Genomic DNA, 115,343 nt, shown 5'->3' on the forward strand with positions numbered 1-115,343 from the left:
CTATGTGCGTGATGTGGCCACTCTCAGTGAAAGTTTTGAACTGGACGAAGAGCAAGTGGTGTTTAATGGCCAGCGTGTTGCCTTACTGAGTATTAAAAAAGCGAAGCATCAGGATGCAATCAAACTGGTGGATGAAGTTAGCCAGTTTGTTGAACAGCAGCAAAAGCTTGCCCCACAAGGCGTCACACTGACGCTGACACAAAATACTGCGCAAATTATAGAAGACAGACTGACGATGTTGTTGGGCAATGGCTGGCAAGGTTTTGTATTGGTACTGGTGGTGATGTATTTGTTTTTCTCATTCAGATATTCCTTTTGGGTGTCTATGGGGTTACCAGTTTCGTTTCTAGGGGCTTTTGCATTGATGGCGCTGATGGGCGTCAGCATCAATATGATCTCTATGGTTGCCTTACTCATGTCGATTGGCATCTTGATGGACGATGCTATTGTGATAGCCGAGAGTATTGCTACTAAGGTTGAACAAGGCCAAGCGCTTGATGCTGATGTCATTAAAGGGGTGACACAAGTCGCGCCGGGGGTATTCTCATCTTTTTTGACGACAATAGCAGTATTTGTGGGGTTGGCGTTTATCAGTGGTGACATAGGCAAGGTATTAAAAGACATTCCGTTGGTTCTTATTGCTACTATTTTTGTCAGTATCATTGAGGCGTTCTTCATCTTGCCTAACCACTTACTGCATTCGCTGCGGCACAATCAACAGCAAGCGTCTTCCTCTTGGCGCTTCAAACAAAGCTTTACGCGTGCATTTGAGCAGTTCAGAGCAACGGCTTTGACAAAGTCGGTTCATTGGTGTGTGCAGCAACGTTATCTATTTATTGGTGCCGTATTACTGCTGTTTTTTACTTCAGTCGCTTTAATGGCTGGCGGCATCGTCAAGTTTAAGGCCTTTCCACAACTTGAGGGAGACACATTGGAAGTTCGTTTGTTGCTGCCGCCGGGCAGTACATTGTCTGATACTCAAGCGGTGGTAGCAAAGTACACTCAGGCATTGACTCGTGTTGATAACGAGCTGTCAAAGCTCGAAAGCAGCCCATTGGTTGAACATTTGACAGTGCAGTACAATCGTAATTCCGATGCTTATGAACAAGGAGAACATCTTGCAACCATACGGGTGGATTTACTGACAGCGCAGCAACGTCGTACCCAAATGACGCAGTTAATTGAGCTGTGGCGAGCACAGGTTAGCGACGTTTCTGGCTTAAGAGCGGTATCATTTAAAGAGCCGACACTTGGGCCTGCGGGACGCGCCATAGAAATAAGGCTACATGGCGAACAGCTCAGCGATTTAATGACTGCTTCTGAAACACTCAAGGCTCAGTTAGCCCAATATGTGGGTGTAACTAATGTGATGGATGACTTACGATTGGGTAAGCATGAATGGCGCGTTAGCTTGAAGCCGGGGGCGCTATCACTTGGTATTGATGGCAACGCGATCGCGACACAATTGCGCAGTGCGTTGTTTGGTCAAATTGCCACCGAAGTACAACGAGATAATACCAGCATTGAGGTATATGTGCGCTTGCAAGAGCGTGATAAAAGCAGCGTTGATAGTTTATTGAACTACCCCATCACATTGAATACAGGTCAGCAGGTGCCGCTGGGAAACCTTGCACAACTAAGTCTTGAGCAAGATGTCACACGAGTAAACCGTGTAGATGGCCAACGTACAGTGACGATTACTGCAGATGTTGATGCACTGCTAGCCAATACCAATGAAGTCATCAGCCAGCTACAAAAACAGGCAATTACCCCTTTGCTGGCACAGAACCCGCAATTAAGCGTCAGTTATGAAGGTGAAATAAAAACGGGCACGCAAACAGGGCAGTCAATGGCTGGCAAGTTTTTATTGGGGTTGGTGGCTGTATTTGTGATCTTGAGTTTCCAATTTCGCAGTTATTTTGAGCCGATTATGGTCATGTTGGCTATACCTTTGGCTTTGATTGGTGTGGTGTGGGGGCACTTTTTGCTCGGTTTTGACTTATCTATGCCCAGTATGATCGGCTTCATCTCTTTGGCGGGAATCGTAGTGAATGATTCAATTTTGCTGGTCGCCTTCATAAAAGATCATGAAAGTGATGGTCAGAGCTTGGAAAAAGCCGCTGTGATGGCTGCAAAAGCACGATTTAGAGCCATATTTATTACCTCTGCCACCACCATAGCGGGCACTTTACCATTGCTGCTTGAAACCAGTTTACAAGCACAGGTTGTGCAGCCTCTGGTGGTGAGTATGGTGTTTGGCATGGCGCTGTCTACTTTATTGATTGTGTTTGTTTTACCGTCGATATACGTGCTGTTGGAAGATTTTAATTTAACCTCTAAGCATCATTTGCACGATGGCTTATCATCAACCTAAAGGGGGTGGGTTTGTGATGCTCCAGTTGTTTTAGTTTTGCAATAGAAACTTTGGTAAACACATGCCCCTTTGGTAGCAGCATGATCCCCTGGTGGTTGTGTACGGGAAGACCCAATATCATACCAGGTTGAAGTTGTTCACTATTTAGGATCTGCATTGAGCCCGCTTGTTCATTTTGCCGCTTGTGTAGCTGTCTTGCACAAGCCTCTAGCGCAGATACGATGCACGGGTTATAAAGGTGTTCGCTAAATGCTTTTATGTGGGACAGTGCGTCTAGCTGCTTTTCATCATCAGGCTTTTGGTTTAATGCCATGTATTGCCAGTAGTCTCTGGCTACGGCAAGAATTTGCGCGCAGATTGGAATTGCATTGTGCTTAAGTCCTTTGGGTATGCCTTCACCATTGTATTTTTCATATTGATGAAAAATAGCTTCGGTTACGTCATTCAAGTGTTGTGCAGGCATAAGCATAAGCTGTGCGGTGGCAGGATGGGTGTAGTAAAGCTTTTTTTGTTGATCTGTTAATTGACTGGTTGGCACCTTGTACAGCGCAGGATCCATCGCAAGCAATCCAACTTGCGCTAAAAACCCTGCCATCCCCGCAGTTTCTATTTTTTCTCTGTTCAGCTTTAGGTATTTGGCGATTAAGCGACAGGTTTTTGCGATATTACTTGCCAGTTTGCCATCTATATACGGGTTGGCGTTGATAAAGTTATAAAGTAGCTCAACCGTCGCTTGGTGTTCATGTTGCTCATGTTTATGTTTTACTTCGAGCTTTTTGAGCACCTGTTTGATTTGTTGTGTGCGTTTTTCTACCAGTTGCTCAAGAGAATGGTTTAACTCATTGAGCTGTTTATTTTGCTCAAGCACATGTGCTTGTAAAATAGAATTATGTTTGGTTAAGCGGTATTTATCTATCGCTTGTTTAACGGCATGAACTAAGTGATCATTTTCCCACGGTTTGTTCATATAGGCGTGGATTTTGGCTTTATTTATGGCACCTATAGTGGCTTCTATATCCGCATAACCAGTTAGCAGCATACGTTGTGAATCCGGTGATGTGCTCATCGCCTTGGTTAAAAATTCCAGCCCATCCATGTTTGGCATTCTCATGTCGCTTATCACGACGTCAAACTCCTGATTCTGCATTGCAGCCAATGCGTCTTCACCTGAAGTAAACGTAGTCGTTTGTATTTTATGATGATTTAGTAGGCGCGATAGAGCTCGTAGTACGCTTGGTTCATCGTCCAAAAGCAGTACATGTGCTGGGCGTTTTTCAAGTTGACTGAGCTTTTCAATATCTTGCATAAAAAACAGGAGATTACAAAAATATGTATGTAAATAAATTTAGACTAAGCTGTCTATATACACAATTTCCCATGGCAGGATAAGGTTGCATGACGGAGCAGACGATAAATATTTTGCTGGTAGATGACGATGAATTGGTGCTCAAAGCGCTGTCTCGTTCATTAAGCCGCCTGTATGAACATGCAGTTATTGTCAGTTTGCAACACAGCGAAGAGTTTGAACGGTGTCTTCATGAACAGGGAGAGCCCGACATTATTTTTTGTGAAGTACAACTGGGGGCGGTCTCAGGCCTAGATGTATTGTCGCGCGCGAAGGTGCTATGCCCATGTGCGATTAGATGTTTATTGAGTGGTGATCTTCAGGAAGAATACCGTTTTCAGGTGAATGATACGATTCATTTCCATTTGGTTAAGCCATTCACTCTCACCCATCTGCAACAAGTCATCACCAATACTTTGATCCTTAAGAGTCTACCCTTATCTAAGCTCACGAGAGTCAAACTTGGACAGATAGCCGGATTACCTTGTCTAACGGCAAGCATATCAGGGTTGATGGAAGCATTGCAGCATGGCTCTCCCGATATTAATGAGTTGGTTGAACTGCTAAATCATGACCCAGCATTGGTGGGTAAGCTGCTACAAATCGCAAACTCTGCGTTTATGGGATATCAAACACATACGGCGGATGTAAAAGAGGCGATTGTGAGAATTGGCTTGGTTGCGTTGAAGGCTTTGGTTACCTGCTATGAGATGTCACAATTATTTATTAATCGTTTGAAACAAGCCCAAATTGAAGCATTGATTGATGAAGCGTTGGAAAAGGCATTAATGGTGAAGTCGCTTACGCGCTATTTGAAACAAAGTAGCGACAAACAGCAAAACGCTTTCGCTTGCTGTTTGTTAAGCGCTGTTGGGGTCTTGACCAAAGAATGTGTGTTACCAAGGCATGCATCTAACTCAGTTTCTAGCTATGCATTGGCTGCCTATTTACTTGCGCTGTGGGGGTTTGATGAGTCTTTGGTTCGCGCTCAATTGGTTAATGATTTACCCCCCGAACCTTATGTCTCATTGACTTTGCTTCATGCAATATCAGAGCAAGTGACGCAAAAAAAAGCATTTGATCTTACTCCTGAGCTTTATTCACGACTACAAGTGTGTGCGCAGTATGATGCTGTAAAGGCATGGTATCAGGAGAGAGAGCATAAGGTTGAGTGAATCATGAAAGGGATTATTTTTAGAGGGTTAGAAGAGCTGGTTGTAACATCACACGATATTGCAGTGTGGGAAAAGTTACTGGAAAAACATGCACCGGCAGACAGAGTTTATGTGTCTGCAAAAAATTACCCAGATGAAGAACTTTTTGCTTTAGCGCAAGAGGTTGCAATTGTTGTAGATAAACCTCTACCGGACGTATTGAGAACGTTCGGGGAGTTTTTATTTACTTATTTAACGCACAAACATCGCGAGATATTAGATCAGTTTGACGGTTTTAGTTCGTTAATAATGAGTATTGATACGGTCATTCATGCTGAAGTTGCCAAGCTATATCATGAACCTAATTTGCCAGAAATTCGCTGTGAAAGAATAGATGATAGCCATATTCTGATGTTTTACTGCTCTAAGAGGAAACTATGTTTTTGTGCTGAGGGGCTCATTCACGGTGCTGCAGAATATTACCAAATGAACGTGAATATTGAACATCAAAAGTGTATGCATCAAGGCGCCGCCGAATGTACTTTGCTGCTTAGTTTCGGGGAAAAAAAACATGGTTAAATCAACCGATGAATACTATCGAGCTTATCTAAGAGAGAAACAAGCCAGAGATGAACTAGAGCAAATTCTTGAAGAAAAAACCAGAGAGTTATATCAATCAAACAAAGCATTAGAAGAGAAAATTACGCAGTTACAGAGTCAGCAAGCAGTGCTCATGCAGACTGAGAAAATGGCGACTTTGGGCACACTATCAGCAGGGGTAGCCCATGAAATTAATAATCCTTTAGCTTATGCTATGAGTAATCTAGAAAGCTTGAATTATGTAAAGCCTGTAATTGCTGAACTGTTAGTGATCGCAAAAAATGTTTTAGATGAAAAACTTAGTCCTGAAGAACTGCACATAGCGTTGCATCGGCTAAATCAACAGCAGTCATTTGACTTTTTGCTAGGGGATATTGATGAATTGCTAGATGATGCGCAAGAGGGGCTTAAAAGAATAGGCGCGATTGTTAAAAATTTACTGAGTTTTGCTAGACCGAAAAACAACTTGTTGGCGATGGCGGATATTGGCGAGTCTTTGGAAGGTGCGATCAAGCTGTTACATAATCAACTTAAAAACACCCACCTTATATGTAACATACAACCTATACCACTAAGCTACTGCAATTTAGCTGCGCTCAATCAGGTGTTTGTCAACTTACTGTTAAATGCACAACAAGCGTGTGAAGGGAGTGTGCAAAAGGCGGAAATAGTGGTGGAGTTATTCTGTGAACAAGACAGCATTTATCTGAGCGTTGCAGATAATGGCTGCGGTATGAGTGAACAAACCAAAGAACATATTTTTGAACCCTTCTTTACGACCAAACCTGTGGGTCAAGGAACTGGTATGGGGATGGCTATTGTCTATGGCATAATTACTGAGCATCAAGGGGTTATTATGATAGAGAGTGCACAGGGGAGTGGCAGTAAAATTGTCTGTAAGCTGCCTGTTTTAACGGAGCCCTTAAATAACATTTAAACATACACCGCCTAGAACAATTGTATCATCGCCATACTTCCCACCAGCGAAGACTTAGAACAGCAACACAGTTTCATTCTATAGCTCTAAAGTGTATATAAAAATAGGTTTAAATAACTAGAAAGTATAGATATTTACAAATCATGTTGACGTTAACGTTAACGCAATCTTGTGTGAGGTTATATTTATTTATAGCAAAAGTGATCTTCTTATATTTTTTAGGAATATATAAATTCCTGCTAATTTGGATTAGTTTTTTTTCGAGTTAGCTATAAAAATAATTTTTCATATGACAATTTAGTTTCACAACCTTTTGTTTTTATATATTAAATTTTTAATCGCCCATGATTTCAATATGAATCCATTTCATGTAATTGCTGAAAAGAATGGGATGATCTTTGTTTAGTTTTTGTGCCATATTTATACGAATATATTACTACTCTTCCTCTATGTAGCTTGTCTTGAAGGATGAAAAGTGAGCAAAACGTGATTGACGCTCCTAATTTATGTGTTAGCTTTAATGTTAATTTGTTAAACAAAAGTTACATGTAAAGGTCGGAGATAATCATGAGTTCACAAAAATTACTCAAGTCGGCACTCAAACTGAGTGCCTTAACTTTAGGATTAATGGGGGCGCAATCATACGCATATGATTGCACCGGTGTCCCAGTATGGCAGCCAGGTATGACGTCAACGGCTGGCAACGTGGTTCAGCAAAATGATGTGGCATACGAGGCACAATGGTGGACTCAAGCTGAGCCAGAAACACATTCTGGGCCATGGCAAGAGTGGAAAAATTTGGGCTCTTGTGACAGCGTTGTCATTAATAAAGATCCGAAAATCAACCAGTTAAGCCCGGTGGATGGTTCTGAGTTTAATGTAAATGACAGCGTTGCCATTACCGCAAATGCAACCGACGAAGACGGTACGGTTAGCAAAGTTGACTTTTACGTCAATGGTTCTTTAATCTTGACGGATACGTCAGGTACAAATGACAATTTTGAGGCTGCATGGACGGCGGTCGAAGGTACCCACACCATCTCCGTGAAAGCAACTGACAATGAAGGTGCTGTATCCAGTATGCTTAGTCACCAAGTCATTGTTAAAAGTGACACGCCTGTTAATAAAGCGCCTGTCGCCGTGCTGGATTTGGTGAATCTACCGCCGAAAGTAACTGTTGGCTCTAGCGTTAAGTTTGCACTTTCAGGTACTGACGAAGATGGCTCGGTAACAAAACTGAGCTTTGCGGTTGATGGTACCGAGGTCGTTGCAACAAATGGTGCAGCAACCGAGCACACTTGGGTTGCAACTGAGTTGGGGCAAGTAACTTTTACCCTAACCGTGACAGACAACGAAGGGGCTACGGGCCAAATCAGCAAACAGATTAACGTTGTGAGCGAGAACCCAGGCACTGATGATTGTAAACCGGCTGGTCTTTATCAAACACCTGGTGTGAATACGCCTTACTGTACTGTTTACGACCAAAATGGTCGCGAAATTATGGGACAGGACCACCCGCGTCGTGTCATTGGTTATTTCACCAGTTGGAGAAATGGCGCGAATGGCCAGCCGAGTTATTTGGTTAAAGATATTCCGTGGGACAAGATTACTCACATCAACTACGCATTCGCGCATGTTGATGCAAATAACAAAGTTTCAATTGGCGATCCGAATGCTGCGGGCAATCCAGCGACCAATATGGAATGGCCAGGGGTAGCGGGCGCTGAAATGGACCCTAGCTTGCCTTATAAAGGTCACTTCAATCTACTCAACAAATATAAAAAACAACACCCAGATGTAAAAACGCTTATCTCAGTAGGTGGTTGGGCTGAAACTGGTGGCTACTTTGGACCTGATGGCACGCGTGTAAACAGCGGTGGTTTTTACACTATGACCACCAATGCTGATGGCTCAATCAACCACGCAGGTATTGACGCATTTGCTAAAAGCGCCGTTGAATTCATCAAGAAATATGGTTTTGATGGGGTAGACATAGATTATGAATATCCATCATCAATGGATGACTCTGGCCACCCTGATGACTTCCCAATTTCAAATGTTCGTCGCGGTGGTCTAAACGCTTCATATAAGGTGCTTATGGAGCGCTTACGTGAAGAGTTAGACAAAGCGGGAGAGCAAGATGGCCAGCATTACATGTTGACCATTGCATCACCATCCTCTGGTTATCTACTACGTGGTATGGAAACATTCCAGTCAGTTAAGTATCTGGATTATGTGAACATTATGTCTTATGACTTACACGGTGCTTGGAACTCTCATGTTGGTCACAATGCTGCGTTATTTGACACCGGTGAAGACTCAGAGCTTAAGCAATGGGACGTATATGGCACACCTGAGTTTGAAGGTATTGGCTATCTCAACACTGACTGGGCTGTACGTTACTTCAGAGGCTCAATCTCAGCGGGTCGAATCAACATTGGTATTCCGTACTACACACGCGGTTTCCAAAATGTACAAGGTGGTACGAATGGCCTTTGGGGACAAGCTGCGCTAGCTGACCAAGCAGATTGCCCACCGGGAACAGGTAAAGGTGATAAGAACAAATGCGGTAATGGTGCGGTTGGTATCGATAACTTATGGCACGATAAGAACGATGTAGGGCTTGAAGTACCCGCAGGTTCAAACCCACTTTGGCATGCTAAAAACTTGCAGCAGGGCATCACTCCAAGCTACCTAGCTGACTATGGACTAGACCCGGAAAATGACCCAACCGACCAACTTACAGGCACCTATACCCGTCACTACGACTCCGTAGCGGTTGCACCTTGGTTGTGGAATGATCAGAAAAAAGTGTTTATCTCAATTGAAGATGAAGAATCTATGGCGACCAAAGTTGATTATGTTATCAACAATGGTCTTGGTGGAATCATGTTCTGGGAGCTTGCGGGGGACTTTGACTATGATGCTGCAAGCGGTGAATACTTCATGGGGTCAAGCATGACTAAGCTTGCTTATGACAAGTTTAATCAAAGCGGTGCACCGTACAATGTTCATCAAGGCAATGCGAACTTCCAACTACCAGAAAAATCGGTTGATGTGAGCTTTGAAGCTAAAGACTTCCCATTGGGTGATGCTAACTATCCGATTAGCCCAACCTTCGCGTTTACCAATAACTCACAAATTGATTTAACGGGCGCTAAAATCTCGTTTGATGTGCCAGTGGCAACATCGGCCATCTTTAAATCAAACTGGAATGCGACTGAAAAGCTTGGTATGGCAGTTGAAGTCAATGGTTCGAATGCCGCGGGTAATAACATTGGTGGCTTTGAAAACGAGTTCCACCGTTTCTCAATCACTTTAAAAAATGAGTGGGGCGGCACGCCAAAATCATTCGCGCCGGGCGAAACTGTTAACGCACAAGTAATGTATTACATGCCAATTACCGGACCTATCAACTTTGTCGTAGAGAAAGATGGTAAGCAGTTTGCCTTTAAGTACGAGTATCCACAATTGCCTGAAGCTGTTCCAGGTGATGATGGCGGCGACCCTGTAACTGAGTGTGAAGGTACACCCATTGCAGACATCGTTGTGTATCCAACGCTACCACAAGGCACACACGCCGCACAGGGGGATTTAGTGCGCCAAGGTGACGTTATCTACAAAGCCAAATGGTGGACCAATCAGGCCCCACAAGGCAGCAGTGACTATCAAGTGGCTTGTAGCCTGTAACAATTGGATGGGCAGCAATATGCTGCCCATTTATGGAGAACACAACAATGAACAGCAAGTTATTTAAAACCCCTTTGCTGGTTGCAAGTATCAGCACAGTGTTTATGGGCGCCACTAGTTTCAAAGTTAATGCCCATGGTTTTATGGATTTTCCTAAAGCGAGGCAGTCAATTTGTGAAGCACAAGGTGGCTATTGGTGGCCTGAAGATGGCTCAAATATTCCTAATTTGGCATGTCGAGCTGCATTCCTAGAGTCTGGCTATGTACAGTTTATTCAAGAGCATGAATTTTCAGTAAATACCGCGAATTATAACGACCAGAGTGCCGTTGAAGCCAATGTGCCCAACGGTCGATTGTGCGCAGGAGGAGACGACCAAAAACGAGGCATGGATTTACCCTCAGCACATTGGCAAAGTACTGAAATTATGCCGAATGTTAATGGTGAAGTGGCTATCAGGTTTAGGGCTACAACGCCACACAACCCGAGTTTTTGGAAGTTCTACCTAACCAAGGCTGACTTTGATAGAGCGTCAGATACTGTGCGCTGGGAAGACTTAGAGCTTATCACCGAACTGGGCAATGTAGATTTTGTTAAAGACCCAGACGGTAAGCGCTTTTATGAGATGAAGGTTAACATTCCACAAGACCGCGTCGGTGAGGCTGTTTTGTATACACGCTGGCAACGCATTGATGTGGTGGGTGAAGGATTTTACAACTGTAGTGACGTGACCATCGTGCGTGACACAGGACCCATCCAATGGAGTAGTGCCGGTTATTTTGTTTCTCAAGGACAGCAAGCGCAGGTGGGTGATACGGCATGGGCGCGGGTATTCGATGAAACAGGTAAAGAGCTGGTAAGCACCTCACTGAAAATCACCGATTTTAATCATGGAAACTGGGCAGAGCAGTTAGCACAGATGCTTAATCTTGATCATGCTAGCATTATGAAAGTAGGGGTTAAAAACAGTGATGGTGAGATTGTTTTTGACGCACAAAACTTACTTTCTAATGAAGTGTTTGTGAGCAACTCAAGTTATACCTACAACCTCACTTTGCAATCTGCACCGGACAATACCCCGCCGCAAATCCATCAGCCAGAGCCTTTGGTGATGGATGAACTATCGAGTGCGACGCTACATGTACATGCCTTCGATGACGAGCAGCAAACCTTGACTTATCAGTGGCAAGTTCCTCAACAACTAAACTGGACAGGCTCAGGCGCAACGATTGAGCTGACGGCTCCTGAAGTGTCAGCCGACAGTGAATTTGCCATCACGGTAACGGTCTCTGATGGACAGTTGAGTACATCGGCGCAGGTGCCTGTGACGGTGAAAAATGTCGACCAACCAGACTATCCCGCTTGGCGCAGTGGTGCAACTTATGTGGGTGGTGACAAAGTATCTCACAACGGCAAAAACTATCAGGCAAAGTGGTGGACCAGAGGAGAAGAGCCTGGGACCGCATTAGTTTGGCTAGCACTATAACGAGGTTACATACCGCCACAGGTAAGTGGCGGTGAATGATAAAAAGTTAGGTTTATTATTGGTACAACAATCATCCACCTTAATCGGCTGGATACAACATGTAAAAATAAGGTTGAGAAAGTAATGAAAGTAAAACAACTTACAGGGGCGATTGCCCTGGCAATGATATCAGGAGCAGTTTTTGCAGCACCTTCAACGCCAAGTTTAAGCTGGGAAGCACAGCAGTATTCCTTTGTTGACGTGAACCTCGATGGTACTGGGTCATATAAAGACCTTGTACAAGCTAAAGAGCAGGTCAATATCAGCATTAAATGGAACGCATGGAGTGGTGATGGTGGTGATGGCTACAAGGTTTATTTTGACGATATGTTGGTAAACGAAGGGACATTACCAGCAGGAACTAAAAGCGGCACGATTGAGTTCCCGTATACAAGCTCTGGCCGTCATACCTTGTATGTAGAATTATGCGAAGGTCAAACGTGTGCGCGCAGCGCCGGTAAACCGATTGTGATTGCAGACACAGATGGTGGACATTTAGACCCACTGCCAATGAATGTGGATCCTAATAACAATGACTATGGCACCAACCCTAACTATGTAACTGGTGCATACTTTGTTGAATGGGGCATCTATGGCCGTAATTTTGATGTGACCAAAATTCCTGCGCACAACCTATCGCACCTGTTATATGGATTCATTCCAATTTGTGGTGAAAACGAGTCGTTGAAGCAAATTGAAAATGGTAACAGTTGGCGCGCATTACAAACTGCCTGTGCGGGCAGCGCCGATTATGAAGTGGTTATTCACGACCCATGGGCGGCGGTACAAAAAGCGTTACCGGGTGTAGATTCAAAAGACCCAATCCGTGGTACCTATGCGCAATTAATGGCACTAAAACAGCGCTATCCTGATCTGAAAATTTTACCTTCGGTGGGTGGTTGGACGTTATCAGACCCATTCCACGGCTTTACCACTAAAGCAAATCGTGACACGTTTGTGGCCTCGATGAAGAAGTTCCTAAAAACTTGGAAGTTCTACGATGGTGTTGATATCGACTGGGAATTCCCTGGTGGTGATGGCCCTAATCCTGATTTAGGCGACCCAGTAAATGATGGTCCTGCGTATGTTGCATTGATGCAAGAGCTACGTGCAATGCTAGACGAGCTAGAAGCCGAAACGGGTCGTCAATATGAGCTGACTTCTGCTATTGGTTCTGGTTACGACAAGATTGAAGATGTTGACTATCAAGCTGCTTCTCAGTACATGGATTACATCTTTGCGATGACGTACGACTTCTTTGGTGGCTGGAACAATGTGACAGGTCACCAAACTGCGCTGTATTGTGGCTCACACATCAGTACAGATGAGTGTAATGGTACGGGTGTAGATGACAATGGAGAGCCGAGAAAAGGCCCAGCTTACAGTGCTCATAACGCTATCAAGCTACTGCTTGCACAAGGCGTTGACTCTAAGAAGCTGGTAATGGGGGCAGCAATGTATGGTCGTGGTTGGGAAGGTGTAATGGAAGCAAATGCAACCATTCCAGGCAACCCAATGACTGCACCGGGTAATGGTAAATTCACAGGCTCTACATCAGAAGGTGTTTGGGAGCCAGGCATTATGGACTACAAAGGCATTGTGGCTAATTTGTTAGGTTCAGATGGCAAGGGTATTAATGGCTTTGAAGCAGGTTACGATGACCAGGCTGAAGCGGCATATGTTTGGAATCGTAGCAATGGTAAATTGCTTACCTATGACAGCCCGCGCTCAGTTAAAGCCAAAGGTAGTTACGTTAAGATAAATGACTTAGGTGGTTTATTCGCATGGGAAATTGATGCGGATAACGGCGATATCCTAAATGCGATGCACGAAGGTCTTGCAGGCGATTTACCGCCAAACCGTGCACCTGTTGTTTCTGTCGATAGCCAAGTAAATGTGAGCAACGGTGGTAGCACGACAGTAACAGCAACAGCAACCGATGCTGACCGTGATGTGCTGACTTACATTTGGACGGGTGATGCAGCGTTAACACTTGCTAATACAAACAGTGCCAGTGTTTCAGTAACCGCGCCTACTGTTGCGACTGATACTAATTACACACTGACAGTGACTGTATCAGACGGTAAAGTGGATGTATCTAAAGATGTGACTGTGACAGTAACGACAGCGTCAAATAATGCGCCAGAGCTACAGCCAATTGCTGATGTGATGCTTGATGAGGCAACGCAAGTCAGCGTAAGCGCTGTTGCTACAGATGCTGACAACGATACGTTGACGTACACTTGGGACGTACCTGCTGGTCTGACGCTAGTCGGTTCAGGAGCGAATGTTAGCTTAAGCGCAGGTGACGTTGCTCAAGATACTATGTATAGCGTATCTGTGACCGTTTCAGACGGCAAAGCTTCGGTATCTGAGTCTTTCCAAGTGACGGTTAAAGATGTGTCTGACCCTGTAAATGCTTGGGATAGAGACACTGTTTACTGGGGGGGTGATATCGTTGTACACCAAGGTAAGCAATACCGTGCTAAGTGGTGGACTCGTGGTGAAGAACCAGGTACAGCTTTGGTGTGGGAAGCACTTTAATTATAGTGAGCGAACGCTGTATACCCTAGGGTTGACTCAAGGATGAGCACAGCGAAAAAGCAAGCAAAATAATACAATGCCAGCGCATGTAAAGCGCTGGCTTTTTTATCATCCAACCTATGTAAATTGTATTACGTCTAGATTTAAATTGTATGATCTTATATCCTGCTCGCACTTGAATTGCTGTAGGACATTCACTGCCATGCCGTCACTCAAACACCGTATCGTTTTTACTTTGTTGCTATCACTATTTCTTTCAATTTTAATGACGCTATGGGTAACATATATCAACCTAGGTTTGAGCGAACATTTTCTCGTTGATTGGGGACGAGCGTTTATATTGGCTTGGCCTGCTGCTGCGGTGATTTCATTTTTCAGTGCGCCCATAGCACAAAAAATTACTCAAAAGTTAGTGGTTTAGCATAATATCACGTGATTTTTCTATACATTCACTACATTTTAGCTGCAATTTAACGTTGATGGCCGCACTTAATTGGTAATATCTCGTTAATCTTCCATACTCAAATGAGCGCTTATGATTTGGGTTGAAGTATTAATTTGTATTACAAACTCTTTGTCGTTTTATTGATTTTCGTTACTCATTACTCGCATAGTTGTGAACGCACTTTTAAGGTGGGTGTTGGCACGCCTTGGCCTCCTTACGTTATGTATGAGGCTGATCGTTATTTTGGATTAGACATTGATGCAACCAAGAAAATCTTTGCAAAAGCCGGATTGTGTATTCGTTTTGTTAGGCTGCCGTCATCAGCACGGGGTATCACTGAGCTAGAGAAAGGTTTTATTGATGTTTTACCTTCAGCCAGTTACAACGAGCAACGAGCTAAAATTGCCTATTTCAGCTCAGAGTATCGCAAAGAACGAATGCGTTTGTTCACTTTGTCTACCTTAGATGAAGTGAACAACCTCAGTGAGTTATTCAGCCAAGGCTATTTATTTACCGCAAACCCCGGCGCATATTATGGTGAAGAGTTAGAAAATATTTTACGTATCGAGCAGTTTAAAGATAACTATTTTGAAGTAGCAAGCTTATCGCAACGTATGGAACTAGTGCGTCGTGGTCGTGTAGACTTTCTAATCGAAGATGAAGCCAGTGGTATTTACTACAAAAAACGTTTGGGCTATGACGCTCTAAGAGTACACCCATATGTGATCCATGATAATGGTATTCACTTTATGCTCAGTAAAGATGCGTTCGATATCGAACAGGTTGCACAAATAAATCGTGCGATCAACTTGGTTTCAGAGCAGCTCAAAGCCATCGAACTGAGATACCAAGCTGATCTCACTGAGCCACTATCCCAGTCGAGTCACTTCTAGCTCGATTGCGCCACGATTGAGACCATAGTCACAGCAAATATCATTGGCAAATGGGGTAAACTCACCATGTTCATGTACTTTTATATCGCCACCACCGTTGAGTGAAAAGGCTTGAGAATCATCTGCATTAATACAGCCAACCAATGAAAACCATGGTCTGCCTGGTAATCGCTTATAGGGTTCCATCATTTCAATTGGGAGCTTTTTAACGCCTACCGTCCGGTTGTCTCGTTGCCAACCACTGGCCGTAACTTGCGTGTCTTTGTCATACCAGACTTGATGACTAATTGGTTCTATACGATAGGTTGCACCTTTTTCTAACCAAAGACCGGTGTAATTAAAGGGCTCACATGCATACACCTTGATGTTTCTGCACTCACCCACTTGTAGAATATTAAGCTGTTGCGTGGGCAACTCAATATGTGGGTTGATGCCAACACACTCCAGAGTTTCACCATTGGCGTATTCTAGATGATGCTTTAGGCCTTTGAGAGATTCGGGCCGATAACTACTGTTATTGTAGATACGTTTGGCAACACTGTGGTGAATGATAGGCGGGATGTCTGTGACTTGGTTGTCTTTCATAACAACGCACAGACGATGCGTCGCTTTGAAGTTTATATGGCTCCAAAAATAATCATGCTGGTGGCTTGGTGCCAGTGCGTCGGGCTTTATTGCTAAGTCATCGGCATCAATGAGTAATGAGCCATCGTTTGGTAATAAACTTTTATAGTCTATTTGTTCACGGGTGAGTACTTGCAGTTGCACAGGTTGTGTTAATAACCACTCTAGGCTGTAGCGCAAACAAATATCGGACAATCCACTGCGATAAAAGCCACCGCCAATATCCGAATGGCTACCAGCAAACCAGACCTCATGAACATTTAGGGCTTGGTTAAATAAAGTTGCTTCAAAGGCGCGACGTTTGTCATCTAGGCTCACACAATGCAGCGCGGCTTCGACGTTACTGGGAACGCCATGATCTGAGAAAATCACATGTTCAGTGCCACAGGTCGCTTTGGTTATTTTGCTAAAACCAATTGACGCTATGGTATCGAAAACACACAGATAAACATCACTATCAATATGTTTCTCTATACATTTTGCAAATCTTCGAGCTAGGGCCGCACCGCGACTAAAGCCTATTAATATTACTTTATTGCCGGCTTGATAATGCTGTTCAAAATCATGCATGGCGTGTGACAAAATACTGGCCACATCGCAACTTTGCGGCGCTAAGATTTGATTTAGAACCTTTTTTACAGTGCTACCCTGATGACCAATGCCACTGTAATAAAAACACTTTTGAGCGGGGAAATGGCTTTCTGCCTGAGGGTGAATGCGCCCTCCGAGCAATAAGTGCAATTTTAATACGTTACTGATTTCACAGTCTTCTTTGAATTGCTCTGCGCTATATTGTTGGCTGTCTCTGGGTTCGCTCCCTGTGCCATCAAAACTAAAAACCAATAACGAAGGTTCGGGTGAATTTAACATGGCTTTCTCCTCTTATGCACAGAATGAATTTGCCAACACGCGCTAAAAGTTACGTATTAGCGTTAATGCTAAACACAAAATATGATACTTTTAAGTCAAGAAATTACTTCAATTGAGACCCTATCATGGAGCATGGACAGCAGTTGCTAGAAAGCTTATCGCAACATTTTGGTTTTGCCAGTTTTCGCCCCGGTCAAGCGCAAACAATTTCACATTTATTAGCGGGTCATTCATCGCTTGCGATTTTTCCAACTGGCTCGGGGAAATCGTTATGCTACCAATTAACAGCGTTGCATCTGCCTCATTTAACCTTGGTGGTCTCTCCGTTGCTCGCATTGATGCAGGATCAGGTGGCATTTTTACAAGGTAAAGGTGTTGGGGCTGCGACATTGGACTCCAGTCAATCCACTGAGCAAAGTCAGGCGGTCATGCAGGGCGTGCGCAAAGGTGATATAAAAATTCTGATGGTGTCGGTCGAGCGCTTTAAAAATGAACGCTTTCGGGAGTTTATAAATGGTATTAACGTGTCTATGTTGGTGGTTGATGAGGCACACTGTATATCTGAATGGGGCCATAATTTTAGACCTGATTATTTAAAACTTCCCGATTATCGGCGCGAGTTGAATATACCGCTAGTCTTGCTTCTGACCGCTACGGCTACAAAGAAAGTCAAATTTGATATGGCTAAGCGTTTTGACATTTCGCCACAACACATTGTGCAAACGGGCTTTTATCGACCCAATTTAGATTTGTCAGTGCTGAGCGTTACAGAACAAGATAAGCTGGCACAGTTAGTGCGACTTATTCGTGCACAACAGGGTGCGGGCATTGTGTATGTCACCTTGCAGCAACAGGCGCAACAAGTAGCAAAGCAGCTACAAGCCGCTGGTGTGAAAGCCGAGGCGTATCACGCAGGGCTCGACGATGAAGTACGTCGCAATGTGCAACAACGATTTATGGATAACCAGATTCAGGTTGTGGTCGCGACCATTGCCTTTGGTATGGGGGTTGATAAATCTGACATACGCTTTGTAATTCACCATGACTTACCCAAATCTATTGAAAACTATAGTCAGGAAATAGGCCGAGCGGGGAGAGACGCTCAGAGCGCCTATTGTACCGTGCTTGGCAATTTAGACTCAGTGGCAACCGTTGAAAATTTTGTCTATGGTGATACCCCAGAACGTTCGGGGATTGAATACGTCATAACGCAATGCCTGCAAGAGCAAACAGCTGGAAAATGGGAGTTACAGGAGTTACCGCTATCAAAAGCGAGTAATATCCGCCTTTTGGCATTAAAAACGCTACTGGTACAGTTGGAGATCCAAGGGGCGATTACAGCCAAGTATGCTTATTATGCTGACTTTAGACTCAAGTTTGTTACTCCTCAGGGTAAGTTACTTAGTCGCTTTGATCCCACAAGGCAAGCATTTTTAAAACAAATATTCGACCATACCCAGTTCAAGAAGGTATGGGGAACACTAGATATGCAGGCATTGGTTGCTAGCGGCGCTGATAGGCAAAGGGTTGTCGCTGCACTTGATTATTTGCACGAACAAGGGCTTATAGAACTGGAGAGCAAACGGCTGGTTCAAGTATATGATGTTAACACCCAGGTGTTATCACAGCCTGAGTTAGTCGATAACTTATATCGGTATTTTAAGGACAAAGAACAGGCAGAAATTAAACGCATTGCTGCGATGCTGCGGTTTTTTGAGTTAGACCGTTGTCTAAGTGCGAACTTGGCTTACTATTTTGATGATCATCAAGTGCCTGAATCTTGTGGGCATTGTAGCGTGTGCCGCGCTCAGGCAGTGAAACTAAGCTTAAGTAAGGCCCCAGAAGTGCCGCTTGATGATGCGCTTCGTAACTATGTGTTTGCCATGCAAAAGCACTTAAGGCAAGGTGGTGTTCAGGCCAGTAAAGAGACTGTGATCCGGTTTTTAGCAGGCGTAACTACACCATTTATCAGTCAATACAAGCTAAAGCAGCTCCCGGGTTTTGCTTGCTGTGAGGGCCTACGGTTTACACAAATAACGGACAAAGTTCAGCAGTTGGCATTGTGCGCAAGTGAGTCTTAAATCTACATGATCATTGTATATTCAGGGCTATCAACCTAAAGTGACGCATAGGAGTGTGATTATGAAATTGTTTTTATTACCTTTCTTACTGATCTTCAGTTGTGTGAGTATTGCACAGAACAGTATTTATACTTTTGATGGCAGTATTATCAACATCCCACCGAGTGCGTTTGTGAACGACGCAAGACAATATCCAAAGAACAGTGATTTTAGTTTACAAGTGTATCACCCCATGAGTAGTGAACAAGGGGATAGAGCAGCGCTGGTAACTATCAAAAACATGGCCGCTGGTAAGCGTTTTTTTCAGGCTGAACACGTGATGGCAGTGTTGGCCGACGGCGCTCGTCACACGCCCATCTCCACGGTGAGCAAGCTTGTATTGGAAGGGCAGCAAACAGCAACATTAACACTTGAGTTTGGTCGCCACGACTATCCGATAGTAAGTGTGTATACTTCTGAAAAACTAAAATAACTATGTAAATCCTTATGCATCCACATATTGAGAAACTATACCAAAGTGCCGAAAAACCTGAGCGTTTGATCATTGGCCTGATGAGCGGCACATCGTTGGATGGCCTAGATGTCGCATTATGCCGTATCAGTGGTAGTGGCCGAGAGACTCAAGTGACCGTGCAGGCATTTACCACTTGCCCTTACCCTAAAGCGGTTAAAGACAAAATACTGACAGTGTTTGCTAAGCAAACCGTTGATCTGGAATATCTCACCCTGCTAAATGCATGGATCGGTAAATATCATGGTGAATTAATTAATCAGTGCTTAAAGAACTGGCAGGTTGAACCAAGTGATATTGATGTTATTGCCAGTCATGGACAGACCATATTTCACTGCCCAAAGCATCAACACCACTACAGTGATTTTGGTAATGCTACCTTACAGATTGGTGATGCAGATCATATCGCTGTTACCACTGGGATCACCACCGTAGCCGATTTTAGGCAAAAGCATATTGCTGCTGGCGGAGAAGGTGCACCTTTGGCGCTATATGGTGACTACTACTATTTTGCCAGCGATACCGAACACCGTGTGTTGTTAAATATGGGCGGCATTGCAAATCTAACCTATTTACCTAAAGGCACCGAGTTGGAAGGTGTGGTGTGTAGCGATTTAGGCCCAGGTAATACGTTGATGGATGCATACATGCGCCAGCATTTTTCACAGCCCTATGATGAGAACGCGCAGCTTGCAAGCCTTGGTACGGTAAACCAGACATTGCTAGATAGACTACAGGCAGAACCTTTTTTTGCCTTACCTTTACCAAAAACAACTGGGCCAGAGGTATTTAACTTAGAAATGCTAGAGGCAGCCCAACGAGATAGCAGTACAGAAAAACTTAGTCATCAAGATATCATGGCAACACTAAGTGCGCTGTCAGCTCAGGTTATTGCTAGGCATATCAATACGCTGTGTACTGAGCAATGCATGGTGTATAGCAGCGGTGGTGGCGTACATAACCCATTGCTCATGAGTCAAATTAAGCAGCTGTTAGCACCGCATATCCAGTTACATAGCAGTGACACGCTTGGCATTCACCCTGATGCAAAAGAGGCCGTGCTATTTGCTATGTTGGCTAATGAATGTTTAGCGGGCAAAGTTACCGCACGCAAAGATCTAGCCTTACCACAGGTCACTATGGGTAAAGTCAGCTTTGCGGATTAGCGGTTAAGCAAAGCTAGAAAATCGCCAGCAAAGATGCCATCAGGTTAGTGGTATGGCGTTTAACTGCTGATGCGACCACTGATGGCGATGCTTTGCTATCGAGTGACCGATTCATCGAAGAGGTATTGTTGATATAAGCGTTGTATTCCACGGTATTTTTGACCATACCATGTAGACCCACCAAACTAAGTTGCACTATATACTCACCAGATTCACCTTGGCCTTTTAACGTTAAGCTTTGATGGCCTGTATCTAACGCTTGTTTTGTCACGGGAGCTTCTGCGCTGAAGCTTGCTGAGCGCGCTGTTACCGAGGTTGCGTATAAGGCAATTGAATCTCCAAGCTGAGCATCAAACGGTAGCTCACATAAAAATGGTAAACCCATAGTATGATATTCAAGTTGCAAGGTATCGTACTGCAACGCGTGTAGACAGGCTTGATCCTCAGCATGTTCATCTAGTGCGCGAGCCGAGAAACTCAGCAGTACCGGTGGTTGTGTCATCGTCTTCAAGTGGTGGTTGATTTTAAGTGGGGCGCATTATTGCGCAGTTAGATGACAGTTTTATGACTTTGTGCGCAATAATAAACAAAAATGTAGCAATACTTGGCTACTTGTTAATTGCTGAAGGGGCGCGTTTGGGTTATTGCTCTAAATGAACTTTGTACTGTGTTGAATGAGGCGGCTGGCATCACTCAGCCGCTTAAGCTCAGTATTTGATTTTCTTAAATGCGTCGTATACAGCTAGGTGCAGCGTATCACCGTGGGTTAGCTGTGGAAAATAGCCAAATTCAAGCTGTGTATTATCAAGCAGTTTTGGCGTGATTTTTTTATGCAGTTGCTTGGCTAAACGCTCCATCTGTTCGCCTTCTTTACCCACTCCTATGTAGACCGATTTTGGTGATTGAGAAGGATTAAACGCTTGTTTAAGAAGCGCTTCATCATTCCACCATAGGCTGGGGCTGATGATCACGTAATGATCGAACATTGCGCTGTGGTTAAACAAAATTTCGCTCGCCAGTAAGCCTCCAAGTGATTGTCCTATCAAAGTCGAAGTGCCATTAGTTCGGTAGTGCTGTGTGATCATAGGTTGTAACTCTTTAGCAATAAAGTCTATGAACTGTTTTGCACCGCCGTGGCTTGGTAGTTCTTTTTTATCCAAAGCATTATTGCTGGGCGTGGTGAAGTCGTGTTTACGGTCAATGTTTTCAATACCCACAACAATGGTATCAGGCAATATATTGAGCCAAGGGAAATTAGCAAACTGCACTAAGCCAGCAATATGAATAAAGTCTTCATCTTTAGAGCCATCTAGTAGGTAAATAACAGGGTAAGTTTGCTGTTTGTTTTGCGTATAACTGGGTGGCAAATAAACATGTACTGAGCGTGATTGTTGCAAAGATTGTGACTTAAATGTCAGGGTTTTTGCAAGCTCAAAGGGCTGACTGGTGAATTTATCCTTTGCTGTTGCAGAAAACGTTAAACAAACGCTCAGAATTAGCCATTGTATTTTGAACATATTCGGTGCTTCCTTGTAACTATGCGAGGGTTAGTTTTTATTCTGATGCTGGAATTATATTTAACTAAATGAAGGCAATAAACAAGCGTTGTGTACCATCGTGAAAATGTATAGGAGCTGTTTCGCCAATCTCCTCTCAAAATCTAGTTATAAAGTAGTATGTTTAAAGATGATACGGTTAGAATTTGTTATTTGATGAAGTGTACTATAAGTACTTAATTAATATGAAATATTTCATATAAGACAGAGCGAAAAGCAATTCCTTGTCAAAAATTCTTACAATATTAAGCCTTACAAAGTGTAGGTGTACTACGATGGTTTGGTTAAAATTATTCTCTGACCTAAGTTTATTGGAATAAAAAATCTAAAAATAAAATATATTTTACGTTTTGAACAGTTTTAATATAAAAGGATTATAAAATGACGCTTCTAACTTCCCATCGCTCACTTGTGGCTGCAGGTATAATTTGTTTACCTTTTTACAGCTTGGCCGACTTATATAAAGTCACTTTTAGTGGCTATGTCAGTGAAGTAAAAGACCCATATTCACTGGTTACTAACACAATTAAATTATCAGATCCTATCGTGGGTGAATACTGGTATGACAGTCAGATGCATGACTTAAGCAGCTATCCTAACTATGTGGCTGAGTCTCAATCTGCGGGTATTCGCTATGAGGCAAAAATCGGCAATGTGTCTCTGACAATGGATGAAACTCAACCAAAGCTAAGGCTGGTGATAGACCCACACAATGCGGGCTCTTACTTAGTGATACCGAGCAATACGCGTACTGATAATAACTTGTCTGTACGTAATACCTACCTTTTGACAGAGTTTGAGACCAATAATCAGAGCGTCGGCGATGAACTGATCCCACTTGTATATGAGCAGTGGATGTCGCACCGCTTTCATTTGCGTCTGTTCGATGAACAAAATCCAGCCACTGTTAATAACAATACTTGGGTTGAAGGAACCATTACAGCAATTCAAACCGAGCCGCTATGCTCGTCGACCAATACCGTGCAACTCAGTCATGAAGAGCGTATCACCCTAGATGGTAGGAGTAATACGGTAGAAGGTAAGGGAAATGAGTCACTTAATCCTGCACAGTTGTTGGTACCTGGAACGGTGTTATGTGTTAAAGGCGCGCCTGAGGGCGCCAGTCATGAGTTAAGAATCGAAAATGTAGCAGGAACAGCTGAGGCTCCCATTACCGTGATAAATACTGGTGGGCAGGTGGTATTTAAAAACCTTGATAGCAATGGCTACATCGATACTGCGATAGAGGTGCTAAATTCCCAACATTTGCATATTACTGGCTCTGGTAATCAGGCGTATGAATATGGCTTTAAGATTGACGGTCGCGTCGGTACCATTCGCAAAGGTGTTGCTTATTACAAACGCAGCAGCGACATCGAACTGGATCATATTGAAGTGGGCTATACCAGTCAATCTGGTCTTAATTTAAAAACCTTTAGTAATTGCTCGGATGGCTCAGTGCCCGCACGCTATGCAGAGCAAGGCGAAACGCCACAATTTTACGACGCTTACAATGAGCCTTTAGTGCTTCATGACACACCAGAACAATATCAAAAAGAGCATATGCATGACTACAACAACGATGGTGTGGTTAACCATCTTGATGCTAGTTCCAAAGGTGACATGACCTTTTACAATGCCAGCTATCACGATAATTACATTCACAATACAGGCACAGAAGGAATGTATATTGGCTCTAATGGTAGCTATCGGCTGTACAAAGCGAGTGAACATGCCGACCCATTTCATTTACCAGGTTCAGGGATGGGAGGTAATGAGAGACGTATTTGCCAGTACTATCAAATACCTGACCAACAGCAGCAAGTCGCATTTGGTGATTACAACGAGCCAATGGCGGGGCAGTTGGTTGGTGTAAAAATATATAACAACATAGTTGATAGAACGGGCTGGGATTCAATCAACGTCAAATCTAGTGCCGTTGATTGCGAAGTTTTTTCCAACCAAGTGACGAACTTTTCGACTAAGAACTATAACCGTGATCAAATAGGCGCCATCAGTTTACAAACTAATACTCATTGCGATGTATACCGCAACACGCTAGATGGTGGAACTGAAGGTGGTTATGGTATGGGAGTTCATGCGCCAACACTTGGGGGAGTGATTGCTAACAATGTGATCAAAGATGCGGGTAAAGGTGGTCAGTATGGTAAAGAATCCGCTATTCAGGTGCGTTTTAACACGGACGACGATCATCATAAAATGTACGACGAGCAAGATCAGCACATTCCTTGGCAGCAGATTTACCAAGGTAAATCACACCATGTGATTAATAACACGATTATTAACCCCGTAAAAGAAAGTGTTGATTTTCGCATATATAGAGAAACACATTCGGTTGCGAACAACTTAATCATACCAGACAACACGCCGATGGATGTGGCTGGAGATGTGATTGTGGCCTCCAACCTCAATGCATCTGCTGATACTTTAGAGGGCGGAAATGATGCTCCGTATGCCCTTAAAGTTGGGACGGCTGCACAGAATACTGGTACCGACATGCCTGCAGAATATGGTGTCGAGGCCACAAGGCTAACGACGGATTTAGTCAACATCACTCGGCCATTGCAAGGGGCATATGACATTGGCGCGCTTGAATACGTCACGCTAAGAGTGTTAATGAACGAGGGCGGGCGTGTTGTTAGCAATCCTGCGGGTGTTGATTGTCCAAAAACATGTGGTGGTGTGTTTGATACTAATCAGCTAGTTACTTTGAGTGCTATCGCCGACAGTACCCACGATTTTCTCGGTTGGGAAGGGTGCGATCAGGTGGCTAGTGGGCGCTGCGAAGTGATGGGTCACAAGCTAGTTAAAGCACACTTTGCGCCCAAAGTTGTTCGGATCAGCACGTTTAGCGGCGCACACGGTGATATTTTACCCAATGGGCCTGTGTCGATCGCACGTGGCGATAGCCAAACCATGACAATCTCTCCTGCGCCTTTGTATCAGGTATCATCTTTACTGGTGGATGGAGAGCCTGTGCCTGTTGCAAGTGAGTATCTATTTGATAGCGTGAGTGAGAATCACGTGATAGAGGCGAGCTTTAGTTTTGATTTAAACTATGCGGATTTACTGCACCTGACACTTGATGATGGCTCAGGTAACACCGCTGTGAATAGTGGCACTTTAAGCGAAGTCAATGGTGTGGTAGACGGTGCTACCTGGGTGAATGAAGGTCATATTCAAGGCGCGTTAGGTTTTGATGGTGATGATTATGTGAACCTATTTGCGCATGAATTGATGGATGTTAACCCCCAGCAACATAGCTTTACTGCTACCTTGTGGTTTAAAACCACCCACAGTGGTGCCTTAATTTCTAAAGTTAAAGATGCCACCTCAGACGTTCAGTTCTATTTGTTTGCAGGAAGTAATGGTGCACTGTATGGCAGAGTGGGCTTGGAAGACGGCGCATATAGAACGATTTGTAGCAGCTCAGACACAATTGATGATGGACAGTGGCACTTTGCTGCGCTTGTAAACGATCACAGCACAGGCTATTTCAAAGTGTATTTAGATGGTCAGCTTTTGGGGAGCAAAGTGTCTGGCTTTGTGCCAAGTAATGGCATGGATATTTTGATAGGTGCACGACGTAGTGGCGATAATCAATCAACGGGTAATCACTTTACTGGGGATATAGATGATGTGCGCTTTTTCAAAAAGGCCCTTGATGAAAGCGAGATTTTGGCTCTTTTCAATGGTCAATGATTGAGCTTTAGGCTAAGCCTTGGCAGCTCAAGTTAATTGGACTGCATTTTGGTTTTGCTACCCGCTATGCTGTTTTATGGTTAATTATGTATACTATGCATAATTAACCATAAAACAGCATAGCGGGTAGACTAGATGAAAAAAATCAATTGGCATTTTCAACGAAAAGCACTTGCTGAGTCATATCTACAAACAGTATATCAAGGCGCGGTGAGCCGTATCGCGCTGCTTGATGTACGCAGAACGGGTAAAACAACATTTTTGCTCAAAGATCTTTATCCTATTGCTTTGGATAATGGTTTTATTCCCGTCTATGTAAACCTTTGGGGAGAGCCTGAAAATCCAACGCTTGCTATTACCCAAGCACTTAGTAGCACACTGAATGTTTTGAATCAGTCGGTAAAGGGCAAACTAAGCGACATTGCCAACTCAGAGATTAAAAAGCTAGAGGTAGGCAATAACGTATTTGGTAAAGCCACCATAGAATTTAGTGATAGCAACGCGCATAAGCCAAGCCAATCCGAGCTATATAAAATCAATCAACTAGTAGAAGCATTATTCAATAAGTGCGGAGATAAGGCCCTGATTATTATTGATGAAATTCAACACCTCGCTTCGTCAGAGAAGTTCTTATCGGTGCAGCATGCACTGAGAACCGCGTTAGATACTTATAGCGACATCAGTGTGGTATTTGCCGGATCGAGCCGTTCGGGCGTGAATGCTATGTTCACCGATAAAGATCGACCATTTTACGACTCAGCATTTATGATTGACTTTCCAAGGCTTGGGGATGAGTTTGTAAAACATTGCTGTGACACGCTAAGCAAGCACTTTAACTTGCATTATGACCCGTTGGAAGTTGGCGATTTTTATGAAGAGATAGATAAGTCTCCGTTTTGGATGATGAAGTTAATGACTTATTTGATGGCAAATCAAACGAGCCTAAAAGAAGGTCGTGAGTATATTAAAGCGTTGATGATCCAAGATGGTGACTTTGAAAATCTTAAAAAGCGACTCAGAGAGCTAGATATCGCAGTATTAAGTTTAATAAAAAAAGGCTGTACTGCTTTGTATAGCACTAGCACTATTGAAAAATTAAGTAAAATAACCAAGAGTGACATTACCACCTCGGCGGTTCAGACAAGCGTTAAGAAGCTGAAATCTATGGTGATTATTTCTCAGTATGGTGAAAAGTACTATATCGAGTCACCCGGGTTTATTAAGTACTTAGAAGATAATATGTAATTTATTATAAATTGATGTTGAGTAAATTTTATTTTAACGTCTTATTATATTATAAAATATAGTTTGGTATTTCGTGTTTGTTATAAATATAATTTATCGCCACTTATTTTAGGCGTTTTTTATATTTAATAATGAGGATTTAACAATGAAAATTTGGAAAATGGACTTTTTCCGAAGTACTTTCACATCTTTACTACTATTGCTGCTAAGCGCATGTGGGGACAGTTATGAAATAGGCTACCCTGTCGACTCTCTAAACCCGAGTACCAAAAAGACGGCCATTGTTGTTGGCGCTGGTTTATCAGGGCTAAGTGCAGCCTATGAGCTTGAACAGATAGGTTTTGAAGTGACCGTATTAGAGGCTCGTGACCGTATCGGTGGACGAGTCGCGACGCTAGAAATGGGCCAACAAAGTGGTGAAATCGGTGGAGAATTTATCGATGGCGTGACCGTTCACAAAGAGCTTCATCGATACGCCAGTCTGTTTGGCGTCGAGTTGGCAAGCACAGGCTATGAAGGGGATATCCAAAGCGGTGCATATTACATCGATGGTCAGCTGGTGAGTTACGGTGAATTTGACGCATCGTATAATACCTCAGTAGTTACTGATTATTATCGGTTTTATGATGAGTTAAGCTTATTGGCGGATCTGGTGCCTGATCCCGAGAGGCCCTTATTGTTGGATGCGGCTGCTGAAGTAGACAAGCGTGATGTGCAAAGCTGGATAGATGAATTGCAGCTAGAGTCGAGCGCAAAACAGCTTGCAGAACAGTTCGTCAGAGGTGAGTTTGACGAGCCTAAAGACCTATCACTGCTACATTTGGCCCAATATGCAAAGGTATATGAAAATGTCGCTGATGATGATGTGGAGTCATTTCGCTTCTTAAAAGGTGGTCAGGCTATGACCTCGGCGTTTGCGAACAATATTTCGGGCGACGTTTTACTCAATCAAGCAGTCACAGACATCCAACAAACTGACGATAAAATTACCGTCACAACGGTCACTGATGATACTTATACATCGGATGTGATAGTCGTCACAGTGCCTTTAAAAGTGCTGAATAACATCACCTTTACCCCTGCGCTGCCAGAGCAGTTAACACAAGCTGCTGAACATATTAATTACGGCACACACTCAAAGGTACTGCTGCGCTACAGCAAGCGTTTTTGGTTAGATCACAACCTCGGCGGCGACACGGTAGTCGCAAGCCTACCAACGGGCTGGACTTGGGAGACTACAGAGCGTCAAGGCGGCGAGGGCGGTATCCTGATTGCTTATACATCGGGCGATTTTAGTAAGATGCAACAGCATTGGAGCGACCAACAAGTTATAGATACGCGACTTGCTGAAATCGAGCTGATGTATCCCGGGTCATCACAATATTTTATCGAAGCTAAATCTCAAAACTGGCTAAATGAGCAATGGACGAAAGGGGGATTTTTAGCCTATGGACCAGGTCAAATGAGCGCCTATTGGGCGTTGTTTAAACAACCTGTCGGGCGAATTTACTTTGCTGGTGAGCACACAGATACCCTATACCTAGGCTACATGGAAGGAGCTGTTAGGAGTGGTGTAAGAGTTGCGAAACAGATCAGCGAACTGCCATTGTAATAAGTGTCTAAAGTCGGGTATCACATATTAATTATCTGATACTGAAAACTCTAATCTGCAGGCACCTTCTAACGTCAAGGTGCCTGTCTTGTTCCGCTCAATCCCACGTTGCTGGCAGTCATGATTATCCCAATGAGCCGCCTTCAAAGTCACTGTCAATGGTGATCATAATGTTTCTCCTGTTATCTCAAGTTCAAGAATTCGATACCTAAGCCCGTTAAACAGGCGGTGGTAAATACCAAAGTGATAAACGCGATGAGTAATGGCCAGTGGAATAGCTTTTTGAGCATAATCATCTCAGGTAAGCTTGCGCCCGCGCCCGCGATGGTTAGCGACATCACCGCGCCTAGGCTTAACCCTTTTGCAACCAGTGATGCGGCAATGGGGATCATGGTCGAGGCTCTAACATACAAGAAAGTACCTATTATGGCGCATAGTGGGATCATTAATAAAAGATGGACATTTGCCAGCGCACTAAACAGCTCAGTGGGCACAAAACCATGTAAAGCCGCACCAACTGCAACACCAATTGCCATGTATGGCAGCATCATAGTTAATTGCTTGAATGCACCTTTAGAGAGGGCAATGAATGGGACCATTGGTTGTGGCTTTTTGGTGGTTTGGGGATCACAGCAGCTAGATGGCTTTGTTTGACAAGTCGTCTCATTGCTCGCTTTGCCTGTCTCATTTGATGTGGATGCAAACAGCTCTTCACGAATAAAGCGCTCAAAGCCAAAGCGCTGCATCAGCATGCCAGATAGCAGTGCCATCGTTACTGCAAAGAAAGCGTAGCATAGCGTAATACTGACGCCGAATGTGGCCCAAAGTAGGGCAATGATAAATGGGTTAAGTAGAGGGGAGGTAAATAAAAAGGCCATAACGGGGCCAAATGCGGCTCTGGCTTTGAGCAATCCAATCATCATTGGCAGTGTTGAGCAGCTGCAAAACGGCGTAACTGCTCCAAGACCAATGGCCACGGAATAGCCACTGTTGCCAGACAATAGCTGGCGCACTTTTGCTGTGGGTAGATAGTGATTAACGACACTGACGATAAAGCTTATCACTAAAAACAGTACTGTGAGTTCGGCAAAGGTGGATACAAAAAATGTGAGCGCACTTTGCCATTGTTGATAAGTAAACATAGAACCTCCTAAATTTTATATTTCTAGAATATTCGAAATATAAGTTAAATTTTTTAGTCGCAGCCTTTACAGCACTCTTCAGATAAGAAGGCTATAAGGCGCTCAAGCTCTTGATATTGCGCTTGGCATCGTAGCACACGACCTTCACGGGTCTGGCTCAATAACCCCACTTTCACCAATCGAGAAATATGATGAGAGAGCGTTGAGCCGGGTATATCTAACTTTTCTTGAATAGCAGACACCGCCAAGCCGTGGTGGCCTGCGCGTACTAAAATTCGGTAAATTTCGAGTCGGGTTACATGCCCAAGCTCTGCCAGTTGGTTGGCAGCCATTTCTATTTTCATAACACGCAGTGTAAGGCAGGAAAAACGACAGATCAAGATATTTCTAGAAGTATCGAAATGTTTGCTTTTGTTAAATACCGAATAAAATTTCAACCAATTGAATTTAAAAAAGAATTAATAAGGGCTAGCAAGCCAACCGTTATTGTTCTGTATGAAGGTTTATCAGGAGTAATTGGCATAAAACCAAGCAATGGGCAATAGGGTGGTGTTATTTATCGGCTACTGTTTGGTAATTTAGGGCTGAGAAAATGTATCTAGAACGTTATCTTGAAGAGAAAGTTGAGGGGCCATCGACTCGATGGCCCCACAAGAGATTAGTTACAAGAACTATACTTCTCAATATATGTGTTGGGTAAAGCCGCCGTTAGCGCCTCTATTTGTTCACACTCATAATAGTCGTACTGATATATGCTTAGAAATTCAAGTTGTGTTAGTGAATGCAGTGGCGTCAAATCCTCTAGATTCGTGTAAGACACATTTAATCTGGTCAAATTAGTAAAGTTTGCCAATAATTGCGTGTTTGACAGCGAGCTTCCAGATAAATTTAGGTACTCAATATAAGGGGCATTAAAACCTTGTAAATCAAGCGTCGCATCGTTTTCTGAGATTGTTAATGACTTCACAGCTTGAGGTAGAACAAGCTCATCCAATGTGGTCAATTGACCGTATGATATTGATATGGAGTTTAAATTAGATAATTGCTCAATATCAAAGCTATTCAAAAGGTCAAAAGCATGTTCTGTAGACAAGGATATGCTTTCCAAGTTACTGTACTGCTCCATGCCCGCCAGTGATAAAATGTTGTTGCTGTTGTAAAGTGACAAATACTTCAGTGCAAGCGCATCATAGTATTTATTATTACGGATAAACGTCTTTAGATTTTCATCCTCAATAAGGCTTAAATCTACCAAGCTCTCGATACACTGATTTGAAAGCTCAAGTAATGTTGTATCAGCGAACGTGGTATGTAATGTTTCTAGATCGGCACATAGTACGTAAGGGCTTGAATATATAGCTAGAAACTCCAACTTGTTAAGGCTTGCCAAATCAGCTACATGGATAAGTGCCTGAAAGTCAGATAGCGTCAACTTCTTAAGCTTGTCTAGCTGTGATATTGGCGTGATATTTGTAGCTTTGGAGTTTCGGATCTCTAGCTCTTCTAATGCTGAATACTGAGCTAATGCTGTTAAGTCTTCGATATGCGAAAAGCCATTTAGTCTTAAGTTGGTCAACGATGAGCTGGCACCTAAATTAGCGAACGTAACCTGATTACCCTCATTGTAATAGCTGTGGTTGACAATCGATAAATCTGTAAGCTGTGATAATGCACTAATGTTTGGCAACTCATTAATATCACGAGAATGAATGAACAGATATTGTAGCCTTGTCAGATCAGAAAGGCTGCTTATGTTGGTGAGCTCACCCACTTGAACAGTTAGCTTTTCAAGTTGACTTAACTGACTAAGATTTGCCATGTCCAAAGAAGAGCCATGTGTATTTCTATACAGAATATTTAAGTGAGTGAGTGAAGTAAGCTGCGCAAGCGCTTCGTACGAAACCGCACCATGTAGCGAATCAAGGCTGAGTTCTGTTAGCTCAGGTAAAAATGCAATCCAACCGATGTCGATAATTTGAGGGCTGTTGCTAATCATCAATGAAGTTAGATTGTCTAAATTAGCCAAAAAGCTTAGCGTAGTTAGATTGCTGTCGTTTAGCGCGAGTGCAGTAAGATTGGTTAGAGAGCTTAACCCAGACGTATTCTCCAGTTGAATTCCACCGATAGACAGCGTTGTTAGCTCCGAAAGCTCTTTGATAGTATTGACATCAAACGATCTATTATGCTGATAATATTCAAATTCTACTGCTAAAGACGTCAGCTTGGTGAGATTCGCAAGGAAACTGAAATCTTCAAAGTAAATTTGTCTAAGTGCTAGTTTTTCTAGATCAGGAATTAATGAAAATGCCGTTGGATCATTCACATTGAGGCCCGCGAATGTGACTTCCTTTATATTTGGCATTTTTGCTAAGAAAGACAAAGCATTAACGTTGCTCGTATATTCTAAGCTCAGCTTTTCTAACTGAGAGAATGAAGATAACGCACTGGCGTTATCAACTCCGAATTTTGACAAATGTAGCTCGGTTAGCGATGTTGGCAGCTTCAATAAATCTAAGTTGTTGTAGCTATAAGCATCATTATACTGCAGCGTTAATGACGTTAGGTTTTGAAAATTCGTGAAATCAATGTCTGGTAGATCGGAATTTGTATTGACGTTGATCGATAGTGACTTAAGCGCGGTTAAATTATTTAGCGCAGAATAATCCGTGGTAGGGTTATTATGTAGCGTTAAGTTTTCTAGCTGCGTGAGTGTCCCAAGCATTTCTAGACTTTCAAGCTGAGTATTTTCAAACTTAACTGACACCAGTTGTGTAAGTGTCTCTATACCTGCCAAAGAGCTAATAGGCGCGTCAGTACACTCAATCGCAGTTGCACCCATATCTAGTTGTGCGTCGTTCATACACATCAATAGGGCTTTGTCAGTGATAACGTCCGCAGAGGGCTGAGCGTAAGCGTTTATGGCTACAACAAACTCTTTGCTAGTGGTTTCGTTGTCATCATCAGTGACACTTAATTTAAGTGTGATGGTTTCATCTTCGGTTAAATCGGGCGCAATGAACTGAACAGTATTCGTGTCTGTGCCAGATAACTCAACTGTGGTTCCTGCAGTTTGCTCCCAAACGAAGCTCTTGATTGAACCATCATCGTCAGACGCTTGTGCAGCCAGTGAAAACACGTCTCTTTCTTGTGCTTCTAGCCCTTGTGCTGCCAATATGACTGGCGCTTTGTTCTGCGGCTCTGGCTCTGGCTCTGGTGCTACAATGACGGGAGTTTTTCCGTCAGATGTGTCTGGAGTTTTATCGCTATTGCTTCCGCTCCCACTTCCACCACATGCCGTTAACGCAAGCGTTAGCATTGATAACGCTAATCCCTTAGTGTTGAGTATCTGTTTCATATTACCCTTATAGCTTTGATTGTTGATAAATTCGAAACGAGCATTGTATGCTTTTTAGGAAAATCTGTACAGTATAAGGTACGAACAAGGTAATACTTATTGTGCTAAGCAATACATAGGCAGATGGTATATCAGAATACGGAACCGACATTAATAATGAGCGACAAGGTGTTATTTGAGGGAAGGCAAATCAAGAGTTATTGTTTTTAATAGCTGTATAGACCGGACACAGTCAGACGAGATTGTGTCCGTGATTAATGCTTAGAATTAATTTACTTTATCTGTTTGCTTATCATCGGGTAAAGTGGTCGCGTCAATATCTTCATCTTCATCAACAACGAGCAGTTGCTCTTGCGCTGTTTTTTCTTCAATACGCGGGTCTAAGGTAGCAGCGAGCGGAGAGCTGGTGATATCAGAGGTCGCTGCAACATAGTCGCTGGGTTCTGGCTGCTCCGCTTTTTGTCGTGCATTGATGTAGGTTAATAGTGAGTACATCACAACCGTTAGCATCGCAAATGAAGCATACAGTGCATGAGGGCCAAAGTGGGTCATTACTTGAGCTATACACGCTGATCCAGCACTGGCACCTGCACCAAAAGCGACTAATAGAGAAGAAGACACTCCTACTCTGTGCTCATCATCAACGCGAGAGTTAGCTAGTGCAGACGACAACGGATAGAGTGTAAATGCAAACAAACCAAACATAAATGTGAGCCAGTAGCTCAAAGGAGCTTGCGTTGGTAAAAAGAACAGTGCTAACGACACAACACCAATAACCAATGCATTAGTTCGCAACAGAATACTACGTCGCACTCTGTCTGACAGTATTCCCATGGGCCACTGAGCAAGCAGGCCTGCGACTATGGTGACAGACATATACATGGCAATTTCTTTGGCATTTAACCCCGCTTGACTGGCAAAGATTGGGGCTAGGCCATAAAAGCTACCATTGATTATCCCAGCAAAACATACTGCGGTTAATGATTGCGGTACTCTTTTGAAGTAACCCCATAAACTGACCTGTAAAGGTTTAAGTGGTTTTGGGTGTATTCTACGAGTTATGGAAATGGGCACGATGCCAAACGACAAAGCAATACAAATAAGAAACAGTGGTGCGTAACCTAACTGCGGGAATTGTGACAATGCAAACTGACCTACAACCATGCCAAAATAGGACGTTAGCATATAGAACGAAAATACCCGTCCACGTTGCTCTGGCGCTGCTTGTTCATTGAGCCAACTCTCAAGCACCATGTAGTTACACATCATTCCTAAGCCTACGACAAAGCGCAGTACCAACCACAGGTAGATATTGTCACTAATGCCGTGGCAGGCGACGCATGCGGTGACTATGGCTGTGCTGGCAGAAAACGCTCTAATATGGCCGACAGATTTAATCAAGTGATAGCCAAGTTTGGAGCCTAGTAATAAACCTATGTAATAAAACGAAGTGAGTAGTCCAATCCAAAATGTTGAAACATTATGTTGGCCGAGATACAAAGCAAGGTAAGTGGTCAGCAAACCCGTACCACCAACCAAGAATAGGTTCGTAAAATATAACGATGGAAATGATTTCATAAAGACAAACTTAGCTGACCCATTAATCGTGCTGTAAGTGGTTAATAATAGGAGTGAAATGAAAGTTTTCCAAGCAAAACTCTCTACCAGCTAGGCAAAACTGATATTTAAGTGATTTAGGTCATTTTTCAATAGGCGCTGAGTAAAAGTCAGCGCCTTAAACTCATGACTCAATATTGTGACACTTTCAAGGGTATACCGTTTACCTGAATATCTTTAAACTTGGCAGGTGTGACTTGATAATCCCCAGCCAGCAATGCCTCAACTAGCTCTTTGTCACTTCCCTGTTTGGTGTAGTTAAAATACATGGATTTTGTGAGCCATTTACCTTCATCTAAATAAAATAGCGGCAGCTCAAAGTAGTTGGGCCGTTTCATAATCAGCAGGTATTCGCTTTGTTTATCACCGGTGAGCTCAACAGGTAGTAAAATCAATCGTGAGCTGTTTGCTATTGCTGAGCTATTCGTAATGGCGTAATTTTGTAATGCACTTATCAGGGCAGGTTCAAGCGCCGATTTTGGCGTTTCTCCTCTTACCTCTAATGCGTTAATGAGGTTAGCTACTTTGGTTTGAGTACTTTCAGCGTTTGACTCGTTTTGAGTTACGCTGTTTAATGCCGCCTCAATCCTTGCGCCCAATTGAGGGTGTTGTTCGGTAAAATGGGCGTCTATTTCTTTGAGTACATCTCGTCCTGCCACACCTAACTCATGGGCAAAATAATATACGTCAATGTCATCAACTGGCGTAATACCCGCGTGAATTCTGGCAAGCTGATTTTGTGCACTAAGTTGCTTAAAATTCAAAATAGGTGATTGGCTGATAAATAAAGCAACGATCAAGAGCAGTCCTAAGCGTGTGTTGATGGTTGCGAGTGAATCAAGCCAATTGCGTGCATTGGTAATGATGCTGATGCTGTAGCAGGTGAGATATAAAGTGAGAAATACCCACATAAATATGGCCCATAACCTGCTGATACTTAGCCCATACTGTTCCACTCTTAGCCATAAGCCATAGCCACTGATGGCCAAATAAATTGGTAAAATGGCGATGCCAGCAAGTATCAGCAGATAGGCAATACGGTGCATTTTTGGTGCTTGCTTAGAGTCTTGAAAGGCAAGGTTTAGAGTCACTAAGATTAATGCGGTTAAGACGAATACCAAGTTGCTGCCACCATTGTCCCAAAGGGCTGTTAATCCTACATAGGCTATCGCCACTAAAAATACTGAGCTCAGCAACAGTAATAAAGGCAGTAAAGCAAATGACAGTGTTTGGATCAGTTGATTGGCAGTGCTGACAACCTTGTTACTACGGCGGATTTTAAGCACCCCAATTGCGTGGGCCAAAGAGAGTGTCGGGTAGATAAACCAAGGCTCGTAAAATATGTCTTTAAACAACGTGATATTAATCTTGTTGAACAATTCGGCCCATAACACAACGATAAGCCACACCAGCAAAGTAAAAATACTGGCGAGCGTAACCGTAATGAGCAAACGACAGGTGTTGCTAATAAGTCTGCTGTAGCAGATTTGCCATTGATGATCTTGTAAATGAATTGATGAGGCAAAAATAAACACTTTGAAGGTGAGTAATGACATCACCGCTGCAAAGCCCATGCCATGTAGCGCCAAATCGGGGTACTTAGGGTGAAGGGTTTGGCTGCCCACATAAACCCCAAATAGCGCTGCGATTAAAGTAAAAGTAATAACAATGTTGTAAAACACCCGATGAGAGTCTTGATTAACACCGTATATCAGTATCGACGGGCCAGTTAAAAGTACCGCATAGCAAGCAAGTAATAGTGAAGGTGAGCTCGCAATCGGCCAATCAAAACTAAAAGCTTGGTGTAACAGCAGCAGCCCTAAACCTTGTAATAGAGCGCACAGTAATAGCCAGTTCCCTTGTGATTTACTGTAATCAGTGGTGATGTTTTGCAACGTCTACTTCCTTTTATAAACAGCTAAAAAATTGATTCTAATCCGTTAAAAATTAATACAAAGTGACAAATAGAGTACTCTTTTGTCACTTTGTACACACTTTGATAGTTATCCTTAATCAATGTGAAAACGACCGACCAGCTGATCTAAACTTTTTGCCAGTTCAACTAGAGACTTAGCACCGTCCGATAAGCTATCCGATGCTTGGCTTACTTGGGTAACAGACTCTGTAAGGCCTGCGATTTGGTCGTGAGTTTGACTGGCAGAATGACCCTGTTGTTGCGCATCATGAGCGATTGTACTGATCAAGTTTTTCACTTTGGTCACGCTGCTTGCGATGTTTTCAAAGGCCTGATGGGCTTCCTCTGATTGTGCGATAGCCTCACTGGATGCGGACACGCTTTGTGTCATTGTGGTTGAGACAGCGCGTGTTTGTTCAATCAGTTTAGTCAGAACCAGCTCGATTTCTTGCGTCGCGTCGTGTGAGCGTTGCGCTAGGGTTCTAACTTCATCTGCAACCACCGCGAAACCTCGGCCTTGTTCACCTGCTCTTGCTGCTTCGATTGCTGCATTTAGCGCCAGTAGGTTGGTTTGTTCCGCAATGCCACGAATAACGCCTAAAATATTGGTAATATTATTACTCTCACTCTCTAGCTGGGAAATCTCTGCCGCCGAGGCATCAAGTGAGCTATTAAGCTGAGCAACCTGCTTAACAGTATTACTTATCAAGGTATTCCCTGAGAGGGTAAATTGGTCCGTTTGGGCAATTTCATCCAGAGAGCCTTGGCAGTTGTCACTGACATTTTGTGCCATGTGGTGGACCGACTCAGTATTGTGCGCCGCCTGATTTGCGGTGCCTTGTTGATTGCGACATTGACTGCGAATGTCGTTGATTTGCGTCTCAAAATGCTGTGCCGAACTGTTGAGCGTATGGGCATTTTGCTGGATGTCTTTGACCAAAGAGTTTATAGAGTTTAAAAACTGGTTAAACCACGTTGCAAGCTCGCTGATTTCATCATTACCGATTACTTGCAAGCGTTTAGACAAGTTACCTTCACCTTGGGCGATATCTCTTAGCCCTTCAGAAACGCGTTCGATGGGGAACACTATTTTGTTCGCGAGTGTAACGGCAATCACGCCAAAAATTACCAGCATAACAAGGGCTATCAGGGTAATGCTCCACGACATGCTGTAAGCCGATGATAGAATCTCATCCTCATCTATTACAGCAACAAAGCGCCAGTTGAGTGTTTTAGAGTGGTACACCTTGGCGTCAACGGTTTTATTCGCCATTTCTACGCTGATATAGGGTTTCTCACCAACCGTAGAAATTTGCTCATAAAGAGGGTTATTCAGATCATTAATGTTTTTGAAGTTGTTTTCGGGGCGTTTGGGGTCTGCCAAAATTGTTCCCTTACTATCTAGCAAGATCAAATAGCCTGTCTCACCCAGTTTTATGTTGCTAACAATATCAGTCAAAGTAGAGAGTGTGACATCTAATGACTGTACGCCTGCAAACTCACCACCTTTAAAAATACCCGTGGCAACTGACACCATAGCCTGACCTGTTACCCCTTGATAGGGTTCGGTGATAATGACGCTTCTAGGGGATGCCTTGGCGTTTTGATACCAAGGGCGTTTGCGGGGGTCGTAGTTTCCCAAAGGCTCTGCTGGATATTGGATGAACCCGCCTGATTCGGAGCCTAAGTAGACGAACAATAACTCGGGGTGTGTTTGTCCAAAAGCGGTGTAGAACTCAAAAATTTCACCTTCTTCGGCAGAGTTTTTAAGCGGTGTCATGGGTTTTTCAGCACCAAAATATTGGGTGATATTATTCGGCATGTTACTGACCGATTTATGCTGAGCCAAAAACTTTGCATTGTTTTTCATTTGATCGAAGAACAGTACGAAAGTGTTTTCTATCTGGCGTATCTCACTGCTAGAAAAATCTAAAAAGCTGTTGAGTGACTCATGCTTGGTTTTTGAGATGCTGACCGCGGAGATGGCTAGAATAGGCACGATAACAGTGAGCAAAAAACTGACGATTAGTTTTTGGCGCATTCTCATAGGGTGCTCCTGTATTACGGGTATTTTTGTTGATGGATTGAGTTTTGATTTTTGTTTGCTTTACCATCTAACAAAGGGTTGTCATTGAGTGTGTTTACTGAATAACCTTGATTACAGCAAGTGTATTCAAGCGCATTGAACCACTTTTGCACGATGGCTCAATGCGTTTTTAGGCTAAGTGCATGTATGTTGCCCATAGCGTTTGTTACAGTATAGATACAATAACGACTAACGCCCAGTTTCGCTATATTTTCTAGCAACTTATTTGATGTTTTTTGAGCAGCTTATAAAAGTCAGATCGATTGCGCTGCGCCAATTTGGCAGCTTCCGCTACATTGCCCTGACATAAAGACAAAACTTTTTGAATATAGTCATACTCAAACTGCTTTTTGGCGTCATTTAGGCCCTTAAAGCTGGCTTGACCAAGTTCGGGGATCGCGTTTTCAATAATATCAGCGGTGATCAGTTTACCTGAACTCAGTGCCACTGCATGTTCAACAATGTTATTGAGCTGTCTAACGTTGCCGGGCCAATGGTAGTTAAGCAGGCATGTCATCGCTTGCGGGCTGATCACTTTCTGGCCACCACTGATACGGTTAACAAAACGATTGGCCAGCAGTGGAATGTCTTCGGGGCGATCTTTTAATGCTGGCAGATGAATAGACACCACATTGAGTCGATAGTACAGATCTTCTCTGAACTCTTTATCCGCGACAGCTTGCTGGAGATTTTTATGGCTGGCAGAGACAAATCGAATGTCTACACTTTGCTCAACTTGGCCACCGACCGGACGCACAGTTCTTTCTTGTAACACCCTCAGTAGCTTGACTTGCAGGTCCATTGGCATATCACCTATTTCATCTAGAAATAATGTACCGCCATTGGCGCTTTGTACTAGGCCCACTTTATCTTGCATCGCGCCCGTGAATGCCCCTTTTTTATGGCCGAATAGCTCCGACTCAAGCAAGTGAGCGGGCACAGCCCCACAGTTAATGGCAATAAATGGACCATCACAGTAGTTACTGGCTTTGTGAATGGCATTCGCGGTGACTTCTTTACCCGTGCCGCTGGCGCCTTGAATGAGAATATTGGCTTGGCTAGGTGCCAATGCTTGTATATGTTGTACAACCTGATGCATGGCTGTGCTTTGATAGACTAAGCCATGAAAGTGATTGCGATTGGTCGCACCATCGCGCTTTTTGTTATTTTTTAAGGTGTTTTCGATAGCTTCAAGTAATGCCTTGCTTTCGATGGGTTTACTTAGAAAACTTACAAATCCCTGCTGCATGGCGTCAACCGCATCGGGGATTGAGCCATGGGCGGTCATCATGATCACAGGCAGGCCAACATGGTTCTTTTTGATATTTTCAAAAAGCTCAAAGCCATCCATGTGGGCCATACGTAAGTCAGTGATCACCAAGTCGACCACACTTTGCTGCAAGATTTGCAGCGCTTGAGTACCTCTGTGTGCGGTGAGAACGTGATAATTGTTCGCTTCTAAACGCATCGCTAACAATTCAATGAGTGATGCATCGTCATCAACCAATAAAATAGTATTTCTGCTCATTGTTGTTCTCCTAATGGGTTACTGTCAGTTTCTGTATCAGTATGAGAGGGGGATAACAGACGTTGTTGCTCTATTTGCGCCAGTTTTTGCTTGAGGTTGCTAAGTGCCAACTCTACGCTATGTAAAGCATTTTGCTGTTCGGTTAATTGCTTTTTAAGTGCAATATTCTCAAGCTTGTACTGTCGCAACGTAGTGATATGTTGATGCAGCATGGCAAAATAACTCAGGTAATCCTGTGGCCAGTCGTTTTGTTGGTGTAACTGTGCGATGAGGCGCAGCTGAGTTGTGGTTGAGCGTGTCGAACAAAAAGCTTGTAAAAACTCATTGAGTTGTAGGTAAGCTCGATAGCCAACAAGCTGTTTGGCTGTGCCGTTGTCACAAGCACTTTGATGTGCTGTGACTAAAGTCGTCAATGGCGCAAATTCAGATTGTTTGCTGTTACTCGGTCCAACAAAATTGACATGACCAACCGATGAAGAAATGGCCTGACATGCGGACAAAGTACATATCATTAGTATTGTTATTAGATTACGCATTTGTCGGTGCTCCATAGCTTGGAAATTGGATACAGATATGGCAGCCTTGCTTGGCATGCTGCCACCTTATCGTGCCTTTTAGCTGCTTTACACATTCGGACACAATGGCTAACCCCAGACCGCTACCAACATGATTTTCGCTGTGTTTGCCACGGTAAAACGGTTGGGTAAGTTTGTGTTGTTCAGACAGCTCAATACCCGGCCCATCATCTTTTACGTCGATAAAGACATCGTTATGAACGACGCAATATTTAACTTCAATGGTTGAGTTGGCGTATTGCAATGCATTACCAATCAGTTGTGTGAGTATTAACTTCACGGGTAAATAGGGCAGGCATGTTTGCTCACTTTTATCTCGCCATTTTAGTTCAATGTTCGATTCATCAATTTGTAGTGCAAAGTGTTTTAGTAATTCGTCTTTTATATGGGCGAAAGGGTGCTGTTGTTGCGCCAGAGGATGGCTTGCAGCACTGTAGTTGAGCAAATCATCAATCAAAGTTGCTAAACGGGTCAAAGCGCCATCCATGATGTTAATAATACGCTGTTGAGGCGATGAAATCGCACCAAAGCTGCCGCTTTGCAGCAAGCTATTTCCTTCGGTTAATGATGCCAGTGGGGTTTTCAGCTCGTGGCTTACGTGGCGCAAAAAGGTCTCTTTTTGTTTGTGACTGCGTTGCAATTCTTCTCGCAGCCAATCCAGTTCTTTACCTAAGGCCACAAATTCTTCACTGCCATGTAAATTAATTGGCGTGTCAAAACGGCCTTCACCAAGCTGCCAGATAACCTCTTCAAGCGCACTAAGCTGACGTGTCACTCGGCGGATCACCAATAAACTGATCACAACCAACAGCGGGATAAGGATGAACAGCCCAAATAAAAAATACTGGTTAAGTTGAGCGAGCTGTTGTGCTTGTCGCTCAAGTTTTGCCTCTAGCACATTCTGAAATGGTTGCTCTATAGCCAATAGTTGTCGCTGTAATTGCCCGTAGTCTACTTCTAAAGCTTGCTCACTCGGAGTGAGTAATTGTAACTGTTGCCATTTGGCAACCAGTTTCTCAATTGGGTATGAACTTTTTAAAAAATCGATGCGCTTTTTGGTGGTTTGCCACTTGCTTTCAATACTTTTTTGCAGCTCGGCGTTATTGAGCAATTGATTATTGAGATGTGCTTTCTCAAGTGCCGAAATATCACTTTTTAAGGCATTGAAAGAAAGTATAAGTAGCTGATTTTTATTATATATCTCGTTTATTTTTTGTTGCTGATGCGCTGTTTGTTGAGCGTACCACAGGGCTAAAATAACAATTGGAACGAGCGCTAGCAGCATCGCCAGTCTAGCCTGTTGACTGAGTGATTGAGAAAAAAACTTAGATGGCGAGTTTTTAATCTGCGCGAAGTGCAGGATTTTAGGCCATTTCAAACGTACTGTACCCATGAGTTGCTTCCTTCAAAACCGTGTGTCGCCAAAATGCAACAATCTAACTAGTTGATAAAATTGAAATTTTAAAGTTAGGTTGAGTGGTGTGTTGCTATTAAGCAACAGCCAGCCTTAATTGAAACTGAATTATTTGCAGGTGTTTTTTATAACTTATTGTTTATAAATGGAATTTTAATTTTGGCATCAAAGTTGGAATAGTCACAGCGAACACATTAACCGCTCACAGATTGGCGACATTAGATATCAGCCGCAAACGGTCACCAGCGAGTAGGCGCTGAGTTGACTTTGAGCAAAAAAATAAGGAATCAGATGATGAAAAACAAGTTTATCACAATCGCATTTTCCGCTATGGCTGCATCAGCAACGGCTCAGGCTTCTGAAGTATTTACAGCATTAGATGCAGATAAAGACGGTGCAATCAGTCAAAGTGAAGCACAAGCGTTAACAAGCTTAGCGGCTAAGTTTAAAGAGCTAGACGTAGATGCAAATGGCTCACTAAGCGCTGAAGAGTTTGCTAACTTCAAGAGCGAGTAACAGTTTACAGCTCCCCTATATCAAGCCCAGATAGCAGTATAAAAATATAAATTGGAGTACAACATGAAACTAACACACGTTTTTACTTTGACGTCAGCTTCTTTAATTAGCGCTGTTGCTTTTGCAGCAGACCTAACATTCCAAACACTAGACAGTGACAATGACGGTGTGATCAGCCCAACAGAAGCACAGGCTTCTGAGCAACTTGCTAAACAGTACCGTGATCTGGACAGCAATAAAGACAACGAACTTACCCCAGTAGAATTCGCGCAATTTAAAAAATAGGAGACGTGGAGATGAAAGCAATTAATGCACTTATGGCATCAATGCTAATGATGAGCAGCGCAGGCGCAATGGCTGCAAACTTTGCAGATTTTGACACTGACAAAGATGGCGTGATCAGCAAAAGCGAAGCATCAGCTTCTGAAAGCTTAATGAAAGTGTTCAACGAGTTAGACTCGAACAAAGACGGGGAACTGTCAGAGGATGAATTTAACAAGTAACCCCTAGGAGAGTTTTATCTCGTCCCAAAGCCTGGCCTTGCCAGGCTTTTTTGTTTTTGTGTTATTCTCAAAAATTAAACAAATTGTTTGAAATGAGTTATATCAAACAATTCAAGCAAAAAACTCTTGACGATTGAACAAGTGCGGTGTACTTTTTAAGCATTACTTAAAAAGGAGTCTGCCATGCCTATTCTTAAACCCACCCTAGCACGTAACGCTGTCGATAAAATACGAGGGTCACTTAAGCCCGCGTTTGCTAAAAAAATTGATGAATTGCTCGATATTTTAAGCCCAGAGGGCACCGTGCAAGTGGCAGATATTCACGAGCACTTGTTTGTGTTTAACACGAGCGCCTCGGCAAATGCGTCGTTAAATCGTTTGATTTCACAGCTAAATGAAAAGTTTGAGGAACAAGGCAGCTCAGTAAGCTTGGAGATCACGGCAGATAAAAAATTGGCAGGCAAGCGTGAGGTTTGGTTTGAGGCGCAGCAAACAGAGCTTCCTAAACCCTACACCAAAGAGCTGGACTCCATCGCAGAAGCGGTATTGACGACAGATCAACAGGCCACCTTTGTTGATAAGGCAGATATTGTATTGCTGACTTTTAACGAGCACGAGCTACAACAGTGCTTACAAGAGTTTGGCTGTAATGGCGCTGAGCAAGGCTTGGTGAAAAAAGACCGTCTGTACTATCGACTGGGTTTGGTCAGTGGTCACAAAGTGGTATTACTGCATTCAGCACAAGCGACCATAGGTGCACTGCAATCTGCTGAAGCAGCAATTGCTGCGTGGCAGCCCAAGGCGGTGATTGCAGTGGGTATTGCGTTTGGTATCAACAAGGCAAAGCAAAATGTGGGTGATGTACTGGTTTCAGAGTATTTAATTCCATACGAGTTGGCGCGCGTTAACCCTGATGGTAGTAGCCTACTTAGGGGGGCTCGCCCCGCGGCAAGCCATAAATTACTGATGGCATTCAAACAGCTTCACCATCATTTGCTAGCAAGCAAAGCTCACGATTTTCCAGAGCTGCGTTTTGGCGGGATGTTTACCGGCGATAAACTCATTGACTCAGCGGGCTTTCTAAACGACCTCAAAGGTCACGCCCCAGAGGCCATTGGCGGTGAAATGGAGGGCACAGGGCTTTACACTGCTGCTGCTCGCGCCAATTTAGACTGGATTGTGGTCAAAGCCATTTGTGATTTTGCCGATGGTCATAAAAACAGTGGCAGCAAGGAGCAAGATCAGGCTTTAGCAGCCAGACACGCGGCAAAAGTTGTTAAAGAAGCGTTGGCGCTTTGTTCACCTTACCCTAATAAACCAGACGGTGAGTTCCCACCTAAAAAGCCAGAAGCAGATATCGGGCCCGATAGGTTTGAAGCGCTTTGCCATGATTTAAACAATACTGATTTCACGGTGGATGATGCATTAGCGGTGCAAACATCGCTCAATAAAGCTGAATTACATCGTGATGATGAAGCCCCAGAACTTGGTGGTATGCCTTTGCAACAAGCGCTGATGGAGTGGGTTTTTCGTGATGATAAAGATGCGTTTGCTTTGCTGGGCGAATATGGCATGGGCAAAACCATAAATTGCCAGATGTTTGACCAAGCAATGCGCAAGGCGCATCAGGATGATAAAAACTACCCCGTTTCATTGTATTTTGATTTACGCCATGTTGAAAACCTAAGCGATGCTAAGGTGCCCAATATTGAAAAAATCATCGAAGATTGTGTACAGCATGGTTGGTTTGGCACAGCGGATCACAGCAAATTTACGCTGCTGGATATTGAGCGCTGGGCAAAACAATTTGGTGTACTGTTGATTTTTGATGGCTTGGATGAAGTGTTGGTCAAACTCACCGATAATGGTGGTCAGCGCTTTACTAATCAATTGTTTAAGTTTTTAACCGACTTAAAACTACGTTTGCCAGAACAAAATATCAAAATGTTGTTGTCGTGCCGCACTCAGTACTTCCCGTCACTGCACCAGCAGATTGATCACTTTACCAATAGTGAGCGGGGCGGCTATAAAACTGACAGAATTGAAGCCATGATTTTGCTGCCCTTTAACGAGCAGCAAATTATCACCTACCTGCGCCACAGCCTACCCGGCCTAGACCCCGATGATATTCTGGCCATGATTGCCTCGGTGCATGATTTAACTGACCTTAGTAAACGCCCCTATACCTTAAAGTTGGTGAGTGAGTTGATCCCACAAATTGAGCAAAAGCGTAAGCTTGGGGAAAGCGTCAGTGGTGTGGGGTTATACCAAATGATGGTAAACCGCTGGTTAGACCGTGATGATGGTAAGCATCATATTAATCCAGCCCATAAAAAGCTGTTGGCATCCCATTTAGCGGCGTTTTTATGGCACAAAGGCCAGCGTGCACTGCCTGCCACAGATATTCAGGATTGGTTTCATCAGTGGTTAGTAGAGCAACCCTCGCTGGAAGCCCGTTATGGCAAGATTTCGCCTGAGCTGCTAGAAGAAGACTTGCGTACAGCCACCTTTTTAAGCCGCGACGATAGAAAATCAGATAGTCGTTTTCGCTTTGCGCACACCTCTTTGCAAGAGTTTTTCTTAGCCAATTACTTGTTACATGCCATAGAAACTGAGCGTCCAGCGCTTTGGGCCATGAGCCAACCAAGCCAAGAAACCTTGGCGTTTTTGGCTCAGTTGTTGGCTGAGCCAAATAACAAGCACTTGCTGCAAAACCTCAGTGGTTGGAAGCGGGAATACCGCCCACAAGTTAGCGAAAATATTTTACACTTTGCGCTGTTGTCACAGCGCTTAGGGTTTACCCCACCCAACTTGGCGAGCATCAACTTAACTGGTGCTAACCTTGATGACTTGGAAATTACTCCAGATACTGAACTGTCTTTAGTCAATGCGGATTTTAGCGGGGCCAGCTTGCGCCGCGTTAAATTTGCCAACCTAGTGTTGCACCGTGCTAAATTTACCTACGCCAACCTCACCCAAGCCAGCTTTGAGCACTGCCAACTAGTAGGCAGTAACTTTAGCGGTGCCAACCTTACCAGCTGTATGTATTATCGCAGTAATATGCAAAGCGTAGACTTAGAGGGGGCAAGTACACGCCATACGCAGCAGTATTATTGTGCGCCGCAACCAACGCCAACCATTATCAATAAGCAAAAACATCTTCACACTTTACACGCTCAAGTTACTCAAAAGATAGAACTGTCCGGCCACTCAGGAGCAGTACTTGCCTGTGCGGTATTGGGGGATGGTATCACTGTGGTGTCGGCATCGGCAGACGGTACTTTAAGGCTTTGGAACAGCCAAACTGGGGAGTGTTTAAAGGTACTTCAAGGGCACCAAAGCAGTGTTACTGCGTGTACTGTGCTTGGTGATGGCCGAACTATCGCATCCGCGGGTGGCAATGAGTTGCGATTATGGGATAGTCGCACGGGTGAATGCTTAGAAGTACTTAAAGGGCATAAGGAGGAAGTTCATGGCTTTGCGGTCTTGGGCGATGGAACAACACTTATTTCTGCAAGCTACGATGCAGAGCTGCGAGTATGGAACACCTGTACGGGAAGTTGTATCCGTACAATAGCAGCACATAAAGGCTCTGCGTTCGGCTGTGCTGTGTTAGGTGATGGTAAGCGACTTGTCTCTAGCGGCTCTGATCATGTATTACGTATTTGGGACAGTGAAACTGGCACCTGCCTACAAACATTGGTCGCCCATGCTGATCCTGTGCTCGCGTGTGCGGTGTTGGGGGATGGTGAAACCATCGTCTCGGCAAGTCGTGACTGTACGTTAAGATTGTGGGATAGCCAGACTGGGGTTTGTCTACAGACTATTGATGTAGAGACTACCATCGATTCAATTTCTGTATTAGGGGACGGTGTTACCGTCGTTTGCTGTGGTCGAGGTGGCGCTGAATTGTGGAATACCGATACAGGAGAGTATGTACACACATTAGGTGTGGAATATAGTTGGCTAACTGACTGTGCGGTATTTGGGGATGATAAAACACTCGTGACAGCGAGCCATGACGGACAATTGCGGGTGTGGGACAGTGAGCAAGGGCGTTGTTTAACTATGTTAGGTAAGGTTTTGCGAAACCAAACAAGGTTTAAGAGGTTATCGGATGAACGGTTCGCTGTCAGCGACAGTTTTGGGGCAACTCGACTGTTTGATACTCATACAGGTACATTTGGAGAAAACATAGTAGGGCATAAAGCAGTTATTTGGGATTGTAAAATGCTGGATGATGGCGTGACTTTAATATCAGCCAGCCTAGATAATACTTTGCGAACATGGAACGCCCAAACTGGAGAATGTTTACGAATTTTTGTTGGGCACGAAGATGATGTTAATCACGTTGAAATGTTAAGGGATGGCGTGACTTTGGTATCAAGTAGCGATGATGAGACATTGAGGCTGTGGGACAGCCGCTCTGGCAAGTGTATCAACGTATTAGATGGGCATGACGGGGCGGTCATAGGTTGTATTGTTCTAGGTGATGGGCAAACACTGGTGTCGGGCAGTTTTGATGATACATTGCGGGTTTGGGACAGCACCTCAGGGCAATGTTTACGGGTACTTAAAGGGCATGACAGTGATGTAAACTCTTTTGCTGTTTTGGGTGATGGGGTAACGGTTGTATCGGCCAGTGATGATGGCACACTTCGAGTGTGGGATAGCCAGACGGGAGAGTGCTTACACCTTTTACGTGGTCATAGCAATCGAGTAATGGACTGTGCGGTATTGGGTGATGGAGTGACCATAGTTTCGGTCTGTAACGATAGTACAATGCGAATCTGGGATAGCAACACAGGAACATGTTTAAAGGTAGTCGATGAACTTGGGGTGAGGTTAAGCCGTTGTTTTGTCCAAAGTGACGGTAAAACTGTGGTGTTAGTTTCTGAGCATGATCACTTATACTACTGGGATTCCAGTACGGGAGAGCACCTTCGTACCCTTTATACCCTGCCTGATTCTGGCTTTGTTGATTGGGATGTTAAAAATACGCGGGCAACAGCTGCCAGTGATAACGCTTGGTATTATATGAATTATCAAGTAGAGCTGGATGGTAAAAGCACATCGGTGCCATTTTTTATGCCGGATGAAGCAACAAAACAGCTAGCGTCTTAAATCGTGGGCTATGCTGTGAAAAATACAAGATCTGCTAGGTACTTAGCAGATCTTACATGTCAATTAGCGTTTATCATGCAAGTGTGACTGTGAGGCCTGATAAGTATGGCCTCAGTGATATATCTTCTCAATGACCACACCCGATGCTGCTGTATCCACATCAAACAAAGTACTAATTGCCATTGCAGTTGCGGCTTGCTCGTCGATGCCTTCCTGCGCTTGTTGCTGTGAGGCGTTATAGGCAGCGTTAGCAAGCGCCTGACTGGTGTAAATCATTAGATTACCCATCACTTGAGCTGGGCTGTCGCCAAGTACTTTGGTATTAACTTGTGTCACGGTATCGGTGATTTGGCCGTTAACTGAGGTTGGCGCAGCGTCAACAAGGGCTGAGTGTACTGCCAGCGTCAGAGGTTTTGCTTTGCAGGTGTGGGTATTGCCAAGTACTTTGCTATTAACTTGTGTCACGGCATCGGTAATTTGGCCGTTTACTGCAGTTGGAGTTGCCATAATAATCGTCCTTTTAATCGTCTCGCTGCGACTCAAAACCTAGCGCGTCGCGGGTAATGGCAAAGTATAATACAAAACGGTTTGGTGAAAAGGCGTTTCATATTTCACGGCATTACACCTGTTGATTGTGGACTCAATCAACTTTATTCAAAGCTATCCCAATACGGCGGTTGACCAAAATAATTGCTCAAAAAGTCTATAAAGACTCTGAGCTTGTGCGACATTAACTTGCGATGCGGGTAGAGCGCATACAGCGCGGTTGGTGCTGGCTCATAGTCGTTCAAAATGATTTTGAGAGTGCCTTGTTGTAGTGCTCGGCTGACAATAAAAGTCGGTTGTAGCACATAACCTTGCCCCCCAATGGCGGCCTCGGCCAGTATTTCACCATTGTTGACAACCAAACTCACATCCCCTTTTTGGCTGCGCTGTTTTAGGGTGTTAATAAGGGGTGAGTCGTTTTGGCTGTAATCCATATAGCTGTATCGCAGATAGTGGCCTTCTTTTAGCTCGCTTGGATGCTTGGGTTCACCATGCTCTGCTAAATAAGCGGGAGAGGCGCACATGACTAGGCGAATGGGGGCGATTTTTTTGGCCACTAATGAGGAGCTACTTAAGTTGCCAATGCGCAGCGCCACATCAAAGCCTTCTTCAACCACATCGACTTTTCTGTCACTCAGTTGTAGGTCAATACTCACGCCAGGGTGAGCCTGCTTAAAGTCTCTGAGCAACGAGGCCAAATGTAATGTAGAAAAACTCACCGGTGCGCTGACCCGCAGCAAGCCCTTTGCTTCTAATTGAAACTGGCCCACATGGCCTTCCATATCGCTGATACCTTCAAGAATATGCTTGGCGTATTGCAAACACTGCTCGCCAGCTTCGGTGAGGTGAATGCGCCTTGTGGTGCGGTTAAAAAGTCGTGCGCCCAAATAGCTCTCAAGCTGCGAGACATACTTACTGACCAACTGGTTTGACGTATCTAGCTTGTCGGCCGCTTTGGTAAAGCTGCCTTCTGTTGCCACCGTTACAAAGGCTTTGAGTAAATCAACGCGGTCCATCTAAGCTCCAATGTTTTATAAACAATATGTTGGTAATTATTCAATATAACACGTCTTTATGGTTTTTAAAGTTGGCAGTAATCTATACCTAACAGCACAGGGCTGTACGCAGACAGCCTAAAGACACTTATTTGGAGCAAATTGATTATGAACAAGCAAACACTTTTAAAAATTTTATCATCTGGTGCGGGCAGTGCGGCGTTGGTTTTACGTATTCCCGTGGGGGTTATTCTGGCAGCCCATGGTGCACAAAAACTGTTTGGCTGGTTTGGCGGGTATGGCCTTGCAGGCACGGGGCAGTGGATGGCAAGCATTGGTTTAGAGCCTGGGTATTTGATGGCATTTTTGGCGGGCAGCGCTGAGTTTTTTGGTGGTTTAGCCTTAATCGCTGGCTTGCTTACACGCCCAGCGGCATTGGTGAGTGCTTTTACTATGTTGGTTGCGATATTTACCGTGCACTTTAGCAACGGCTTATTTATGTCAAACAATGGTTATGAGTTTGGACTGGCATTGTTTGCCGCCACACTGGCATTGACCATTCAAGGGGGAGGTCAGCTCTCGATGGATAACTGGTTGAGTAAAAAATTCGCCAAGTAACGATAGCAGTTAAGCCAGAGAAATAGGCCCAAACAGCTGGGCCTATTGGCTTGTTTATGGAGAAGCGTATGAACAACACTCGCACAATTATGTACATTGCTCACGGTGGCGGCCCAACGCCACTGCTAGGTGACTCCGCGCATCAAAATATGATTGATACGTTAAAAATTATGGCGGGTAAAATCGCAAAGCCGAGCGCTATTTTGCTAATAAGTGCCCACTTTGAAGCAAATATTCCCACGCTCACCTCAGGTGCCGAGCCAAACTTAATCTATGATTACCATGGATTCCCAAAAGCGGCCTATGACATACAGTACCCATGTAAAGGTGCGCCGCAATTGGCTCAAGCTGTACAACAGTGTCTGCAAAGCAGCGGTATCAACGCACAAAAAGACCCGCAGCGCGGATTTGATCATGGCATGTTTGTGCCACTCAAACTGATGTTTCCTGATGCGGATGTTCCGTGTGTACAACTATCGTTAGATAGCTCATTGGATGCAACAAAGCATTTAGCTATGGGGCAAGCACTGGCGAGCTTAGATTGGGAGAACCTACTGATCATAGGCTCGGGCTTTTCGTTTCATAATATGGCTGCATTTTTTTCATCAGATGACAGCGCAAATCAAAAAAACCAAACATTTGAGACTTGGCTACGTAACACCTTGACCAACACCAATATTACAGAAGCACAGCGTACACAGCTATTAGCGAATTGGCATACAGCGCCTGAGGCGCGATTTTGCCACCCGCGTGAGGAGCATCTGTTACCACTGCATGTATGTTATGGCGCAGCAAGAAAGGTGAGTGATGAATTATTTGCCTATACGGTGTTGAACAAGCAATCGTCGATGTTTTTATGGCGTGGCTAACAAACGTTGTTTGGTGAGCACAGACTTAAGCAGAGGCTGGTGAGAAAACAGTGACTAAAACTGGAGCATAACTTGCTTTGTAGAGTGTACCAATGCATGTAATCAGTTTAAGGATTAATCATGATCACTCAAGGAATTAATAACTATTACCAGGTTCCCAATACTAATCAAAGTGTTAGAGAAAACCAGCGAAATACTCAAACGGTAAGTGACGCTCAGCAGGGGCAAAAGATTGCCCAGTCGCCTAACCGCTCCGTTGACAGAGCGTTTGATTTTACCAATATGACCTTAGCCGAGCAGTCAAATGCAGCCAAAGTTTTGTATGATCAAGGAGTGTTATCGATGGGGGAGATGGCATTTATGACGGGTCGTTACGGGTTAATTGAACATGATGGTAGCCTGGGCGGTACAACACTTGAGCAAGCTAACAGTGAGCGTTTTAACGTTATTGCCAATATGAAAGAGAGTCTTGCCACAGTGAAAGGTCAGGGGCAGGCTACACCTGAGGTTATAAACAACTACAACACGTTGATTAGAAAGCTAGAAGTGTATCAGTTTGGCTTAAATACGAGCGCCTGAACTAAGCGCGTATTGCGCGGTTATTGAGATTTCTAAGCAAGCCAACTCAAGTGCCAAGGGGGTTATCAGACTTTCATATTCATATCTTCGTTGATGGCGCTACGGTCATACCGTTTTGTACTCCATTGAATATCCCCGTATGTTGCTATCTGGCAACAAATGCGCTCAGCACAATAAAATATTAAAAATTACTTTTAAGTGGTTGATTATTAATTGCTTTTTTGTTGTTTGCGCAGTTCTAAATTGTAGGCGTGTTGTGCAACACATTTAGCGTATTCTTGGCAATGTATTACGCAGTAAGAGTGAGGTGTTGCTAAATGGCAACAAGCTAACTGATTGAAAATACAATACCTAAACGATTACCATCAAAAAGCTGTTGCCAAATAGCAACACCTCCATTAAACCTTACCTGAACTAAAGTGTGTGTAAAATCATAACTTGTTGTAAATAAATAACTTTTAATGTTTGGCATCAAAGTTGGAATAGTTAGGTTGAATTTATCGTGAAACGCTCAGGCACTTGCAAAAGCACCCGAGCTAAACAAACGGAAGGAAGCTAACTATGAAAAACTTAATTATTGCTACATCACTCACCGTTCTTGGTTCAATGTCACTACTGGCAAATGCAGGGTCGAGTTTTGACATGTTAGATACAGACGGTAATGGCGCTATCAGTTTAAGCGAGTCTAAAGCACTGCCAAAACTAATGGCGCAATTTAAAGATTTAGATACCGACGGCAATGGAGAGCTTTCTCAATCAGAGTACGAGAAGTTCTCGGGCTAATTTTTGGATGTCGTGGTGAGCTTTTATAAAGCTCACCAAGCCAATATAAGGAGCATAGCAATGCAAATCCCAACCACATTGTCATTTGCTACAGTCATTGCACTTTTTGCCCCATTAGTAATGGCTGCAGGATTATCATTTCATGAGCTTGACGTTGATGGCAATGGGCTAATCACGCCCTCCGAAGCCGAAATATCAAGCGCACTGATTGAACAATTTGCAAGGCTTGATAGCGACCAAAGCGATGATCTGAGCCCTAGAGAGTTTGCTCGGTTTAAACAATAGGAGTCAATTATGAACAGTTTAAAAACACTTATTGGTAGCTTGCTGGTTTTAAGCAGCAGCGCAGCCTTAGCCGCTAGTTTTAGCGATTATGACGCAAATCAAGATGGCTTAATTAGTAAAGAAGAGGCGGCCGTCTCAGTCGAACTCAGTGAGGCTTTTGACAAGCTAGATACTGACAAAGACGCCATGCTAAACGAGAAAGAATTTAGCGAATATTAATCAATAACAGATAAAGTAAATTTCAATGTAAGGAGAGAATGATGAAAAAGCTAAACGTACTAGTAACAACTGTGGCAATTATGGCCAGTGGTGCTGCGATGGCAGGTGGCTTCAGCGATTATGATCTTGATAAAGACGGCATGATCAGCAAAAGCGAAGCAGCTATGTCAGAGAAGCTTATCAAAGTATTTGATGATTTGGACATCAACAAAGATGGCCAGTTATCAAAAGAGGAATTCAACAAGTAATCATACACAGCTCGCTTCTTGACCCATCAAGCCCAGTTTTTAGCTGGGCTTTTTCATTAAAAGCGATAGGTTAGATTGAGACTCGCTTGAAACTGATTCAACACATCGCCATCAAAGTGCCAGCCGCAACCGTCATCTGTTGATGGGTCATTGTCACAACTAATCTTTGAGCTGTTTTTTACGATGGTTGCGACCCACCTTAACTCAGAGCCCACACTCAAACCGCCCGCAAGTTTGTAGTCAACACCCGCAAATAAACCTGATGCAAAGAAGGTATCCTTCTCGACAAAGTTGGTGGTGATATAGTTAGCGCCAAGCTGTGCACCAGCATAGGCTGATAGATTGTCTGTTACCGGTCTATATACCGCGCTTTGAAACAGTAATAGTTCTGAATCTATCTTCTGCTCGGCGTTACTTTCTAACTCACCGCCAAAAAAGCTGTAGTAGATGCCATATTTGGTATCATTTATGTGTCTGTCTACACTGATTGCAAAATGAGCGTCGTCTGCAATTTCATGCTCTTGCCCTTTGCTGGTGGTAAGCGTTTGGCTAAAAGTCTGGCCTGCGTACGCAGTCACGCCAATATCCGCAAAGCTTGGTGCTGAAATAAACGCAGCACTTACAAGCACCGCACAGAGTAATTTTTTCATAGGATTTCCTTGTCAATGTGGCCAACTAAATGGCCACCTAAAAACGTTACATAGGTTGGCGCAATTTTACATTAAATGTCAGATATATAAACCTTGCTGATTGATTGTCTGCTCCGTTAGTGGCTCATTGAGCCAGCCAAGTTTTACTGGCGTGTTGTATAAACGCGGGTTCCCCAGTTGAGGCCAAATGTGGCAAAGACCTGGAACGAAGACTTTGGCTGTGTGCATGGGTGATTCTGTGCGTTTATAGTCCAATATAACCATATCCAAACCATAGCTTTTGAGGTGTTCAACAATATTTAAAATATCAAGCTTAAGATTGTAGGTGGACTCAAGCATGTAAGATTGCTCTTTCTCATTGTGATGAATGTCTAGAAAGCTTTCCTGTGTAATAGCATCAAAGTCGAATGGTGCTGAGTTTTGGTTACGAATTGGGATAAGTTGGCACAATTCAGTCAACGCTCTTTGTGCTGCTAATTCAGGGTTTAAGTGGCAACCAAAGCCAAATATCAAGCCGTTAGTTTTTTTGTCTCTACCTATAGCAGCCATGACAGGCACACCCAAATCATTCGTGATGTCTAGTATCCAATAGTGATGGGTTGTGTCTAACGAGTCATGAAGGGGGGTGAGATACTGTGGGTCTAATCTGGTTAGATCAAAGCTAGGTCGATTGATTTTGTTATACCACCATATTGCGGTTGCATCTCGTTCGATAAGCTCGAAGGTTGCTTGTAATATTGCTTCTTCTAGGGTGTTTCCAGTTGCACATCCATTAGAGTGCCAGCAACCATATTCTTGTTCTTTATATGGAGTATTTGCGTAGCACAATACACTGGGGATGTAGGCAACCTCATTATGGGCCAGTGACCAACATGACTGCCAATATATCTCACTGCCATTATATGGTTTAGCAGCTTGACGCCGTTTTGAATCAGGGTGGGCCTTGTCATTGAAGCGTTTGTATTGTAACTCACTATAGGGAGTGAGATTTTGGAACTGGTAGCACTTTGCTCTCAGAGCTTGTGGTGTTGAGAATAGACCTACATCGGAGCTTCTAAATTGAGCATTTCTTCGTTCAAGTGCTTCACATAATGCACTGGCTTTGGATTGAATAGGTTCCACCCCTTTACCCAAACAAGTTTGATTAAAATGATCTATTTTAGCGGTTGCTAAACTACGACACCCTTGCTTATAAAATGCTGTTCTGTATATCTTTATGGGCGATGAGTCTTCAGTGAGCAGTGATAACTGGTTAATAAGGCCCGTGTAGCGGTTTACATATGGCAATATCTTATCAACCGTTGATTGTGCTGAAATAACGCGGGAGCCACCATCTTTATCATTGGCAATAGGTTGGTCTACTAATTCTATTTTTTGCTCACTCAGGTTTGAGATCGCAGCGCTTGGGATTATGTAGCTTTCCAGAGTTTGTTCATTGGTCACAACAGTACAGTTGTGGTGATGAGCTAATTTATGTAGTAACGACGTTGATATGTTGAGTGATGCTTCATTGTATACGCTATATGAGAGTTTAATATGCTTCTGATGCTCATCAATGAAATGAATTAGTGGAAGATTGTGTAGTCTTGCGTCAATGTAGGCGTCAATTTGTGAGGTTTCATCAATCGAGAATACTGGGCTTATAACATAGGAGTCGTAAAAGTCTTCAATGATGATAAACCGTGATGACTGTGGTATTTGAGCGTAATTTATCTGAGCAATATTTTTGGTAAGCACAACTAGCTGTACATCTAAGGTATCAAAAATAGCTGAAAAGTGAGCGCTTTTTTGCGGTTGTATAATTTTAACAACAGGTACAGTTGCTTCGCTGATTATATGTGTCGTTTCATACACTAGGCCAGCGCTGCGCATGTGATCTAAATAGTAATGGAATGAGGATTTATCATAGGCACTTTCTAGCTTTTGCTCTATTTCAGCAGCGGTATATGTGCCGTTAATAAACTGGATAAACGGCAATTGAGCGATATCTAAAATGTAATTAGTTGAACTACTCGAAAGTAATACTTTAGAGTTCTTGTGTGTGGCGACGGTAAATTTAGGGTGCCAGCTTAGGTAAAGGAAATTCATAATTAATTATTTTTCAAACAGTACAGGACAATAAAAGTCGTTGTCTAAAATTTGCTTATAGCCGTAATCATTCTCAGTGTCTTGTACTTTTAAGTGCTCGGTATAAATACCAACAGACAAAGCCGCTCTTGGCATATTCGCATAGTTGGCTTTACTACCATGAATGAGATCCCATTGGTGCATTGAAAAAGACCCTCGAGAGAGTGTCAAAGCGTGCTCAGTCCATTGGCTAGTTGAGTGCTCCATTACACGAATTGCTTCTGTTTCTAAGTCAAGATTTTGTGCGCCTGTTGGCGTTTCGAAGAGGTTTAAATGGTGTGACTTGGGCACATAACATAGCGTACCACTGTCGGGAGTCACATCAATCAGTGGGATCCACAAGGTCGCTACGCCGCTTTTGAAAAAGGGCATATGCTGTGAGTCTCGATGCCAGCCAACGTTTGTTTTTGGGTTGTTACCCTGAGGCTTGTAATATAACTGACTTCCCCAAACACGCAGTTTACTGCATTGTAAAACTTGCGCAATACTAGTTCCAATATCGCTTTTTGTGAGTAGATTATAGAAAGCTTCACTACAAATGTGTGGCTGCGCCACACGAGTCAATGCACCTTGCTCATGACCTTTGGCAATGCCCCAATGGCTTAGCCCTGTGTCACTTTTATTATCGAATAAGCTAGGAATAGCATTAAATGCAGCATCAATAAGCTCGACTGCTATCGCGCCCTCGTCAAAAAGGTGAAACCCTTCGTTTTGAAATTGGTTATGCAAAAGAATCTCCAAAATATGCTATAGGGTTATCTTGTAGCGCACGTTCAATAAGCTCTGGTGATAAGCTTTGAGCATGAGTCAGCTCTTGCGGATCAAAATCTTGATGGTCTGGATGTGGGAAGTCTGAGCCAAAAAGTAGTTTGTCGCTGCCAATCCAATTGACGACTTCATCAAGACATGGTTCACCAGATTCGAAGCTCACATAACAATTATTTTTAAAATAATATGAAGGTTTATTAGGGAGTTTGTCCTTGACTAACGCGGGAAACTCGGGGTAACAGATGTTATCAAGCCGCCATAGCCAATAGGGGACCCAAGCTGCACCGGCTTCAAGAAACATAAATTTGATACTTGGATATAATTCAAAAACGTTACCTTCTAGCAAACTTAAAAAGGCGACTTGTGCCTCAAGTGCGTGAGAGCAAGCATGTAAGCTAAATCGGCTGCTAAACCTATTTGTGCCAATGGTGTCTCCATGCAAGTGTGTGCCGCCATGAAAAGCAACTTGAATATTAAACTGATGACAAGCTTTCCAAAAATCTAAGTAGACGGCTTCCCCTAAGTGATGCCCTTGTATTGGCTCAGGGCGAATGGTGATGAGTTTGAAACCTTGTTGTGCAATCAACTGAACTTGCTGTGCAAGTAAGCTGGGGTCTTGCCGGCTCACTATCGCAGCAGGGATAAGTCGGCTTTTGTCAACCAAGCAGTAGTCTAAAATCCAGCGGTTATAGGCTTGGGCATATGCGAGAGATACTTCACTCGGGAGCTTATCGTGATTAACGATATAGCCTGTAAATGTCGGAAAAATAAGAGCTTTTTCAACACCGTCTTGGTCCATGCTCTGAAGTTGCCCAAGCCCAGACATCGCAAGTTTTCTGGCATCAGAGTTTTGTGGCCGCAATGCTGTTTCTAGCTGAATTTCATCATTCCAATGCTTGAGTATAGGAGTAGTACCGATGTAGTAAGTTGGGGGTAAATCTACATCGCTTTTGCTATTGTGCTTAAAATGTACTGGGTATTGCTGATAAATTTTACTATCTAAGTATTTTTCCCAAATATAGAGCGGCTCCATTACATGCCGATCACAGTCGAAGATTTTCATAAAAAGCCTAGAAATTAATAGTGTGCAGCACACACTGTGTGCTGCATTTTTTGAGCATTAACAAGAAGTAAAAGGGTGGCTACGACAAATATCCATAAAGTCGTTGATCGCTTGGGTTTCGATCATTGCTCTTTTTGACTCATCCTGTAAATTACTTAACTCTGGCTTAGGTGGAATAGTTACTATAAAACAACCTGTCAGCTCACTCATATTCTCAAAATGCCAACCGTTATATAGGGCTAACTTTGAGTCATCAAATTTGCCGTCTGTGTAATCTAGGCCTAGCTCCGCTCGCAGTTTGTCTCTAATTTGCTCATCTGTTGGAGAGCCGTCAGGGGCATCTACCAAGCTAGCTACAGATAGGATATCACTACTGGTTGGAAGTGAATCATTTTCAACAATGTACTTTGGTGAAGGACTAAGCTGTTCAACGATTTCTTTAGTTTCATCGACGCTTTCTACCTTCGCTTTGATCGTTCCACCTTCAGTTTGGCTACCATAAGTAAATGTGACTGAGTCACCTTTTTTGATAACGAACCTTACTTTGGTTTGATATGCGGGAATTTGTGGAAAAAAGCCAAACTTTGCTAAGTAATACTCAGGAAACTTAACAATGTATTCTAGTTCTTTTTCGTTCTCCCAGTTTTTCCATGCATATGCAATCATTCGACTTAGTGCGGAGTGCCATGCACTAATCGCAAGCATATTTTCTACTGGGTTTGGGCCCGATGTTTTAGTTTCATCATTGTCATTAAACCCGTAACGAGTACCAAGTTTATTTAATTTATCTTCCATTTTACTGTCCTTATTCTATTTTTATAATGATTCATCTCATATGAACTTGATACACAACTTCATCTGGGCATTAATATTATACTGAACTTCACCTAAATGGTAATATTATATTGATTTAACTAAGGTTATTTAAGTTTCTCTTTAAGCCATCCCATTTTTCTGGGGCATAAAAAATCGCCCTTTACCCGTTCGTTTCCAGAAATGCCATGTTTTCGATTTGCCCAAAGTTTTGGTAGCTGAAATCTTCAGATATTGAAATGTTGCTATAGCGGTTTCTTTCATTTTCATTCCTTTTGCATTCACAATGTTTAGAACATATCACCTAGAGACATCAATATATTCATAATTTTTTTCTCTAAATATATAAACCTTGTTGATTTTTTTAGAGGTTTATCTAACCAGTGGGTAAGTGTTAATATCGTGGCCAAGCTTAGTTGACCACGACTATGTCCTTGTCGACGGTAAAATGCCTAGTTACCAAGACGGTTTAAAGATATTTGTGCCTATATATGTTACTAACTTTTCGTTATTTCCAGCTAGCGTTAAACTAGCTAGCTTTTGGCTAGCATCACTTGATAGGGTAGAGTTATTAGGTAACTCTACTTTAGCGAACTGATCAGCTAATGCTGCCTCATTGTTTTCGTTTATCAATGTTTGAACTGTTTTGTAAAGCTCATTGTTATTGGCAACCTCAAAAACCAGTAACGCCAAAGATTTTTGTTCGATGTCTGAAAGCACGAAGCTAGGATCACCGAAAAAATCAAAGGCTTTAGTAGCCGGTGTATAGTTCATGCCATGCTCTGCTGAGAGCGCAACCTTTACAGCTGCATTACCTAAAGTCAGAGTAAGCTGTTCCTGCGCATTTTCACTGGCTGTTTGGGATACTAAGCTGTCTGCTGTGGCGTCATCAATATACACATTTGATAGCTTCCCCAACTCCCCATAGACATTTGAAATCAGGGTATACATTGATGTATCACTGGTAATCGCTACCTGAGAGTTAGGAACGTAGTAAAGATTTTTCAGTTTTAATCTTTGTTCATTTCCTGCGTCGTTAAGACTTGGGTAAATGCTACTGGTGACAGACTGAAGTTTGTCATCTAAAACCATTGCGACTACTAGCTGTAAGCTACACAAACTATTTGAATAGCTGAATAAATCCTCTGCATTATAAGAGTTGTTCATTGTTTTTCCTTTAATTCATGTTTTTTATGGTATCGGCCTTTATGCCGGAGTTAAATATATAGTCTTTATAAATATTGGTATTAGCTTCACTATGGCAGGAACTACAGCTTGATGATGGTTTCTCAAACGGTTCAAGTATAGGGTTTGCTAGTTCTGTAGGGGAAGGAATGCCACTGTCAGACCATTGATTGTTTATTATCTCGTACTTACTCCAAACGGATGTATTGAGCCTTTGCTTGGTTTCATTGTTGTAAGTGGATAAATTCTGTTGGTCCTGAACGACTGGAAGGGCTACTAATTCAGTTGGCTTGCAGCCATCTGCGGGGTGAGAACATACAGGCTGATTAATTGGACAAGTAGCACTCGTAAAGTCGTTATTCTTACATAGTTTATCAACATCATCTATGCTCAAGCTAAAGTAAGCCCACTCGTTTCCATTGGCATTGATGAGATCTTTTTCGGTTAATGTGAGACCATTTGATGCATTTCGACTAAATTTTGGTACGCTGTTTTCTTGAATATAGGTTGCCCAGCTCCATTTGTTGGTTGTTGAAACCTGCTCAGAAGGGTTGATATTTTTTGGATTGTTCTTACTTGTAATATGCATAGCTGAAAGCCCAACAACGGACGCAGTGCATTCATCAACACCATTTTCATTTGGTTGTACAATATATGCGTATGCTTTGTGATATTGGTCAAACTCGCTATTATCTATTTTTCTCCACGCCGCTTTAACAAAAACTGCACCACGTTGCATGTTTTCATATTCACTTCCAGTGGGAAATTCAAATCGCTCGATTGGCGAGTTTCTTATTGACTGAATATAATCAAACGCGGGTTTATTCACATGGACGGAATAAAAAGTTATGTTGCCATTTCTATCCGATATAATGTCATCTTGCGGGTTTCGAAACTGTGTCAACACCAAAGGAGATTTTAAATTAGTTACCTGTTTCACGCTTGCGGGGGACTTAGCTGCAAGAACCCGGCAAGACTCTGGCACAACAGTATGTGTTTCACTCCAAGCATTGTGTAGGTTAGATTCAATTTCTTGTATTGTGGGCCAAGATTGCCAGACAGGAAGCGTGTCAGGCATACTAGTATAGTCTAACGTAAAGTCTGCAAGTCCAACTTTCCCATCAACTGTTGGCCAGTTAAGCGCGTGAAACTGGCGGTAAGCGTCTCGAATTGCAGATTGATTAGTTCTGTTATTGCCAAGAGTTGCTGAAAAACAAGGCAAGATTTTATAAGGTTTGTTGGCTAGCTCATTAAAGTTACTGCAATCAGAGGGGAGCTGATTAATCGCATCATCGTTAGCGCTAAAACAGCCAAAAGAGATGAACGGAGAGATCAGTAATAAGTACCTTTTCATTGTTGGTCCTTCAGTATTTTTGTAATTCTATGTATATCAAATGCATAACGTGTTTCTTGGTGTTTGTTTAAAATATGCTTTGCGAATGACATATGTTTTGTGGCTATTTTAATTAAACCTAACTTTGCGTAGGACTCTGCAAATAAAGCATGCATCCAGCCTCTATGAGATATTGCGCCCGCTCTGTTCCAGCCTCTGTATCCTTGTTTCATTCTCGAGATACCGCTAGCATTTGATTCTACTACGGCCTGATACCACCCTAGCAAAAACTCAGTGATTGATTGCCACGTAATAATTTCTTTTTCAGCCGCTATTTCATTTGCTTTTTTCAGAGCTCTTAGCATTCTTCTGTAGTCGCCCATGTAGTAAAAATATTGGGCTTTATGAAATAAGTTAAATGCAAGTGTGTGTGGGTCGGCATTGTTTCTAGCTAATGTTGACGATATAGCCATTAAATTGAAGCTTGTTTCATATAGTTTACTTTTTTCATCATTAGACAACGTATTACAGTTTAAAGCTAACTCATACTGAGCAAGCGCATAATGTGAATACAAAGCAGAAGTTAACTCATAGGGTAAGTGGTTTCGAGCAGTTATTTGATATTCGCTTTTTTGTTGTTCACTAAACTGCTGAATTAAACTTAAAGCGTTTTCATAGTCAGCGAAAGACAGAGAGTAACTACTTGTTGATTGGTAAATAAGCGCGTTGCAAAAGTAATATAATGGCTGTTTTGTTTTTGGAATCAATTCAGCATCTTCAAACTCAGATATTTTTAAAGTTGCAAGGCTTAGTTCGGATAGGACTGCGTAGTTGATCATTAGACTAAAGTACACAGACAGCTTACTTTCCATGCATAAAGCTGAAATAGGAAGTGTATTTATCTTACTTATGTTTTCTTTGTATGGCTCGGAGCCAAAGCCATTTTTACTCATTAGAATCATGCTAAGGTTGAGCCGAAGCTTAGATTGCCACTCAACAGAAAGGTTATTTTTTGTGGATTTTGCAAACTCAATTGAGCTAGTAATTAGCTGTTCGGAAAGTTGATATTGTCCAAGTAGTGAATATTTTACGCTCAATTCAATAGCGGTATTTACAGCTCTGTCAGTATCACCACTTTGGTGTATGCAGGTGACATAGAAAAATGGAGCCGTGTCTATAATTTTTTTGAAACTGTTATCAACCGTTTTAACTAAAACCTTATAGTTCTTTGACTTAGCGGTTTGCTCCATACTCTCATACGCCGCATCTCTTACCAGCGCGTGTTTGAAGATATAACTGTCGTTCTCGACTCTGCGTTGGTGGATGATAAGGTCATTGGCGACTAGTTCGTTTAAGTCGTTTTGTACTTGGTTTTCGCTCAAAGGAGAGGCGGCAACGAGCAGGTCGTATTCAAACTCTCGGCCGATGGTAGCGGCGAGTTGTGCGGTTTCTTTGGCGTATTGCAGGCTATCGAGCTTTTGCTGTAGTGACTCACGTAAGCTGGTTGGTACTTGGTCAAGCTTGTCTGGGTTTACAAAGTCGATGCGTCCTGCGTTGCCTGTCACTAAGCCTTTTTGCTTCAACATGCCCACTAGTTCTTCTATAAACAGTGGGATACCGTCTGTGCGGCTGATGAGTACATCCAGTACTTTACGTTCAACGTCACGACCATCAAATAGCTTAACGATAAAGTCTTCCGTAGCCTGCTCGGTGAGTTTTTGTAGGTTCACTTCCATTAGGGTCAGGTCGTGCAACTGGCTTGGTACTTTTTGTCGTGAAGTGCTCAGTAGCACATGACCGCCAGCAAGCTTTTGCGCAAAGTGATGAATAAACTCAAGTGTTGAGCTATCTGCCCAGTGAATGTCTTCCACTATGTAAAGTTTAAACTCATTTAAAGCATGTTGATTGGCTAAAAGTAGGGCGCTTAGGCCGTTGTATAGCAATTCTTTTTGCGCATCCGGCGCCAGTGCCGAAGGCTGTAGTTCGTCTTCTAAATCTATATTGAGCCAAACCAGCAAAATGGGCAGTGCTTGCTCTGTGTTGAGCGCATCATCTTGCTCACTTAGATATTTGCTAAACAGTTCAATGGCGGCTTTGGCGTTAAGGTTAGAGGTATTAAACAAGTAGCGAACTAACGTCAAAATAGGGTAGAGCGCGTTATTTTGGTGTTCGGGTAAACACTGAGCAACCAAGTGCTGGAACTGTGGTGCATTGGCACGAATTTCTTGTAGCAACCTTGATTTACCAATACCCGCTTCACCATGAATATGCGCAATGCGAGTATGGTCCGTTTGCTGTTTCATCATCGAAAGCGTTTGTTCAAGCTCATGATGACGACCGATCAGCTCATGGTTATTTCGCGTACCACGCATAAAACCAAAGGCTTCTACACGTCTCTCACCCACTAAATTGTAGACGCTAACTGGTTCAAAAATGGGGCCGAACTGGCTTTGTCCGTATGAGGTAAACTCTGAGTAAGAGTCCAAGATGGCTCTTGACTCAGCGGTACACAAAATCTGCTTTTCACCCGCTTCACGGGCAAGTGCTACGGCAATGTTAGCGTTGTAGCCTTCCGGAATTGCGTTGGCGTAGGTAACAAATACGCCAGTGTGCATACCTAAATGGACATTGATTGCGACATTATGTGCCTCGTGCATTAGGGCATTACGTTTGCTGAGCTCACTGACGATTTCAAGGGCTGTACGCGCGCACAAGCGGGTGTCGTTATCACTGGCAACCGGGTAGCCGTAGTAAAACAAGCAAGTGTCGGCCAAATGACCTACATGATAGGCACCATAACGGGTTGCGATATCAATTAGGTTATTACGCTGTGACTTATAAACAGTGTCGATAACGTCATAGTCTTTGTCGTTATTATTAAGTGCTTTAACGCTGAGCCTTACAGCGAGTACAGTCAGTTGTTTGCGTTCAGTCAGTGCGGTATATTCCTGCACAGCCCTATGGTTTGGGTCGTCATCGCGGATAAGGACCGTGGTGTCATCAAAGCCATGCTGCGCCTGTACATCAGCCAGTACACCAACAAGGTTAGAGACATTCATTTTCGACAGTTCAGAGTATATTTCAGCGCCAGTGATAACACGCTCCGTGGCGTTTTTATGTAGTACCCTGCGCAGTAGCTCTGACAGTGGGTGCCCTAGTAATGCACTGGGAATGGGAATATGTACGTCACTGAGCTGCTTATGATATATCGACGCAATACTGTTACCAGTCACAGCTGGCAATCCGGTTAAACACTCTAAAAATACTAAGCCCCACACGTATAAATCAGACTTAGCAGAAGCCGGTTCACCGCGCAGTTGCTCTGGTGCGCTGTAAGAAGGTGTGCCCAGCGTTTCTTGTGTGAGTGTTAGGGTATTAAAGTCCGGTTGGCGGCTTTCATTTACCAAAGTACCAATACCAAAGTCGAGAATTTTGGCGTATGTCTTGGCACCGGATTTGGTCAACATGATGTTGGCCGGTTTAATATCGCGGTGAATAATACCTTTGCTGTGTGCGTGTATCAGCGCATCCAACACCTGTAGCATCACGTCGGTGGCGACGACTGAATCAAGTGCTTGCTCGGTAGTTAAGTACTCTCGAAGTGATACGCCTTCGACGTATTCGAATACGCCATACAAAATATCTTCATTTACTTGGCCTCTATCGAGCAAGCGGACGATATGTGGGTGCTGAAGTTGACTACTTAACTCGGTTTCACGTTTAAAGCGCTCAATATAGCGTTGTTTTTTTTGTTCTTCGCAGTGAGGTTCTAAGGCGAGAAATTTAATGGCAACGGGTTGATTAGTGTTTTTATGCTTTGCTTTAAAGACCTTACCGAAACCACCTTCACCTATTTTGTGAATGAGTTCATAGTGTTCAGAATTAAAGCTCGAGGTGATAAATTCATCTGAAAACTGAGTGAGCGACATAGCCTAATTGTTCCAATAAATTTTTATTTGTAACCAGATCCTTTGAAAAACTTCCTAGTTACAGTTTGTTTTTTATTCTTCTAGACAAGAAATCTCCGCTCTTCCGTGCACTTGTCTTAAGCTTGTCAGTATAGCCTACCTTATAGGTTTGTTTTTAGGGAACTAAAATTATATTTTTATTAAATTTGGGAACGGTAAGTAATGAGAATGTCTACTTACCGTAATACAGGGTGCTACTTTAGGGTGATATTTATGTTATCTAACTTGTTATGGGAGATGGCATAAGTACGACTTCCTGATGCATAACGGCTGTCAGTGCTTCCATAGCGACGACGTTCAAATTCAAAGTTAACCGTACAATCAAAGTTATTGTTTAGCTTCTCATTTTTGAAAAGTTCAAGGGCTTCAAAATCAATTGACTTCTTACCATCGTCTTCAACATCACTGAGAATATGAGAACTGCTTATCTCTTCGTCGCCGTTTTTACATACACTGGCAATGGTTATTTTTAAGGATTCATTGTCTTTCGGGCTTGTTGCTTTAATCCAACGCAAGTCCAGAACCTCATCAACGGGGAAGGTTTGCTCTGTTTGAGGCGCTAAAATATCAATGGCCTGTGGCAAAGTGACCTTGCTTTTGAGCGTGATTTGCTCTTCTGCGCGGTACAGCTTTACCTCATATTCAGTATCTTGAGCAAAATATGGAAAGGTTACGCGGTAGTCGATATCGAAAAAGTCTACGTCTTTTTCCATATCTTTGGTGGTGCTATTGGCTGTGACCGATAACTTATCTCCGCTAACTAGGTTGAGGTTATTCCCATTGCGGCTACTAACATTGAGCTCTGCAATCACTCGGCTGTCATTGCCATTTGAGGTAACGTAAACGTCAGACCAAATTGCCTCGGTTTTTACATCGTTTGAATTTGTGGTTTCGGTTGAACAAGCACTAGCGAGTAGGCAACACAAAGCAGCACTGGTAAGCTTGAAATGGCGCATGAGATATCCTTATAAGAATGTACGCAAATAGAAGAGTGATGATATTAATCAAGCTGAGGTGTATATAAAATAGTAACTAACAAAAAATAACAAATTAATACAAATCAGCTTGTTGGCTCGATTATTACCTTAACCTGATGAGTTTTTAATGAACAACTGAGTGCCTCAAGGTGGTGATTGAGGTGTACAAGTGCTTGAGATAGCTCGCTTTTTGACAGTGGCTGTGTGCAGTAAAGTTGGACTTTAAGGGTTGCATCTAGCTTTTTCATGGACCCCGTGTGGCTCAAATAGCAAAAGCTTGGACAGGTTGCTTTAAGCGCTTCACATGCTTGTGTGAGCTGTTGTATCAGCGCCTTCTCAAGGCGCTTTTCGGTTTTGGTCATAACTTTACTCAGTAGCAGCGTAGATCCAGCACTGCTTACCGGAGGCAAGCGTGGCCATCACACGATGATATTCATCCACTTCGTAGTTATCAGCTTGTGTCAGCTCATCATCCGTTATTAAAAAGACCATGCCTTTAACGGTGTCACTTTTGTCACCGGTGCGTACCAAAATTGGGTGGATATCTTTACCACTACTTGCGATAACCGCCGCATCCGTAATTTTTACTTCGTCCACTCGGTAACCCAGTAAGGTGTCGTGTTCACCTTCTAACAGGCGGCCGAAGGTGTCTAGTTGCACTTGTGATTGTTGCAATGTGCCGTATGAAAATAGTGCTTCCATGTTCTTTCCTGTCACCTAAATTGGCCCAAAACTATAGCAAAAATATAAATACAAAAATAGGCCAAATAACCCGCATTCAATGGATATGATAGAGTTAATTCAATCATAATATTGCCAGAGATAAGGTATATAAGCGCTGCAATTGTTGTGTAGCTCAACGCAGAAATACGCAAAAGCGCAGTGCTGTAGCATGTCGCTTATCCCCAGTTCAGGTTAAATGTCTTTTGGTCGACCAACATCGCCTTGGCTGTAGTCGCATACACCCTCAACAAAAATTGTTTTAAGGGCAATAATTTCTCTGGTGGTGATGTCTTTGCCATACATGCCTTGGCGCACCGCGGTGTCTACATCTATCAGTGCACATTTGAATATATCGCCAGCCCAAGGTGCACCCGCCTCAATGCGGCTGGTACTATACATCGGAAAGCGAGACTGGCAGGCACCATCATTTTGCTGATTCCAGCTGCCGTCAAATACGTGGTTACCTGCGGCAAAAATACTGCCATCGGCATTAAAACAGGTATCTTTTAAATCATGAGGTTTGGCTGCAATGATACCTTCAGGCGTATGCTGTTTTATATTGCTCAGCCATTTATCCATCATGGCAAACGCTTGTGTGGTTGGGTCATGGTCTTTGTGTGCTACCCAAATCACGTGATTTTTATGGTGCCCTTGAGCGCTTTCAATGCGCAGGCGGCTGTAAAATGAAGCCGACATGTGATGCATATCTAAATCATTTTCTAAATAATGACGAGCATCAATGATGGGCAAATGGACCTGACCAATAAATACTTGGCCTGAGCGGTATGCGGCTTCCATGGCTTGCAAAGAACCATGATGGCGAGGTGCTGAATAACTCGTAGATTCAGTGATGTTATCGCTGCCCCACAGTGATAACCACAACGGGATTTGCGTGCCGAGCGGTGTGACTATCTGCTCACGATGCATTTGGTTTTGGTATTTCCATGCGCCGATGTTTTTGTTGATATCTAAAAACTCAGCCATTGTGACTTTTTTATCAAGCAACGCTTTTAGCCCATACTGAACACCCACATTGTCCCATGTGCTTTGCCCAAAGCCATCGGTATCTGTACCAAACACATGTTGCATGTCCTGCCAGTAACTCCAGTTTGTTTGCTCTACTACGGGCTTGGCAAAAAACTGACGTAAAAAACCCTGTTTGGGGTTATTGATAAAGGCTGAAAGCCCGAAGTAGCCATTAATACATTCGCTGTTACCCTTTGGAAATGACGGAACAAAGCCTGCCATTAACTGATTAAGCGGTTGCAAGAACCCTGCTCGTTGTGGAAAGTCATTGATGGCGTTCATGCCTTCGATTAAACGTCTGCGCTCCCAATCCCGCCATGCTTTGCGATTTTTAGCTCTGAAGGTAAAGTAGTTATTGAGTAAATCACAATCCAGCGCGTAGGTGGTTTGGGTGATCATGTCTGGATAGCTGTAAAGGGGAATTAAGCCATCCAAAATACCGGTACTGTTTTGGCCTATTAGGTACTGAGCTAAGCCGCCGCCAGAACCACCAATACCCACGGTATAAATGGGCTCGCCATAGAGGCTAGTGAATTGTTTTTTTACTCTTCGAGCGGTATCTTCGGCCAACAACATGTTATAGGTGTAACTGGTTTTGTTACCACTGGAGCTGATGACCGCGTAGCCGTCGAGCAATTGTTGAGCTTGCCGTTTTATCACTTTCCAAGCACTTTGCCTGCCTTGTCGGTAGCCAATGCCTGAGCCACCATTAAATTGATAGATTAAGCGTTGATTCCATTGTGATTTTGCTTGCCTGTCGCCGACTTCATCCACTGAAACAGGCATGATTAGCGTGTAAATAAAGCGGTTTATTGTGCCTTGCTCGACTCTGAATAGTTTGTCTGTGCTGGTTGGTAGTGCTTTGCTGGAAATGGGGTAAGGCTGTAGGTTTTCGTCAATTGCATAGTAGGAGAGTCGAGTTTTTACGCCACAATCTTTACTATATCCGATCACCTTTTTTTGTTCATCGTAAACAGGCACACCAAAGCCTTGTTGGTTGTCGATTTCTGGCTGACCAAGGCCTGAGTCTAGTGTCATGCAAAAGAAAGGGTACTGATTGGGGCCAGAATAGAGGTTTTGACTGGGGCCAATCTCACCAAGCGCAATGGGAAAAGTAAATGTTTCTACAGGGCGTGTAACCGTCGAAATATGAGGATAGAAATCCAGTAACAGATTATTGCTAGCAGGGGCTATCGCTTTGACCTGCCTGTGAGTGTATTCGTCTTGTGTGAGCATTGGCCATGTTATGAGTATGGCTGCTATGCCTACAAGCACCATCAAGCTTGCGGCTATCCACTTGAGGTATTTTCTCATACATCACCTATTTTTTATTGCCTGTTACTCTAAGTTTAGGGCAGCAAAATTTGTGACGTTGTTATCACTTTGTGAAAAGCTGATAAGCCAATGAAGCTGGGGTGAATTTAGTTTGTTTTTTTGTCTGAAACACTGATAGGCGCAACAAAGCGGTTAAAACTTTTGCGCAAACAGGTCCGTCAATCACGCTGTTTAGTGCTCAAGCAGTAACGACTTGATTGCGACCGCCTCGTTTGGCCTGATACAAGGCGCTGTCGGCCCGCTTCAAGGCTTGTTCATAGGACCCATCTTGTGGCGAAATTTGAGTCACGCCAATACTGATTGATATGCTGACTGGCATATTTTCCTGTGTATGCAGTTGATGAGTATTCAAAAGTGCTTGCTCAACTGACGTCCGTATACGTTCAGCGGTAACCGTTGCATGCTCCAGAGTGAGATGTGGCAGAACGACAACAAATTCGTCGCCACCAAAACGGCAGGTGATGTCTGTTTGTCGCAATGTCTCTGTGCAAATCTGTGCAATCTTACGAATAGCAGAGTCTCCAGCATGGTGTCCGCAGGTATCATTGAGCAGCTTGAGGTGATCTAGGTCGAACATGAGAAGCGACACCGCGTAGCCATGCCTTCTAAAAGCATTAAAGTGATAACTTAGCTCTCGCTTTAATCTACGGCGATTGAATAAACCGGTCAGTTGATCGGTGTCGCTTTGTGCTCTGAGGCGTGTTTCAAGCTCATGACGTTGTGAAATATTACTGGCCACCCAAAGAACAACATCTTCATTATCTATTTTAAAATCCAGCGCTTTAATGCGTCCTTCAAACCAAATAGGCTCAGAAGGTCCCTCATCAGGTAAGCCGTTTACATCTTTATTGCTCAGTTCATACTCCTCAATGAGGAGTACTTTAGAAGCCAATGCACGTTCAATGGTGGCGATAAACCAAGCCGCTTTGTCTGGTTTGATTATGTCGCTGATATATTGACCTACTAGGCTACTACCATCGTGATAATAACGTTCATCCTGGCCTCCATAAATGGCCACATATCTACCATTGCGAGAAATTAAAAAGGCAGGATCGGGTAACGCCGCGAGTACTGCGGTCATCTGCTCAGCGTCTATCATTTGATTCCTCAGAGTACTACGAGATCAAAACTAATCCTTTATTATTGTATGTCATGCAACAAAAACGGCAACTTTGATATAAAATTTTACTGAAGAAAATGCGCAATAAAAGCAGGCAATCAACAGATTGGATGAGAGGATCTAGGGGCCGTTGCAACCTGTTATCAGTTAACGATATTGAGTTAAGTGGTCGTAAATCAAGGCATTTTTGGTATGCTGATAAATGCTCTTACCACTCGGTTTCTGAACTCGATATTGGTTGCTAAATTAGCATGTTGATATTCTCGGCAATAATCTATGGGGTCACCTGAGTGGCTGAGCAACTCATCACGCGCTTTACTATGGCTTTTTGTGCTCAACTGCCAGCTACTAAGCAGTGAATCAGGTGGCTCAGGCAGTTGCTTAAGAATACGTTCGGATAGGCTGAAATTACTGTCCATAGCCATTTTTATCGTGTCGTCATTGGCAGCTGCTAGCCACACTGTGCCGTGCTTGTTTTTACAAATCAAAGGCAGATATGGAGCCAAAGCAGGAAACACTGAATTTTTATAAACCGAAACTTGCCAGTAGGACTGTGCGATTTTTACAAATTGTTCAAAGCTCTGGATGGCCGAAAAACCTGACTCAGCAAGCGGCTTTATTTCAATTCTGGGCTTATTGGCATTTACGGTGTCGTTGGCGCAGTCGATGTACCATTTACCGACAACCATGGCATTTTGAAAATATTCATCTCTGAGTGATCCCCATACTTTTGTCAATGGCATATTTGTTTTTTGCATGTATTGGCGTATGGGAGATAAAGCTGAAGGGTCATTGTGCAGGTGTTGCTCAATCAACTTAAACATTGCATCGCGAATTTCTAAACAGCGGCCTAAAGGGTAGGGTTTATTCGACAACGAGGTACATTTGGGTGCCAAAAGTAAATCGACTTGCAAACGAAGGTTAGCAAGTTCGCGTTCCAGAGAGTCAATGTCTTTTAACGTCATATAGTTAGCAGCTGAGCAAAGTTTTTCTCATTATAGAGACATTTTAGCCTTGTTTGCCAGTACCAGTTATAATCGCCATCTTATAGGTGGCGTTGTGGCCACCTAAAGATGGGTTATCTATTCACTCACAGATAAAAACAACGCATCAAAATAACTGTCGTTGTCTGAACCATGGTTGCGTGTACCTGTCATAACAAAGTCTACAAACGCGGTATTTGTGGGTAATAACGCATTTGCAGAAACACTCTGCCACTGTGCGCTTTGTGAGCTAAGCGTTTGACTATCTGCTATTAACCCTCCGCTGACGTCGAAAAATGATAGCTTGATCGCGGGCGTATCATTGCCACTGTAGTTACGTATCTTACCGCCAAAGTTCAACGACACATTGCCTGCTTGTATTGCTTCGCTAATATCTTGTAAGTCAATACGTTGCGCTACACTGCCGGATGCGCTCTCATTGGCACAAACACCGCCAACGGCAAAAAACTGATTGCCTTCATAGGGAGTTACGGCGTCACATTGCCCTGCGCTTAGCGATTCAATCGGCCCAGTGCCACTCCAACCATTTGTGCCCGTTTCAGCGCCTGGGTTCTGCAATAAGTTACCCGACGGTGTTTGCGCTTGAGTGATATGTTCACTAGGCGCCGCGGTTGGTCCACGGTCTGATATCACAGGGCAGTTAACGCTCTGGGTTTGTATTTTTAGACTAAGGGAATCGAAGTAGCTGTCATTGTCGGTGCCATTTTTGCGCGTGCCTGTTAGCACATAATCAATATAACGGGTTTGGGCTGGGATTGTGGTGCTGTTGGTGAATGCTTGCCAGCTTGAGTTAGCGCCTTTTAATGTGTCACTGGTGCCTAATATCTGCCCTTGTGCATCTTTAAATTCTAAGTGAATTTGCGCAATGTCGCTGCCGTTAAAGTTGCGCATAAAACCTTGGAAATGCGCTTTGATCGAGCCTTGGTCGATGATGGTTGCATAGTCGCTTACATCAACACGCTGAAAGGCCGTGCCGACGTTTTGCTCGTTATTGCAAATACCACCAACAGCGAACAAATGCTCACCGTTGTAAGGGGCTACAGAGTCGCATTGGTTGGCTGTTAGGCTTTCAATTGGACCTGCACCTTGCCAATGTTCAACACCTTGGTCTGCCTCAGGGTTAAGTAGTAGGTTAGGGCTGAGCGATGTGGTCTGTGTGGTACTAAAGGCAACGGGTGAGGACCACTCACTCCACGCCAATGCACGGTCACGCATACGCATTCTAAGACAATATTGCTGGTTACTTTGTAAGCCGGATAAAGTGACCCGATTTGGTACTTTACCTGCGCGGGTATCGCGTTCATTCCAGATATTTTGATGCTGATACCAAGTATCAAATACAGGGTTAGAAAAGTCGTCACACTGAGCGCTAACCTGCCAGTGGGCTGCGCCAAATTTGTCTAAATCCGCATCGGCAAACAATGACGCCACCGCAGTATTACAGCTTGGGTGAATATCACCTGCTTGTGGCCAGAGTATTTCAGGGGTATATGGCGCGGTGTTATTGAGTCTGACCTTTAAGGTGTCGCGAACGGTGTTATTAAGCGGGGTTTGTTCATCACCTAAGGAGATACGCTTGATCTCAAAGGCGGGATCGTCGCCTGCTTGTACATCAACCACCACAAACCCATACTCGTCTTGGCTCACTGAGAACTCGGTGTAATCAGCCTGAGCATATTCATCAAAATAATCTAAATTTCCGCCAGCGGATGCAACATTAACCATGGCATGTGTGTGATCGCGACTGGTTCCACGTGAATAGGCGTGTGTATGGCCAAAAAAGTGAATACTGGGCTTATTACAAGCGCTTGAAAACTGCTCTAACTTCGCAACAATTTGCCCGCTGTAATCAGTTTCTCCAGCAAGCCACATTTCAGACTTGTGGGGATGATGCATTTGGGCGAACAAAAAGTCTATATCTGTATTGTTACAAGTTTGTGCTAACAGGGTATCAAGCCATTGTAATTGCTCATCTGTTCGATAGGCGGTATTAGTGTCTAACGATACCACTCGAATATTTGAGTGATCTTGATACCACCAGTGCTCTAAATGATCCGGCGAGCCATTTTTGGGCAGGTTAAAGTAATTGAAAAAATGCTCGGAGTCGTTCTCATGATTACCTGGGGCTGGGTAGGTAGGCACATGGCGTGCAAGCGGTGCGATGGGGCCAAAAAATGTGTTGCGCCAACTGTCGTAGTGATTGCCGTTGTCTACCAGATCGCCTGGGATCAAGGTCATGTTTAAGCCATCGTGTAGGCTCACACCTAGGGTATTTTCAACATATGGGATCACGCCATTGTTTATTACTTCTCGAAACTTATTTGGGTTCGCTAAATCCTGCTGCATATCACTCATAGCAAGAATACGCGCGCTTTTTTCTTGTGCAGCAGTGGGAGGCGTTCTAAAGCTGTGAATATCACTCAAAGCATCCCCAGTTTTAACACGATAATAGTAAACGGTATCAGGTTGTAGCTCGGTTAGCTGCACCTCGTGAATGCGGCTAAGTAAATTGCCTTTCTTACTCGTGCCAGCGGTTTGCATAGAGAGTGCTGTGCTGGTGCCCCACAGTACAACAGACTCGTCACCCCCACTGGTTTCCCAGCTGATCCACATACTGGTGGGTGATGCAGTTTGTAAAAAGGGAGTGACATGAAAAGAGTGGGCGGCAACTGTATTTGAGCCAGCAAGTGTTGCAATGCTCATACTTGCGACGAATAACACGTACTTCATTGATAGTTCCTTGGTTAATGAAAACGAAGCAGCATCGCAAAGTAAGATTAAAGAATAATGTATATGGTGTTAATTTATTGTGTATTTGCTCAAGGTGAACCGTCCAGCGCAACGAGCTTTGTTCATTACTGTAAACTATCAGACGTATGGAGCGATTGATTAGGCCATCATACCGGCTTGTTTATAGTAAAGAGATTTATGATGTAGGTAGTGCTGCCACACCTTGTCCATTTGTTGTTGATAGTGGCAGGCTGTATCACGGCCGTGCAAACCGTTGTGTATCAACATGTCGCAAAGCTGCATGGCACTGGCCATGGCGTTGTACATCCCTTGTGACGAAAGTGGGTCAAAGCTCATGGCGGTGTCGCCAATCGCATACCATTGTTTACCTGCCACTTGCTCAAGTTTAGAGGTATTGGCAGCTACCAACCCATGAAGCGTTTGAGTGTTTGGTATGAGCTGCTCTATAAGCGTTTTAAAGCCGTGAGTCATCCGAGCTTGCTGTAAAAATTGTTCAACATCTTGATGATCTTGTTTTTGCAGTTGCTCGGCGTTTAGTTGCCACGAGACTATTCGTGATTGAGCATTGTTTATTGCCCCGCCAAACTGGTCTGATGGAATGGGCGCACTATACCACCAACCGCGTTGTGAGCTGCTGATCAAAGCCATATTTTTCGAGACGCTAAACTGTGCGCTGAGCCAAATAGACACAAGTTTATCGTATTGTTTTCGAGTAACACCCTGTTGGCGTGCAAATACACTATGTCTGCCACTGGCATCAATCACAACATTGGCACTTAGGCTCAGTGTTTGTTGTTTGTGTTCATACTCAAGGAGCCAGCGATTATCGTGAAATTTGCTGGTAATGGGCTTGGCAGGCCAGATGCATTGTACCCCAGAGCGCAGGCATTGCAGCCGCAGTTGTGTTTCGAACTGAGTTCGGTTTAAGTGCCAGCCAAGACCATCTGGGTTGCGTAAGTTGTCTACTACAGCAGGTTGGCTACTTCCCCAATACGAGAGCATGCCTTGACTGACCAAGTGAGGACCGTTATCAAGTAGATGTTCAATCCCAAGAAGTTTCAAAATGCGCCGAGCCGCTGGTGGCAAACACTCTCCAGCCTTGGCCAGTGGGTGTGTATGTTTATCCAACAAAATGACCTGAAAATGCTTGCTCAGTGCCAGTGCAGCAATACAGCCTGCAATGCCTGCACCAACAATGGCAATTTGCGTTTTTTGGTTTGTCTCGGCGCGCATTGATTATTTACGTCCTGTAAAACGATTTGCTTTATCAGTTTTGCTTAAATCAGGACGAAGCAGTGCTTTATCAGCCTGATTGAACTCACTCAGCTTACGAGCTTTGACTGCTTTATGTTGCTCGCTGTTACTGGGGGTAATACCCACCTGCATTGACGCGGGAAAGTTAGTAACGCCAACTTTGGTTTGATCGAGTACTAATGCTAGTTGCGAAAACCCAGTGATCATAGAGTTGATTTGCGCTTCATAATTGTTGGATGGGCCGATAGGTAAATCATCTAACCAAAACTCTCTTTCATTGAAGGCCGCTTGACGCTGCTCTAACGTTTTGCTTTCATCAATAACTACCTGATAGTTGTCTTGGTTGAGCATGTTGTTAGGAACACGAGCGGGCCAGAAAGTCGGCAAATATGGGTCATACGCCTGATTGTAACCGTCTCGACAACTGGCGGTATCAGTTTGCCAAGGAATCGCCATCCAGCGTGTGATCCCACCTGCAACCTGCCCACTGAGTAGTGGCCCGTCAGGCTGGCGTGTGATCTCTGGGGTCATGACGGGACCGTAGTTTATGCCGTGCGTTGGCGCGGTATCGACAGCATGATGTAAACGATATGCTTCACTGTACATACCTGCGGTACGCATTGGCCACGTCATCTCACACCCTGGGTGAAACGCATCCGCTAAGCAAAAATCCATGGCTGCGCGTGTCAACACGTCCGGTTGCTCGCAAAGTGGTACGTCATCAATCGCTTTTGGTGGTTGATATTTAGGGTCATAATCGGCGATAAAGTCACCCTTAACCCACTGCGCCAAAGCGTCGAGTTGTAGGCGGGTTAATGAGCTAAACTGGCGCGGTGAGTCATTGGCGTCAACGCTCATTGCATCACCATAAATCCATGGCCATTGTTGTGGTGATAGTGCACTAAACTCGGGGTTCCAAGATGCGACGTTGGCAGGGTCATTGGTTATTGAAAACTCGGTATCAAGACGTCTGAAGTTATGATACAAGGTGCGACGCCTTTCTTGCCAGATAGGTGACGGGTTAGACAGCTGGTTGAGCCATTGTTCACTGGTAAAGTCAAATGGGCTATTCCAACCAAAGCCCGCCAAGAAACCAGCGTTGACCCACTGTAGATTGGTCATACGTTGGAAAATCGGTAAAATATCGTGAGTGAATGAAGGTTTCTTGGGAGCAGGCAGCATACCTGCCGTTACCGCCACATCGCGCATCAGATCCCACATGGTACGTACCGACTTTTGTAGCGGCGCGTAATCTGGTGGCGCGCAAATCACCCAGGCGGGTTTAACCGTGAGCGTTTGCTCGTTATATACCACGGTTGCGGTGATAGGCCCATCGGAAGTGTCGTCATACCAGCCTTCGTTGTTACCAAAGGTGACAGCAGGCTCTCCTTTGAGGTTCTCTGACTTACCGTGGCCGCCTAGCATCACCAAGCGACCTTGCTCATCGGTGCGCATCTCGCCTAAATAAACGTCTTTGCCCTCAAACTTACCGACAAATTTGCTATTGGCACCATCTTGGTTTACACCGCTTACGGTATACTCTCCACCATCGATTAAAAGTGTTTTTCTATCTTCTGTGCTCTTGTTGCGCAGGTATGAAGGTGGTGCTTTGGCCGCTTCTGGGATATCCAGTGCCAGCTGAAACTCATACCAAGAAGCCTTTTGGTTTGCCAATCGAGCTTGCCAAGTAATCGCGGCATTGTCGCAAGTGAGTTCTTGTACCACTTCGCCAGCTTCGTTTAGACCATAAATACGAAAACGTGCTGCTTGTCGTTTTAATGCACCCGTAGTATCACGATAGAAATCTTCGCTTTGAATGGGTGGCTCATTGACCTCAGGGCCAATAAAATAACCGTCAACGCTATTGCCAACACGCATCACCCCTATGGGTGGGTAAATAGCTGCGCTCACGATAGTTTTGTCAGAGACTGTGTGGGTCATTGAAATATTCCTTCATTGTTTATCAGGTTTGTACGCTAAGGCGATGGCATGGTGGCGCACTAACTGAGTGCACATGCCCTATCGCGTATAGAGTCGTTTTGACAAGGTCATCTCAGAGACCCACTGCGCAAAACAAGAACGATAAGTGTATGCAGAATTTCAAAGTTCGCCAATTACGAGCGGTTACGGGCACAGATTATCAGCTGGGATGATTGCGGTTTTTCGTATATTTTCTAGTGTGTTATGGTGTGGTTTGCGATGCATACTTGGCCCTGACTAAGGCAACATAATGCTCTAAATTTTTGTTGCCACAGGTTGCAAAAGCCGTTGTTGTAGCGCTCAGATGTAGCATCCGGTCTAAGCGAAACTCTCTATAGTCATTTCTTAATTGGCAATAGGCCACTAACGTCCACTTTCCGCCCCAATAGACCATTCCTAAAGGCTCGATGATACGTTGGCTGTGTGCCTCATTGGCATCTTGATATTGTAGTTCTACACAATAATGAGCATTTATGGCATCTCGTAATAACTCGCTGAAAGCTTGTTGTTGCGCACCATGGTTGAAGCTGGCAACCAGATAAGGGGATTGTTCACTGAGTTGTTTTAATTGGCTTGGAAGTACCGCTTCGATTTTCTCCATTGCGGCTTTTGCGTGGCTACTGAGTGTTGGGTCGGTCCATGCACTGACCATCTTACTACCAAGTAACAAAGCGGTTAGCTCCTCGAGACTAAACATCATAGGAGGTAGGGGGTGGTCGTGTATGATGTAGCCAATTCCTGCTTCACCAGAAATAGGAACCCCAGAATTTTGCAGGCTCTAGATGTCTCGGTAAATAGTACGCTCGGACACTTCAAAACGCTCGGCCAGTTGTTTGGCCGTGATAGCCAGTCTCCGGCCCTTAAGCAGGTTGACGAGCTGAAAAAGTCGATCTGATTTATGCATCTGAACGTACGCTACTAAAAAATACCAGACTGAGCAGCTTAACCAGAGCAGGTACTTTGTGCAATGATCATATGGTGGGTCATATCTACAGATTGTTTGTCGATAAGCGCCAAAAAGTCCATACATACGGTCGAGTTGTTAAATGCTTGTGCGGTTCGCTTTGAGTCTTCCATTGATTGCCAGTAGATCACATCGATATAACCTTGGTTATTAGGCTGTTTAGCGAGTGAGCGATATAACAGGCCTGACTGTTTGTCGATAAACGTTTGAAAGGCATCGTTTAGTGGTAGAAAGTCCTGCTCGCTCACCCCAGGGGCTAGTTTAAACTTAACAATTTCAATAACATTTTGTGACATCATGATTTCCTTCTTAATGAATTGGTTTTGTCGTTAAGTAGTAAAGCATGAATGACTGTCAGGGAATGTCAGTAGTGTATGATGCCAGCCAAAAAGGAATGACAGCAGATAGCAGGCCTTACTCCGTCACATACGCTCAACGCTATGATGTACTATTGGGTAAGTAAACAGCGCCAAGTGTACAAAGTTTATCAAAAAGTGTGTGATGATGGCCCAGTATAACTTCCCGGTGAATGCATAGACCGCGCCGTATAAAACGCCCGCCAGAGTCGCGACCAACATATATTCCATGCCACCTGCAAAATGCGCAATGCCAAACAGCACACTGGATATAAGCAGTGCATAATAGGGGTTGATTAATGCACTGAGCTTGCTTTGAATGTAGCCTCTAAAAAATGCTTCTTCAACGACACAAGTCACCACTAAGTTATTGATAGCAAATATCCACCACCAACTGGGCAAGTGCAGATGTAACATGATCAATTCAAGCGACCATGCGCTTGCAAGTATTAGCGAAAACAGCAGGATAAATACAGCTCGCAGCTTGGTTTGATACTTCTCACCTACCGTTATCAAAGCGCCGTTATTTTGTAAAAGCGCAGGAGATAGCAGCAACAATACAAACAGCACGGCCGATTTATCAAAGTTAAAGTACAAGTCAAACGGTAAGCTATTGGAAGATTTTTGGACTTGTTCCAGTACAAGCAAATTATTAAATCCGGGTACCTGATGGGCGGCAAGCACAATACAGGCTATAAGTGTAATGGCTGTAATAGGGTAGCGAAACTTAGCTGCGCTAATACGATGAGCGAAATGTGCCAAAGACATAATTACGGCCAGCGAGACCAAGGCTTCAACGCCAACAATTTCGCCCAAAAACGCCACCATTAAGGTGGCAAAAAATAATCCGAAACTGGCTTTTGTATGGATAAAAGCACTGAGTAAACTGGCCAGCAACAGACTAAAAGCAAAGCTTTCGATTAGGTCGGGGGTATGAAACACAGTTGGGTGATCCTTCTTTACTTGGCTATTTGGGCAAACTACAACGTAAACTGTCAATAACAGTATCAACAGCGCTTTGCCTCGCCTCCAATATTGTTCGACAAAATAACATAATAATCTTTTATTTCAACATGTTATATTTTCATGTTTGATCTTTTTTTGCCCATCATACGTTAAGTTTGGAGTTTTATTCATAAAAGGACTAAGCAATGAACAATAATCTGAGGCTCACTTTTGTCGTGAGTACACTGTTATCTAATCTAGCCTATGCCACGGATAATTTGGCGAACGTGCATGCTCACTTGCATGACACTAAGATATCCAAACCTCAGCCTGCAAAGGCAAAGCTCCACGGTTTCGGTCCGCAGTCGCCCAGAGATATAGACGACACAAAAGGGCTAAACCCAATTGTTTTCTCAGCGGCACCAAAGCGCAATGTGATGAACTTATGCAATATTCACTTTCATAAAAATGCTGAGCACAGAGGTGGGGAGTTTGACCTACCCGCTGTTGTCAATAATAACCAAGCAGGTTTTATATACTCTGGTGCGCTAAGCGAAGCCGAGCGCACACCAGTGCAGGCCAAAATTTGCCCTTCGGGCGATCAAGGACTGAGTTCTGGTGATACCATTGAACTTCATCATGTGCATAGCTCAGCACCTGTGAAGCCCGGCGTTACTTTAGCAGCCTGTTTGAGCGAACATATTAAAAACCCTCAACTCAGAGTTGAAGCGCAGGTAATGGTATTGACCAATGATGGTAAAGGGATAGATTTTAGTAAGATGACGCAGTTTGAGCGTGTAAACGGTTACTATCAAGCGCCTAACATTCCGTCCGATACAGGCCGACCTGTAGAATACACAGGCTCTACGACGGGACCAAACTACAATCAAAAGGGTTCCCCCTTTAAAGTCACTTGGAATGTCAGGCCACACGTTTTAAAGGTCGATATTCATAGTGTAGGGAAGTGGTGTCGAGATAACCCCTTTAAAGAATATGCAGCGCATGGAGTGAGAGATTTGGTTAGTGCTCCAGAGCATCTATCGCCTATTTTTAACTAGTGCTATTGCTAAAAATCTTATATCAATCAATTGTGCGACTTGTGTCGCACTTTTTTGTTTGCTAAAGTGCGACATATGTCACATAAGGAGGTTGCCATCTTGAAACCAAATAGTACAGAGCTAGAAATATTAAAATTACTTTGGAGTTCACAGCCAAGAACTGCAAAAGAAATACACGAGGCAATACAGAGCAAGTTTCATTGGTCCTACTCATCCACCCGAAAAACGCTCGAACGCATGGGCGAAAAGGGGTTATTGCTGATTGGTGAAGAAGGCAATAAAAAGTCATATCAGGCCAAAGTAGATAAGGTCGCCACACTTGCGCTTTATGCGCAGGAATTTGCAAAAAACGTCTTTGAATTGGATGGGCCACTACCGGTTACTTTATTTGCAGATAGCCGACTCATTGAAAAAGAAGAGTTAAGTGAGCTCGAAGATTTACTTGAATCGCTATCAGTACAGGACAAAAAGGGAAATTAGTATGGGCTTTTTAGTACTAATTACACCACTGATTAATGTGCTCATGTGGGTTTTGCTGTGCTTTATTCTGCTTGCATGTGGTCGCTATTTAAAACGATTCAACCCAGCAATGCCAAGTATGTGGTGGGGGGTGTTACTAATCAGTGTATTGCCTTTTGCTGGGTTAGATATATCAGCAAGGTTTGTAGCAATTCCAGAGGTGTTATTTGATGTATCTGAGCAAACCGAGCTGCTGCAACTACATACCGAGTTGGTCACGCAAAGCAGCTTGAATGGGGATGCAAGCATCTTGTTTGCAATTTTATTGTGTATTTACCTCACTGTCACTTTTAAACGTTTACACCGCTTTTGGCATAACAGAAGTAGTGTTTTGAACTTATTAACGACGGGCGAAAAAGTATCTATTGGCACACGTAATGTGGATGCCGTTATGCTACCGATAAATTGCTCGCCATTTGTAACAGGAGTTTTTAAAAGCCGGCTGGCTTTACCTAAATACTTTATGGAGCTTCCCAAGGAGCAGAAACAAGCATTGCTAAATCATGAGCTTGTTCACATAGATTATCGGGATCATCAGCTGTTAACCTGTTGGCATATCCTCTGTTGTATCTTCTGGTTCAATCCTGCTTTGGTCAAAATGGAAGTGGAGTTAGGTAACGCCATAGAAGCTAGGTGTGACAAATCTACCTTGTCCAAATATGGGATCAACCCAAAAGTTTACGCCCAAGCTATGCTCACCGCACTTAAATACAATAACACCAATTATCAACAGCATTCGACTATTGCTTTTGCATCACGAGCGATGTCTTTGGCTGATTATAAGCTGCGTTTAACACAGATCATGAGGCCGACTAAGAGTAGCCCGAGTCGTGTTGTGATTGCCTTGATGCTTTGCACGTTGACTTCTGTGGCGATCGTAGGCCATATCAAGTCATTATTTATTGTCCAACAACCAAACTGGCAAGCGCCAATCAACCAATATTCCATCAGTTCACACTTTGGGCATATTAGTGCGTTTAGAGATAACCGCTCACATGGCGGCGTTGATTTGGTAGCCCCTAAAGGGCAGCCAATTGCTTCCGTTGCTACAGGTAAGGTGCTGGTGGCTGATGCGCATACCTTGCCGACTAACTATGGCAAGGTTGTGCTGATCCAACATAGTAACGGATATCAAAGTCTATACGCTCATTTAGACCAAATTTGGGTTGCAGAAGGAGACTGGGTGCCGGTTGGAAAGCGTATAGGAACCTTGGGCGAGAGCGGTAAGGTGACAGGACCACATCTACATCTCGAAGTCTTACACGAAGGTCAGCGTGTCGATCCATTAACTGTAGTGGAGTTGAATTAGGCTAATGAAAACATCTATTTATATCGCTTTTATGATTGCCATACTGAGTGCTTGTTCTGAGGGAGCGGTTTCACAGCCCGGCAATGTGAAGGACGTATCGACACCTACGGATCTAAACCAAGCAGCGAGCAAATTGCAGAGCGTTGAAGCCGATAGCAAACAACAAATCAACCCGTTGCAAACGACAATTATAACTATAGAGCAAGGACAATCTCTTATTGGTGTACTTAAGCCGTTTGGTTTTAGCGCCAATGATGCTTGGCGAGTACGAAAGCTTGCTAAGCCTACTTTGGACTTAGATCGAATTCGAGTGGGAGATAAGGTCAAGGTGGAACACAGCGGTGAAAATTTACGTTCTTTAACACTTGCCACAACATTTACTGAGCGTCTGCGTATAGAACGCACGTCAAAGGGGTGGACAAAACGGGGTTACCAGTTGCAGGTCAATTCTAAGCCTGTTATACGCTCTTTTGAGGTATCAAACAGTATCTTTGATAGTGCTCAAACTAATGATGTGCCGCTTGATATCATAAACCAAATGATCTTTGCCTACTCTCATTTTATTGATTTTCAAAGAGAAATACATAAAGGAGATAAGGTGCGTTTGCTGTTTGATGAGCAGGTAATACTCTCGCCAGATGCCTTGCAAGCACAGCATAGCAAACCCACTCAACTACGCTATGCCCGATTGTTCAACAATGAAGAACCAATCGAAATCTTTCATTTTGAAGATGAGGAGGTGCTTGATGGCTTTTATTTCAAAAATGGACGTCCTGCACGAGGCTTTTTATTGAAAACTCCCTTAAATGGTGCCCGCTTGTCGTCAGAATTTGGACACAGAAAGCATCCTATTTTGGGCTACACTCGACTTCATGCTGGGCTAGATTTTGGCGCGCCCCATGGAACGCCAATATTTGCGGCCGGTAACGGCAAGATTGAAAAAGCTGGTTGGGGAGGAGGGTTTGGCAACCGTATACTCATAGAGCACGGGCAGGGCTACCATACTTTGTATGCGCATTTGGATAGGTTTGTTGTGGGTCTAAAATCAGGTGATAAAGTAACTCAGGGACAAGTGATCGGTTATTTGGGCAATACGGGGTTATCGCAAGCGCGACATCTGCACTACGAGGTGCATAAAAATGGTAAACCAATCAATCCATTATCACTAAAAAATGTAGCTCAAACGCCGCTGCAGGGGGCTTTATATGCAAAGTTTCAAGATCTGGTCATTGATGTAGAAGATACACTGCAAACCACACGCTTGGCTATGCGCTCGAACACGAGGTAAAGTCATTCAGTAAAAACAGGTCTAACATACTTGTGGTATGTTAGACCTGTTTTTAAGTTGGGATACTAGTAAAGTTAGTTGCGTGTTAGGCAGGTGTTTTCGGGTTGCTCCCCTGGTGCTAAAACCTGTACATGGGAGTATTCAATATCGCCGATAGTGGGTGTTATCAATGCTTCAAAGCGCTCGGCAGCGCTGCTTAGTTGCTTACCTTGTGCTTCAAGCGCAGTAAACTTATCTTTGTTTGCGTCTGCCAGTTGTTGAAGTTCAGCGGATACAGTTTGTTGCTGTGCTAGTAGTGTCTTATCCATGCTGAGCTTGCCATCCGTTACCACATAGGCTTGTTGCGTGAGCGCCTCAATTTGATTTCCCAGTTCACTCATTTTTGCACTGATCTTTTGTATTGGGCGCTCAAGTGTGTTCATTTTCTCTGATTGCTGCTTCATTATTAAGTAACTGTCTACTTGTTCAGCGCTCAGCGGTGCTTCAAGTACTTGCTGGCAGTGCTGAGATACGACTACGCGATAGCCATTTATGTTGATTGGCGTGTGGTCTTCATGTGTTTGCGCGCGCATTTGTGCAAAAGAAGTAAAAGCGGCGGTGATGCTGATGATTGCGATAATGTTTACAGGTTTTAACATGGTTCTCGTCCTCTGTGCTTGGGTCTCGCGTATAAGTCGTCAAAACACGCACAAAGGTTTAAAAGTGTTGTGTTGAGGTTGACATAGGTTTTTAACTGTTCGGTTTTTGCGATGATATTGTGCGTAATAATGTGGTTTTATTTAACTAATTGGCTATGTACACTGAACTTGTTTTCACACTTATCCCTTCATGATTACCCATGATATTGGCCGCATCAGCGGCCTTTTTTTGCTCGCTTTTCGCCAATTTAAATTATGATTGCTTGATTCATGTCTAAGCCAGCTTATGTGTACTAGGCTTTTATTCGATGCCATAGGGTTATTTTCTTGTTTAAGAGAGGTTTATATGAAAGGCAATCAAATCGCTACATTAATGGGTATTGTTTTTTTACTAGTGGGCTGTGCGTCAGCCGGTAATACTGTCGCTGAAAAGCGTGCAGCAGTTGAAAGTATGCGCAGTGATGTGTTGAGTCAGCTTTACTCTGAAAAACCAGATGTTCAACAGCAAATTGCAAGTTCAGCAGGGTATGCTGTTTTTGATAATGCTAATGTTAACGTCATATTTGCCAGTTTGGGTGGTGGTTATGGCGTAGCGGTAAATCGTACCACTGGTGCTAGAACTTATATGAATATGGCTGAGGCAGGCTTGGGACTGGGTATTGGTGCAAAAGACTTTAGCGTGGTGATGGTTTTCCACAGCCAAAGCGCATTGGCTCGCTTTATCGAGCATGGCTGGGCATTTGGGGGAAATGCGGATGCTGCAGCTAAGCACAAACATCAAGGCGGAGCTGTTGCTGCTGAAGCTGTGGTTGATGATGTAACCGTATACTCATTGACTGAAACGGGTCTGGCTTTGCAGGCTGTACTAAAAGGAACCAAGTTTTGGGTGGATGATGACCTCAATTAAGCATTAGTACAAAGACCTATCAATAACAACGGCAACGCTTATGAGTTGCTGTTGCCTTTTAAGCAAAAATGATTTTTTTAATTTACGTATATTTTACTCTAAAATGGTTGTTATTAAGGTGGTTTGTTTGTTTTTAAATCAATAATGGCTGTGTATTTTACGTTTTCTCATCTTTTTTGTTTTTTTACTCTACTTATTAACATATTAATATTGCGTTATGTAAAATTTAAATACACAGGAACACATGACTGAGTACTTTGGATGGTGAGAACACATGTGTTGTTTCAATACGTCATGGTTGATATGGATCTAAATAAGTGACAAGGAGATAGATGTATGTACATTTTTACGGAAAGCTGGGGTGTTAAAAACGTCTTCACGCAACTGCATACAAGTAACAACAAAAAAGGAAAAGCATTATTAGATCGCGTTTGGACTTACTTATTCAGCGAAAAATCAATTGTCCATGTAGAGAAGGGTATACAAACACAAACCGAGAATCAGTTTTCTGTTAAAGACGTTACAAAGTATCATCTCAATGATGATTATATATACGTAAAGCACATGTTTGTTGAACTAAAAGGGCAATTGGTTAAACCAAAATTATCCAGTGAGGATATTAACTTCTTTAGAACCCTAGATAAGCTATCCAAGCGATGTTATGTCATGGTTTACATTAAGAACTGCGTAACAAAGCGTTACGATCAGGTGCTATTTTTAGATGATTTTGAAGCAATTCAAGGCATTAATATGAGTGAAGCAAACAAACGTTTGGTCAGTTTGCCTCAAGCAGCAGACATTATCCGAGCGATTCTGGCCCAGTGATAATTAACCTCAGCTGTGGATAATTACTCAGTAGTTTGCCACTTTGTTGTTTGTGTCTTCATCATCAATATAACTTCCAACAAGCTCAGATAAAGCCTCGTTCCCTCTAGTTTTTAGGCTTTGCATTATTTGGGCTTTCACTTTTGGTGACTTGTTTTGGCTAAGTTTAAAGTTGCCATGCCACTGCTCTATTGAGATGGTAAAAAACGCGATATGTTTGAACAAGGTATCTAGCTTATTTGTTTCAAGCGACGAGACCAGCCAAGGGTCGTGAAACTCGCGCTCAAAATGGTCAGTGATCTGTGTCATCATATCGCGCTTTAGTTGGTGATCTGCTACTAACTCAAAGCGTCCTTCAATCTGAACATTGGCGTATAGCCACGAAGGAAGTGTGAGAGCTTCGCTGTGACTTGGTGAAATGTAACCATTTGGGCCATGAAACAGTAATTTCACCATACTATCGTTTTGCTGTACTAAAGGGTTGCTTTTTACCACATGACCAATAAAAACCCATTTGGCTTCATCAAAAACTAAAGGCGTATAAACAACCTCATTTAGGCCACTTAGATGATTGTCAAACAAGATTGAAGCCAAAGGTGACTGCTGTACAAGCGATAATAAGCGCTCAAGGTGCTGCTCTTGGAAATATCTAGCTGGGTACATTATAACCACTCCTCAAGTTTAGGTTTTATTTCACTCCACTGCTCATCAATAATGCTAAAGCGCGCACTGTTACGAAAGTTACCATCAGCAAGGAGTCTGTCTTTGAAATGAATGCCTTCAAAGCGCGCACCGAGGCGTGCGATGGCGTTACGTGATTGCTGATTGTTTTCGTGTGTACAAAAAGTAACCCGAACCAAGTTAAGCGTTTCAAAGGCGTACTTGAGCAACAGATATTTACTGTGTGTATTAACATAGCTGCGTTGCCAAGGCACCCCAATGAAAGTATGGCCAATTTCTGCACTGCGGTTGAAAGTGTCTAGTCTGAACAAACGCGTGGTGCCTACTACTTGGTTATCCGCTTGATTGACGATTGCCATGACCAGCTGCTGTTGGGCATCAAACTGAGCGGTTTGCCAGAACCAATCATTTAATATTTCTGGTGTTTTACAATAGTTAGTTAAGATCCAACGCCACAGTTTTGGATCTTGTCCTGCCTCAAAAAGGTCCGCTAAATGCTGTTGTGTTAAGGGCTGTAGTGCTACTTTCTGGGAGCTTAAGCTACGTTTTTCAAACATGTGTTATTCCTGTTTAGAGTCTTAATAAGGCTACTTTAATTCGATTTTTGGTTTAACATAAACAACCAAACTTTATTATTTACCTAGACCAGATTGGTGGCTATGCTACTGGCATTGGACAATTTAGATTGGATTCAAAATGCACCCTATTGTTTTTGAAGCTCAGCACAATAATGAAGCGATTTATCTACAACTTGCAGGGGCGTTGAGAGAAGCTATCAAGGCAGGCAAGCTCGTAACTGGTACTAAACTCAGCTCAGCGCGTGCCATGGCGCCGGCATATCAGCTTAATCGCCATACGGTTATGAATGCGTTACAACTATTGGTAGCTGAGGGATGGTTGGAAGCCAAAGAAAAGTCGGGCTACTTTGTAACACACACCTTGCCCATAGACTCAAGTGCACAGCATAAGAAGCAGCCAAAATATGTCCCAAAGCAGCTAGTCTTTGCTCAGCCAATGAATGACCCAGTCACAGCTGAACTTGCCCAATATAAATATAATTTTGCGGGCGGCCTGCCAGATATAGAAAAGTTTCCGTTTATTGAGTTTAAGCGTGCAATGAGTAATGTGTGTCAAAGGGTTGATGCCAAGAAGTTGCATTATGGTGCTGTGGGCGGCGAAAATGAATTAAAATTGCAGGTTCAAGTATACCTTCAAAGCGCACGTAATTTACGCACTGAAGATCTAGTGATCTGCAATGGTTCCCAAGAAGCCTTGTTTCTTACTGCGAGAGTTTTTATCTCACCGGGAGACTATGTTGCTTGTGAAACTTTGGGTTATCCACCTGCTAGAAAAGCCTTTTCAGCCTGTGGTGCTCGTATCATCGACATTCATCAGGACGAGCAAGGGCTGTGTGTCGCAGATCTGGAAACGCAGCTTCAACGCTATAGCATTAAGTTGCTGTATCTCACTCCCTTACATCAGTATCCAACTACGGTGACTTTATCCCCCACAAGGCGTTTACAAATATATCAGCTTTGCTATCAGTACGGGGGGGTGATCATTGAAGATGATTATGACCATGAGTTTCACTATCGATGTCAACCCTTGCAACCTATGGCGTCGGATGACCCTGCGGGCATCGTCATTTATATATCCACATTCTCAAAAATAATGTTTGCTGGAGCAAGAGTAGGTTATATCTGTGCTCGCAAACAAATACTAGAGCAAATACGTTCCCATAAACAGTTGATTAATCATAAGAATGATGTACTGACCCAACTTAGTGTTGCGCAGTGGATGCAAACCGGCCAATTTGAGCGGCATCTAAAACGTATGACGAAATTGTACAAATCTAGAAGTGAGGCTATGGCTGGTGAGCTAGCACACTATCAAAAAGTGGGTTTGCCGCTACGTTTTATATATCCTGACGGTGGCATGGCCATGTGGGTAGATTGTGGGGTAAATGTTTTAGGTGTTAAAGCATTAGCGGGTAAACATGGTATTTACCTACAAACACAAGACGAGTTTTATTATGCAAATAGTGAGCGCTCGTTACAACCGAGCGCTACTGCGATAACTCATATAAGGCTAGGATTTGCAGGTCAAAATACAGCTCACATGAGTCAAGGGCTGCAACAATTGATGCAGCTTATTTACCCTCGTTATCCGAGCTAAGCGTCGATAAGCTAACCCTGCCGAACTTACCATAGGTGATGACAAATACTTTGTTAAATTCATCTTCAGCAATACTGACCTCCTGACTACTCAAAATGCGCACGAGTTCGGGGGTGGTATTGCTGTGACCCACGATAACGACTTCGCCCTTTAATTCCAAAACTTCATTTGAGAAAGCCTCTAAGTTTTGCGGATCATAGCTGGTTACCTCTAACCCAAAGTGCTTTGCCAATGGCGCAATGGTTTGCTGCGTTCGATGATAATCAGTACTAAACGCGTGTTTTATAGCTCTATCATTGAACATTGATACAAGATGTTTGGCACGTTGCTGACCTTTTTCTGTCAGCTGTGGGTTATCGCCTTGGGCTTTTTCAGCATGACGAAACAAAATGACTTGTTCAGGAAGAGCCTGTGCCGCACTGCTTAATAGCAGCAAAGGAAATAAAAGAGTTTTGATTTTCATGATTTGTATTATTCACATCAAAAAAAATGGATGAAAACTTTAACAAAGCTTAGATGAGTGGGCAATGTCCTTGATAAATATGAACTCTTTGACAGTGGTTAGTCGCGGACGCTTTCGGTGTCCGCAGCGGACACTTTTAGTGTCCGTGGACACATTTTCTGTTAGGTGAATATGAGTAACTGATTGTTATTCATGGGCTTTTAATTTTGGCATGTAAATCGAATAGTGAGTACAAATTAAGTGAATAAGGGTGAGTTAGATATGTTGCTATATGTGTTTTTCTTATTGTCGCCAAGTATCGTTTTGCTGGGCGCTTGGTTGATTGCCCTATTCGAAGCAAATGTCAGTCATTGAGGCTAATTATGATTAAAGATACCAGTGGACAGGATCAACTAGTTGTAAAAAGTAAACGCTTTGGAAAGCCTATTTGGGCTGCTATTACCATAGCTGTAACAGTCGCTGCATCTGCGGCTTTGATGAGCGGGTACTCAAACGCAGAGTTTTCTGTACAACAGGATGAATTGAAAATTGCCAAAGTAGAGCGAGGCGACTTTGTCAGAGATATTGCGACAACTGGGCGGATTGTAGCGGCTAACGCCCCGCGTATTTACGCCACAGAGCAAGGTGTCGTCACACTGCTTGTTAAAGCGGGCGATAAAGTCACTAAGGGTCAACCAGTCGCAACCGTAGATAGTCCAGAGCTACAAAATGCTTTGCAGCAGCAAAACTCTGAATTGCAAAGACTGCATGGAGAGTTAGAGCGCAAAAAGCTTGAAGCAAGACGACAGACATTAAGCCTTAATAAAACGCTGGATTTGGCACAAGTCGAACTTAATGCTGCTTTACGTGAGAATCGTCGAGCACAACTTTCAATTGAAAAGCGTTTAATCAGTCAAATTGATTTGGAAAAAGCAGTCGATGATTTAGCCCGCGCGAAGCTGAACTTCAAACATGCACAAAAAGAAGTGGCGCTCGCCAAGGACACATTAGCGTTTGAATTAAAATCGGCACAAAGCACCGTATCACGCCAGCAATTAGTGGTGGATGAGCTACAACGCAAAGTCAGCAATCTAGATATTGAAGCCAGTGTCTCAGGTATTGTGGGCAATATGTTGGTTGAGCCACAAGCATTGGTTACAAAGAATCAAGCGGTCATGACGCTGGTTGATTTAAGCGCATTTGAAGCAGAACTGCAGGTGAGTGAAAGTTACGCGAACGAACTGGGGTTAGGTATGCAAGTGTTGCTCAAAATTGGTAGTCATGAAGTCATGGGAGAACTCAGCGCTATATCTCCAGAGGTCAACGAGCGAGAAGTGACAACTCGAGTTAGATTTTCTCAACAAGGGTTGAGCGGAATTAGACAAAACCAGCGCATATCCGCGCGTATTTTGTTGGAAAACAAGTCTGACGTATTGATGGTCAAGCGTGGTGCTTTTATGCAAGAAGGAGGCTCCGTGGCTTACTTAATCTCAGATGGTCAAGCGCAAAGAATCGATATAGCAACGGGAGCCGTGAGCATTTCAGAGGTTGAAGTGTTAGGGGGGCTAAAAGAAAACGATCAAATAGTTATTTCCAGTTACACACCATTTAAACGCGCTGAACGTGTTATGTTGCGCTAAGCAATGCATGTTAGTCGAAATATATTGAAAGGAACAGAACCATGTTAACAATGAATAAAGTAAACAAAATATATCAAACAGATATGGTGCAAACACATGCATTGAGAGATTTTGACCTACAAGTAAATGAAGGTGAGTTTATTGCCGTTACAGGGCCGTCTGGTTCGGGCAAGACCACCTTTTTAAATATCGCAGGTATGCTAGAGCCCTTTTCTTCTGGTCAATATATATTGGATGGAGTTGATGTTGGCCGCTTGAATGATAATCAACGTGCAGATCTTAGAAATCAGAAAATTGGTTATATATTTCAGGGTTTTAACTTAATTCCAGATTTGAATCTATTTGAAAATATTGAAGTGCCGCTGCGCTATCGAGGCATCAAGGCTGCGGAGCGTAAACGCCGTGTTGAACAACGCCTAGAGCAAGTGGGTTTGGCCAGTCGCGCAAAACATTTACCACAGCAACTATCAGGTGGTCAGCAACAGCGGGTTGCAATTGCCCGAGCCTTAGCAGGGGAGCCAAGATTTTTACTGGCCGATGAGCCGACGGGGAACCTTGATAGTCTCATGGCGCGTCAGGTAATGGAATTACTTGAGCAAATCAATCGTGAAGGCGCAACGATTGTGATGGTTACTCACGACCCAGAACTTGCCCGCAGAGCACCTAGAAATATTCAGGTAGTAGATGGACAATTGGCAGATTTTACCCTTTACCAAGGTAATCCAGCCGCAGCCGTGGGAGCGTAACGATGTTGTTTCATTACTTAGATTTAAGTTGGCGTAGCTTTAAGCGCACACCCATGGTGAGTGTACTTATGGTGCTGGCCATCGCGATTGGAATAGGTGTTACAATGACGAGTCTGTCCGTGTACTACATGATGTCGAAAGACCCAATTCCTAGTAAAAGCAAGCAGCTACACCATGTGCAATTGCAAACAATGAATGATGGTAATACCTATTGGTCAAAGGATGATGTACCTTTTCAGGTCACTTATCAGGATGCGATGAATTTGCTCCATGCCCCGTTGCCCTATGAGCGCACCGCGATGTATAAGTCGGGATTTTCGGTACATCTGGGCAATGATCAGATAAAGCCATTCAAAGAGCCAACTCGTTTGACTACAAAAGATATTTTTCAGATGTTTGATTTGCAGTTTTTGTATGGCGGCGCTTGGACACAGCAACAGCAGGATGACATCGCGCCCGTCGTGGTTATTTCTAAGCGTATCAACGATAAGCTTTTTAATGGTGAAAACTCAGTAGGACAATCCCTCTATTTGGATGATATGAGAGTGCAAGTCATTGGTATTATTGAAGATTGGGATATGTCAGTGAAATTCTATGATCTCAACAATGGGTCATTCCAGCCATCGGAGGGTATTTTTATGCCAATTACAATGGGGCCAGCCAATGAAATCATAACTTGGGGTAATACCAATGGTTGGAAAAATGAAAGTGACAGAACATTTTCGGACCTACTCGTGTCCGAGAGTCTTTGGCTACAGTTTTGGGTTGAGCTTGAGAATGCGCAAGAAAAAGCCGATTTTGAGCAGTTTTTAATGAATTACATGATTCAGCAACAAAGTTTAGGCCGTTTTAACCGCGAAAAATTAACCGCCAATGTTTTCAACGTAATGGAGTTGATGGAGTATCGAGGCGTGGTCAAAGAAGATAACAAAATCATGGTGACGCTGAGTTTTATGTTTTTAGCGGTCTGTGTCGCGAATATTCTGTCGCTGTTGCTGGCTAAGTTCTTGCGTCGAGCGCCAGAGGTTGGCGTGCGCAGAGCGCTAGGTGCATCGAAATGGCAGGTGTTTTATCAGCATCTAGTTGAAGTGTCTTTGCTTGGTTTGTTTGGCGGGCTATTGGGGATTGTGATTGCACAGTTAGGTTTGTGGGGAGTGAGGGCCAGTAATGGATCGTACAATACGATTGCTAATATGGATTTAAACATGCTGCTTGCCGCCCCGACCATTGCGATTGTTGCATGTATTATTGCGGGTTTATATCCAGCTTGGCTGGTATGTAGAACAACCCCCGCTGTGTACTTAAAAACCCAATAAGGAGCGCTGTTATGTCAGAACTTAAACCAATATTTAATGCCCTGTGTCGCTCCAAGGTTGGGGCCATACTGTTGCTGCTACAGATTGCGATTACAACCGCAATTGTGAGTAACTCGACTTTTATTATCAAAGAGAAAATCGCCTATTTAGATCAGCCAACAGGTTATTCAGAGCAGGATATTTTTAGTTTTGAGGTGATGTCTTTTGGCAAAGATACCAATTTTAAACAACAAGCAGAACTGGATGAGCAAGCCTTACGGCAAATCCCCGGTGTTGTGGATGCAGTGATGATTGATTCTGTACCACTCAGTGGCAGCGGCTCTGCTAGCACTTTTCGTTTGCGTCCAACAGGTGAGAAGAGCAAAGGGGAGCAAGCCAACGTGTTTCAAGGTGACGAACATGTTTTAAACACCCTTGGTGTAAAGGTGCTTGAGGGTAGAAACTTTTATGAATCTGAAGTGATGGTGACAGATAACTATGATCAATATCCAAATATTGCCTTGATCACTAAAGCATTGGCAGATAGCTTGTTTCCAGATGGAGACGCCCTTGGTAAGTCAATCTATCGGGGGGATTTCCCAGTAAAAATCATCGGTATTACCGATATGATGAAAGGCCCTTGGTTAAGCTCAGAAAGAAAAGATCGCTCTGTTATTACCCCCTTTGTTTTGGCGCGAAAACTTACGCAGTTTATGGTGCGCACTGAACCCGGTAGACGTGCAGAAGTGATGCAACAAATCGAATCGCTTATGTTGCAACTCGACAGTAAACGTGTGGTTGAGAATATAATGGGATTAGAACAAGTAAAAGGTGGCTTCGTTGCTCCAGATAAGTTGACTATGCGTATGCTATTGGTCATGGTGGTGGTCTTGACGTTGATCACTGCGTTGGGTATTTTTGGCTTAACCATGTTCAATATCAATAAACGCACTAAACAGGTGGGTACGCGACGGGCGCTTGGCGCGCGTAAATCGCATATTATTAACTACTTCTTGGTAGAAAGCGTGATGATATGTATCGGTGGCTTGGTATTGGGTGCTGTGCTTGCTATTTTACTGGGGCAGCAGCTAATGCAGCATTACTCTATTGCTAAGCTCCCCTTGTTATATGTTGGTTTTACCGCTGTTGGAGTGTTGCTCATAAGTGTGTGTTCGGTCATCGGTCCAGCACAACGTGCCGCAAATATTTCACCCAGCGTGGCAACACGAACCATCTAACTGATTTTCAATCATTTGTGCTACACTGATTTTGGTGTAGCACATTGAAGTACAAATAATAATATGGAAAAAATACTCATTGTTGACGATAACGTTGCCATTTTGGAGGCGTTGTCATTATTGCTGGAAATTCACGGCTACAGTGTGGTACTTGCGCAAACCCCATTTGAAGCCGAACAGATCGTGCGCTATCAGCAAATCAGCTTGGTTTTGCAAGATATGAACTTTTCCAGTGATACTACCTCCGGTGAAGAAGGTAAAACGCTGTTTTATCGTCTTAGAGAAATCAATCCGCATTTACCCATCATCTTAATTACCGCATGGACCGAACTGGAAACCGCTATTGAGTTGGTTAAGGCGGGCGCTGCTGATTATGTTGGTAAACCTTGGGATGATCAAAAGCTACTGACCAGCATTGGTAATTTAATTGAGCTGGGTAAAACGCGTCAAAGTAACGCGAAATTTGAACGCCAAAAACAAGAGCGTAGCGACTCGAAGCAAGGTGCCAACTTAGTAGGGCTGGTATATGAAAGCACCGCTATGGAGCGCATTGTTGATATGGCGTTACAGCTAGCAAAGTCCGATGTGTCTGTGCTGATAACGGGCCCCAATGGCAGTGGTAAAGAGCGTATTGCTGAGATAGTCGTTGCCAATTCGCACCTAAAAGATAAGCCCTTTATTAAAGTGAACGCAGGTGCGCTGCCTCACGACCTCATCGAGGCTGAGTTATTTGGCGCGGAGGCGGGTGCATATACTGGGGCGAACAAACAACGTATGGGTCGCTTTGAAGCCGCCGATGGTGGCACGTTATTTCTTGATGAGATTGGTAATCTGTCGCTGTCGGGTCAAATGAAATTGTTACGCGTGCTGCAAACTGGTGAATTTGAACGCTTGGGATCAGTACAAACTCGCAAAGTTAATGTGCGGGTTATTTCTGCGACGAATGCCAACTTAATGCAGGATATTCAGGCGGGGCGCTTTCGTGAAGATCTCTATTATCGGCTCAATGTGATTGAATTAAAACTGCCTCCTTTAGCGCAGCGTCCAGACGATATCATTCCTTTGGTAAAGCACTTTTTACCAAAGCGAAGCGTGTCACTTTCCGCGCAGCGCGCGTTGCAGGCATATAGTTGGCCAGGTAACGTACGAGAGCTTGAAAATGCTTGTAAACGGGCAGGTGTACTCAAGCATGAAGGTGAGTTGAGTGAGCAGGATTTTGTACTTGATTCATCGCTTGAGTCATCTGCTGGAAGTACTGTGAAAGCCAAATGTGAGCCTTCTAAAGCTGAGTTACAAAGCGCGATGCATACCCATCATGGCGTGATTGCTAAAGTTGCGCGCCATTTTGGTCTCACGAGGCAAGCACTTTACCGACGTCTGAAAAAATTTGGTATCGAGTATTAGTATGCGAGCACAAAAGCCGTGGTTATCTCTAATTAATAAAATAAAGCTCATTGTAATGGTAGTTATCACGGTATGTTTGTGGGCAGTTTTTATTGCTGTACAAGTGCCTTGGATGCAGGGAATCGTAGTCTGGCTGGCTGCTATAACACTTGCTACTTTTATTGTCTCTGTTAGCTGTGCAACGCTTGAGCAAGGTTTAGATGCGCTGGAGCTTGGCTTACAAAATTTCAAAGATGGTGAGTTTGCTAACCAATTGACATATCAGCGTGCCGATCAGTTAGGCTGGTTATGTACATTGTACAATCAAACTGCGGAGCAACTACGAAGAGAAAAGCAGTGGATCCATCAAAGGGAATTGATGCTTGATAAGGTGCTGGAAAGCTCTCCTCAGGCATTGTTGCTGATTAACAGTAATGGTGTGGTAGTTTTTAGTAACCTAAGCGCCCGCGATCTGGTTATGTCGAACACTCGTATCGAGGGGTTGCATCTAAATCAAGCGCTAGAGCATGCTCCAGCAGAATTACAGCAGGCGATTGGGTCTGCTCAAGATGGTTTGTTTAACATCCTCAATACTTCAGAAGAAGTACAAACGTGGCATCTGTCAACGGGTCAGTTTTTGCTGAACAATCAGCACCATAAACTCTTTATATTGAAGCAGCTTACTCGTGAGTTAAACCGTCAGGAAGTGGCGGTTTGGAAAAAAGTAATCCGAATTATTAGCCATGAGCTGAACAATTCGCTTGGCCCCATGTCGTCGATGTTACACAGTGGTAAAATATTGTCACAGGGCTTGAATGAGCCAAGGTTACAACGCGTGTTTGCCACCATTGAAGAGCGTATTAAGCATTTAACTGCGTTTGTACAAGGATACGGTAAGTTCGCAAAGTTACCGCCGCCCAAACTCGAATTGATAGACTGGCAAAGCTTGATTAATGAGCTTGCTCAACAGTGGCAGTTTGTTGCGCCGGATAGTGTACCTTCAAGCGCCTGTTACGCCGATAACATGCAGCTTCAGCAGCTGCTCATTAACCTGCTTAAAAACGCACATGAGTCAGGCTCTTGTGCCGATAAGATATGCTTAACAATTGAGACACAGGGGCGAGGAGTTATTGTAAGCGTTACCGATGGCGGACAAGGTATGAGTGAGCAAGTCATGGCCAATGCATTGATCCCCTTTTACTCAACCAAAGCCACTGGAAGTGGCCTGGGTTTGGCTTTGTGTCGAGAAATCGTAGAGGCGCATCACGGCTATTTAAGTTTGCACAATATTTATCAGCAAACCGAGGTGGTAGGGCTTCAGGTGAAGATATTTTTACCTTGTTCTGATTTGCCAACTCAGCAATGTGATAGTCAAGTTTAGTTACTCATCCAACAGTTTATGCATGATAAAACTATCGATATAGCCTAGCTGTGGATGTTTATACGCTTTGGGAATGGTGCCGATAATGTCATAACCCAGCTTTTTCCAAAGTCGAATGGCTCCCTCGTTTGAGCTAACCACGCTGTTAAACTGCATGGCCTTAAACCCCAAAGATTGAGCGACTCGCTGTGAGTGTTCACAAAGCTTTTGCGCGATTCCTTGCCCTCGGGCGGCTTCACTGACCATGTAACCACAGTTGCAAATATGACTGCTGGGGCCCATCGCATTGGCTTTGAGGTAATAAGTGCCTAAGATTGCTCTGTTCGCTTTGAAAGCAAATGCTTTGAGCGGGGTTTCACACCACAGGTGGTACGCCTGTTCCAACGTCATGTCGGGGTCAAATGCATAAGTTTGCTGTGCTTTTATGATGGACTCAAAGGTTGGCCAAAATAAAACAAAATCTTGTTTTGTTATTTCTGTGATCATGCATTTACCTCGTTACTGCTTAATTGTTTGTTATTACTCTATGCGTTCTATTTCCGTAAGGTTGCTTTGTGCTTTTTCTTCGCTGGTTTTACTGGCTTTATTTTGTTCTGCATTACGACTTTGAGCGTTGCAGTTTTTATTTTTCTCTTGCCAATATACGGCATTTTGAACCAGTACGATGCTGCCCGAAATAACTAGGCTTGCAGCGCTTACTAAGCCCTCAGCTGCGAGCCATCCTCCACATGCTGAGCCGCTGCAACTTGTTAAGAGTGAAGCCCTTTCGCTATCCAATACTGCCTTTTTTGCATATATCTGACAACGATTATCAAAATAGGAGACCTCTTTGGGGTGAAATATACAGCCAGAGGTTAATGTGAGTATCGCTGCCCACAAAAATACTTGCTTCATGTTATATGCCATCCATGTTTTACCAAGGCACATAATATGCACGCTCAGTAAGATGTTGAAGTAAAAAAGTGTAGCTTTTTCAAAAACACATTACTGAGGGGGGTCGATGTTGCCTGCAACACTTGTGTTAACCCTAAACCAACCTGCAATAGAGTAACGTGCCTTTTTAGCGGGTAATACCTCGTGTGGAAACTCGTCGCTCAAAAAGGTAACCAAAGTACCGTAACTAGGTGGCACAATAAGTAATACTTGCTCACTATCATTTGGATCGTATATTGCCAATTCGCCACCATCGCCTTCCTGCCAATCTGGGTTTAGATACAATACGGTCGAAAGAATGCGGTTGGCTTCGCCTTTAAACGCGTCTAGGTGTTTTTTATAAAATGCACCTGGTTCATAATGAGCAAAATGACATTCGTAGCTAAACAGACCCAAAAACAAGCGGCGATTCAAGTAGACTTTTAAATCCTGCATATAGGTTAAAAATAGCGCTTCATTGGGGTCGCTTGTTTCTAACCAGTGGATCTTGTCACGGCGAACTTGCTCATTTTTCATATGATCTTCTTGGCGGCCAATACCTGCTTTATGAAAATCTTGTTGGGATAAAATATCGAGCCTTTCGCTCAAGGCCAAAAGGGCGGGTTCTTGTAAATCTAAACTTTGAATACTGACACCATGAACTTGTAAGTCCAGCGCAATTTGTTCAAATAAATTGGTCGATGTTGCCAAAGGGGTAGCTCTCAAAAATGGGGCGATATATTTACCACAAGCCCCCCTTTTAGGCGAGAAAAATAATCAGCTATTTGGGATTTTTTTGCAGTTCAATGATCAGCCTGTCACATGCGTCTTCAATGAGATCTAATACTGTTTCAAAGCCATCGCCGTTACCATAATACGGGTCGGGGATCTCGTCATATTCTCCAGCAGAAAAGTTCATAAATAACATAACTTTATGTTGATGTTGAATAGGGCACAGCGCCATCAAATCAGCAAGGTTGGCTTTATCCGCAGCTAGAATCAGGTCAAAGTCGACGAAGTCTTGGGGCTTGACTTGTCTGGCGGTCATGCCTTTAAAGTTATACCCGCGTTTTTGTCCAGCAGCAGCACTGCGTTTGTCAGGTGGGTTGCCTTGATGATAGGCAATGGTGCCAGCAGAATCCACGACTATGTCTAGTTGTGCTGCTACGAGCTTGTGTTTGAGTACGGCCTCACCTGTTGGGGAGCGGCAAATATTACCCATACAAACCACCAGTATTTTCTTTACAGACTCTGGTAAACCGAATGTATTCATCAATGATGCCCCTTGTCGTGCAAACCAATCATTTTTTAGCAATTTAACATACTCAAATAACAAATACATAACCGCGTCAGCTATTAAGAGGCGGTACACAGGTATTAACCCTTTTGACAACTGCAAGTTATACCGGGCTAATTTGTGAGCGTTTGGCTTTAAGATTAGGTGTCTACAAATTTGCAGACTTTTTTAATAAGGAAATCAATCATGAAGTTAAAACTTAACAAAAAGAAAATCAAAAACCTATCGAACGACGCACATAAGCTGCAGCAAGATATGACCCCGCAGGTTGCAGGTGGTATTTACTACAGCCGTGCAGGCCAGTTTGGTTGTGGTAGTTGGATGTTCTGTGAGCTGCCCACGGAGGATAAAAACAATAAGATGTAGGATATCGGCTGGCGGTAAGTCAGCCACAATCGAGTGATTTATTGCCCAGTCATTAAGACTAAAGAGTTTGCCAGCGGCCTTCGCTTTGTAGGTTACGAATAAATGCGTGTTCAACCATACACTTACTGGTATCTATACTCGTTACTAGGTTTTCCAGAGCAAGGGCTAGCTGATGGTTTTGAGCATACTTAGCGCTGATCAGCGCTGAGAATGCCAGCTCACACTGTACACTTATATCTTCTATACGAGATAAAGTATCTAGGGTATTGCTGCTCAATTTATTATGTTTGATATCAAGCAACACCTGTTTTAGCAATTCAGCGTCTTGCTCAACCTCGGCCAATTTAAGTGCCTGTTCGATATAATTTAAACGAGTGGCGGCACTTTCTTTAGACAATAAAACATGACTCAGAGCTAAATCAGCTGGGTAAACACAGCTTTCGACGTCTTTATAGGACTCGCTCAACGCCTCTTGCAACGTATCGCGGCGTTGATACCACTCATAGGGTGTAACGCTCGTATTAATTTGGGGAAATAAGGCGGTCACTTTAGCCAATGCGTTGGCTGAGTAAATCCCCGCACAGGTGTATTCAGTACCTGTATTGTACACTTTCTTATGCCATTTGATGGACTCTTGTATATTCACACTTAACCCATGAGCACCCGTAAAGCTATTACCAGCCATAATATTCATACAGCCAGAGTGACCATCTTCAGCGCACTGCTGCCAATACTTGTAGGCCAAATCAGGATACTTCAATAGGTGCAATGCAGTATGGCCGCCGGTGTACGCTAAGTGTTTGTTAACGTTATAAGAGCCAGAGTGCAAAACAAAGTCGATATCTTTAATCGCAAGTTCTGCCTGTGTGATATCAACACTTATGTTGCTAAGTAGGCGCTTTAAATTCACGCCGTACAAGCTCAACGCACGCGTGGCTCGATATTGAATGGTTTCTAACTCTGAGAGCTGGGTACTATCGAGGTGCGCCGAAATACGATCTATCGCTTGTTCTGACTTTTCAATATCGAGTGTTTCTTTGTCATACTCTTGTACCAAGTGTGTCCACAAGTACTGCTGTGCTATCTTAGCGTCAACGAATGTGTCTTGTGCTTGGGCATTGCCCCAAAGTGCTGGTATCAGGTAGCAAGCAAATAAACAGCCGAAAAGCGACTTGAAGTTGGCCATGTAATGTATCTTTTTATATTTTTTGTTCTATTTTGAGCGGGGGAGGGATTATAGAGTGTGTACTCAGTTATGGCAATAAAATAGGTGCACAGAGATGAGCCCGCACTCAGCATATCATCACTGCACTCGATACTTGCTATTGACTTTAAGAGATAATATCGTCAATTTTGGACCTTTATTAGGTTAGTTTTTCTAAGCAGGGTAGCGTATTTAATGGTGTTACAAACCATCGACTTAACTCAATCTAGGCACTGGCTAAACGATTCGCAAAGAGCGGCTATTCAACAGGTGATAAAGGCCAGCTTTTCCAATATCGATCCTGATGAGTATCTGGCAAAGTATTTTGACGATACTAAACCTTTTGAGCGCAAATTAAGACTGTATTACGGTGATGGTAAATTGGTGGGATATTGTTTGCTTACGTTTACCAAAGAACCTAAAGTGACAGTGATCAGAGCATCAGCGGCGTTTTTACCCGAGTATCGCAAAGGAGGAAATACATTTGCATTTTCAATAAAGCATAGTGTTTTTTGCTGGTTAAAAAGGCCATGGCGAAAGCACTTTTATGCCGATACTATGCTTAGCCCCGCAATGTATCGTGCGATAGCCAGTAAAACAGCCACAATTTGGCCGCACTTTGCACACCAAGCGCCAGCTGGAATATTTGAACAATTTAACTCAGGCGGTGAGATGAGTGGGGCTAACTCGCTGCGTTGTTTGGTACCGGTGAATAGAACGAGTAATTATTCACAGCAGGAATTAGAGACACTTAAAAATAGCGATAAGGCAGAGATAAAATACTACTGCCAAGTCAATCCTGAGTTTGCTAAGGGCACAGCGCTGTTTGTGATCATTCCAATTAACTTGGTTCAAGTGCTTAAAACCTTATGGAAAAATTTGCTTAACTAAGGCACACATAAAAAGGCGCTTACAAAAATATACATAAAATCGATATTCGCCCCCAGTGCGATAGTCTAAGGTGGTGTTCTTGCAAACTAAAAGGAGCTTAACGTGGCGATATTTAGATGGTTACTGTTTAGCATAATGATAATTAGCCTAGCGGGCTGCGCAAAGAATGATGGCTCACCTCAGCAAGCTGATCCTGATTTTATTCCCCAAAATACAACGGCCACTTTTAGCACCGAACAAAGCCCCGTGGTGGTGTTAGACGAAGCACACTATAACTTTCATACCGCAATTGGGCGTTACAAGCCATTCGCTCAAGTTTTGAAAAGCGACGGTTACACCCTAAAGCGGGGTAAAAAAGCCTTTACCTCTGATAATCTTGCAGGTGTTGATGTGTTGGTTATTGCTAACGCTTTGCACAAGGATAATAGCCGCAATTGGGACGGCCCTTATCACAGCGCCTTAACGCAAGCAGAAGTCGACACGTTAAAACAATGGGTGACACAAGGTGGTGCGTTATTATTAATTGCCGACCATATACCATTTCCCAGAGCGATTGCGCCGCTTGTTGGTGCATTTGGCTTTGAATTTGTGAACGGCCATGTTCAAGAAGTAACCTACAGTAGTGAAAATAACCTGTTGCAGCCTCACGGTATTGTTACTGGGAACAAGCAAAGCGAGCGAGTCAGTAAGGTAAGAACGCTTGGAGGCGATGCGTTTAAAGCCCCAGAGAATGCCATATCGATCTTGCAACTGCCAGCTGGAGCCACGGCATTAGTGCCAGACAAACCTTTCGCTATCAACCAAGATACCAAAAAACAGGCGATAGGTGGTTGGTCTCAAGGAGCGGTGCTTGAAGTCGGCCAAGGCCGTGTTGCAGTATTTGCAGAAGCCGCCATGTTTACCTCGCAGGTGTATTTACCAACGGGGCAAAAAATCGGTTTTACCTCAGTGGATGCCGAACAAAATGAGCAATTCTTATTAAACGTGATGCACTGGCTCTCAGGTGCACTTTAGCTGTTAACAGTACATCCTTTCTCTAGGCTGATGCTTTTGGTTATCAGTCTCTTGTCAATTCGACCCAAAGTGGCCAGCGACTATCACTAGAACGTATCAATGCTGGCAAGTCATAACAGCAGTATTAAAGCCTGCTAAATATGACAGTTGTCAAGGCCCTTTACATGCAAGATAATGACGCGTTAAATTTACCGAGTTTGTCGCCTGTTTTCTCAATAAAGCTGATTAGATAAGGATCATTAATGCGTATTTGCTTTTTGTTTGCCTGTTTATTGTTGTTGTCGTTACCAAAAAGCAGTTTTGCCAACGCGCCTACTGAGCAAGAAATTAGCTCGATTAGAGGGCAGCTTGTCGCCATAAACATACAACTTGCTCGGTTAGATGAGCGACTTAAACAGCAGCAAATACAAGGGCGTGATGTTAAAGCGTTACAAGCAACGCAACAGGCTTTGAGCTCTCAGCTAGCAGGCTTAACCGAGAAACTTAATCTGCAAACGCATGGCGATGATATCAAGGCACTACAAGCCACAGAAAAATCACTCAATACCCAGCTAACTAAACTAAACACCCAATTAGTCGGAAAAGAAATCAACCATGATATTCGTATTAATGGTGTTGAAAAAAGAATGTCTGACTTGATAGGTACGACCGACCTGTGGTTAACCATCTTGAGTATTGTGATCACGGTGATCACTGTTGTCGCCGCATTGGGTGGTTATTTGATCTACAGACAAAGCAAGGATGAAGCTACGAGAATTGCATATGAACAGATGAAAAAGTTTCTAGATGAGAATAAAGACGAGCTTCTTGAAAACGTCAGAAAAGAGCTAGATCAAAAGTTAACAGAAGCCCACTCATCCGTTGAAGAGTTGAAGAAGTATATTAAAGAAGCTAGGGTGCTTAATAAAAAGCATCGAGAGATGTGTGTAGAAGTTGAAAACATTCATAAGTCGATGAAAGAGCAAACGGAAAAAGGCTCAGAGCTTTCCAAAGCTTCGGAACAAACTGAGTTAAGTGTTGACGACCAGCAAAACTCAATACAAGGAATTTTTAACAAAGCCTACACATATTACAAAGGCGAAAAATATCTCAAGGCGCTGGAGCTTTATGAACAAGTGATTCAAATGACTGAAAAACAGGGAAAGCAAGACGACGCGATATATGCGAGATTTTTGTTCCATAAAGCGCTTACATTAGACAAGTTGGATAGAACTGAAGAAGAAGTAAGTACATACGAGAGTCTAATTGCCAACTTTGAGCATGATTCAAATGATAATCTTCAAGAGTGGGTTGCCTCAGCAATGTTAAACATGGGCATAACTATTGGGAATGATGGCCAACCAGAACGAGAGATAAGCACTTACGAAAAGCTGATCGCTCGTTACCAAGATACAGATAATGAAGATATTAAGGTACAAGTAGCTAAAGCTTATGTTTATAAAGCACTGACTCTTAGGCAACTTAATCAGTTTGAAGATGCTATCAACACTTATGATGAGATGATCAGCTGTTTTATAGATTCTGATAATGAAAATGTTAAGGAGCAGGTTGCGATTGCCATGAGAAATAAAGGGGTTGCACAAGGTAGTTCTCAAGAGGCAATAAACACATATGGTAATTTGATTGAGCGTTTTAAGCTGTCAGAATCTGAAGAAGTGCAAATTCAAGTCGCTAAAGCAATGTTGAACAAAGGGGTTGCAGAAGGAGTTCTTGAGAACCTCCTGAATGAAATAACGAATTATGATGATTTGATCGAGCGCTTTAGCGATACAAAAAATGAACAAATACAAGAGTTGGTCGCCAATGCGATGCTGTATAAAGGGATCACTCAACAGATGCTTGATGAAACAGAAGGCTTATACTCCACCTATAACAAGTTACTGAACCGCTTTAAAGCGTCAGATAATGATACGATCCAAGTATATGTTGCCAGAGCATGGCGCAATATTGGTGTTGCACAAGGCAAAGAAGGTCAGTCAGCTAAAGCAATAAGCACTTACAACTTGCTAATAGAGCATTTTAAGGAGACTGAGAATGAAGGTGTGAATACTGAAATTGCAAAGGCAATGTTAAATAAAGGAGTTGAACAAGGGGAGTTGGGTGAACCTCAAGACGAAATTGAGAGCTATGATGACCTCATTAAAAGGTTTAATCACTCTAACGATAATGACATCCAAGAGCAGGTTGCAAAGTCTATGTTTTATAAAGCAATTACGCTCAGAGATTTAGGCGAAACTAAACAAGCAATCAAAGTATATGATGAGTTGATAGAGCATTTTGAACACTCAGATAGTTCTGCTATTCAAGGGATTGTAAAGCGTGCTCGGGTAGACAAAAACAAGCTGCTCGACTAATCAGTTAGCATTATTGTCGCAAATCGGGTAGGCGGTATTGCTACCCGAAACAACCACTTATCAATATTGGTGAGGTTTACAAACTCTCGTGAGGCCCAAACACTTCATACAAAATTCGATCTGGCGCGACGCCCAGTGCCAATAGCTGCTGCTTAACAGCTGCCATAAACGCGGTGGGGCCACAAAGATAAAACTCGCCATGTTCATAGGGGAGTGACAGCGCACTGTGTTGTAGTTCGATTCGACCAGTTTTATCACCGCTATCGCTGTGCTCATACCAAACTTCTTTGCAAAGGTTTGAATGTTGCGCCGCTAGTTGCTCAATAGGGTGTTTAAAGCTGTGTTGAGACTCATCCACACAGGCATGAATAAATGCGAGTTGGGCACTGCTTTCAATGGCTAAAGCCTGTTCTAACATCGCCATCATGGGAGTGATGCCTACGCCTGCGCTAATAAATACTTTGTCATTAGCGGCTGCTTGTAGCACGAAATCCCCTGCGGGTGGGTAGAGGGTAACGGTATCGCCAACGTGCAACTGGTGGAGGTGAGTTGAAACCAACCCTTCACGTTTCACACTGATACGATAATGATCGTGTTTGGGCGCTTGCGACAGTGAATATTGGCGAATTTGTGTATTTTCGCTTGCTGCTGGGTTAACACTGATGGCGATAAACTGGCCTGCCTGATAACGGGTGATAGCGCGGCCATCGCAAGGTTTTAGATAAAAGCTCATTACATTTTCTGACTCTTTTACAAGCTCAGTAATCACAAACTCTCGGCCATCTCGCCAACCCCCTGGTTGCTGTTCAACGGTGCGATATAGGCCTTCTTCTTGAGTGATAAACAAATCCGCTAAAAAGCCATAGGCTTCACGCCACGCTTGCTCGATGTCAGGGGTAAATTGCTCAGGTGCAAGCTCTTTTAGAGTTTCAATCAAGTGATGCCCTACAATGTCATAATGCTTAGCTTGAATATTTAAACTCACATGTTTGTGATTAATACGCCCAATGGCCTGCTCTAAAACCTGTGGGTTATCAATATGGGTTGCATAGGCGGCGATGGCGTTAAACAAAGCAAACTGCTGCTTACCAGTGTGCTGATTGGTCATATTGAAAATGTTTTTCAATTCTGGGTTGTGTGAAAACATACGTTGATAAAAATGGGCGGTCACAGCAGTGCCTGCACCACTTAACAAAGGAATAGTGCTTTTGACCAAAGAAATCGTACGCTCAGATAACATATAAACTCCAAATAAAAAATTAACCACGACGACCGTCTACACGCTTTTGCGTGAGCACGGTAAAGTAGTAACGAACAAATAAAGCAAAACCAACACACCAAAGCGCGGCGCTGTATAACCAAGCATGATGTGGGTTGATGAGATAGGGTAAAAACACTCGACATATCGCCGCCAATGCAATCATTAAAAAGGCCGCGTTAACCGTAGCATTGACCTGTAAGGGTCTACCGGTGTGACCCAACGATACGCGGGCCATCATGGCAATAATGAGTAGGCCAATACCACCGAGGGTGATCAAATGTAATGCATCGGCAAAGGCGATAACGGGGCTAAAAAAGTGACTTGCTAGCAACAATAGGCCTACGGCACCAAAGGCATAACCAAGGTGTAATGACCAAAGCAGTGAAACGGCCAGAACCTTACGGTTAAACCACAGTACACTGCGAGTTAGATGCAACAAGGCTGCAAGTGCCAGTAAGTAACCGGGATTAAGCGGCAGCCTAAATACTTCACTGAGTACAAACCCGCTGACACCAAAGATGCTTACCCAAAGCAGTATTCGGTCAAGTTTAGGCGTGCGTATTTGTGTATCCAGCGCTAGCCCTCGGGCGGTAAAAAATGGGATCACACGACCCCCAATGATGCCAATCAGCAGCATAAACATCAAAACCGCCACTTGTGTGAACGTGCGTGCTAACACAAAATCACCTCGTTCAATTATCAGTAAAAACAGTGCATTAAAAATGCAAAGGGCGGATAGAATGACAATGAATATATAGTTGTTCTTAGATTTAGCGCGTAGCAACATGGTGCTTAAAAAGGCAATCGCGGTTAGCCAAAAAGTCAGCTGGCCAATTAACACCAACCACACAAGGTTAGGATGTACAAAGAACACATAGCGGGTAAGGCACCAAATTGCGACCAATAGGCCAAGTTTGTAACCACTCACACTTGGCACGTTGGTCCAGGTTTGCGCCGCCGTGAGCAGAAAACCGCTCGCGACGGCTCCTGCAAAGGCAAAAATCATTTCATGTGCATGCCAAAGTGTGGCGGGGACTTGGGCGCGCCAGCTTAGCTCTCCTGCTAAGACGCCCGCCCAAAGTGCAACGCTTAAGATTGCCCAAATAGCGGCGCATAAAAACATAGGCCTGAATGCCAGCATAAAGAAAGGCCAATGTTGAATTTGATACCACTTATATTCGGCTATTGGCTCAAGCAAATTGATGGGGCGCATTACTTCACCTCCATGCCTGATTGATACTGACAAACACAGCGCACTACATAGCTGAGTTTAAACAGTGCAGCGATAACAATACTCGAAATATGCAGCGCAACCTGTGTTGGTAACGTGAAATATGAAGCCAATGGGTAACTGGCCAGTACGCTGGCGCTAAAGCACAGCGCCAGTAATACCAGAGTGACATTAGCGGCTTTGAGTAAAATGGTGGCATCTAGCATGAGCAATCACTTCTAGAGATAAACAATGCTTTGCTATAGCAGACTCTGTGCCAAAAAATAATTTCTTATAATTCAATTGGTTGTAGTTTTTGTGATTGTGACATGAGTCAAATTGACATATATTGATTTGTATCTAAATAAACTAAATGGGTCATTTTGACATGAACGCGCAGTCTCTTTCTCAATTACTCACGCTAAGCGTGGCTTTGACCCGTGCACAGTCCTCGGATACGTCCCATTCAGTGACAGGGTTTTATAATGCACTGATCCAAGCGGTTAAAGCATGTATCAATGCCGATGCGGTCGCTTTACTGCTCAATCAAAATGGGACTTTGACCCCTGTTGCACTGGAAGGGTTAACACGGGATACCTTTGGCCGTCGTTTTGAACTGAATGCTCATCCACGGCTTGCGGCCATCAGTAAAGCGCGAGGTCCGATAAGGTTTGATGAACACAGTAACTTGCCAGACCCCTATGATGGTTTACTGTTGGCAACCGATGGTGATATGCCAGTACATTCTTGCATGGGTATGGCGTTGTTTGACGAACAACAGCTATTAGGCGTGTTAACCTTTGACAGTTTAACAATTGGCCGCTTTACCAGATTTAGTGACTCTTTTTTGCAGCATATTAACGACATCGTGAATGAGCAGCTCAAATGTGCGCTATACAATGAGCAACTGCTTAGGAAAGCGCAACATGGCAATGCGTTGATGAGTGCTTTAAATCAGGCTGCCCACGATATGGTGGGGCAAAGCGCGCCAATGCAAGGACTTAAAAATGACGTGCAGCTTGTAGCCAGCTCAGACTTTACCGTACTGATTTTAGGCGAAACGGGCACAGGTAAAGAGTTGGTGGCACGTAATATTCACAAGTCTTCACAACGAGCGGAGCAGGCTTTTGTGCAGGTTAATTGTGCTTCGTTGCCAGAAAGTCTGGCTGAAAGTGAATTTTTTGGTCATCGTAAAGGCGCGTTTACTGGTGCTGATAAACACCGAGAAGGTAAGTTTCTACTGGCCGACGGTGGCACGATTTTTCTCGATGAGATTGGTGAGTTACCGCTTAGTATTCAGAGTAAGTTATTGAGAGTGCTACAAAGTGGGGAAATTCAACCGGTAGGGGCAGATCAAACACAGCAAGTTAATGTACGCGTGATAGCAGCCACCAATCGCGACCTTAAACAGGAAGTTGCCCAGGGGCGATTCCGCGCCGACTTATACCACCGTTTAAGTGTTTATCCCATTAGTGTTCCGCCACTTAGAGCCAGACGTGAAGATATTCCACTGTTGGCGGGTTTTTTTATCGAACAAGTAAGAAAAAAGCTTGGAATCAAGCAACTTACCATGCACAACCAGTTGTCAAAGCTGTTAATGAACTACGACTGGCCGGGCAATATAAGAGAGCTTGAACATGTTATAAGCCGCAGCGCGCTCAAAGCCAAGCAGGCACAGTGGCCCACACAGATCATCAGTATTGAACCTTCGCACTGTGAATTACAAGCTCGAGATATGATGGGTGGAGCGCACGTCATTGAAGAGCCAGTAAGTATTGATATTGAGCCTTTAAAACAGGCGGTAGATGAGTTCCAGCGTAAGCGGATCATTCAAGCACTTGAAGTGAACAATCTAAACTGGTCAGCGACGGCCAGAGCCTTACAGGTAGATAGGGCCAACTTAGTGCGTTTGGCTAAACGCCTAAATATTCAGGTTAAAAAACATTTGTGAGTTAGGCGAGTAATGAGTTTGGGCGGGTAGGTATAGTTGCATTGAGCCGCTCTAAACTAGTTTTAAATCTACGAAAAAAGCATTGCAATTACAACTACGATTAGCAATGTGAATCACTCTCAATAATGTTATAAGTCATTTATTTTAAAAGAATATATTAAATGTCTGCTTAGTGCTAATCAGTCTTGCGTTGTGCTTATTTTGAACTAGGGTTATGGAGCGTGTGTTTGTATTTTTAGGGGGCCCCATGCAGGGTAACAAGCAAGTTTTAAACGTATTAAACCGAATACTGACGTTAGAGCTCACCTCAATAAACCAATATTTTTTGCATGCCCGCATGTATAAAAACTGGGGCTTAGAGGAGCTAAACGAAAAAGCCTACAAAAAGTCTATCAAAGACATGAAACAAGCCGACGACTTGATTGAGCGTATTTTGTTTTTAGAAGGACTACCCAATTTACAACATCTTGAAAAGCTGCGTATTGGTGAGCAGACAGAAGAAATGCTTAGCTGTGACCTTGCGTTTGAGATGGAGCAAATTCCTGAGCTGAAGTCAGCCATTGCTTTGTGTGAGCAAGAACATGATTATGTGAGCCGAGAGCTACTAGAAGATATTCTTGAGTATGAAGAAGAATACGTAGACTGGATAGAAGCGCAGCAATACCTGATCAAACACACTGGCATTGAAAATTATCTGCAATCGCAGATTGAGGAGTAGAGTATGCAAGGTAGTAAAAAGATTATCGACTTGCTCAACAAGCAGCTGACCCTTGAACTGACTTCAATGGACCAGTACTTAGCGCATTCAAAAATGTATGAAGATTGGGGCATAGGTAAGTTGGGCCATAAATTGGCGCATGAATATGACGAAGAGCTCGATCATGCAAAACACATTATAGAGCGTATTTTGTTTTTAGAAGGCACACCAGATACCGCAAGCAGGCAGCCAATTCATGTTGGTGACAACGTGCAGCAAATGCTAGAAAACGACTTAGCAGCTGAAATGACGGTTGCGGCAAGTTTAAAAAGTATCATCGCGGAGTGTGAAAAAGAAAAAGACTATGTCACCCGTGAGATACTTGAAAAGCTGTTAGATGATACCGAAATGGACCATATTTACTGGCTTGAGCAACATTTAGGTCTTATCAAACTGGTTGGTCTGCCCAATTATATCCAAAGTCAAATGGGCGGAGGCTCTCCGGATTAACGCGTAAATGTAACAAGTACCTTTGTATGGTGTGTGCACCATACCGATTTAAAAGCAGCCAACAACGGCTGCTTTTTTTCGTAAAGTGTTCACTGTGAAAATAATTACTTTGATATGTTAAAAATATGGCAATAATTGCCCTTGGTAAAGCCATTAGTGTAGTAGATAGACTATTGCAAAAATACCCGCAAACCCCCAGTTTATCTAAGATAGCAAGCGTAAATATTCACTCAAAAAGGAACTGGTGCAGTGATATCATCTGGAATAGTCAAAAGGAATAGAGTATTCCACTTGGTTTGAGAGTATGAAAAAAATTATCTCCATAACTTGAATTGTTTTCATTCTTTGTCTATTCGTTATGTTGCAACAAGGTTGCATTAAGAATAACTAAGTTTTAATACAAGGAAATAAAATGAAAACAACATTAAAAGCTTTCACTCTGGTAGCGGGTTCTTTATTTGCAGGTTCAGCGTTAGCGACCACATTAGTGTGTGATGTATACCCAAAATCTGGCGGTAATTCATTTGGGAATGGCACTAAAAACTGTGGCGCATTTGACTACTCATTTGGCAACTCAACATCAGGTAAGTTTTATTTAATCAATATTTCTAAGCCTATTCAGGAAGTGCGTTGGGAAGGGAGAGCCACTTGTAGCGGCGGTACTAGCTGTAATGCAACAATCAGAGCGTACACACAAAATAAAGCATCAGCGCTGATTTTATATAAAGATGGTACCTGGGAGCAGGCTAATACAGCCAGCGCATGGTATGAAACTGGTCATTAATCTAAGTTTCAATGTTGTAGCGGTTGTTTAAAAGCAACCGCTTTATCGTTATTGACCGTTCGGCTTTTTCGTCTTTTCAATCATGTGTGTACGGGCTAGTTTTACAGTGTGAGACAGTAACTTCACATCACCAATCTTGCCATGCCCCGGTACCACTTGTTCAATCTTCGGATATTTCTTCAATACGTTGTTAAGTGATATAGGCCATTGCTCAACTGATGCATCTGCAATGTTACCCAACCCCTTACTTGCAAGGCTTTTAACAAAGCAACCACCAAATAGCAGGTTATGCTGTTCCAACCAAACGACCACATTGTCTTTGGTGTGCCCCGCACCTGGGCTGAATATTTCAATGCTGTTGTTGGCCAAGGTGAGCGTATGACCAGTAAAGCTTTTGCTAGATTGTGGGCGGTTTTGCTCAGCCAAAAGGGTATTGGTGAGGGAGCTTGCGTAAGTCTCGATACCTACTTTATCTAAATATGCGATGCCATTGCTGGCATCTTGGTGAAAGTGGCTGATCAATGCGGCTTTTGGCACAAGGCCCTGTGACTTGATCCAGCTTACCAACTGCTGGGTATCAGCAATGGTCCATGGTGTATCTATGATATAGGCATTTTGCTGTTCAATAACAACTAAGCCGTTGGCCGCAACCAGTCCCCAAGGTTTCACATCCAAATAAGAGACATGTTGATAGACATTTTCTTTTATAGGGTGGATTTCAAGCGTTGATGATTCAGCGTTGGCCCGCACAATAAACGGAATAAGTAGCAAAACAAAAGGTATGATTTTCATAAAAGGTCGCAACGTAAATTGTAGTTTATGGGTGATAACTCTATTTGTATCAATCGTATTGCCGTCAGCATATCTGGCATGAAAATGGGGCCGTTGACGGTTGAGCATCATGCCGTGAAAAGTATGAATCTATCCTGAGCATAACATAACAAGCGAGTTGCAACGGCAAAGTTATACGAGTATTATAAAAAACGAACGTTCGTTCTATTTCTTGGTGTGTTATGGGTAAAGGTAAGCAAACAAAACAACAAGTGTTAGCCACTGCGCTTAATATTGCGACAGCAACCAGCTTAAATGATTTGACGATCGGTGGTTTGGCAGCCGCAACGGGTATGTCTAAATCGGGGCTATTTGCTCATTTTAATTCGAAAGAGAATTTACAATTGGCTGTATTGGAACATGCAAAGGAGATTTTTGTCGACACGGTTATCAAGCCGGTGGATACAAACCTTTCCGCCCTCGCCAAGCTGCTAAAAACCTGTGAACTTTGGCAAAGTTGGTACCAAGAGCAAGCGTGTACATGTATTTTTATCTCAGCAGCAGTAGAGTTTGATGATCAGCCAGGCTCTGTACGCGACTCGGTGAAATCACAACTGCAACACTGGCTTAACTATCTAAATAAATTAGTTGACGACGCAATTACGGAGCAATCACTTGCCCCACAAACAGACGCTAAACAGTTCACCTATGAGTTGTATTCTTTATATTTGGGGTCACAGCATATGACGTGGGTTGGCCTTGAAGACGATAACCATTCTCGGTTTAACCTAGCATTACAAAATTTGGTGAAACGCCACCAAGGAGCACATTATGAGCAGTAAAATATATTTCTCGGACAAGTCTGGTGCTAAACCATTCAGTTATTATGGTGTCAAGGCTCTATCTAGTACCGTCGCTCGAATAGCCCCTGCGGTTGGCAAAAAATTTGCGCGTCGGCTGTTGTTGACGCCGGTTCGCCATCAATCAAAAGCGAGTAAGCCGCTGGAGATGTCGAGCTATACGATTAACACCCAATTTGAAGCACTACACGTATACGAACTTGGTCATGGCCCCGTTGTACTATTTACGCATGGCTGGTCGGGTAGTGCCAGCCAGTTTTACCCTTTGATGGAAAAGGTTGCATCTTTGGGCTTTAAAGCGGTTGCATTTGACCACTATGCCCATGGTATGAGCGCGGGGAAAGAGGCTAATCTTCCGCTTTTCATTCGTGCTATTGATGCTGTGCAAAAACATCTGAACGAAGGTATTCACGCAGCGATTAGCCACTCTATGGGATGTGTTGCGGCGTTGAACACTATCAATCCGTTGCTACATGTTTTGATAGCGCCGCCATTTGACTTTTACAATGGCTTTGAACAGCGCATTTTATCAACGGGCATCTCTAAGACTTTATTCAAAAGTGTGATCCACTCGGTAGAGCAGCAGCACCAAATGCGCTTTGATAATTTATTACCTGAGTTACATCTTGCCAAGCATGACAAAGTGCTAATCATCCATGATGTGCAAGACAAGTTTGCACAGCATGACAACTCACAGGCTGTTGTGAAGCAATATCCTCACGTAGAGCTGATAAGCACACAGGGGCTTGGTCACGGGCGGATCATCAATGATGATCACACATGGCAATCCGTGCAAACTCAGTTACAAAAGCTACAAGCACAATAAAGATACGATGGCGTGATAGTACCTATCACGCCATTAATGTTTGGCAGGTAGCACGTGTTATAGGTGAGTTTGATAGTATCCAGCTACCGTGCCTTGGCTGAATAGTTGACCATTTAGATAGGTGTCTTGTATTAAGCGGCCATAATTCGCATTGTAGTGTTTAATGCGGGCGGCCATCTCTTTGCTTGCTTGCGCTTGAAAAGGGTCAGTGACGGGTGGGTCACCCACAAAGTTGGTAAACCACGGAAACCAGCTATTGTCTTGTCCGCCGACATTTAGGTTGGGGTAATAATTACCACCTTGCCAGCGATCAAAGGTCAGGCTCATGAGTGAAAACAGCCCAAAGCCAGTTTGTGTCATGCATGCATCAGCAGCCTGATATTCAGGATATCCCGAGCTTGCAGCAAAATGATTACAGACGTTATGTGGTAAATTGCTACTGTTGGCGGCCTGATACTCTACTTCTCTAAACATGACAGGTTGTGAAGGACTACCTGCAGGATAGACAATGTTTGCTGCAACAGGAGAACCCCAGCGGTAATGATACATGGCTATTGCCAGTGCTAAATCTTCTTTACTGGTGGCGATGTTATCTGGGTGTGTCCAAGAGCCTCCAGGGTCAACCGGGTTGCTACCATCTTTAAAGATAATGCCATGTTGATTATCTTCCAATTGATTCATTAAGGTAGGAGTGGTGTTATCAACCACTGTGACGGGGATCATGGCGCTATTTGCTGGTGTGTACGTAAGCGTTGGGT

At 43.5% G+C, this 115,343-nt stretch carries 101 protein-coding genes (2 of these 101 cut by a window edge); 49 read left to right on the top strand and 52 right to left on the bottom strand.

Annotation, left to right across the window (positions count from 1 at the left end):
* A protein-coding gene (locus tag BET10_RS19535; protein WP_070987554.1) for an efflux RND transporter permease subunit crosses the window boundary here: on the top strand, positions 1-2,374 show its 3' portion. The gene continues 743 nt to the left of window position 1, outside the view; only the last 2,374 of its 3,117 coding nucleotides appear in the window; the start codon falls outside the window, past its left edge; the stop codon is at positions 2,372-2,374.
* On the opposite strand, the gene nosR is transcribed toward BET10_RS19535, so the two are convergent.
* Positions 2,337-3,680, bottom strand: coding sequence for a response regulator c-di-GMP phosphodiesterase, NosR family (gene nosR / locus BET10_RS19540; RefSeq protein WP_070987556.1), 1,344 nt, complete (start codon positions 3,678-3,680; stop codon positions 2,337-2,339). The genes BET10_RS19535 and nosR overlap by 38 nt on opposite strands.
* Before the next feature lie 89 nt (positions 3,681-3,769).
* Between nosR and BET10_RS19545 the strand changes: the two genes are divergently transcribed.
* From BET10_RS19545 to BET10_RS19580, 8 genes are all read left to right on the top strand, one after another.
* Positions 3,770-4,894: an HDOD domain-containing protein gene (locus BET10_RS19545; protein ID WP_070987559.1), complete on the top strand. Its 1,125-nt coding sequence runs from the start codon at positions 3,770-3,772 to the stop codon at positions 4,892-4,894.
* Between the two features lie 3 nt (positions 4,895-4,897).
* Positions 4,898-5,452: a heme NO-binding domain-containing protein gene (locus BET10_RS19550; protein WP_070987561.1), complete on the top strand. Its 555-nt coding sequence runs from the start codon at positions 4,898-4,900 to the stop codon at positions 5,450-5,452.
* Positions 5,445-6,410: a sensor histidine kinase gene (locus BET10_RS19555; protein WP_070987563.1), complete on the top strand. Its 966-nt coding sequence runs from the start codon at positions 5,445-5,447 to the stop codon at positions 6,408-6,410. The genes BET10_RS19550 and BET10_RS19555 overlap by 8 nt, the downstream gene beginning before the upstream one ends.
* A 567-nt stretch (positions 6,411-6,977) precedes the next feature.
* Positions 6,978-10,100 carry a glycosyl hydrolase family 18 protein gene (locus BET10_RS19560; protein WP_070987564.1) on the top strand — a complete coding sequence of 1,041 codons (3,123 nt, stop codon included), beginning with the start codon at positions 6,978-6,980 and terminating at the stop codon, positions 10,098-10,100.
* A gap of 47 nt (positions 10,101-10,147) precedes the next feature.
* Positions 10,148-11,584, top strand: coding sequence for a lytic polysaccharide monooxygenase (locus BET10_RS19565; protein WP_070987565.1), 1,437 nt, complete (start codon positions 10,148-10,150; stop codon positions 11,582-11,584).
* A 123-nt stretch (positions 11,585-11,707) separates the two neighbouring features.
* Positions 11,708-14,167 carry a glycosyl hydrolase family 18 protein gene (locus BET10_RS19570; RefSeq protein WP_070987566.1) on the top strand — a complete coding sequence of 820 codons (2,460 nt, stop codon included), beginning with the start codon at positions 11,708-11,710 and terminating at the stop codon, positions 14,165-14,167.
* Between the two features lie 202 nt (positions 14,168-14,369).
* On the top strand, positions 14,370-14,588 hold the full coding sequence (locus BET10_RS19575; RefSeq protein WP_070987568.1) for a DUF2798 domain-containing protein: 219 nt from the start codon (positions 14,370-14,372) through the stop codon (positions 14,586-14,588).
* 212 nt (positions 14,589-14,800) lie between these two features.
* Positions 14,801-15,505 (top strand): substrate-binding periplasmic protein, encoded by a 705-nt coding sequence (locus BET10_RS19580; RefSeq protein ID WP_083330632.1) that lies wholly within the window; start codon positions 14,801-14,803, stop codon positions 15,503-15,505.
* Here the strand turns inward: BET10_RS19580 and BET10_RS19585 are convergent.
* Positions 15,482-16,999 carry a phospholipase effector Tle1 domain-containing protein gene (locus BET10_RS19585; protein ID WP_070987572.1) on the bottom strand — a complete coding sequence of 506 codons (1,518 nt, stop codon included), beginning with the start codon at positions 16,997-16,999 and terminating at the stop codon, positions 15,482-15,484. The genes BET10_RS19580 and BET10_RS19585 overlap by 24 nt on opposite strands.
* Positions 17,000-17,124: 125 nt before the next feature.
* On the opposite strand from BET10_RS19585, the gene BET10_RS19590 reads away from it, so the two are divergent.
* The 3 genes from BET10_RS19590 (at position 17,125) to BET10_RS19600 (ending at position 20,757) form a co-directional block, all read left to right on the top strand.
* Positions 17,125-19,080, top strand: coding sequence for a RecQ family ATP-dependent DNA helicase (locus BET10_RS19590; protein WP_070987574.1), 1,956 nt, complete (start codon positions 17,125-17,127; stop codon positions 19,078-19,080).
* Between the two features lie 61 nt (positions 19,081-19,141).
* A complete protein-coding gene (locus BET10_RS19595; RefSeq protein WP_070987577.1) occupies positions 19,142-19,552 on the top strand; it encodes a hypothetical protein in 411 nt (136 codons plus the stop codon).
* Positions 19,553-19,566: 14 nt separating this feature from the next.
* Positions 19,567-20,757, top strand: a complete 1,191-nt coding sequence (locus BET10_RS19600; protein WP_070987579.1) for an anhydro-N-acetylmuramic acid kinase — start codon at positions 19,567-19,569, stop codon at positions 20,755-20,757.
* A 13-nt stretch (positions 20,758-20,770) separates the two neighbouring features.
* On the opposite strand, the gene BET10_RS19605 is transcribed toward BET10_RS19600, so the two are convergent.
* Entirely contained in the window at positions 20,771-21,259 is a 489-nt protein-coding gene (locus BET10_RS19605; RefSeq protein WP_070987581.1) for a hypothetical protein, read from the bottom strand.
* Positions 21,260-21,464: 205 nt separating this feature from the next.
* Positions 21,465-22,274 carry an alpha/beta hydrolase gene (locus BET10_RS19610; RefSeq protein WP_070987583.1) on the bottom strand — a complete coding sequence of 270 codons (810 nt, stop codon included), beginning with the start codon at positions 22,272-22,274 and terminating at the stop codon, positions 21,465-21,467.
* A 420-nt stretch (positions 22,275-22,694) separates the two neighbouring features.
* Here BET10_RS19610 and BET10_RS19615 point away from each other — a divergent pair, with 420 nt between their 5' ends.
* From BET10_RS19615 to BET10_RS19625, 3 genes are all read left to right on the top strand, one after another.
* Positions 22,695-26,036: a LamG domain-containing protein gene (locus BET10_RS19615; protein ID WP_070987585.1), complete on the top strand. Its 3,342-nt coding sequence runs from the start codon at positions 22,695-22,697 to the stop codon at positions 26,034-26,036.
* Between the two features lie 135 nt (positions 26,037-26,171).
* Complete coding sequence (locus BET10_RS19620; protein WP_070987587.1) at positions 26,172-27,281, top strand: ATP-binding protein; 1,110 nt, start codon at positions 26,172-26,174, stop codon at positions 27,279-27,281.
* 145 nt (positions 27,282-27,426) lie between these two features.
* Positions 27,427-28,893 (top strand): flavin monoamine oxidase family protein, encoded by a 1,467-nt coding sequence (locus BET10_RS19625; protein ID WP_070987589.1) that lies wholly within the window; start codon positions 27,427-27,429, stop codon positions 28,891-28,893.
* Between the two features lie 182 nt (positions 28,894-29,075).
* Here the strand turns inward: BET10_RS19625 and BET10_RS19630 are convergent, their stop codons facing one another.
* The 10 genes from BET10_RS19630 to BET10_RS19670 form a co-directional block, all read right to left on the bottom strand.
* Positions 29,076-30,035 carry a permease gene (locus tag BET10_RS19630; RefSeq protein ID WP_070987591.1) on the bottom strand — a complete coding sequence of 320 codons (960 nt, stop codon included), beginning with the start codon at positions 30,033-30,035 and terminating at the stop codon, positions 29,076-29,078.
* Between the two features lie 53 nt (positions 30,036-30,088).
* Positions 30,089-30,379 carry an ArsR/SmtB family transcription factor gene (locus tag BET10_RS19635; protein ID WP_070987593.1) on the bottom strand — a complete coding sequence of 97 codons (291 nt, stop codon included), beginning with the start codon at positions 30,377-30,379 and terminating at the stop codon, positions 30,089-30,091.
* 314 nt (positions 30,380-30,693) lie between these two features.
* Positions 30,694-33,390: a PKD domain-containing protein gene (locus BET10_RS19640; RefSeq protein WP_139158586.1), complete on the bottom strand. Its 2,697-nt coding sequence runs from the start codon at positions 33,388-33,390 to the stop codon at positions 30,694-30,696.
* Between the two features lie 267 nt (positions 33,391-33,657).
* Entirely contained in the window at positions 33,658-34,968 is a 1,311-nt protein-coding gene (locus BET10_RS19645) for an MFS transporter (protein WP_070987595.1), read from the bottom strand.
* Positions 34,969-35,138: 170 nt separating this feature from the next.
* The gene (locus tag BET10_RS19650; protein ID WP_070987598.1) at positions 35,139-36,902 is read right to left on the bottom strand and encodes a DUF4153 domain-containing protein; all 1,764 of its coding nucleotides are present in this window, start codon (positions 36,900-36,902) and stop codon (positions 35,139-35,141) included.
* Between the two features lie 114 nt (positions 36,903-37,016).
* A complete protein-coding gene (locus BET10_RS19655; protein ID WP_070987600.1) occupies positions 37,017-38,969 on the bottom strand; it encodes a methyl-accepting chemotaxis protein in 1,953 nt (650 codons plus the stop codon).
* 14 nt (positions 38,970-38,983) lie between these two features.
* The gene (locus tag BET10_RS21645; protein WP_170829187.1) at positions 38,984-39,121 is read right to left on the bottom strand and encodes a hypothetical protein; all 138 of its coding nucleotides are present in this window, start codon (positions 39,119-39,121) and stop codon (positions 38,984-38,986) included.
* 101 nt (positions 39,122-39,222) lie between these two features.
* Positions 39,223-40,536 carry a sigma-54-dependent transcriptional regulator gene (locus tag BET10_RS19660; protein ID WP_070987602.1) on the bottom strand — a complete coding sequence of 438 codons (1,314 nt, stop codon included), beginning with the start codon at positions 40,534-40,536 and terminating at the stop codon, positions 39,223-39,225.
* On the bottom strand, positions 40,533-41,072 hold the full coding sequence (locus BET10_RS19665) for a hypothetical protein (RefSeq protein ID WP_070987604.1): 540 nt from the start codon (positions 41,070-41,072) through the stop codon (positions 40,533-40,535). Before BET10_RS19665 ends, BET10_RS19660 begins: the two co-directional genes overlap by 4 nt.
* Positions 41,065-42,504: a HAMP domain-containing sensor histidine kinase gene (locus BET10_RS19670; protein WP_083330618.1), complete on the bottom strand. Its 1,440-nt coding sequence runs from the start codon at positions 42,502-42,504 to the stop codon at positions 41,065-41,067. The genes BET10_RS19665 and BET10_RS19670 overlap by 8 nt, the downstream gene beginning before the upstream one ends.
* A gap of 312 nt (positions 42,505-42,816) precedes the next feature.
* On the opposite strand from BET10_RS19670, the gene BET10_RS19675 reads away from it, so the two are divergent.
* The 4 genes from BET10_RS19675 (at position 42,817) to BET10_RS19690 (ending at position 48,668) form a co-directional block, all read left to right on the top strand.
* Positions 42,817-43,041 (top strand): EF-hand domain-containing protein, encoded by a 225-nt coding sequence (locus BET10_RS19675; RefSeq protein WP_420820131.1) that lies wholly within the window; start codon positions 42,817-42,819, stop codon positions 43,039-43,041.
* A gap of 63 nt (positions 43,042-43,104) precedes the next feature.
* Entirely contained in the window at positions 43,105-43,326 is a 222-nt protein-coding gene (locus tag BET10_RS19680; RefSeq protein WP_070987608.1) for an EF-hand domain-containing protein, read from the top strand.
* Between the two features lie 11 nt (positions 43,327-43,337).
* Positions 43,338-43,544 carry an EF-hand domain-containing protein gene (locus tag BET10_RS19685; protein ID WP_070987610.1) on the top strand — a complete coding sequence of 69 codons (207 nt, stop codon included), beginning with the start codon at positions 43,338-43,340 and terminating at the stop codon, positions 43,542-43,544.
* 183 nt (positions 43,545-43,727) lie between these two features.
* Entirely contained in the window at positions 43,728-48,668 is a 4,941-nt protein-coding gene (locus BET10_RS19690) for a phosphorylase family protein (RefSeq protein ID WP_070987612.1), read from the top strand.
* Between the two features lie 111 nt (positions 48,669-48,779).
* Here the strand turns inward: BET10_RS19690 and BET10_RS19695 are convergent, their stop codons facing one another.
* Both BET10_RS19695 and BET10_RS19700 read right to left on the bottom strand, forming a co-directional pair.
* Positions 48,780-49,070, bottom strand: a complete 291-nt coding sequence (locus BET10_RS19695; protein WP_070987830.1) for a RebB family R body protein — start codon at positions 49,068-49,070, stop codon at positions 48,780-48,782.
* Positions 49,071-49,318: 248 nt separating this feature from the next.
* Positions 49,319-50,230 (bottom strand): LysR family transcriptional regulator, encoded by a 912-nt coding sequence (locus BET10_RS19700; protein ID WP_070987614.1) that lies wholly within the window; start codon positions 50,228-50,230, stop codon positions 49,319-49,321.
* A 147-nt stretch (positions 50,231-50,377) separates the two neighbouring features.
* Between BET10_RS19700 and BET10_RS19705 the strand changes: the two genes are divergently transcribed.
* The 7 genes from BET10_RS19705 to BET10_RS19735 all read left to right on the top strand — a co-directional run bounded on the left by BET10_RS19705 (position 50,378) and on the right by BET10_RS19735 (position 53,810).
* On the top strand, positions 50,378-50,827 hold the full coding sequence (locus tag BET10_RS19705) for a DoxX family protein (RefSeq protein WP_070987616.1): 450 nt from the start codon (positions 50,378-50,380) through the stop codon (positions 50,825-50,827).
* A gap of 68 nt (positions 50,828-50,895) precedes the next feature.
* Positions 50,896-51,696, top strand: coding sequence for a DODA-type extradiol aromatic ring-opening family dioxygenase (locus tag BET10_RS19710; RefSeq protein ID WP_070987617.1), 801 nt, complete (start codon positions 50,896-50,898; stop codon positions 51,694-51,696).
* A gap of 120 nt (positions 51,697-51,816) precedes the next feature.
* A complete protein-coding gene (locus tag BET10_RS19715; protein WP_070987619.1) occupies positions 51,817-52,275 on the top strand; it encodes a hypothetical protein in 459 nt (152 codons plus the stop codon).
* A 561-nt stretch (positions 52,276-52,836) separates the two neighbouring features.
* Positions 52,837-53,058 carry an EF-hand domain-containing protein gene (locus tag BET10_RS19720; RefSeq protein WP_070987621.1) on the top strand — a complete coding sequence of 74 codons (222 nt, stop codon included), beginning with the start codon at positions 52,837-52,839 and terminating at the stop codon, positions 53,056-53,058.
* 60 nt (positions 53,059-53,118) lie between these two features.
* Positions 53,119-53,343, top strand: a complete 225-nt coding sequence (locus BET10_RS19725; protein ID WP_070987623.1) for an EF-hand domain-containing protein — start codon at positions 53,119-53,121, stop codon at positions 53,341-53,343.
* Positions 53,344-53,352: 9 nt separating this feature from the next.
* Positions 53,353-53,562 (top strand): EF-hand domain-containing protein, encoded by a 210-nt coding sequence (locus tag BET10_RS19730; protein WP_070987625.1) that lies wholly within the window; start codon positions 53,353-53,355, stop codon positions 53,560-53,562.
* A 41-nt stretch (positions 53,563-53,603) separates the two neighbouring features.
* Positions 53,604-53,810 carry a calmodulin gene (locus tag BET10_RS19735; protein WP_070987626.1) on the top strand — a complete coding sequence of 69 codons (207 nt, stop codon included), beginning with the start codon at positions 53,604-53,606 and terminating at the stop codon, positions 53,808-53,810.
* Positions 53,811-53,866: 56 nt separating this feature from the next.
* Here the strand turns inward: BET10_RS19735 and BET10_RS19740 are convergent, their stop codons facing one another.
* The 22 genes from BET10_RS19740 to BET10_RS19835 all read right to left on the bottom strand — a co-directional run bounded on the left by BET10_RS19740 (position 53,867) and on the right by BET10_RS19835 (position 80,149).
* A complete protein-coding gene (locus tag BET10_RS19740; RefSeq protein ID WP_070987628.1) occupies positions 53,867-54,460 on the bottom strand; it encodes an outer membrane beta-barrel protein in 594 nt (197 codons plus the stop codon).
* Between the two features lie 78 nt (positions 54,461-54,538).
* A complete protein-coding gene (locus BET10_RS19745) occupies positions 54,539-56,548 on the bottom strand; it encodes a YcaO-like family protein (protein ID WP_070987632.1) in 2,010 nt (669 codons plus the stop codon).
* A gap of 6 nt (positions 56,549-56,554) precedes the next feature.
* Positions 56,555-57,316 (bottom strand): phytanoyl-CoA dioxygenase family protein, encoded by a 762-nt coding sequence (locus BET10_RS19750; protein ID WP_070987634.1) that lies wholly within the window; start codon positions 57,314-57,316, stop codon positions 56,555-56,557.
* Positions 57,309-58,418 (bottom strand): amidohydrolase family protein, encoded by a 1,110-nt coding sequence (locus BET10_RS19755; RefSeq protein ID WP_070987636.1) that lies wholly within the window; start codon positions 58,416-58,418, stop codon positions 57,309-57,311. The genes BET10_RS19750 and BET10_RS19755 overlap by 8 nt, the downstream gene beginning before the upstream one ends.
* A gap of 57 nt (positions 58,419-58,475) precedes the next feature.
* On the bottom strand, positions 58,476-59,213 hold the full coding sequence (locus BET10_RS19760) for a hypothetical protein (protein ID WP_070987638.1): 738 nt from the start codon (positions 59,211-59,213) through the stop codon (positions 58,476-58,478).
* A 141-nt stretch (positions 59,214-59,354) separates the two neighbouring features.
* Positions 59,355-59,495 (bottom strand): hypothetical protein, encoded by a 141-nt coding sequence (locus BET10_RS21650; RefSeq protein WP_170829188.1) that lies wholly within the window; start codon positions 59,493-59,495, stop codon positions 59,355-59,357.
* A 192-nt stretch (positions 59,496-59,687) separates the two neighbouring features.
* Entirely contained in the window at positions 59,688-60,398 is a 711-nt protein-coding gene (locus BET10_RS19765) for a hypothetical protein (protein WP_070987640.1), read from the bottom strand.
* A 10-nt stretch (positions 60,399-60,408) separates the two neighbouring features.
* Entirely contained in the window at positions 60,409-61,770 is a 1,362-nt protein-coding gene (locus BET10_RS19770; RefSeq protein WP_070987642.1) for a hypothetical protein, read from the bottom strand.
* Positions 61,767-65,678: a TOMM system kinase/cyclase fusion protein gene (locus BET10_RS19775; protein ID WP_083330621.1), complete on the bottom strand. Its 3,912-nt coding sequence runs from the start codon at positions 65,676-65,678 to the stop codon at positions 61,767-61,769. The genes BET10_RS19770 and BET10_RS19775 overlap by 4 nt, the downstream gene beginning before the upstream one ends.
* Positions 65,679-65,911: 233 nt before the next feature.
* On the bottom strand, positions 65,912-66,673 hold the full coding sequence (locus BET10_RS19780; RefSeq protein ID WP_070987644.1) for a hypothetical protein: 762 nt from the start codon (positions 66,671-66,673) through the stop codon (positions 65,912-65,914).
* Between the two features lie 104 nt (positions 66,674-66,777).
* Complete coding sequence (locus BET10_RS19785) at positions 66,778-67,056, bottom strand: hypothetical protein (protein WP_070987646.1); 279 nt, start codon at positions 67,054-67,056, stop codon at positions 66,778-66,780.
* Between the two features lie 4 nt (positions 67,057-67,060).
* Entirely contained in the window at positions 67,061-67,396 is a 336-nt protein-coding gene (locus BET10_RS19790; protein ID WP_070987647.1) for a gamma-glutamylcyclotransferase family protein, read from the bottom strand.
* Positions 67,397-67,609: 213 nt separating this feature from the next.
* Complete coding sequence (locus BET10_RS19795) at positions 67,610-69,757, bottom strand: DUF6351 family protein (RefSeq protein WP_070987649.1); 2,148 nt, start codon at positions 69,755-69,757, stop codon at positions 67,610-67,612.
* Positions 69,758-69,956: 199 nt separating this feature from the next.
* Entirely contained in the window at positions 69,957-70,877 is a 921-nt protein-coding gene (locus BET10_RS19800; protein ID WP_070987651.1) for a GGDEF domain-containing protein, read from the bottom strand.
* Between the two features lie 197 nt (positions 70,878-71,074).
* Entirely contained in the window at positions 71,075-71,863 is a 789-nt protein-coding gene (locus BET10_RS19805; protein WP_070987653.1) for a hypothetical protein, read from the bottom strand.
* Between the two features lie 117 nt (positions 71,864-71,980).
* The gene (locus BET10_RS19810; protein ID WP_070987655.1) at positions 71,981-74,632 is read right to left on the bottom strand and encodes a purple acid phosphatase family protein; all 2,652 of its coding nucleotides are present in this window, start codon (positions 74,630-74,632) and stop codon (positions 71,981-71,983) included.
* 159 nt (positions 74,633-74,791) lie between these two features.
* Positions 74,792-75,886, bottom strand: a complete 1,095-nt coding sequence (locus BET10_RS19815) for an NAD(P)/FAD-dependent oxidoreductase (RefSeq protein ID WP_070987657.1) — start codon at positions 75,884-75,886, stop codon at positions 74,792-74,794.
* Positions 75,887-75,889: 3 nt separating this feature from the next.
* On the bottom strand, positions 75,890-77,848 hold the full coding sequence (locus tag BET10_RS19820; RefSeq protein WP_070987659.1) for a LodA/GoxA family CTQ-dependent oxidase: 1,959 nt from the start codon (positions 77,846-77,848) through the stop codon (positions 75,890-75,892).
* A 241-nt stretch (positions 77,849-78,089) separates the two neighbouring features.
* Positions 78,090-78,557: a helix-turn-helix transcriptional regulator gene (locus tag BET10_RS19825; protein WP_240503720.1), complete on the bottom strand. Its 468-nt coding sequence runs from the start codon at positions 78,555-78,557 to the stop codon at positions 78,090-78,092.
* Positions 78,558-78,665: 108 nt separating this feature from the next.
* Positions 78,666-78,917, bottom strand: a complete 252-nt coding sequence (locus BET10_RS22035; RefSeq protein WP_338053307.1) for a helix-turn-helix transcriptional regulator — start codon at positions 78,915-78,917, stop codon at positions 78,666-78,668.
* Entirely contained in the window at positions 78,830-79,150 is a 321-nt protein-coding gene (locus BET10_RS19830; protein ID WP_240503722.1) for a hypothetical protein, read from the bottom strand. The genes BET10_RS22035 and BET10_RS19830 overlap by 88 nt, the downstream gene beginning before the upstream one ends.
* A 123-nt stretch (positions 79,151-79,273) precedes the next feature.
* Positions 79,274-80,149, bottom strand: coding sequence for a CPBP family intramembrane glutamic endopeptidase (locus tag BET10_RS19835; RefSeq protein WP_083330622.1), 876 nt, complete (start codon positions 80,147-80,149; stop codon positions 79,274-79,276).
* A 209-nt stretch (positions 80,150-80,358) separates the two neighbouring features.
* Here BET10_RS19835 and BET10_RS19840 point away from each other — a divergent pair, with 209 nt between their 5' ends.
* The 4 genes from BET10_RS19840 to BET10_RS19855 all read left to right on the top strand — a co-directional run bounded on the left by BET10_RS19840 (position 80,359) and on the right by BET10_RS19855 (position 84,326).
* Entirely contained in the window at positions 80,359-81,210 is an 852-nt protein-coding gene (locus BET10_RS19840; RefSeq protein WP_070987663.1) for a delta-class carbonic anhydrase, read from the top strand.
* 99 nt (positions 81,211-81,309) lie between these two features.
* Positions 81,310-81,690 carry a BlaI/MecI/CopY family transcriptional regulator gene (locus tag BET10_RS19845; RefSeq protein ID WP_070987833.1) on the top strand — a complete coding sequence of 127 codons (381 nt, stop codon included), beginning with the start codon at positions 81,310-81,312 and terminating at the stop codon, positions 81,688-81,690.
* A gap of 1 nt (position 81,691) precedes the next feature.
* A complete protein-coding gene (locus BET10_RS19850; protein ID WP_070987665.1) occupies positions 81,692-83,038 on the top strand; it encodes a M23/M56 family metallopeptidase in 1,347 nt (448 codons plus the stop codon).
* Positions 83,039-83,042: 4 nt separating this feature from the next.
* On the top strand, positions 83,043-84,326 hold the full coding sequence (locus BET10_RS19855; protein ID WP_070987666.1) for a M23 family metallopeptidase: 1,284 nt from the start codon (positions 83,043-83,045) through the stop codon (positions 84,324-84,326).
* Between the two features lie 74 nt (positions 84,327-84,400).
* Here BET10_RS19855 and BET10_RS19860 read toward each other — a convergent pair whose 3' ends face one another.
* Entirely contained in the window at positions 84,401-84,964 is a 564-nt protein-coding gene (locus tag BET10_RS19860; protein WP_070987667.1) for a hypothetical protein, read from the bottom strand.
* Positions 84,965-85,310: 346 nt separating this feature from the next.
* Between BET10_RS19860 and BET10_RS19865 the strand changes: the two genes are divergently transcribed.
* Both BET10_RS19865 and BET10_RS19870 read left to right on the top strand, forming a co-directional pair.
* Positions 85,311-85,871 carry a lipid-binding SYLF domain-containing protein gene (locus tag BET10_RS19865; RefSeq protein WP_070987668.1) on the top strand — a complete coding sequence of 187 codons (561 nt, stop codon included), beginning with the start codon at positions 85,311-85,313 and terminating at the stop codon, positions 85,869-85,871.
* A gap of 336 nt (positions 85,872-86,207) precedes the next feature.
* Positions 86,208-86,696: a hypothetical protein gene (locus BET10_RS19870; RefSeq protein ID WP_083330623.1), complete on the top strand. Its 489-nt coding sequence runs from the start codon at positions 86,208-86,210 to the stop codon at positions 86,694-86,696.
* A 27-nt stretch (positions 86,697-86,723) separates the two neighbouring features.
* On the opposite strand, the gene BET10_RS19875 is transcribed toward BET10_RS19870, so the two are convergent.
* Together BET10_RS19875 and BET10_RS19880 are read right to left on the bottom strand one after the other, a co-directional pair.
* Entirely contained in the window at positions 86,724-87,359 is a 636-nt protein-coding gene (locus BET10_RS19875; RefSeq protein ID WP_070987669.1) for an FMN-binding negative transcriptional regulator, read from the bottom strand.
* On the bottom strand, positions 87,359-87,934 hold the full coding sequence (locus BET10_RS19880; protein ID WP_070987670.1) for a GNAT family N-acetyltransferase: 576 nt from the start codon (positions 87,932-87,934) through the stop codon (positions 87,359-87,361). The genes BET10_RS19875 and BET10_RS19880 overlap by 1 nt, the downstream gene beginning before the upstream one ends.
* Positions 87,935-88,073: 139 nt before the next feature.
* Between BET10_RS19880 and pdxR the strand changes: the two genes are divergently transcribed.
* On the top strand, positions 88,074-89,552 hold the full coding sequence (pdxR, locus tag BET10_RS19885) for a MocR-like pyridoxine biosynthesis transcription factor PdxR (protein ID WP_070987672.1): 1,479 nt from the start codon (positions 88,074-88,076) through the stop codon (positions 89,550-89,552).
* On the opposite strand, the gene BET10_RS19890 is transcribed toward pdxR, so the two are convergent.
* Entirely contained in the window at positions 89,527-90,015 is a 489-nt protein-coding gene (locus BET10_RS19890; protein ID WP_083330624.1) for a SixA phosphatase family protein, read from the bottom strand. The genes pdxR and BET10_RS19890 overlap by 26 nt on opposite strands.
* Positions 90,016-90,377: 362 nt before the next feature.
* Between BET10_RS19890 and BET10_RS19895 the strand changes: the two genes are divergently transcribed.
* The 6 genes from BET10_RS19895 to BET10_RS19920 all read left to right on the top strand — a co-directional run bounded on the left by BET10_RS19895 (position 90,378) and on the right by BET10_RS19920 (position 97,677).
* Positions 90,378-91,634 carry an efflux RND transporter periplasmic adaptor subunit gene (locus BET10_RS19895; RefSeq protein WP_070987674.1) on the top strand — a complete coding sequence of 419 codons (1,257 nt, stop codon included), beginning with the start codon at positions 90,378-90,380 and terminating at the stop codon, positions 91,632-91,634.
* A gap of 41 nt (positions 91,635-91,675) precedes the next feature.
* Entirely contained in the window at positions 91,676-92,380 is a 705-nt protein-coding gene (locus tag BET10_RS19900; RefSeq protein ID WP_070987676.1) for an ABC transporter ATP-binding protein, read from the top strand.
* 2 nt (positions 92,381-92,382) lie between these two features.
* Positions 92,383-93,696 (top strand): ABC transporter permease, encoded by a 1,314-nt coding sequence (locus BET10_RS19905; protein ID WP_070987678.1) that lies wholly within the window; start codon positions 92,383-92,385, stop codon positions 93,694-93,696.
* 11 nt (positions 93,697-93,707) lie between these two features.
* The gene (locus tag BET10_RS19910; RefSeq protein WP_070987679.1) at positions 93,708-94,913 is read left to right on the top strand and encodes an ABC transporter permease; all 1,206 of its coding nucleotides are present in this window, start codon (positions 93,708-93,710) and stop codon (positions 94,911-94,913) included.
* A 63-nt stretch (positions 94,914-94,976) separates the two neighbouring features.
* Positions 94,977-96,317 (top strand): sigma-54-dependent transcriptional regulator, encoded by a 1,341-nt coding sequence (locus tag BET10_RS19915; protein WP_070987681.1) that lies wholly within the window; start codon positions 94,977-94,979, stop codon positions 96,315-96,317.
* Between the two features lies 1 nt (position 96,318).
* The gene (locus BET10_RS19920) at positions 96,319-97,677 is read left to right on the top strand and encodes a sensor histidine kinase (protein WP_070987683.1); all 1,359 of its coding nucleotides are present in this window, start codon (positions 96,319-96,321) and stop codon (positions 97,675-97,677) included.
* Here BET10_RS19920 and BET10_RS19925 read toward each other — a convergent pair whose 3' ends face one another.
* The 4 genes from BET10_RS19925 to BET10_RS19940 form a co-directional block, all read right to left on the bottom strand.
* Entirely contained in the window at positions 97,678-98,163 is a 486-nt protein-coding gene (locus BET10_RS19925; protein ID WP_070987686.1) for a GNAT family N-acetyltransferase, read from the bottom strand.
* A 33-nt stretch (positions 98,164-98,196) separates the two neighbouring features.
* Complete coding sequence (locus BET10_RS19930) at positions 98,197-98,571, bottom strand: hypothetical protein (RefSeq protein ID WP_070987687.1); 375 nt, start codon at positions 98,569-98,571, stop codon at positions 98,197-98,199.
* Between the two features lie 90 nt (positions 98,572-98,661).
* Entirely contained in the window at positions 98,662-99,300 is a 639-nt protein-coding gene (locus tag BET10_RS19935) for a 2OG-Fe(II) oxygenase (RefSeq protein WP_070987839.1), read from the bottom strand.
* A 70-nt stretch (positions 99,301-99,370) separates the two neighbouring features.
* On the bottom strand, positions 99,371-99,862 hold the full coding sequence (locus BET10_RS19940; RefSeq protein ID WP_070987841.1) for a low molecular weight protein-tyrosine-phosphatase: 492 nt from the start codon (positions 99,860-99,862) through the stop codon (positions 99,371-99,373).
* Between the two features lie 210 nt (positions 99,863-100,072).
* Between BET10_RS19940 and BET10_RS19945 the strand changes: the two genes are divergently transcribed.
* Complete coding sequence (locus BET10_RS19945) at positions 100,073-100,252, top strand: hypothetical protein (protein ID WP_070987689.1); 180 nt, start codon at positions 100,073-100,075, stop codon at positions 100,250-100,252.
* Between the two features lie 58 nt (positions 100,253-100,310).
* Here BET10_RS19945 and BET10_RS19950 read toward each other — a convergent pair whose 3' ends face one another.
* Positions 100,311-101,438: a hypothetical protein gene (locus BET10_RS19950; protein WP_070987691.1), complete on the bottom strand. Its 1,128-nt coding sequence runs from the start codon at positions 101,436-101,438 to the stop codon at positions 100,311-100,313.
* Between the two features lie 213 nt (positions 101,439-101,651).
* Here BET10_RS19950 and BET10_RS19955 point away from each other — a divergent pair, with 213 nt between their 5' ends.
* The 3 genes from BET10_RS19955 to BET10_RS19965 all read left to right on the top strand — a co-directional run bounded on the left by BET10_RS19955 (position 101,652) and on the right by BET10_RS19965 (position 105,715).
* Positions 101,652-102,347, top strand: coding sequence for a hypothetical protein (locus BET10_RS19955; RefSeq protein WP_083330625.1), 696 nt, complete (start codon positions 101,652-101,654; stop codon positions 102,345-102,347).
* 102 nt (positions 102,348-102,449) lie between these two features.
* Positions 102,450-103,361 (top strand): DUF4350 domain-containing protein, encoded by a 912-nt coding sequence (locus BET10_RS19960; protein ID WP_240503724.1) that lies wholly within the window; start codon positions 102,450-102,452, stop codon positions 103,359-103,361.
* Positions 103,362-103,603: 242 nt separating this feature from the next.
* On the top strand, positions 103,604-105,715 hold the full coding sequence (locus tag BET10_RS19965; RefSeq protein WP_070987693.1) for a tetratricopeptide repeat protein: 2,112 nt from the start codon (positions 103,604-103,606) through the stop codon (positions 105,713-105,715).
* Between the two features lie 76 nt (positions 105,716-105,791).
* Here the strand turns inward: BET10_RS19965 and hmpA are convergent, their stop codons facing one another.
* The 3 genes from hmpA to BET10_RS19980 are packed head-to-tail and all read right to left on the bottom strand — an operon-like array spanning position 105,792 to position 108,413.
* On the bottom strand, positions 105,792-106,955 hold the full coding sequence (gene hmpA / locus BET10_RS19970; RefSeq protein ID WP_070987695.1) for an NO-inducible flavohemoprotein: 1,164 nt from the start codon (positions 106,953-106,955) through the stop codon (positions 105,792-105,794).
* Between the two features lie 19 nt (positions 106,956-106,974).
* Positions 106,975-108,189, bottom strand: a complete 1,215-nt coding sequence (locus BET10_RS19975) for an NnrS family protein (protein WP_070987697.1) — start codon at positions 108,187-108,189, stop codon at positions 106,975-106,977.
* On the bottom strand, positions 108,189-108,413 hold the full coding sequence (locus BET10_RS19980; protein ID WP_070987699.1) for a hypothetical protein: 225 nt from the start codon (positions 108,411-108,413) through the stop codon (positions 108,189-108,191). Before BET10_RS19980 ends, BET10_RS19975 begins: the two co-directional genes overlap by 1 nt.
* 161 nt (positions 108,414-108,574) lie before the next feature.
* Here BET10_RS19980 and norR point away from each other — a divergent pair, with 161 nt between their 5' ends.
* The 4 genes from norR (at position 108,575) to BET10_RS20000 (ending at position 112,128) form a co-directional block, all read left to right on the top strand.
* On the top strand, positions 108,575-110,137 hold the full coding sequence (gene norR / locus BET10_RS19985; RefSeq protein ID WP_070987701.1) for a nitric oxide reductase transcriptional regulator NorR: 1,563 nt from the start codon (positions 108,575-108,577) through the stop codon (positions 110,135-110,137).
* A 247-nt stretch (positions 110,138-110,384) separates the two neighbouring features.
* Positions 110,385-110,855 (top strand): bacterioferritin, encoded by a 471-nt coding sequence (bfr, locus tag BET10_RS19990; RefSeq protein ID WP_070987847.1) that lies wholly within the window; start codon positions 110,385-110,387, stop codon positions 110,853-110,855.
* Positions 110,856-110,858: 3 nt separating this feature from the next.
* Positions 110,859-111,344, top strand: coding sequence for a bacterioferritin (gene bfr / locus BET10_RS19995; RefSeq protein WP_070987703.1), 486 nt, complete (start codon positions 110,859-110,861; stop codon positions 111,342-111,344).
* A 412-nt stretch (positions 111,345-111,756) separates the two neighbouring features.
* A complete protein-coding gene (locus tag BET10_RS20000) occupies positions 111,757-112,128 on the top strand; it encodes a hypothetical protein (RefSeq protein ID WP_070987705.1) in 372 nt (123 codons plus the stop codon).
* A gap of 48 nt (positions 112,129-112,176) precedes the next feature.
* Here BET10_RS20000 and bla read toward each other — a convergent pair whose 3' ends face one another.
* A complete protein-coding gene (bla, locus tag BET10_RS20005; protein ID WP_070987849.1) occupies positions 112,177-112,920 on the bottom strand; it encodes a subclass B1 metallo-beta-lactamase in 744 nt (247 codons plus the stop codon).
* A gap of 221 nt (positions 112,921-113,141) precedes the next feature.
* Between bla and BET10_RS20010 the strand changes: the two genes are divergently transcribed.
* Both BET10_RS20010 and BET10_RS20015 read left to right on the top strand, forming a co-directional pair.
* Positions 113,142-113,741: a TetR/AcrR family transcriptional regulator gene (locus tag BET10_RS20010; protein ID WP_070987707.1), complete on the top strand. Its 600-nt coding sequence runs from the start codon at positions 113,142-113,144 to the stop codon at positions 113,739-113,741.
* A complete protein-coding gene (locus BET10_RS20015) occupies positions 113,731-114,585 on the top strand; it encodes an alpha/beta fold hydrolase (RefSeq protein WP_070987710.1) in 855 nt (284 codons plus the stop codon). The genes BET10_RS20010 and BET10_RS20015 overlap by 11 nt, the downstream gene beginning before the upstream one ends.
* A gap of 57 nt (positions 114,586-114,642) precedes the next feature.
* Here the strand turns inward: BET10_RS20015 and BET10_RS20020 are convergent, their stop codons facing one another.
* Positions 114,643-115,343 carry the 3' portion of a hypothetical protein gene (locus BET10_RS20020; RefSeq protein ID WP_070987712.1) on the bottom strand. Its footprint extends 1,282 nt past the window's final position, so the window shows 701 of its 1,983 coding nt (coding positions 1,283-1,983); the start codon falls outside the window, past its right edge — the gene reads right to left on this strand; its stop codon occupies positions 114,643-114,645.

The organism is Pseudoalteromonas amylolytica (assembly GCF_001854605.1).
Taxonomy (GTDB): domain Bacteria; phylum Pseudomonadota; class Gammaproteobacteria; order Enterobacterales; family Alteromonadaceae; genus Pseudoalteromonas; species Pseudoalteromonas amylolytica.

Bases quoted from the DNA above. Each gene is read 5' to 3' on its own strand.
- BET10_RS19865 (WP_070987668.1), top strand. From the start codon at position 85,311: ATGAAAGGCAATCAAATCGCTACATTAATGGGTATTGTTTTTTTACTA.
- BET10_RS19800 (WP_070987651.1), bottom strand. From the start codon at position 70,877: ATGATAGACGCTGAGCAGATGACCGCAGTACTCGCGGCGTTACCCGAT.
- BET10_RS19830 (WP_240503722.1), bottom strand. From the start codon at position 79,150: ATGATGTCACAAAATGTTATTGAAATTGTTAAGTTTAAACTAGCCCCT.
- BET10_RS19605 (WP_070987581.1), bottom strand. From the start codon at position 21,259: ATGACACAACCACCGGTACTGCTGAGTTTCTCGGCTCGCGCACTAGAT.
- BET10_RS19575 (WP_070987568.1), top strand. From the start codon at position 14,370: ATGCCGTCACTCAAACACCGTATCGTTTTTACTTTGTTGCTATCACTA.
- pdxR (WP_070987672.1), top strand. From the start codon at position 88,074: ATGCACCCTATTGTTTTTGAAGCTCAGCACAATAATGAAGCGATTTAT.
- bla (WP_070987849.1), bottom strand. From the start codon at position 112,920: ATGAAAATCATACCTTTTGTTTTGCTACTTATTCCGTTTATTGTGCGG.
- BET10_RS19950 (WP_070987691.1), bottom strand. From the start codon at position 101,438: ATGGCCAACTTCAAGTCGCTTTTCGGCTGTTTATTTGCTTGCTACCTG.
- BET10_RS19880 (WP_070987670.1), bottom strand. From the start codon at position 87,934: ATGTTTGAAAAACGTAGCTTAAGCTCCCAGAAAGTAGCACTACAGCCC.
- BET10_RS19915 (WP_070987681.1), top strand. From the start codon at position 94,977: ATGGAAAAAATACTCATTGTTGACGATAACGTTGCCATTTTGGAGGCG.
- BET10_RS19815 (WP_070987657.1), bottom strand. From the start codon at position 75,886: ATGCGCGCCGAGACAAACCAAAAAACGCAAATTGCCATTGTTGGTGCA.
- BET10_RS19590 (WP_070987574.1), top strand. From the start codon at position 17,125: ATGGAGCATGGACAGCAGTTGCTAGAAAGCTTATCGCAACATTTTGGT.
- BET10_RS19760 (WP_070987638.1), bottom strand. From the start codon at position 59,213: ATGGAAGATAAATTAAATAAACTTGGTACTCGTTACGGGTTTAATGAC.
- BET10_RS19945 (WP_070987689.1), top strand. From the start codon at position 100,073: ATGAAGTTAAAACTTAACAAAAAGAAAATCAAAAACCTATCGAACGAC.
- BET10_RS19680 (WP_070987608.1), top strand. From the start codon at position 43,105: ATGAAACTAACACACGTTTTTACTTTGACGTCAGCTTCTTTAATTAGC.
- BET10_RS19715 (WP_070987619.1), top strand. From the start codon at position 51,817: ATGATCACTCAAGGAATTAATAACTATTACCAGGTTCCCAATACTAAT.
- BET10_RS19620 (WP_070987587.1), top strand. From the start codon at position 26,172: ATGAAAAAAATCAATTGGCATTTTCAACGAAAAGCACTTGCTGAGTCA.
- BET10_RS19595 (WP_070987577.1), top strand. From the start codon at position 19,142: ATGAAATTGTTTTTATTACCTTTCTTACTGATCTTCAGTTGTGTGAGT.
- BET10_RS19705 (WP_070987616.1), top strand. From the start codon at position 50,378: ATGAACAAGCAAACACTTTTAAAAATTTTATCATCTGGTGCGGGCAGT.
- BET10_RS19840 (WP_070987663.1), top strand. From the start codon at position 80,359: ATGAACAATAATCTGAGGCTCACTTTTGTCGTGAGTACACTGTTATCT.
- BET10_RS19660 (WP_070987602.1), bottom strand. From the start codon at position 40,536: ATGAGCAGAAATACTATTTTATTGGTTGATGACGATGCATCACTCATT.
- BET10_RS19690 (WP_070987612.1), top strand. From the start codon at position 43,728: ATGCCTATTCTTAAACCCACCCTAGCACGTAACGCTGTCGATAAAATA.
- BET10_RS19780 (WP_070987644.1), bottom strand. From the start codon at position 66,673: ATGCGCCATTTCAAGCTTACCAGTGCTGCTTTGTGTTGCCTACTCGCT.
- BET10_RS19920 (WP_070987683.1), top strand. From the start codon at position 96,319: ATGCGAGCACAAAAGCCGTGGTTATCTCTAATTAATAAAATAAAGCTC.
- BET10_RS19725 (WP_070987623.1), top strand. From the start codon at position 53,119: ATGCAAATCCCAACCACATTGTCATTTGCTACAGTCATTGCACTTTTT.
- BET10_RS19550 (WP_070987561.1), top strand. From the start codon at position 4,898: ATGAAAGGGATTATTTTTAGAGGGTTAGAAGAGCTGGTTGTAACATCA.
- BET10_RS19640 (WP_139158586.1), bottom strand. From the start codon at position 33,390: ATGAAACAGATACTCAACACTAAGGGATTAGCGTTATCAATGCTAACG.
- BET10_RS19730 (WP_070987625.1), top strand. From the start codon at position 53,353: ATGAACAGTTTAAAAACACTTATTGGTAGCTTGCTGGTTTTAAGCAGC.
- BET10_RS19585 (WP_070987572.1), bottom strand. From the start codon at position 16,999: ATGTTAAATTCACCCGAACCTTCGTTATTGGTTTTTAGTTTTGATGGC.
- BET10_RS19855 (WP_070987666.1), top strand. From the start codon at position 83,043: ATGAAAACATCTATTTATATCGCTTTTATGATTGCCATACTGAGTGCT.
- BET10_RS19775 (WP_083330621.1), bottom strand. From the start codon at position 65,678: ATGTCGCTCACTCAGTTTTCAGATGAATTTATCACCTCGAGCTTTAAT.
- BET10_RS19975 (WP_070987697.1), bottom strand. From the start codon at position 108,189: ATGCGCCCCATCAATTTGCTTGAGCCAATAGCCGAATATAAGTGGTAT.
- BET10_RS19570 (WP_070987566.1), top strand. From the start codon at position 11,708: ATGAAAGTAAAACAACTTACAGGGGCGATTGCCCTGGCAATGATATCA.
- BET10_RS19740 (WP_070987628.1), bottom strand. From the start codon at position 54,460: ATGAAAAAATTACTCTGTGCGGTGCTTGTAAGTGCTGCGTTTATTTCA.
- BET10_RS19560 (WP_070987564.1), top strand. From the start codon at position 6,978: ATGAGTTCACAAAAATTACTCAAGTCGGCACTCAAACTGAGTGCCTTA.
- BET10_RS19700 (WP_070987614.1), bottom strand. From the start codon at position 50,230: ATGGACCGCGTTGATTTACTCAAAGCCTTTGTAACGGTGGCAACAGAA.
- BET10_RS19685 (WP_070987610.1), top strand. From the start codon at position 43,338: ATGAAAGCAATTAATGCACTTATGGCATCAATGCTAATGATGAGCAGC.
- BET10_RS20010 (WP_070987707.1), top strand. From the start codon at position 113,142: ATGGGTAAAGGTAAGCAAACAAAACAACAAGTGTTAGCCACTGCGCTT.
- BET10_RS19645 (WP_070987595.1), bottom strand. From the start codon at position 34,968: ATGAAATCATTTCCATCGTTATATTTTACGAACCTATTCTTGGTTGGT.
- BET10_RS19965 (WP_070987693.1), top strand. From the start codon at position 103,604: ATGCGTATTTGCTTTTTGTTTGCCTGTTTATTGTTGTTGTCGTTACCA.
- BET10_RS19710 (WP_070987617.1), top strand. From the start codon at position 50,896: ATGAACAACACTCGCACAATTATGTACATTGCTCACGGTGGCGGCCCA.
- BET10_RS19545 (WP_070987559.1), top strand. From the start codon at position 3,770: ATGACGGAGCAGACGATAAATATTTTGCTGGTAGATGACGATGAATTG.
- BET10_RS21650 (WP_170829188.1), bottom strand. From the start codon at position 59,495: ATGAAAGAAACCGCTATAGCAACATTTCAATATCTGAAGATTTCAGCT.
- BET10_RS19870 (WP_083330623.1), top strand. From the start codon at position 86,208: ATGTACATTTTTACGGAAAGCTGGGGTGTTAAAAACGTCTTCACGCAA.
- BET10_RS19925 (WP_070987686.1), bottom strand. From the start codon at position 98,163: ATGATCACAGAAATAACAAAACAAGATTTTGTTTTATTTTGGCCAACC.
- BET10_RS19770 (WP_070987642.1), bottom strand. From the start codon at position 61,770: ATGAAAAGGTACTTATTACTGATCTCTCCGTTCATCTCTTTTGGCTGT.
- BET10_RS19905 (WP_070987678.1), top strand. From the start codon at position 92,383: ATGTTGTTTCATTACTTAGATTTAAGTTGGCGTAGCTTTAAGCGCACA.
- BET10_RS22035 (WP_338053307.1), bottom strand. From the start codon at position 78,917: ATGTATGGACTTTTTGGCGCTTATCGACAAACAATCTGTAGATATGAC.
- BET10_RS19820 (WP_070987659.1), bottom strand. From the start codon at position 77,848: ATGACCCACACAGTCTCTGACAAAACTATCGTGAGCGCAGCTATTTAC.
- BET10_RS19610 (WP_070987583.1), bottom strand. From the start codon at position 22,274: ATGTTCAAAATACAATGGCTAATTCTGAGCGTTTGTTTAACGTTTTCT.
- BET10_RS19625 (WP_070987589.1), top strand. From the start codon at position 27,427: ATGAAAATTTGGAAAATGGACTTTTTCCGAAGTACTTTCACATCTTTA.
- BET10_RS19790 (WP_070987647.1), bottom strand. From the start codon at position 67,396: ATGGAAGCACTATTTTCATACGGCACATTGCAACAATCACAAGTGCAA.
- BET10_RS19860 (WP_070987667.1), bottom strand. From the start codon at position 84,964: ATGTTAAAACCTGTAAACATTATCGCAATCATCAGCATCACCGCCGCT.
- BET10_RS19900 (WP_070987676.1), top strand. From the start codon at position 91,676: ATGTTAACAATGAATAAAGTAAACAAAATATATCAAACAGATATGGTG.
- BET10_RS19850 (WP_070987665.1), top strand. From the start codon at position 81,692: ATGGGCTTTTTAGTACTAATTACACCACTGATTAATGTGCTCATGTGG.
- BET10_RS19795 (WP_070987649.1), bottom strand. From the start codon at position 69,757: ATGAGAAAATACCTCAAGTGGATAGCCGCAAGCTTGATGGTGCTTGTA.
- BET10_RS19910 (WP_070987679.1), top strand. From the start codon at position 93,708: ATGTCAGAACTTAAACCAATATTTAATGCCCTGTGTCGCTCCAAGGTT.
- BET10_RS19655 (WP_070987600.1), bottom strand. From the start codon at position 38,969: ATGAGAATGCGCCAAAAACTAATCGTCAGTTTTTTGCTCACTGTTATC.
- BET10_RS20015 (WP_070987710.1), top strand. From the start codon at position 113,731: ATGAGCAGTAAAATATATTTCTCGGACAAGTCTGGTGCTAAACCATTC.
- BET10_RS19670 (WP_083330618.1), bottom strand. From the start codon at position 42,504: ATGGGTACAGTACGTTTGAAATGGCCTAAAATCCTGCACTTCGCGCAG.
- BET10_RS19980 (WP_070987699.1), bottom strand. From the start codon at position 108,413: ATGCTAGATGCCACCATTTTACTCAAAGCCGCTAATGTCACTCTGGTA.
- BET10_RS19930 (WP_070987687.1), bottom strand. From the start codon at position 98,571: ATGAAGCAAGTATTTTTGTGGGCAGCGATACTCACATTAACCTCTGGC.
- bfr (WP_070987847.1), top strand. From the start codon at position 110,385: ATGCAGGGTAACAAGCAAGTTTTAAACGTATTAAACCGAATACTGACG.
- nosR (WP_070987556.1), bottom strand. From the start codon at position 3,680: ATGCAAGATATTGAAAAGCTCAGTCAACTTGAAAAACGCCCAGCACAT.
- BET10_RS19635 (WP_070987593.1), bottom strand. From the start codon at position 30,379: ATGAAAATAGAAATGGCTGCCAACCAACTGGCAGAGCTTGGGCATGTA.
- BET10_RS19735 (WP_070987626.1), top strand. From the start codon at position 53,604: ATGAAAAAGCTAAACGTACTAGTAACAACTGTGGCAATTATGGCCAGT.
- BET10_RS19890 (WP_083330624.1), bottom strand. From the start codon at position 90,015: ATGAAAATCAAAACTCTTTTATTTCCTTTGCTGCTATTAAGCAGTGCG.
- BET10_RS19630 (WP_070987591.1), bottom strand. From the start codon at position 30,035: ATGTTTACTTATCAACAATGGCAAAGTGCGCTCACATTTTTTGTATCC.
- BET10_RS19615 (WP_070987585.1), top strand. From the start codon at position 22,695: ATGACGCTTCTAACTTCCCATCGCTCACTTGTGGCTGCAGGTATAATT.
- BET10_RS19720 (WP_070987621.1), top strand. From the start codon at position 52,837: ATGAAAAACTTAATTATTGCTACATCACTCACCGTTCTTGGTTCAATG.
- BET10_RS19565 (WP_070987565.1), top strand. From the start codon at position 10,148: ATGAACAGCAAGTTATTTAAAACCCCTTTGCTGGTTGCAAGTATCAGC.
- bfr (WP_070987703.1), top strand. From the start codon at position 110,859: ATGCAAGGTAGTAAAAAGATTATCGACTTGCTCAACAAGCAGCTGACC.
- BET10_RS19555 (WP_070987563.1), top strand. From the start codon at position 5,445: ATGGTTAAATCAACCGATGAATACTATCGAGCTTATCTAAGAGAGAAA.
- norR (WP_070987701.1), top strand. From the start codon at position 108,575: ATGAACGCGCAGTCTCTTTCTCAATTACTCACGCTAAGCGTGGCTTTG.
- BET10_RS19675 (WP_420820131.1), top strand. From the start codon at position 42,817: ATGATGAAAAACAAGTTTATCACAATCGCATTTTCCGCTATGGCTGCA.
- hmpA (WP_070987695.1), bottom strand. From the start codon at position 106,955: ATGTTATCTGAGCGTACGATTTCTTTGGTCAAAAGCACTATTCCTTTG.
- BET10_RS20000 (WP_070987705.1), top strand. From the start codon at position 111,757: ATGAAAACAACATTAAAAGCTTTCACTCTGGTAGCGGGTTCTTTATTT.
- BET10_RS19805 (WP_070987653.1), bottom strand. From the start codon at position 71,863: ATGACGTTAAAAGACATTGACTCTCTGGAACGCGAACTTGCTAACCTT.
- BET10_RS19940 (WP_070987841.1), bottom strand. From the start codon at position 99,862: ATGAATACATTCGGTTTACCAGAGTCTGTAAAGAAAATACTGGTGGTT.
- BET10_RS19785 (WP_070987646.1), bottom strand. From the start codon at position 67,056: ATGACCAAAACCGAAAAGCGCCTTGAGAAGGCGCTGATACAACAGCTC.
- BET10_RS19895 (WP_070987674.1), top strand. From the start codon at position 90,378: ATGATTAAAGATACCAGTGGACAGGATCAACTAGTTGTAAAAAGTAAA.
- BET10_RS19955 (WP_083330625.1), top strand. From the start codon at position 101,652: ATGGTGTTACAAACCATCGACTTAACTCAATCTAGGCACTGGCTAAAC.
- BET10_RS19810 (WP_070987655.1), bottom strand. From the start codon at position 74,632: ATGAAGTACGTGTTATTCGTCGCAAGTATGAGCATTGCAACACTTGCT.
- BET10_RS19665 (WP_070987604.1), bottom strand. From the start codon at position 41,072: ATGCGTAATCTAATAACAATACTAATGATATGTACTTTGTCCGCATGT.
- BET10_RS19875 (WP_070987669.1), bottom strand. From the start codon at position 87,359: ATGTACCCAGCTAGATATTTCCAAGAGCAGCACCTTGAGCGCTTATTA.
- BET10_RS19600 (WP_070987579.1), top strand. From the start codon at position 19,567: ATGCATCCACATATTGAGAAACTATACCAAAGTGCCGAAAAACCTGAG.
- BET10_RS19755 (WP_070987636.1), bottom strand. From the start codon at position 58,418: ATGAAAATCTTCGACTGTGATCGGCATGTAATGGAGCCGCTCTATATT.
- BET10_RS19765 (WP_070987640.1), bottom strand. From the start codon at position 60,398: ATGAACAACTCTTATAATGCAGAGGATTTATTCAGCTATTCAAATAGT.
- BET10_RS19745 (WP_070987632.1), bottom strand. From the start codon at position 56,548: ATGAATTTCCTTTACCTAAGCTGGCACCCTAAATTTACCGTCGCCACA.